Source organism: Paraburkholderia sp. BCC1886 (genome assembly GCF_900996245.1).
GTDB lineage: Bacteria > Pseudomonadota > Gammaproteobacteria > Burkholderiales > Burkholderiaceae > Paraburkholderia.
Map to the genome: position 1 here is coordinate 169671 of NZ_CAAJGK010000052.1, position 114655 is coordinate 284325.

100 protein-coding genes, 2 tRNA genes and 3 pseudogenes (1 of these 105 running past the window's edge) are annotated in these 114655 nt (G+C 63.2%); 53 read left to right on the top strand and 52 right to left on the bottom strand.

What is annotated here, in order from left to right; translation table 11 throughout:
* Positions 1 to 118: 118 nt before the first annotated feature.
* Positions 119 to 1405: a dienelactone hydrolase family protein gene (locus FQ746_RS18925; protein ID WP_144111174.1), complete on the top strand. Its 1287-nt coding sequence runs from the start codon at positions 119 to 121 to the stop codon at positions 1403 to 1405.
* A gap of 53 nt (positions 1406 to 1458) precedes the next feature.
* Here FQ746_RS18925 and FQ746_RS18930 read toward each other — a convergent pair whose 3' ends face one another.
* The 3 genes from FQ746_RS18930 to FQ746_RS18940 all read right to left on the bottom strand — a co-directional run bounded on the left by FQ746_RS18930 (position 1459) and on the right by FQ746_RS18940 (position 6417).
* Positions 1459 to 2769 carry a solute carrier family 23 protein gene (locus FQ746_RS18930; protein ID WP_144111175.1) on the bottom strand — a complete coding sequence of 437 codons (1311 nt, stop codon included), beginning with the start codon at positions 2767 to 2769 and terminating at the stop codon, positions 1459 to 1461.
* 146 nt (positions 2770 to 2915) lie between these two features.
* Positions 2916 to 4481: a methyl-accepting chemotaxis protein gene (locus tag FQ746_RS18935; RefSeq protein WP_144111176.1), complete on the bottom strand. Its 1566-nt coding sequence runs from the start codon at positions 4479 to 4481 to the stop codon at positions 2916 to 2918.
* Positions 4482 to 4905: 424 nt separating this feature from the next.
* Complete coding sequence (locus FQ746_RS18940) at positions 4906 to 6417, bottom strand: diguanylate cyclase (protein WP_144111177.1); 1512 nt, start codon at positions 6415 to 6417, stop codon at positions 4906 to 4908.
* A 489-nt stretch (positions 6418 to 6906) separates the two neighbouring features.
* On the opposite strand from FQ746_RS18940, the gene FQ746_RS18945 reads away from it, so the two are divergent.
* Together FQ746_RS18945 and FQ746_RS18950 are read left to right on the top strand one after the other, a co-directional pair.
* Complete coding sequence (locus tag FQ746_RS18945) at positions 6907 to 8667, top strand: methyl-accepting chemotaxis protein (protein WP_144111178.1); 1761 nt, start codon at positions 6907 to 6909, stop codon at positions 8665 to 8667.
* A gap of 243 nt (positions 8668 to 8910) precedes the next feature.
* A complete protein-coding gene (locus FQ746_RS18950) occupies positions 8911 to 10821 on the top strand; it encodes a collagen-like triple helix repeat-containing protein (RefSeq protein WP_144111179.1) in 1911 nt (636 codons plus the stop codon).
* Positions 10822 to 11000: 179 nt separating this feature from the next.
* On the opposite strand, the gene FQ746_RS18955 is transcribed toward FQ746_RS18950, so the two are convergent.
* The 5 genes from FQ746_RS18955 to FQ746_RS18975 all read right to left on the bottom strand — a co-directional run bounded on the left by FQ746_RS18955 (position 11001) and on the right by FQ746_RS18975 (position 13618).
* Positions 11001 to 11076: transfer RNA gene (locus FQ746_RS18955), tRNA-Ala, on the bottom strand.
* A 92-nt stretch (positions 11077 to 11168) separates the two neighbouring features.
* A complete protein-coding gene (locus tag FQ746_RS18960) occupies positions 11169 to 11516 on the bottom strand; it encodes a c-type cytochrome (protein WP_144111180.1) in 348 nt (115 codons plus the stop codon).
* Positions 11513 to 12304: a BON domain-containing protein gene (locus tag FQ746_RS18965; RefSeq protein WP_144111181.1), complete on the bottom strand. Its 792-nt coding sequence runs from the start codon at positions 12302 to 12304 to the stop codon at positions 11513 to 11515. Before FQ746_RS18965 ends, FQ746_RS18960 begins: the two co-directional genes overlap by 4 nt.
* A gap of 26 nt (positions 12305 to 12330) precedes the next feature.
* A complete protein-coding gene (locus tag FQ746_RS18970) occupies positions 12331 to 12918 on the bottom strand; it encodes a phosphoheptose isomerase (RefSeq protein ID WP_144111182.1) in 588 nt (195 codons plus the stop codon).
* A 157-nt stretch (positions 12919 to 13075) separates the two neighbouring features.
* Positions 13076 to 13618, bottom strand: a complete 543-nt coding sequence (locus FQ746_RS18975) for a YraN family protein (protein ID WP_409932411.1) — start codon at positions 13616 to 13618, stop codon at positions 13076 to 13078.
* A 55-nt stretch (positions 13619 to 13673) separates the two neighbouring features.
* Between FQ746_RS18975 and rsmI the strand changes: the two genes are divergently transcribed.
* Positions 13674 to 14552, top strand: coding sequence for a 16S rRNA (cytidine(1402)-2'-O)-methyltransferase (rsmI, locus tag FQ746_RS18980; protein ID WP_144111183.1), 879 nt, complete (start codon positions 13674 to 13676; stop codon positions 14550 to 14552).
* A gap of 85 nt (positions 14553 to 14637) precedes the next feature.
* Here the strand turns inward: rsmI and FQ746_RS18985 are convergent, their stop codons facing one another.
* Positions 14638 to 15273, bottom strand: a complete 636-nt coding sequence (locus FQ746_RS18985; protein ID WP_144111184.1) for a septal ring lytic transglycosylase RlpA family protein — start codon at positions 15271 to 15273, stop codon at positions 14638 to 14640.
* 649 nt (positions 15274 to 15922) lie between these two features.
* Between FQ746_RS18985 and FQ746_RS18990 the strand changes: the two genes are divergently transcribed.
* The 3 genes from FQ746_RS18990 to FQ746_RS19000 all read left to right on the top strand — a co-directional run bounded on the left by FQ746_RS18990 (position 15923) and on the right by FQ746_RS19000 (position 17754).
* Positions 15923 to 16567, top strand: coding sequence for an MBL fold metallo-hydrolase (locus FQ746_RS18990; protein ID WP_144111185.1), 645 nt, complete (start codon positions 15923 to 15925; stop codon positions 16565 to 16567).
* Complete coding sequence (locus FQ746_RS18995) at positions 16564 to 17205, top strand: exonuclease (RefSeq protein ID WP_144111186.1); 642 nt, start codon at positions 16564 to 16566, stop codon at positions 17203 to 17205. Before FQ746_RS18990 ends, FQ746_RS18995 begins: the two co-directional genes overlap by 4 nt.
* A 90-nt stretch (positions 17206 to 17295) precedes the next feature.
* The gene (locus tag FQ746_RS19000) at positions 17296 to 17754 is read left to right on the top strand and encodes an Lrp/AsnC family transcriptional regulator (protein WP_012431468.1); all 459 of its coding nucleotides are present in this window, start codon (positions 17296 to 17298) and stop codon (positions 17752 to 17754) included.
* Between the two features lie 33 nt (positions 17755 to 17787).
* Here the strand turns inward: FQ746_RS19000 and FQ746_RS19005 are convergent, their stop codons facing one another.
* The 3 genes from FQ746_RS19005 to FQ746_RS19015 form a co-directional block, all read right to left on the bottom strand.
* On the bottom strand, positions 17788 to 18999 hold the full coding sequence (locus FQ746_RS19005; protein WP_144111187.1) for a cation diffusion facilitator family transporter: 1212 nt from the start codon (positions 18997 to 18999) through the stop codon (positions 17788 to 17790).
* A 284-nt stretch (positions 19000 to 19283) separates the two neighbouring features.
* Complete coding sequence (locus tag FQ746_RS19010; protein ID WP_144111188.1) at positions 19284 to 19586, bottom strand: H-NS family nucleoid-associated regulatory protein; 303 nt, start codon at positions 19584 to 19586, stop codon at positions 19284 to 19286.
* 396 nt (positions 19587 to 19982) lie between these two features.
* Positions 19983 to 20645: a HugZ family protein gene (locus FQ746_RS19015; RefSeq protein WP_144111189.1), complete on the bottom strand. Its 663-nt coding sequence runs from the start codon at positions 20643 to 20645 to the stop codon at positions 19983 to 19985.
* A 274-nt stretch (positions 20646 to 20919) separates the two neighbouring features.
* Between FQ746_RS19015 and FQ746_RS19020 the strand changes: the two genes are divergently transcribed.
* The 3 genes and pseudogenes from FQ746_RS19020 to FQ746_RS35235 form a co-directional block, all read left to right on the top strand.
* Positions 20920 to 22041 carry an MFS transporter gene (locus FQ746_RS19020; RefSeq protein ID WP_144111499.1) on the top strand — a complete coding sequence of 374 codons (1122 nt, stop codon included), beginning with the start codon at positions 20920 to 20922 and terminating at the stop codon, positions 22039 to 22041.
* 258 nt (positions 22042 to 22299) lie between these two features.
* A pseudogene (locus FQ746_RS35600) lies at positions 22300 to 22569 on the top strand (hypothetical protein); the annotation flags it as partial.
* Between the two features lie 363 nt (positions 22570 to 22932).
* A pseudogene (locus FQ746_RS35235) lies at positions 22933 to 24489 on the top strand (collagen-like triple helix repeat-containing protein); the annotation flags it as partial.
* Positions 24490 to 24631: 142 nt separating this feature from the next.
* Here the strand turns inward: FQ746_RS35235 and FQ746_RS19040 are convergent.
* From FQ746_RS19040 to FQ746_RS19050, 3 genes are all read right to left on the bottom strand, one after another.
* Positions 24632 to 25648 carry a cupin-like domain-containing protein gene (locus tag FQ746_RS19040; protein ID WP_144111190.1) on the bottom strand — a complete coding sequence of 339 codons (1017 nt, stop codon included), beginning with the start codon at positions 25646 to 25648 and terminating at the stop codon, positions 24632 to 24634.
* 165 nt (positions 25649 to 25813) lie between these two features.
* Positions 25814 to 26959 carry a branched-chain amino acid ABC transporter substrate-binding protein gene (locus FQ746_RS19045; RefSeq protein WP_144111191.1) on the bottom strand — a complete coding sequence of 382 codons (1146 nt, stop codon included), beginning with the start codon at positions 26957 to 26959 and terminating at the stop codon, positions 25814 to 25816.
* Between the two features lie 479 nt (positions 26960 to 27438).
* On the bottom strand, positions 27439 to 28542 hold the full coding sequence (locus FQ746_RS19050; protein ID WP_144111192.1) for an NAD(P)H-dependent flavin oxidoreductase: 1104 nt from the start codon (positions 28540 to 28542) through the stop codon (positions 27439 to 27441).
* A gap of 260 nt (positions 28543 to 28802) precedes the next feature.
* On the opposite strand from FQ746_RS19050, the gene FQ746_RS19055 reads away from it, so the two are divergent.
* Together FQ746_RS19055 and FQ746_RS19060 are read left to right on the top strand one after the other, a co-directional pair.
* Entirely contained in the window at positions 28803 to 29501 is a 699-nt protein-coding gene (locus tag FQ746_RS19055) for a dienelactone hydrolase family protein (protein ID WP_144111193.1), read from the top strand.
* 148 nt (positions 29502 to 29649) lie between these two features.
* On the top strand, positions 29650 to 31170 hold the full coding sequence (locus FQ746_RS19060) for an amidase (protein ID WP_144111194.1): 1521 nt from the start codon (positions 29650 to 29652) through the stop codon (positions 31168 to 31170).
* A gap of 24 nt (positions 31171 to 31194) precedes the next feature.
* On the opposite strand, the gene FQ746_RS19065 is transcribed toward FQ746_RS19060, so the two are convergent.
* From FQ746_RS19065 to FQ746_RS19075, 3 genes are all read right to left on the bottom strand, one after another.
* Entirely contained in the window at positions 31195 to 31506 is a 312-nt protein-coding gene (locus tag FQ746_RS19065) for a high-potential iron-sulfur protein (protein ID WP_144111195.1), read from the bottom strand.
* A gap of 171 nt (positions 31507 to 31677) precedes the next feature.
* Positions 31678 to 32784 carry an NAD(P)/FAD-dependent oxidoreductase gene (locus tag FQ746_RS19070; RefSeq protein ID WP_144111196.1) on the bottom strand — a complete coding sequence of 369 codons (1107 nt, stop codon included), beginning with the start codon at positions 32782 to 32784 and terminating at the stop codon, positions 31678 to 31680.
* A 291-nt stretch (positions 32785 to 33075) separates the two neighbouring features.
* A complete protein-coding gene (locus tag FQ746_RS19075) occupies positions 33076 to 34053 on the bottom strand; it encodes an AAA family ATPase (RefSeq protein ID WP_144111197.1) in 978 nt (325 codons plus the stop codon).
* A gap of 266 nt (positions 34054 to 34319) precedes the next feature.
* On the opposite strand from FQ746_RS19075, the gene FQ746_RS19080 reads away from it, so the two are divergent.
* Together FQ746_RS19080 and FQ746_RS19085 are read left to right on the top strand one after the other, a co-directional pair.
* Positions 34320 to 34814: a hypothetical protein gene (locus tag FQ746_RS19080; protein WP_144111198.1), complete on the top strand. Its 495-nt coding sequence runs from the start codon at positions 34320 to 34322 to the stop codon at positions 34812 to 34814.
* 74 nt (positions 34815 to 34888) lie between these two features.
* The gene (locus FQ746_RS19085; protein ID WP_144111199.1) at positions 34889 to 35686 is read left to right on the top strand and encodes an endonuclease/exonuclease/phosphatase family protein; all 798 of its coding nucleotides are present in this window, start codon (positions 34889 to 34891) and stop codon (positions 35684 to 35686) included.
* Between the two features lie 53 nt (positions 35687 to 35739).
* Here the strand turns inward: FQ746_RS19085 and FQ746_RS19090 are convergent, their stop codons facing one another.
* Positions 35740 to 36780, bottom strand: coding sequence for an aldose 1-epimerase (locus tag FQ746_RS19090; protein WP_144111200.1), 1041 nt, complete (start codon positions 36778 to 36780; stop codon positions 35740 to 35742).
* Positions 36781 to 37113: 333 nt separating this feature from the next.
* Here FQ746_RS19090 and FQ746_RS19095 point away from each other — a divergent pair, with 333 nt between their 5' ends.
* The 10 genes from FQ746_RS19095 (at position 37114) to FQ746_RS19145 (ending at position 49362) form a co-directional block, all read left to right on the top strand.
* Entirely contained in the window at positions 37114 to 38169 is a 1056-nt protein-coding gene (locus FQ746_RS19095; RefSeq protein WP_144111501.1) for a LacI family DNA-binding transcriptional regulator, read from the top strand.
* A 134-nt stretch (positions 38170 to 38303) separates the two neighbouring features.
* Entirely contained in the window at positions 38304 to 39323 is a 1020-nt protein-coding gene (locus FQ746_RS19100) for an ABC transporter substrate-binding protein (protein WP_144111201.1), read from the top strand.
* A 397-nt stretch (positions 39324 to 39720) separates the two neighbouring features.
* The gene (locus FQ746_RS19105; RefSeq protein ID WP_260854114.1) at positions 39721 to 41286 is read left to right on the top strand and encodes a sugar ABC transporter ATP-binding protein; all 1566 of its coding nucleotides are present in this window, start codon (positions 39721 to 39723) and stop codon (positions 41284 to 41286) included.
* Positions 41276 to 42310, top strand: coding sequence for an ABC transporter permease (locus FQ746_RS19110; RefSeq protein WP_186310774.1), 1035 nt, complete (start codon positions 41276 to 41278; stop codon positions 42308 to 42310). Before FQ746_RS19105 ends, FQ746_RS19110 begins: the two co-directional genes overlap by 11 nt.
* A 37-nt stretch (positions 42311 to 42347) precedes the next feature.
* The gene (locus FQ746_RS19115) at positions 42348 to 43304 is read left to right on the top strand and encodes an ABC transporter permease (RefSeq protein ID WP_144111203.1); all 957 of its coding nucleotides are present in this window, start codon (positions 42348 to 42350) and stop codon (positions 43302 to 43304) included.
* Positions 43305 to 43916: 612 nt separating this feature from the next.
* Positions 43917 to 44687: a ferredoxin--NADP reductase gene (locus FQ746_RS19125; RefSeq protein ID WP_144111204.1), complete on the top strand. Its 771-nt coding sequence runs from the start codon at positions 43917 to 43919 to the stop codon at positions 44685 to 44687.
* 432 nt (positions 44688 to 45119) lie between these two features.
* Entirely contained in the window at positions 45120 to 45998 is an 879-nt protein-coding gene (locus FQ746_RS19130; protein WP_144111205.1) for a sensor histidine kinase, read from the top strand.
* A gap of 10 nt (positions 45999 to 46008) precedes the next feature.
* A complete protein-coding gene (gene rqpR, locus FQ746_RS19135) occupies positions 46009 to 46665 on the top strand; it encodes a response regulator transcription factor RqpR (RefSeq protein WP_144111206.1) in 657 nt (218 codons plus the stop codon).
* Positions 46666 to 46876: 211 nt separating this feature from the next.
* Positions 46877 to 48271, top strand: coding sequence for an amino acid permease (locus FQ746_RS19140; protein ID WP_144111207.1), 1395 nt, complete (start codon positions 46877 to 46879; stop codon positions 48269 to 48271).
* An 80-nt stretch (positions 48272 to 48351) separates the two neighbouring features.
* A complete protein-coding gene (locus FQ746_RS19145; RefSeq protein ID WP_144111208.1) occupies positions 48352 to 49362 on the top strand; it encodes an XdhC family protein in 1011 nt (336 codons plus the stop codon).
* A gap of 148 nt (positions 49363 to 49510) precedes the next feature.
* Here FQ746_RS19145 and FQ746_RS19150 read toward each other — a convergent pair whose 3' ends face one another.
* The 5 genes and pseudogenes from FQ746_RS19150 to FQ746_RS19165 form a co-directional block, all read right to left on the bottom strand.
* Complete coding sequence (locus FQ746_RS19150; protein ID WP_260854102.1) at positions 49511 to 50512, bottom strand: IS3 family transposase; 1002 nt, start codon at positions 50510 to 50512, stop codon at positions 49511 to 49513.
* A pseudogene (locus FQ746_RS35240) lies at positions 50467 to 50646 on the bottom strand (transposase); the annotation flags it as partial. The gene FQ746_RS19150 and the pseudogene FQ746_RS35240, both read right to left, overlap by 46 nt.
* A gap of 576 nt (positions 50647 to 51222) precedes the next feature.
* On the bottom strand, positions 51223 to 52251 hold the full coding sequence (locus FQ746_RS19155; RefSeq protein WP_144111209.1) for a serine/threonine protein kinase: 1029 nt from the start codon (positions 52249 to 52251) through the stop codon (positions 51223 to 51225).
* 114 nt (positions 52252 to 52365) lie between these two features.
* On the bottom strand, positions 52366 to 52578 hold the full coding sequence (locus FQ746_RS19160) for a hypothetical protein (protein WP_144111210.1): 213 nt from the start codon (positions 52576 to 52578) through the stop codon (positions 52366 to 52368).
* A 148-nt stretch (positions 52579 to 52726) separates the two neighbouring features.
* The gene (locus FQ746_RS19165; RefSeq protein ID WP_144111211.1) at positions 52727 to 52981 is read right to left on the bottom strand and encodes a hypothetical protein; all 255 of its coding nucleotides are present in this window, start codon (positions 52979 to 52981) and stop codon (positions 52727 to 52729) included.
* Between FQ746_RS19165 and FQ746_RS19170 the strand changes: the two genes are divergently transcribed.
* Positions 52980 to 54209: an MFS transporter gene (locus tag FQ746_RS19170; RefSeq protein WP_409932412.1), complete on the top strand. Its 1230-nt coding sequence runs from the start codon at positions 52980 to 52982 to the stop codon at positions 54207 to 54209. The genes FQ746_RS19165 and FQ746_RS19170 overlap by 2 nt on opposite strands.
* Before the next feature lie 280 nt (positions 54210 to 54489).
* A complete protein-coding gene (locus FQ746_RS19175) occupies positions 54490 to 54675 on the top strand; it encodes a hypothetical protein (protein WP_120297341.1) in 186 nt (61 codons plus the stop codon).
* Between the two features lie 73 nt (positions 54676 to 54748).
* On the opposite strand, the gene mgrA is transcribed toward FQ746_RS19175, so the two are convergent.
* A complete protein-coding gene (gene mgrA, locus FQ746_RS19180) occupies positions 54749 to 55792 on the bottom strand; it encodes an L-glyceraldehyde 3-phosphate reductase (protein WP_144111213.1) in 1044 nt (347 codons plus the stop codon).
* Between the two features lie 230 nt (positions 55793 to 56022).
* Here mgrA and FQ746_RS19185 point away from each other — a divergent pair, with 230 nt between their 5' ends.
* A complete protein-coding gene (locus tag FQ746_RS19185; protein WP_144111214.1) occupies positions 56023 to 56229 on the top strand; it encodes a DUF3185 family protein in 207 nt (68 codons plus the stop codon).
* A gap of 31 nt (positions 56230 to 56260) precedes the next feature.
* Here FQ746_RS19185 and FQ746_RS19190 read toward each other — a convergent pair whose 3' ends face one another.
* Positions 56261 to 57022: a phytanoyl-CoA dioxygenase family protein gene (locus tag FQ746_RS19190; protein WP_144111215.1), complete on the bottom strand. Its 762-nt coding sequence runs from the start codon at positions 57020 to 57022 to the stop codon at positions 56261 to 56263.
* A 476-nt stretch (positions 57023 to 57498) separates the two neighbouring features.
* Here FQ746_RS19190 and FQ746_RS19195 point away from each other — a divergent pair, with 476 nt between their 5' ends.
* Positions 57499 to 57867, top strand: coding sequence for a hypothetical protein (locus FQ746_RS19195; protein WP_144111216.1), 369 nt, complete (start codon positions 57499 to 57501; stop codon positions 57865 to 57867).
* Between the two features lie 106 nt (positions 57868 to 57973).
* Here the strand turns inward: FQ746_RS19195 and metK are convergent, their stop codons facing one another.
* Positions 57974 to 59164 carry a methionine adenosyltransferase gene (metK, locus tag FQ746_RS19200; protein ID WP_144111217.1) on the bottom strand — a complete coding sequence of 397 codons (1191 nt, stop codon included), beginning with the start codon at positions 59162 to 59164 and terminating at the stop codon, positions 57974 to 57976.
* A 288-nt stretch (positions 59165 to 59452) separates the two neighbouring features.
* Here metK and FQ746_RS19205 point away from each other — a divergent pair, with 288 nt between their 5' ends.
* The 9 genes from FQ746_RS19205 (at position 59453) to hslU (ending at position 69061) form a co-directional block, all read left to right on the top strand.
* Positions 59453 to 60337, top strand: coding sequence for a lipid A biosynthesis lauroyl acyltransferase (locus tag FQ746_RS19205; protein WP_144111218.1), 885 nt, complete (start codon positions 59453 to 59455; stop codon positions 60335 to 60337).
* A gap of 60 nt (positions 60338 to 60397) precedes the next feature.
* Positions 60398 to 61261: a diaminopimelate epimerase gene (dapF, locus tag FQ746_RS19210; protein ID WP_144111219.1), complete on the top strand. Its 864-nt coding sequence runs from the start codon at positions 60398 to 60400 to the stop codon at positions 61259 to 61261.
* A gap of 158 nt (positions 61262 to 61419) precedes the next feature.
* Complete coding sequence (locus FQ746_RS19215) at positions 61420 to 62115, top strand: DUF484 family protein (protein WP_144111220.1); 696 nt, start codon at positions 61420 to 61422, stop codon at positions 62113 to 62115.
* A gap of 94 nt (positions 62116 to 62209) precedes the next feature.
* Positions 62210 to 63148, top strand: a complete 939-nt coding sequence (gene xerC, locus FQ746_RS19220; RefSeq protein ID WP_144111503.1) for a tyrosine recombinase XerC — start codon at positions 62210 to 62212, stop codon at positions 63146 to 63148.
* Between the two features lie 113 nt (positions 63149 to 63261).
* Complete coding sequence (locus tag FQ746_RS19225) at positions 63262 to 64464, top strand: class I SAM-dependent rRNA methyltransferase (RefSeq protein ID WP_144111221.1); 1203 nt, start codon at positions 63262 to 63264, stop codon at positions 64462 to 64464.
* Between the two features lie 227 nt (positions 64465 to 64691).
* Positions 64692 to 65789, top strand: coding sequence for a CobW family GTP-binding protein (locus FQ746_RS19230; protein ID WP_144111222.1), 1098 nt, complete (start codon positions 64692 to 64694; stop codon positions 65787 to 65789).
* Positions 65790 to 66441: 652 nt separating this feature from the next.
* Positions 66442 to 66861 carry an RNA polymerase-binding protein DksA gene (gene dksA, locus FQ746_RS19235; RefSeq protein WP_144111223.1) on the top strand — a complete coding sequence of 140 codons (420 nt, stop codon included), beginning with the start codon at positions 66442 to 66444 and terminating at the stop codon, positions 66859 to 66861.
* A gap of 307 nt (positions 66862 to 67168) precedes the next feature.
* Positions 67169 to 67705, top strand: coding sequence for an ATP-dependent protease subunit HslV (gene hslV / locus FQ746_RS19240; RefSeq protein WP_144111224.1), 537 nt, complete (start codon positions 67169 to 67171; stop codon positions 67703 to 67705).
* 9 nt (positions 67706 to 67714) lie between these two features.
* Entirely contained in the window at positions 67715 to 69061 is a 1347-nt protein-coding gene (hslU, locus tag FQ746_RS19245; RefSeq protein ID WP_144111225.1) for an ATP-dependent protease ATPase subunit HslU, read from the top strand.
* 120 nt (positions 69062 to 69181) lie between these two features.
* Here hslU and FQ746_RS19250 read toward each other — a convergent pair whose 3' ends face one another.
* Together FQ746_RS19250 and FQ746_RS19255 are read right to left on the bottom strand one after the other, a co-directional pair.
* Positions 69182 to 69724 carry a response regulator transcription factor gene (locus FQ746_RS19250; RefSeq protein ID WP_144111226.1) on the bottom strand — a complete coding sequence of 181 codons (543 nt, stop codon included), beginning with the start codon at positions 69722 to 69724 and terminating at the stop codon, positions 69182 to 69184.
* Positions 69721 to 71031, bottom strand: coding sequence for an ATP-binding protein (locus tag FQ746_RS19255; protein ID WP_144111227.1), 1311 nt, complete (start codon positions 71029 to 71031; stop codon positions 69721 to 69723). Before FQ746_RS19255 ends, FQ746_RS19250 begins: the two co-directional genes overlap by 4 nt.
* Before the next feature lie 129 nt (positions 71032 to 71160).
* Between FQ746_RS19255 and FQ746_RS19260 the strand changes: the two genes are divergently transcribed.
* Positions 71161 to 72834 carry a tetratricopeptide repeat protein gene (locus tag FQ746_RS19260; protein ID WP_144111228.1) on the top strand — a complete coding sequence of 558 codons (1674 nt, stop codon included), beginning with the start codon at positions 71161 to 71163 and terminating at the stop codon, positions 72832 to 72834.
* Here the strand turns inward: FQ746_RS19260 and FQ746_RS19265 are convergent.
* Positions 72804 to 73022: a cysteine-rich CWC family protein gene (locus tag FQ746_RS19265; protein WP_144111229.1), complete on the bottom strand. Its 219-nt coding sequence runs from the start codon at positions 73020 to 73022 to the stop codon at positions 72804 to 72806. The genes FQ746_RS19260 and FQ746_RS19265 overlap by 31 nt on opposite strands.
* Positions 73023 to 73245: 223 nt before the next feature.
* Between FQ746_RS19265 and argB the strand changes: the two genes are divergently transcribed.
* The 6 genes from argB to FQ746_RS19305 all read left to right on the top strand — a co-directional run bounded on the left by argB (position 73246) and on the right by FQ746_RS19305 (position 79661).
* The gene (gene argB / locus FQ746_RS19275) at positions 73246 to 74145 is read left to right on the top strand and encodes an acetylglutamate kinase (RefSeq protein WP_144111231.1); all 900 of its coding nucleotides are present in this window, start codon (positions 73246 to 73248) and stop codon (positions 74143 to 74145) included.
* 156 nt (positions 74146 to 74301) lie between these two features.
* On the top strand, positions 74302 to 75090 hold the full coding sequence (locus FQ746_RS19280) for an HAD-IA family hydrolase (RefSeq protein ID WP_144111232.1): 789 nt from the start codon (positions 74302 to 74304) through the stop codon (positions 75088 to 75090).
* Positions 75091 to 75422: 332 nt separating this feature from the next.
* The gene (locus tag FQ746_RS19285) at positions 75423 to 76568 is read left to right on the top strand and encodes a homoserine O-acetyltransferase (protein WP_144111233.1); all 1146 of its coding nucleotides are present in this window, start codon (positions 75423 to 75425) and stop codon (positions 76566 to 76568) included.
* Positions 76565 to 77173, top strand: a complete 609-nt coding sequence (gene metW, locus FQ746_RS19290) for a methionine biosynthesis protein MetW (protein WP_144111234.1) — start codon at positions 76565 to 76567, stop codon at positions 77171 to 77173. Before FQ746_RS19285 ends, metW begins: the two co-directional genes overlap by 4 nt.
* A 14-nt stretch (positions 77174 to 77187) precedes the next feature.
* Positions 77188 to 78582 (top strand): AmpG family muropeptide MFS transporter, encoded by a 1395-nt coding sequence (locus FQ746_RS19295; RefSeq protein WP_144111235.1) that lies wholly within the window; start codon positions 77188 to 77190, stop codon positions 78580 to 78582.
* Positions 78492 to 79661, top strand: a complete 1170-nt coding sequence (locus FQ746_RS19305) for a M48 family metalloprotease (protein WP_409932413.1) — start codon at positions 78492 to 78494, stop codon at positions 79659 to 79661. Before FQ746_RS19295 ends, FQ746_RS19305 begins: the two co-directional genes overlap by 91 nt.
* 21 nt (positions 79662 to 79682) lie before the next feature.
* Here FQ746_RS19305 and FQ746_RS19310 read toward each other — a convergent pair whose 3' ends face one another.
* From FQ746_RS19310 to gatC, 5 genes are all read right to left on the bottom strand, one after another.
* Positions 79683 to 80462, bottom strand: coding sequence for an exodeoxyribonuclease III (locus FQ746_RS19310; protein ID WP_144111236.1), 780 nt, complete (start codon positions 80460 to 80462; stop codon positions 79683 to 79685).
* A 53-nt stretch (positions 80463 to 80515) separates the two neighbouring features.
* On the bottom strand, positions 80516 to 81355 hold the full coding sequence (locus tag FQ746_RS19315) for a PPK2 family polyphosphate kinase (protein ID WP_144111237.1): 840 nt from the start codon (positions 81353 to 81355) through the stop codon (positions 80516 to 80518).
* A gap of 117 nt (positions 81356 to 81472) precedes the next feature.
* On the bottom strand, positions 81473 to 82948 hold the full coding sequence (gene gatB, locus FQ746_RS19320; protein ID WP_144111238.1) for an Asp-tRNA(Asn)/Glu-tRNA(Gln) amidotransferase subunit GatB: 1476 nt from the start codon (positions 82946 to 82948) through the stop codon (positions 81473 to 81475).
* A gap of 5 nt (positions 82949 to 82953) precedes the next feature.
* Complete coding sequence (gene gatA / locus FQ746_RS19325; protein ID WP_144111239.1) at positions 82954 to 84441, bottom strand: Asp-tRNA(Asn)/Glu-tRNA(Gln) amidotransferase subunit GatA; 1488 nt, start codon at positions 84439 to 84441, stop codon at positions 82954 to 82956.
* Between the two features lie 44 nt (positions 84442 to 84485).
* A complete protein-coding gene (gene gatC / locus FQ746_RS19330; RefSeq protein WP_144111240.1) occupies positions 84486 to 84785 on the bottom strand; it encodes an Asp-tRNA(Asn)/Glu-tRNA(Gln) amidotransferase subunit GatC in 300 nt (99 codons plus the stop codon).
* Between the two features lie 452 nt (positions 84786 to 85237).
* Here gatC and FQ746_RS19335 point away from each other — a divergent pair, with 452 nt between their 5' ends.
* The 5 genes from FQ746_RS19335 (at position 85238) to rodA (ending at position 91694) form a co-directional block, all read left to right on the top strand.
* On the top strand, positions 85238 to 86281 hold the full coding sequence (locus FQ746_RS19335; protein WP_004189550.1) for a rod shape-determining protein: 1044 nt from the start codon (positions 85238 to 85240) through the stop codon (positions 86279 to 86281).
* A 153-nt stretch (positions 86282 to 86434) separates the two neighbouring features.
* Entirely contained in the window at positions 86435 to 87580 is a 1146-nt protein-coding gene (gene mreC, locus FQ746_RS19340) for a rod shape-determining protein MreC (RefSeq protein ID WP_260854104.1), read from the top strand.
* On the top strand, positions 87577 to 88089 hold the full coding sequence (gene mreD / locus FQ746_RS19345; RefSeq protein ID WP_144111241.1) for a rod shape-determining protein MreD: 513 nt from the start codon (positions 87577 to 87579) through the stop codon (positions 88087 to 88089). The genes mreC and mreD overlap by 4 nt, the downstream gene beginning before the upstream one ends.
* 70 nt (positions 88090 to 88159) lie before the next feature.
* Positions 88160 to 90535 carry a penicillin-binding protein 2 gene (mrdA, locus tag FQ746_RS19350; RefSeq protein ID WP_144111242.1) on the top strand — a complete coding sequence of 792 codons (2376 nt, stop codon included), beginning with the start codon at positions 88160 to 88162 and terminating at the stop codon, positions 90533 to 90535.
* Positions 90536 to 90545: 10 nt separating this feature from the next.
* Positions 90546 to 91694, top strand: a complete 1149-nt coding sequence (gene rodA, locus FQ746_RS19355) for a rod shape-determining protein RodA (protein WP_144111243.1) — start codon at positions 90546 to 90548, stop codon at positions 91692 to 91694.
* Positions 91695 to 91774: 80 nt separating this feature from the next.
* Here the strand turns inward: rodA and FQ746_RS19360 are convergent, their stop codons facing one another.
* The 14 genes from FQ746_RS19360 to def all read right to left on the bottom strand — a co-directional run bounded on the left by FQ746_RS19360 (position 91775) and on the right by def (position 104340).
* Positions 91775 to 92494, bottom strand: coding sequence for a tetratricopeptide repeat protein (locus FQ746_RS19360; protein WP_144111244.1), 720 nt, complete (start codon positions 92492 to 92494; stop codon positions 91775 to 91777).
* Positions 92491 to 93273: an HpcH/HpaI aldolase family protein gene (locus tag FQ746_RS19365; RefSeq protein ID WP_144111245.1), complete on the bottom strand. Its 783-nt coding sequence runs from the start codon at positions 93271 to 93273 to the stop codon at positions 92491 to 92493. The genes FQ746_RS19360 and FQ746_RS19365 overlap by 4 nt, the downstream gene beginning before the upstream one ends.
* Positions 93274 to 93443: 170 nt before the next feature.
* Positions 93444 to 93890 (bottom strand): 6-carboxytetrahydropterin synthase QueD, encoded by a 447-nt coding sequence (gene queD, locus FQ746_RS19370; protein WP_144111246.1) that lies wholly within the window; start codon positions 93888 to 93890, stop codon positions 93444 to 93446.
* A gap of 6 nt (positions 93891 to 93896) precedes the next feature.
* Positions 93897 to 94529 (bottom strand): 7-carboxy-7-deazaguanine synthase, encoded by a 633-nt coding sequence (gene queE, locus FQ746_RS19375; protein WP_144111247.1) that lies wholly within the window; start codon positions 94527 to 94529, stop codon positions 93897 to 93899.
* Between the two features lie 31 nt (positions 94530 to 94560).
* Positions 94561 to 95292, bottom strand: coding sequence for a 7-cyano-7-deazaguanine synthase QueC (queC, locus tag FQ746_RS19380; RefSeq protein WP_144111248.1), 732 nt, complete (start codon positions 95290 to 95292; stop codon positions 94561 to 94563).
* A 324-nt stretch (positions 95293 to 95616) separates the two neighbouring features.
* Positions 95617 to 95692, bottom strand: a tRNA-Phe gene (locus FQ746_RS19385).
* A 95-nt stretch (positions 95693 to 95787) separates the two neighbouring features.
* A complete protein-coding gene (gene esaR, locus FQ746_RS19390; protein WP_144111249.1) occupies positions 95788 to 96477 on the bottom strand; it encodes a response regulator transcription factor EsaR in 690 nt (229 codons plus the stop codon).
* Positions 96478 to 98892 carry a sensor histidine kinase gene (locus FQ746_RS19395; RefSeq protein ID WP_144111250.1) on the bottom strand — a complete coding sequence of 805 codons (2415 nt, stop codon included), beginning with the start codon at positions 98890 to 98892 and terminating at the stop codon, positions 96478 to 96480.
* Positions 98882 to 99481, bottom strand: a complete 600-nt coding sequence (locus FQ746_RS19400; protein ID WP_144111251.1) for a DUF4390 domain-containing protein — start codon at positions 99479 to 99481, stop codon at positions 98882 to 98884. The genes FQ746_RS19395 and FQ746_RS19400 overlap by 11 nt, the downstream gene beginning before the upstream one ends.
* Positions 99478 to 100917, bottom strand: coding sequence for a 16S rRNA (cytosine(967)-C(5))-methyltransferase RsmB (rsmB, locus tag FQ746_RS19405; RefSeq protein ID WP_144111252.1), 1440 nt, complete (start codon positions 100915 to 100917; stop codon positions 99478 to 99480). Before rsmB ends, FQ746_RS19400 begins: the two co-directional genes overlap by 4 nt.
* A 169-nt stretch (positions 100918 to 101086) precedes the next feature.
* The gene (htpX, locus tag FQ746_RS19410; RefSeq protein WP_144111253.1) at positions 101087 to 101944 is read right to left on the bottom strand and encodes a zinc metalloprotease HtpX; all 858 of its coding nucleotides are present in this window, start codon (positions 101942 to 101944) and stop codon (positions 101087 to 101089) included.
* Between the two features lie 105 nt (positions 101945 to 102049).
* Positions 102050 to 102691: a LysE family translocator gene (locus tag FQ746_RS19415; RefSeq protein ID WP_144111254.1), complete on the bottom strand. Its 642-nt coding sequence runs from the start codon at positions 102689 to 102691 to the stop codon at positions 102050 to 102052.
* A gap of 112 nt (positions 102692 to 102803) precedes the next feature.
* Complete coding sequence (fmt, locus tag FQ746_RS19420; RefSeq protein WP_144111255.1) at positions 102804 to 103793, bottom strand: methionyl-tRNA formyltransferase; 990 nt, start codon at positions 103791 to 103793, stop codon at positions 102804 to 102806.
* Between the two features lie 43 nt (positions 103794 to 103836).
* A complete protein-coding gene (gene def / locus FQ746_RS19425) occupies positions 103837 to 104340 on the bottom strand; it encodes a peptide deformylase (RefSeq protein ID WP_144111256.1) in 504 nt (167 codons plus the stop codon).
* Positions 104341 to 104583: 243 nt separating this feature from the next.
* On the opposite strand from def, the gene dprA reads away from it, so the two are divergent.
* The 3 genes from dprA to FQ746_RS19440 all read left to right on the top strand — a co-directional run bounded on the left by dprA (position 104584) and on the right by FQ746_RS19440 (position 109157).
* Positions 104584 to 105771: a DNA-processing protein DprA gene (dprA, locus tag FQ746_RS19430; RefSeq protein ID WP_144111257.1), complete on the top strand. Its 1188-nt coding sequence runs from the start codon at positions 104584 to 104586 to the stop codon at positions 105769 to 105771.
* A 128-nt stretch (positions 105772 to 105899) separates the two neighbouring features.
* The gene (locus FQ746_RS19435) at positions 105900 to 106277 is read left to right on the top strand and encodes a thioredoxin family protein (RefSeq protein WP_144111258.1); all 378 of its coding nucleotides are present in this window, start codon (positions 105900 to 105902) and stop codon (positions 106275 to 106277) included.
* 216 nt (positions 106278 to 106493) lie between these two features.
* Entirely contained in the window at positions 106494 to 109157 is a 2664-nt protein-coding gene (locus tag FQ746_RS19440) for a DNA topoisomerase III (protein ID WP_144111259.1), read from the top strand.
* Positions 109158 to 109283: 126 nt separating this feature from the next.
* On the opposite strand, the gene FQ746_RS19445 is transcribed toward FQ746_RS19440, so the two are convergent.
* Together FQ746_RS19445 and FQ746_RS19450 are read right to left on the bottom strand one after the other, a co-directional pair.
* Entirely contained in the window at positions 109284 to 110390 is a 1107-nt protein-coding gene (locus tag FQ746_RS19445; RefSeq protein ID WP_144111260.1) for a LysR family transcriptional regulator, read from the bottom strand.
* Positions 110391 to 110733: 343 nt separating this feature from the next.
* Positions 110734 to 112590: a phosphoenolpyruvate carboxykinase (GTP) gene (locus tag FQ746_RS19450; protein WP_144111261.1), complete on the bottom strand. Its 1857-nt coding sequence runs from the start codon at positions 112588 to 112590 to the stop codon at positions 110734 to 110736.
* Positions 112591 to 112962: 372 nt separating this feature from the next.
* Here FQ746_RS19450 and FQ746_RS19455 point away from each other — a divergent pair, with 372 nt between their 5' ends.
* The gene (locus FQ746_RS19455; protein ID WP_144111262.1) at positions 112963 to 113976 is read left to right on the top strand and encodes a D-2-hydroxyacid dehydrogenase family protein; all 1014 of its coding nucleotides are present in this window, start codon (positions 112963 to 112965) and stop codon (positions 113974 to 113976) included.
* A gap of 23 nt (positions 113977 to 113999) precedes the next feature.
* Here the strand turns inward: FQ746_RS19455 and FQ746_RS19460 are convergent, their stop codons facing one another.
* Positions 114000 to 114655 carry the 3' portion of a patatin-like phospholipase family protein gene (locus FQ746_RS19460; protein ID WP_144111263.1) on the bottom strand. 226 nt of this gene lie beyond the right edge of the window, so 656 of the gene's 882 nt are visible here — the last part of the coding sequence; its start codon lies beyond the right edge, outside the window — the gene reads right to left on this strand; the stop codon is at positions 114000 to 114002.

Below are 114655 nucleotides of genomic sequence, written 5' to 3' on the forward strand. Positions count from 1 at the left end.
GCGTACGTGAGTATGTTGTTGTGTGTCGAACCCGCCGACGAAAGCATTTCGTCAGCAGCGAAGTCCGGCAGGCAACACATCACGGTGTTCTGGGCAGGCTTTTTGGGCAGGTACGTCGATGGTGTTCAGCAAGGTTCTGACGAAGTGTGCGGTGATCTGTGCAGCGGCCACGTGCGCTGTCGCACTCGCGCATGCCGACCCGCTCACGCCGCTCGGCGACAACCAGGCCGGCCCGTTGAGCCGCGCGCAAGTGCCGCGCATCGCGCTCGACGACGATGTCTATCTCCCCACCGCCGGTCTGAACGAAAGCATCATTCGCGTGCCGGTCGACGCAGCTGGTTCCGTCACGCTCGAAACCACGGTGTATAAACCCGACGGTCCGGGTCCGTTCCCGATGATCGTCTTCAATCACGGCAAGATGCCTGGCGACCCGCGCCTGCAGGAACGCAGCGACCCGCTGCCGTTCGCGCGCGAATTCGTGCGCCGCGGTTACGTGGTGGTCGCGCCGAACCGTCAGGGCTTCGGCCACTCGGACGGCGCATACGAACAGGACGGCTGCGACGTCGAACGCAACGGCCTCGGCCAGGCCGGCGACGTGGCGGCGACCATCGGCTATATGTCGAAGCAACCGTTCGTGGATGCCTCCCACATCGTGGTGGCCGGTACCTCGCACGGCGGTCTCGCCACGATGGCCTACGGCACGGAAGCCGCGCCGGGCGTGCGCGCGCTGATCAATTTTTCGGGTGGCTTGCGTCAGGACGCGTGCACTGACTGGCAGGGTAATCTGACCCGCGCCTTCGGCACGTATGGCGAGAAAACCAGGGTTCCGTCGCTGTGGATGTACGGCGACAACGATTCGGTGTGGACCCGCCCGCTCGTGACGGGCATGTACACGGCGTATGGCGCGCACGGCGCCAGCGCGAAGATGGTGGACTACGGCGAGTACAAGAACGACGCGCACCGGCTGGTCGGCGATCGTGACGGCGTGCATGTGTGGTGGCCGGCGGTCGAAGCGTTCCTCGCACGGGTCGGCATGCCGACGCGCGTGCAATACCAGGTGGCCGATCCGTCGTTGCCGAAGGCGAGCGGCTTTGCCGCCGTGGATGCAGTGGACGCCGTGCCGTTCGTCGACGAAGCCGGCCGCGCGGGATATCGCAACTTCCTGCATCAGTATCCGAGCCGCGCGTTCGCGGTGTCGGACTCCGGCGCGTGGTCGTGGGCCGAAGGCGGCGACGATCCGATGTCGGTGGCCGTGGCTAACTGCCAGAAGCAAAGCTCGGCGCCTTGCCGGCTGTATGCGGTCGATAACTCGGTCGTATGGGGCGCCGGTTCCTCGACCACGGCTAGCGCCGGTGCGGCGGCGACCGGAACGGTCGGCCGCGGCGCGCTGGCAAGCCGGGAATAAGCGCCCTGAGCCCGGCCTACATGGGCCCAATCTGCCCCATGGGGTGTGGTTGACTACACCCCTTTCTCCTGACCCGACTCGCGCCCTCTCAACACCGCATAAAGCAGAATCGCGCCGAACGTAGCCGTTCCGATTCCGCCGAGTCCGAAGCTGCCCAGCTTCAACGAGAAGTCTCCCGCGCCAAGCACCAGCGTCACGGCCGCGACGATCAGATTGCGGTTGTCCGAGAAGTCCACCCGGTTGACTACCCAGATTCGCGCGCCCGTAACGGCGATCAGACCGAACACGACAATCGATACGCCGCCCAGCACCGGACCCGGAATCGTCTGGATCACCGCGCCGAACTTCGGCGAGAAACCCAGCACCAGTGCGATCACCGCAGCGATCACGAACACCAGCGTCGAGTAGATTTTCGTCACCGCCATTACGCCGATATTCTCGGCATACGTCGTCACGCCCGTGCCGCCCGCAAAACCGGACGCGATCGTCGCCAGTCCATCACCGAGAAACGCACGGCCGACGTAACGGTCGAGATTCTGTCCGGTCATTGCGCTGACCGCCTTGATATGCCCGAGGTTTTCCGCGACCAGAATCACGGCGATGGGCACCAGCAGGGTCATCGCCTGGGCGTTGAAGACCGGCGCCGTGAAGTGCGGCAAGCCGAACCACGCGGCGTTTGCGACGACTGCGAAGTCGATCGGCTTGCCCATGCCGAGACAGTTCGTGACGATCGCGTAGATCGCATACGCGAGCAGCAGGCCGACCAGGATCAGCAGGCGCTGCAGCATGCCGCGCGCGAAGACCGCGACCGCGCCGACGCAGAGCACCGTGACCAGCGCCATCCACGAATCGAAGTTGCTGCCGCTCACGCCGTGCACTGCGATCGGCGCGAGATTCAGACCGATCACGCAGACGATCGCGCCCGTGACGACCGGCGGCATCAGCGTCTCGATCCAGCGCGTGCCGATGGCGGAGACGATCAGTCCGATGATCGCGTACACCGCGCCGCACGCGATGATCCCGCCCAACGCGACGCCGATATTCGGGTTGGCGCCGTGTCCGGCATAGCCCGTCACCGCGATCACCAGACCGATGAACGAGAAGCTCGAGCCGAGATAGCTCGGCACGCGGCCGCCGACCAGCACGAAGAACAGCAGCGTGCCGATGCCCGACATGAAGATGCACAGGTTCGGATCGAAACCCATCAGCAACGGCGCAAGCACCGTCGAGCCGAACATCGCGACGACGTGCTGGATGCCCATCGCGAACATCTGCGGCCACGCGAGCCGCTCGTCGATGCCGACGATCTGGCCGTCGCGGGCGGCAGGCTGGCGGCGCCAGCGCGGGAAATAGGAATCGGCCATCGCGGGGTCTCCTTTATTCGATGTGTTGTCGGTGTTGTCGATGTGTCGTCGAGGTGTCCGGGGGCGGCGCCGCTCAGGGCCGCCGTCCGGATTCAGGCGCGAGTGTACGGAGTGGCTCGACGACCCGCAAGGGCGCGCGGTGGCGCTCAGCCGTGCTGCGCCTGCAGCGAAAACACCGTGACCGCCGCCTGCAGATGGCGCGCCTGATCCGCCATCGAAGCCGCCGCCGCAGCAGCCTGTTCGACCAGCGCGGCGTTCTGCTGGGTCACGTCGTCCATCTGCGCGACGGCGCGGTTCACCTCTTCGATGCCCGTGCTCTGTTCGCGCGACGCCGACGAAATCTCACCCATGATGTCGGTCACCCGCTGCACCGCGTGCGTGACCTCGGCCATTGTCTGGCCGGCGCGCTCGGCGAGTTGCGCGCCGTTGCCGACCCGCGCCGTCGAGTTCTCGATGAGCTCCTTGATCTCCTTCGCCGATACCGCGCTGCGCTGCGCGAGCGAACGCACTTCCCCTGCCACCACGGCGAAACCGCGTCCCTGTTCGCCGCCGCGCGCCGCTTCCACCGCGGCGTTCAGCGCGAGGATATTGGTCTGGAACGCGATGCCTTCGATCACCGCGATGATGTCCGTCATGCGCCGCGAACCGGCCGCGAGTTCGCGCATCGTCTCGACCACGTCGCCGACCAGATGGCTGCCGCGCGCCGCCACTTCCGAGGCGCCGTGTGCAACGCCGCCCGCCTGCTGAGCGTTCTGCGCATTCGCCTTCACCGTCGAGGTCAGTTCCTGCATGCTCGATGCGGTTTGCTGCAACGCGGCGGCCTGCTCTTCGGTGCGTTGCGATAGATCGGTGTTGCCCTGCGCGATCTCGCCCGACGCCAGCAGAATCGATTCGCTCGACTCGCTGATGCCCGCGACGATTCCCGCCAGACGTTCGCGCATGTTGCTCAATGCGAACAGCAGACTGCCGGTATCGTCCGCGCGCGTGTCGACGCGCACGCTCAGGTCGCCGCCAGCGATGCGGTTGGCAATCTGCACCGCGTAGTCCGGTTCGCCGCCCAACTGCCGCGACAGACGCCGCGCGATCAACGCGGCAAGCCAGGCGCCGACCACGAGCGCGCCCAGCACCAGCGCGAGCATCACGACGCGCATGCGGCGATAGCGCGCGGTCGCGTCGTCCTGCGAATGCGTCGCCTGCTGACGGCGATAGTCGATCAGCGCGGTGATGCGATCGCGCAGCGCCTCGCTCGACGCAATCGCGCGCCGCACGAGTTCGTGATCGTCGACACCGGCGGGTATCGGCGCGAGGCCGATCTGCTGATGCACGATGTCGTCCCACACCGCCGACCTGCTCAGCACCTCGTCGAACATCGCGCGATCTTCGGGCGTCGCGATCGTCGCGCGATACTGGTCGTACGCATCGTGCAGGCCTTTGAGCGATGCCACGATGGTGTCCTTCAACTGCCGGCGACCCGCGTCGTCGGCTGCGTAACCGAGATTGGCCGCGCCCAGATCCGCGTCGATCTTGTGGCGGTTCGCCTCTTCGAGCCAATACAGCCCATCCATACTTTTGTCGCAAATTGCGTCGGTGATGGCGTGCATCGACGCCAGCGTGCTCAGCGACGTGGCGCCGATCACGACAACGAAGCCGATCACCACGGCAAACGCCAGCAACAACTTCCTGAAAACCGGCATGCGGTCGAACCACTTCATTTCGCTTTCCTTCGTTAACCTGATCGATCGCCTGATCGCCGCGCCCTCGCGAGAAATTCGCGAGCGACAGGATGCGCAGCGGCGCCCACCCTTTTACGGCGCGAGCGGACGGACCTGAAGCGCCAAATAACAGGGATAACCGGGACAGGATGATGTAAGGCGTTGTTGGCTAACTGGCAGATCTGCGAGAAATGCACAAGACGTGACGCGCGACCGAAGGCCACGCCCCACGTTTGGGATTTGTCTGATTTATGAGTTGGAGGCGCGCCCGTAGACTTCGTTCGTTGCGTTCACTTCCATGGGTGAGCGCAGCAAGCTGTGCGATGTTGTTGTAACTCTCCGACTTGCCGCTCACGCTCCCCCGGCGTGAGCGGTTTTTTTTCGTCCCGGCAACCGCGCTGAGTCGTCGTGGAGCGCGCGGCGGTTATTTTCCCGAAACCGTCGCCCGGCGTTCGCGCCGCGCCTCGATCCGCTCGCCATACCGCACCACCCGATTGCGGCCCGCGTCCTTCGCCGCATAGAGCGCCTCGTCGGCCGCGTTCACGAGCGCACGGCTGGTGGCGAACGCCTGCCCTTCCGTACACGCTACGCCAAGGCACACCGTCAACGTGTGATGGGTGCTCGCCACGTGGCGCAGGCCGAGCGCCTGCACGGCGGCCCGAATTTTTTCGGCGATCCGCAGCGCGCCGAACAGGTCGGTGTCCGGCAAGAGCACCGCGAACTCTTCGCCGCCATAACGCGCCGCCGTATCGCCCGGACGCCTCACGCTCTGCGCGATGCTGCGCGCGACCGCGATCAGCGCGTCGTCGCCGGCCGAATGGCCGTACAGATCGTTGAAGCCTTTAAAGCTATCGACGTCGATCAGCAGCATCGACAACGCCCAGCCGTTACGCTGCGCGCGGCGCCATTCTTCGTCGGCGCGTTCCTCGAAACTGCGGCGGTTGTTCAAGCCGGTCAGGCCGTCGGTACGGGCGAGTTGGCGGAGTTCTTCTTCGGCTGCCAGACGCCGGCGCAACTGCTGGGTCAGCAGCACGGCAAACGCGATCAGCGTGGCGTCGAGCGCGGCGATCAGCGAGCCGATAATCCACGCGCGATGCCGCCAGCCCACGTAGATATCGCGCGTCGACAGCGCTACGTCGAGAATCAGCGGATACATGTCGATATGGCGGAACGCGTACCAGCGTTCGACGCTGTCGATAGCCGCCGTGCCGAAGAAATCGCCGCTCGGCTGTTCGGCGAACCGCGAGTAGTTCGCGGTGCCCGTCAGATTGATGCCGATAATTTTCGGATCGTACGGACGGCGCATCAGCATCGTGCCGTCGCTCAGCATCAGCGCCATCGAACCGCCGGCGCCGAGATTCATCCCGTCGAACAGACGCTGGAAATAGGTCAGCCGCATGGTGCCGAGCACTACACCGCCAAAACTGCCATCGGCCCGCGTGATACGCCGGCTCAACGCGATGCTGCGTTCGCCGCTCTTCGACTTCGGCACGAAAGGATGGCTGACGTACAGGCCGACATTCGGCGAATCGCGCTGTACCTTGAAGTAATCGCGATCCGCGAGATTGAGATGACGCGGCGGCGAACCGAGGGAATCGAAGACGACGTTGCCGAGTTCGTCGGTGACCAGAATGGAACCCAGGTCCTTGGCGCTGGCCGAGCCGTCGAACAGCACCATCTGGCGCAGCGCCGGCGACAGGCCCAGCACGCCCGGCTGCTTCAGACCGTCGATCACCGCGCGCAACGACAGGTCGTAGATTTCCAGATTGCGCGACACATCGCGCTCGATCAGCAGGGACACGTTGTAGACCGAGTCCTGCGCGCGCCGCAGCGCGTCGTCGCGCATCTGCGCCAGCACCCACACGGCAATCGCCAGCATCGCGCTGGCTAGCACGATGCTGATTGCAATCACGATGTTCGGACGGCGCGTCACCATGGTTTCTTGTTTGGGCGTGCGCTGGGCCAAGCGCATGTGAATGTGGGCGCGCCGCGACGGGCGCATCTCGATAGCAGGTAGCGTAACAGAGGGTGCGCTGCATCAAAGCATCGAAAAGCCGGTGTTTTTCCGGTTAATACACGGACTTTGTCGCTCAACCGGCTTTTTCGATGTTCACGCGTGGTGGATGGCGACTGCAAGCGCGGCGTGCCCCTTTCTGCGTGCCCGAGCGTGTTTCTAGCAAAACCTACCGCTTATGCGGTGAGGCTCGACCCGCCCAGTAGAGATTTACCCGATAACGCTTAAGTCCTCCTGTCCGCGGTCCGATAACAGGTAGTAGGGATACCCCATTTCCGCTACACGGAGGCGGAGGTAATCGCGCGGAGTCGCCGACAGGACAGACGTACGGCGGCCGGATAGACGCTCCCAAAGCCCGGACCTGAGAGTCCATTACGAACACCTACGTTTTCGTTATTGGAGAAGTACATCGTGACACTCAAGCAATTCACCATCAGAACCAAGCTGATTGCCGGCTTCGGCATGCTCACGCTCATCGTGGTCGCGGTCTCCGCGCTGTCCCTGAAATCGCTCAGCGATTCGACCGATGGGTTTTCCAACTTCGTACACGGCATCAACGCACGCGCGGATATGGCCGTGCAGGTGCGAACCGCTGTCGACCGTCGCGCGATTGCCGCGCGTAACCTGGTGCTGGTGACCAAACAACAGGATCTCGACCTCGAAAAAGCCGATGTGCTGCGCGCCCATGAAGACGTGCAGACTAATCTGAAGAAGCTCAACGACATGATCGCGAGCGCGTCGGACACCACCGAAAAGGCGCGCAGCCTGGTGGGCGAGATCGATCGCGTGGAAGCCTTGTATGGGCCGGTCGCTACCGACATCGTCAGCCTTGCGCTGAATAACCGGCGCGACGATGCGATCGTCAAGATGGACGAACAATGCCGGCCGTTGCTGGCCGCGCTGGTGCGTGCGACCAATGCTTATGCCGATTACACGCATAGCCGCCAGGAACAGTTGATCGGCGATTATCAGGCGCATTACGAGAGCCAGCGCAATCTGCTGGTGACCTTGTGTCTGATTGCGGTGGTGCTGGCGATCGGCGCTTGTACGCTGATTACGCGTGCCGTCACCGGGCCGTTGCGGCAGGCAATCGACGTGGCGCGGACTGTTTCGCAAGGCGATCTGCGTACGCGTATCGATGTCGAGGGCAGCGATGAAACCAGCCGGCTGCTGGCTGCGCTGCGGGAGATGAATGAGCGATTGACTGCCATCGTCGGACGGGTGCGCGATAGCAGCACGAGCATTGCCGGCGCGGCGCGTCAGATCGCGGCGGGGAATATGGATTTGAGTCAGCGGACCGAGCAGCAGGCCGCGTCGTTGCAGGAGACCGCGGCCAGCATGGAAGAGCTGACGTCTACTGTTAAGCAGAATGCCGATAACGCGCAGCAGGGTACCGTGCTGGCCGCGTCCGCTTCGTCGATCGCCCAGCGCGGCAGCAACGTGGTCGGTCAGGTGGTGAGCACGATGCACGACATCAGCGATAGCTCGACCAAGATCGCGGATATCACCGGGATGATCGAGGGGATTGCTTTTCAGACCAATATTCTCGCGTTGAATGCGGCGGTCGAAGCGGCGCGTGCTGGTGAGCAGGGGCGTGGGTTTGCGGTGGTGGCGAGCGAGGTGCGCAGTCTCGCGCAACGGTCGTCTAGCGCGGCGAAGGAGATCAAGGATCTGATCGCGAGTTCGGTGGACAAGATTCGCGATGGGTCGGCGCTGGCTAGTGAGGCTGGGAAGACGATGGCCGAGGTGACCCAGGCGGTTGCGCGGGTGACGGACATCATGTCGGAGATCGCGGCGGCTTCGAGCGAGCAAAGTCGTGGGATCGAACAGGTTAACGTGGCGATCACGCAGATGGATAACGTTACGCAGCAGAACGCGGCCTTGGTTGAGGAGGCGGCGGCGGCTTCGAGGTCGATGGAGGATCAGGGGCAGCATTTGAATGAGGCTGTGGCGTTCTTTCAGATTCTGGAGGGGCGTGGGGGGGTTGAGAGAGGGGCGGCTTTGGCGGTGGGTGGGGCTGGGGTTGGGGTTGCTCAGGTGGGGATGCGGCGCGCAGGGGCTGGGGTTTCGGGAGTGGCGCCGGTTCGGCGGCCGGTGCCGGTGCGGGCGATGCCGGTTGCTGCGCTCGCGGCGGGGGCTACGGGCGGTGATGATGGGTGGGATACGTTTTGATTTTTCGTGGTTTTGACGGGCGCCGCGGCTGGTTGGGCGCGGCGCTTACGTTACGTTACAAGTGCGGGGCGCGCGGGGGTGTTCCGAAACACGTCGGGATGGTTTCTGGGGTTTCTTGTTTTAGATTTTTCTCTAACTGTTTGATTTTTCGCTGTTATTTTCTTATGGAGGACGTAGGAATGAAAATGGCATGACACTTGCAGTTAGCTCCTCGGCCATTATCAATTTACGGGGGAGCAAATCATGAATCGCAATTTCAAACTTTCCGCGATCGCTATGTGCGTATCGTCGATGATTATTCTTACAGGCTGCGGTAGTACCCTGACGACGCCTAATGTTTCAAGTGGGGCCGGGGCTGGTGGGGGCAGCGGTGCGGGTGGGGGTGCAGGTGGTGGTAGTGGGGCTGGTGGGGGGAGTGGGGCTACGCCTACGCCGACTCCCACGCCGACTCCGACGCCGACGCCAACTCCGACGCCGACGCCCACTCCGACGCCAACTCCGACGCCTACGCCTACGCCGACTCCGACGCCCACTCCGACGCCTACGCCCACTCCGACGCCTACGCCCACTCCGACGCCTACGCCCACTCCGACGCCTACGCCTACGCCTACGCCTACGCCTACGCCGACGCCGACGCCGACTCCGACCCCGACCCCGACGCCCACGCCCACGCCGACGCCCACGCCCACTAGCGCCAACCCCATCGGCATAGTCGTGCAGAACGGTGGCAACGTCGTCACCGCGACCGGACAGACCGTCTCCGCGATCGGCAGCCAGATCGGCCTCACACCGATTCCGGGCGCGAACCCCGCGACCACGACCTCGCTGGGCGGTGTCGTCTCCAATCTCGGCAACGGCGTCACCGCTGTCGGTACCGGTCTCGCCAACGGCCTCGGCCAGCTTGGCAACTCCACCGATCCGCTCGGCACCACGCTCGCGAGCAGCGGCAACCTCGTCTATGACGCGGGTCAGGCCGTCAACAGCGCAGGTCAACTCGTGACGAGTCTGGGTAGCGGTCCGACCGCCCCGCTTGCGCCGCTCACGACGCCGCTCGGTGGTGTGGTTTCCACGCTCGGCAATACCGTCAGCGGAATCGGCACGCAACTCACGTCGCAACTGACCAACGGTCCGATCCAGCAGGTCACGCAAACCCTCAGCACCGCGATCACGCCAATCACGAGCACGGTGGCGCAGACGACGCAAACCATCGGCGACACCACGGGTCTCGGCGCACCGCTGAACGGTCTGCTCTCGCAACTCGGCGGCGGTCTCGGGACAGCAGGTTCAGCGATCAGCTCGGCCACGGGCAACCCGATCGGTCAGAACCTCGGCAACGTGGTGACGAAGCTTGGCGATACGGTCGCATCGGCAGGTGGGCTGCTCACGTCGGGAAGTGCTAGCAGCAGCAATCCGCTCGCTCCGTTGACGGGTCTGCTCTCATCGCTGCCTGCGACGCTGACGGGTGGGCTTGCCGGCGGTAGCAATCCGCTGGCTCCGCTGACCAGCATCCTGACGTCGTTGCCCGGTACCTTGAGTGGTGGTCTGAGCGGCGGCAGCAATCCGCTCGCTCCGGTCACGAGCCTGCTGACCTCGTTGCCTGCGACGTTGACGGGTGCCTTGAGCAGCGGCAGCAATCCACTTGCTCCGGTTACTGGACTGCTCACCTCGCTGCCTGCGACGTTAAGCGGTGGCCTGAGCGGCGGCAGCAATCCGCTGGCTCCGGTGACTGGTCTGCTCACCTCGCTGCCTGCGACGTTAAGCGGTGGCCTGAGCGGCGGCGGCAATCCGCTGGCTCCGGTCACGGGTCTGCTCACCACGGTGACAGGCAGCCTCGGTAGCGTCGGCGGTACCAGCAGCCCGCTGGCTCCGGTCACCGGTCTGCTGACCACCGTCACCGGCAGCCTCACTGGCGCAGCCAGCAGCGGCAACCCGCTCGCACCGGTCACATCGGCGGTCACCACGGTTACCGGCTCGCTGACGGGCACACTCAACACCGCAGCAACCAGCGCATCGGGCGGCACCAGCAACCCCATCGCACCGGTCACCGGTTTGCTGACCACCGTCACCGGCACGCTGACCACGACGTTGAACACGGTCGGCACGACCACAGGCGGTCTGCTCGGCGGCCTCAACGGCCTCGCATCGAAGAAGTAAAAGTAGAAGGAGAAGAACAGCAGGCAATAAAAACGGCGCGAGGAATAAGCGCCGAAAAGGGAGTAACGGCGAACCGGGTCAAACCGGTTCGCCGTTTTTTTCGGGTGTTGCTTTGGGGCGCAGAAATAAAAAACCCGGACTACGTCGAGAGACGTAGTCCGGGTTTTTTGCGTGGACTTTGGTGGAGAGGAGGAGGATCGAACTCCCGACCTTCGCATTGCGAACGCGACGCTCTCCCAGCTGAGCTACCCCCCCAACGTCCGAACGATTCTAGCACAGGCAATTCCCCCATTGCCAAGCCCCGCCGCCCAACCCCGCTCCCAAAATTCCCACTGAAATACACCAACCTACCTACCCGGCGCCCCAGCCAAAACCCACTCCACCACAGTCCGAACATCCGCATCGCTCATAGACTGATGGGCGGGCATAGGAATCATCCCCCACACCCCAGCCCCGCCCTCCTTAACCTTCCGGACCAACTTGGCCTCAGCCTGCGGATCCCCTTTGTACTTAGCAGCGATCTGTTGAAACGAAGGCCCAACCAGCTTCCGATCCACCGCATGACACCCCATACAGGCATTGCCATTAGCAATACTCTGCCCACGCGGCGCATCAGCAGCAAACGCATCGGTACCTGCGACCGCCCCGACCACCAGAACAACACCAAAGGCAAAACCCCAAACCCCCACCCTCATGGCGACGTCGCCTTCGGATTCCCCGGATGCACCGAGTTCGAATTACTCACCGGCGCCGGGCTCTGCTGATCCAACGGCCGCGAACTCACCGACGAATCTGGAATCGCCCCTACCGTCGGCTCAGCAGCATCCGGTTGCGCCGTCGTCACCGGCGTACTGGCCGCAGTCGCAGCGGCCGCCGCTTCCTGCGGCTGAATATATTGGAAGACCTTAACCACCTGCGCGACACCCGGCACCCGGCTCGCGACATCCGCGCCGCGATTGCCTTCATCCATCGTGACGAGCCCCATCAGATACACCGATCCGCGCTCGGCCACGACCTTGAAGTTGTTCGCCGAAATATTCTTCTCGGCGATCAGCGCCGTCTTCACGCGCGTCTCGAGATACGTATCGTTGGTCCGCGAAGAAAACGAACTGGCCGGCGCAATCGTCAATTCATTGACGATCGTGTTCACGTTATTCAACCCGCGCACGATCGTCTCCGCACGCTGCTTCGACACATCCCCCGGCACCTCGCCAGTCAGCAGCACGCGACGATTGAACACCGCCACGTTCACATGCGCCGCATCCGGCAAATTCTGGCTGATCTGCGAGAGCGCCTTCACCTGCAACTCGCGATCTTCGGTCTGCGCGCCGAGCGTGCGCCGGTCGGTCGCCACCAGAGCGCTGCCGCCCGCCGCGCCCGCAACGGCCAGAAAGCAACCTTGCAACGTAGCGGACAAACCCGCCGCAAAACTCACCACCAGCACGGTCCTGACCAGTGTCTTCTTGACGCGGAATACGCTCATCAACTAGCTCTCCTTCGGAATCGGTATCAGTCTTCGCCCAGCAACATGGCATCGATGCCGTCGCACAGACAATGGATGGTCAGCAAATGCACTTCCTGAATCCGCGCAGTGCGATCGGATGGGACGCACACGTGAATATCGGTGTCGCTCAACACGTCCTGCATGCGTCCGCCGCCCTTGCCGGTCAGCGCGATCACGATCATCTCGCGCTCGTGCGCGGCTTCGATCGCGGCCAGCACGTTCGCGGAATTGCCAGACGTGGTAATCGCCAGCAACACGTCACCAGGTTGGCCGAGCGCCCACACCTGACGCGAGAAAATCTGCTCGAACGCGTAGTCGTTGGCAATCGCGCTCAGCACGGATGTATCGGTAGTCAGCGCAATCGCGGGCAAACCGGGACGCTCGCGTTCGAACCGGCCGATCAGTTCCGCCGCGAAATGTTGCGCGTCGGCCGCCGAGCCGCCGTTACCGCAAGCCAGAATGCGATTGCCGTTGGCCAGCGCGCCGAACATCGTGTCGATCGCAGCGGCAATCGGCATCGACAGTGTTTCGAGGGCTTCGAGTTTGACTGCCGCGCTATCGCGGAAGTGTTGTTGAATGCGTTCGACTGACATCGAGTCTCTATCTTCTACCGCGAATGGACCGCTGCGCGCGGTCGTGTTGTGAAGTCGTATTGCAAGGCTGCGCGACACACCGTTCGATCGGCGTTACCCCGTGACGCAGACGCGAGCGCAAGTTTATCGCACTCGGCCGGCTTCTCCGCGCCGCGCCTCAGACTTCGTCGGAACGGAACGCATCGCGCAGCCAGACGAGCCGTCCGGCCTCGAACGCGATCACGTCGAAACGGCACGCGGGCTCGTCGCGCAAATGCTGGCAACGCGTCGCCAGATAGTGACGCGCGGCACGCACGATCCGCTGTCGCTTCTGCCAGCCGATGCTCGCCGCCGCGCCGCCGTAACGACGCTGCGCACGCGCGCGAACTTCGACGAAGACCAGCGCGCCATCACGGTCGCGCATCACGAGATCGATCTCGCCGCCCCGGCACACCACGTTGCGCGCGACGAAGCACAGCCGTTGCCGCTGCAAAAATTCCTGCGCGCGCTTCTCGAAAGCAGCGCCGACGAGCTTCGACCCAGTCGATCCTGAAAAGTTGTGCGACGCGAGCGGACTCGCATTGCTAGCAGTAGAAGCCGCTCGCCGATCGGCAGACGAACGGTTACTCGCCACCTCCGGAGAAATTCGCGGCGGCATTGCCAAACCACGCTTGCCCTGCCCTCGTCCGCCAGCCGAAGCGGCAACCGCTGCGTGGCACAATGGCGGGCTCGTTCCGCCGGTTTCGTCGGCTCCTTCCGTTAGCGTCTTCTGCCTCATGACTCCTCTCTCCGAACTCGCGCAAGGGCAGCAATATCCCGTTGCCGCGCTGTATGTGGTGGCCACGCCGATCGGCAACGTCGCCGACGTCACCCTGCGCGCGCTGCATGTGCTCGGACTCGTGGACCGCATCGCCGCCGAAGACACCCGCAACACCGGCCAGCTGCTCGCGCGCTACGGCATCTCGAAGCCGCTGATTGCCGTGCATCAACACAACGAGCGCGCCGCAGCGCTGCGTCTGATCGAGCATCTGCAAGCAGGCGAGCGCGTGGCCTATGTATCGGACGCCGGCACGCCCGGCATCTCGGACCCTGGCGCGAAACTCGTCGACGCAGTACGCGAAGCGGGCTTCCCGGTCATCCCGCTGCCGGGCGCAAGCGCACTCGCTACTGCGTTGAGCGCCGCGGGCGATTGGGTCGCGACCTTCTCGTTCCTCGGATTTCTGCCGCCAAAAGCCAAGGCACGCGCCAGCACGCTGCAGACGCTCGTGCGGCATCCGCATGCGATGGTGTTCTACGAAGCGCCGCACCGGATCGTCGACACCGTGCAGGCGCTCGCCGATACGTTCGGTGGCGAGCGCAAGCTGCTGATCGCGCGGGAGCTGACAAAGTTACATGAAGCGCTGCACGGTTGCACCCTGGCCGAAGGGCCAACGTGGCTCGCAGCAGATGCCAACCGGCAACGCGGCGAGTTCGTGCTGGTCGTGGAAGGCGCGCAGCCGGAAGCCGTCGGTGAAAACGATCACGACGCTCTGCTGGCGATTCTGCTGGAAGAGTTGACGGTGAGCAGCGCGGCCAAAGTCGCGGCGGCTATCACCGGTACGTCGCGCAATACGCTCTACACGCGCGCATTGGCGCTCAAGCAGGAAGAAGAGTAAGACCGCAGTGGCTTTGAAGGCACCGGGCCGATCTGCGGGAACGCGGAATAAAAAAGGCGGGCATCGAGCCCGCCCTACATCAGCCTTACTTCTCGGCGGTCGAACCCGAGTTCGACGCCAGCATCTCGTTACGCGCGGCGCGCGCTTCCTGCTGTGACAATCCTTCGATCTTGACCCGAGCCGTGCCGGAATGGCGCATGTCAAGCGCATTGGCAGCAGCCATCGACAGGTCGATCACCCGACCACGAGCATAAGGACCCCGATCGTTGATCCGCACCACCACCGAGCGCGACGTGGCTGGGTTCGTCACGCGCACGTACGAGCCGAGCGGCAGCGTGCGATGCGCGGCGGTCAGCGCGTGCATGTCGAAGCGCTCGCCGTTGGCGGTGCGCCGGCCGTGGAAGCCGCGGCCGTACCACGAGGCGCGACCGGTTTGCTCGAAGTCCGAAACCGTCGAAGGATCGTCGGTCAAAGGCTGAGCGTTGCCCAGCGGCGAAGCGTTGGCATCGACGGACGATGCCTGGCCGGTTGCCTTCGATGCCGCGCCGGAAGCTGGCGCGCTACCGAAAGCCTGTGGCCCGAAGGAGCCCGCTTGCGCGTTTTTTGTGCTGAGCGGCACGCCGCTTGCGGAGGTGTCGCTACCGCCCGGAGGCGTTGCGCAACCAGCCAGCGCAAAAAAGGCAAAAAGAGTCCCCAGACCACGGGATAACCGAGTTTTCATAGACGTGCAATCACATTGTCGAGCCGCATCACGCGTAAGTTGAGCGTGTTGCCTGCGACTCCGGCGGCAAGGGACGACAACGCGCCGCGCTAATAGGCGCAGTACGTCAAAGCCCGGACGCGACTTACATAGCCGCTACCGCACGGTTAATTTTCACGTCTGGCGCAACCTGTCCCCGGCAGCCTGACCAGACCCCACATGCCGCCATCGAACGTGGCAAACACGTTCTTGCGCGCGAAAAACTCAGCGAACAGGAACGGCGGCGTAGGCCCCACCCAGCGTCACGGCAGTTAAGTCCGTAGCAGGCGCGTGGCGCCTGGCTGGGCAAGACGTGTGCATCGAAAGCTTCGATACCTGATGGCTGCCGACAACTCCAGCAGCCCATACTTGAATGACGATCCGCGATCCCTTTTGGTGTTAGGGACGCACCGTCGTGTGGCAGCACGATACCTTGTGCGTGGTCGCATTATACCCAAAACTAATTTTCAGGATGACAAGGCCATGAAAACCTTGATGATTTTTCACTTTTCTCCAAATTTCGACCGGGGGTAATCCTCGTGTAGTCCCGTCAGGAAGCCCTTCCGAGGGGCTCCACGAAGCTTCGAAGGACGCCGGTACAATCAACGTTTTTCCTGCGGCGCCCCCATCCATGAAAGTCACTTTGATCCCCGTCACGCCGTTTCAGCAGAACAGTTCGCTGCTCGTTTGCGAGGCCACCGGACGCGCGGCGCTCGTCGATCCCGGCGGCGATCTCGACATCATTCAAGGTGAAGTGGCCCGTCAGAACGTCACGGTGGAAAAGATTTTCCTGACCCACGGTCACGTCGATCACTGCGCGGGCGCGAAAGCGCTCGCCACTCACTACGGCGTGCCGATCGAAGGCCCACATCCGGACGAACGTTTCTGGCTCGACAAACTGCCGGACCAGAGCACGCGTTTCGGCTTTCCCGCTGCTGAAGCTTTCGAGCCCGACCGCTGGCTGCACGACGGCGAGCACGTGCAGTTCGGCGACGAGACGCTCGAGGCTTACCATTGCCCGGGCCATACGCCGGGCCACGTGGTGTTCTTCAGCCGCGCGCACCGGCTTGCGCTGGTCGGCGACGTGCTGTTCGCCGGCTCCATCGGCCGCACGGATTTCCCGCGCGGCAATCACGCGGATCTGGTGCGCTCGATCCGCGAAAAACTCTGGCCGCTCGGCGACGACGTCACCTTCGTTCCGGGTCACGGGCCGACTTCCACGTTCGGCGCCGAGCGCCGCAGCAATCCCTACGTCGCAGATGGAGTCGAGGCATGAGCAGCGAAATTTTCGTCAGTACCGACGTCGAAGCCGATGGCCCGATTCCCGGCCCGCATTCGATGCTGAGTTTCGCCTCGGCCGCCTATACGGAAGACAAGCAGCTCATCGCGACGTTTTCGGCGAACCTCGAATTGCTCGACGGCGCCAGCGCGCATCCGGTGCAGGAAGCCTGGTGGAAAACGCAGCCCGAAGCATGGGAAGCGTGCCGCAAAGATCTGCAAGCGCCGCAGGCCGCGTTGACCGCTTACGTCGACTGGGTCGAAGCGCTGCCCGGCAAACCGGTGTTCGTCGCGATGCCGGCCGGCTTCGACTTCACCTACATGTTCTGGTACATGATGCGTTTCGTCGGGCGCTGTCCGTTCTCGTGGTCGGCGCTCGATATCAAGACGCTCGCCTTCGCGATGACCGGCTTGCCGTATCGCAAGAACATCAAGCCGCGCTTTCCGAAGCACTGGTTCGACGAGCACCCGCATACCCATGTCGCCCTGGACGACGCGATCGAACAGGGCGCGCTGTTCTGCAACATGCTGAAAGATCTGCGCGCAATGCAGGCCGTCAACGAAACCGCACGATCGGCTAGTGAGACGGAGCGCGACCTCACAGGACAAAACACTACTCAGAAACCAACAAAGTAGGCAATCTACCTCCGCGAAGCCGTTTTACATTGCGTTTCGTTTTCGGCCCCTCTACCATGCGTTGATACGGCGACGCAAACGGAGGCGCAGTTGACACTCGATACGTTCTCTCAAAAAATCCTGCGCCTGCTGCAGCTCGACGCACGCCGTTCCGTTCAGGAAATTTCCGACCAGGTCGGCTTGTCGAGTACGCCGTGCTGGCGACGCATCAAGGACATGGAACAGTCGGGCGTGATTCAGCGCTACACGGCGCTGCTCGATCGGGAAAAGCTGGGGCTGCATGTGTGCGCACTGGCGCATATCCATCTCACGCGCCACACCGAAGGCGGAGTCGAACAGTTCGAACGGGAAATCGCCACCTGCCCGGAGGTGACCGAGTGCTACAGCACGACCGGCGAATCGGATTACATCCTCAAGATCGTCGCGCCGGACATCAAGGCGTACGACAGTTTTCTCCACGAGCGCATCTTCAAGATTCCCGCCGTTGCACAAGTGCGTACGAGCGTCGTGCTGCGCGAAATCAAGTTCGATACACAATTGCCGTTGTGATGGTTCGCGTGATGCAAAAGCGGGGGCGTCGGTTCAGGCTGGGCCGGCTTTGCTAGTCGTCGTTGCGTGATCTTCCTGTGGCGCGGCCCGCGTAGTATCCACTGTCGGGACGAGCTCGACCGCCTGCCGCCAATCGATACGATGCGCGCCCAGACGACGCTTGAGCGCGGCTACATCCAGACTCCTCAGCGTGTGGCCATCCGTCGCGGGCAGCACCACCTCCACGTCGAGACCCGTGCTCAGATAATGAATGTCCACCGCCATCGCCTTCAGGCCGGTCGGAGCAAGCGCCGCATCGACCTCTTCCAGCACCCGTTCGCGGCCGGGTAGATCGACCGGCGGTTGCGCCACCAGGTCGTTCTCGGGATCGACATGAATGAGCGCGTCGATCACGCGGCTGTCGGTCATGACCCGCAAGCGCGCCGCCTCGGCGATGTAGTGTCCCTCCGAAACCGAGATACGCGGATCGACCAGGATGTGCGCGTCGACCAACGCGAAATCGCCGGTCTTGCGGGTGCGCATTTCGTGCACGTCGCGCACGCCCGGCGTCGCCAGTAGAAGCGTGCGTACGTCGGCCGCGGTTGCGTCGTCGAGCGCGCGATCCGACAGATCCTGCAACGCGTCCCAACCGAAGGTCCAACCCATGCGGGCGACCATGAAACCGACGATGGCTGCGGCGATCGGGTCGAGCAGCCGCACGCCCGCGAGACTCCCGACGATACCCAGCGCCACCACCAGCGACGACGCCGCATCGGAACGCGCATGCCATGCATTGGCGATCAACAGCGCGGAACGCACGCGTTGCGCGCCGCGCAGCATGTACCGGAACAGACTTTCTTTAGAAATCAGAACGAGCACGGCGACAAACAGCGCGCTCAAATGGACTGGCGGAATACTTTGAAGATCGGCAAGCCGGATTCCCGCCCGCCACAACATACCGACACCAACCGCAATCAGAAGCGCGCCTAAAAATAATGAAGCGACTGTTTCATAACGGCTATGGCCGTAATTGTGATCCGCGTCGGGCTTCGCGCCGCTGTGCCGATTGGCGACGAGTACCACAAAATCGGATACGAGATCGGCCAGCGAATGGACGCCGTCCGCAACAAGAGCCTGCGAATGCGCGAAAAGTCCTATCCCGATTTGCAGAAACATCAAAACAGTATTGAGCACGATACTGACGAACGTACTCTGGCGCGCAACGCGATGTTTCTCGGCGGACTGGAGTGCGGCGGCAGAAGACATAGGGAATTTCGCGGAAAAGTTCAATCCCGTATTCTACCGGGGCCACCGCACAAGGCTTTGGAATATTCCAAAAAAATCCTTTTAAATCATCCGCTTATCTAAACGAAATGTATTCGTATTCCAATTACACAATGAAGATGCGACAAAACTACGTCTTTTTCATGGGCAATAAAAAACCGCGACCTGACGGTACGCGGTTTTTCGACTGACGTTCGATGCGCGGCGAATGTTGTCGCGCGAGGTTGTCGCGCGAGCGCGTGACGCCTCGACCGGAAGCGGGCCGATTACTTGTCGATCAGGAAGCTGTCGCGGTCGAGGCCGGCGATCCAGCGCGGCGGCTTGCCACGGCCCGACCACGTGCTGCCGCTATCCGGATCGCGATACTTGGGTGCGACGCCTGCGCGCGGACGAGCGGCTTTAGCGCCCTTCGGTGCACGGCCACCGCCGAGTTCCGCCAGCGTAATGCCGTAGTCGGCCATTTTCTGCTTGATTTCGTTCAGCACTTCAGCGTATTCGCGGGACTTGGCTTCTTCGATCTGCTTTTCCAGCTTCTCGCGTTGCGCGAGTAGTTCCTTGTATGACGACATAGTTTCCCTTGTGGTTTGCATAATGGCTGCCAGTCTGAAGCTAGCTTGCCGTTTGAAAGTGCAGCTGCATCAGAAATTGAAGGCGAGATTAACACAAATTAGAAAGACTACAAAAGGAACGCCGTCAAATTAATCCCGTTTCATTTCAGGAAATTTCCGGAATGCCCGGCCAGACGCCTATTTCTTTCATCGGGATTAATTCCAAACGGCTGAAAAAGCGCAGGTCGATGCAGTAATGAAACGGTTTATTATCAAAAAATGAAAATTAAGATGAGAATATCGTTAAAACATTTCACGGCATGAGAACTTGATGGCTGAAACACAACTACCCATTGCGGATAAGGAGGCAACCGCTTTAATGCGATAGTGTGTTTCCGCCGATACAGCAATAAATACCTAATCGGCGTAGCGTTCGATGCAATCCTCGAGCGCCGCATGCAAGGTTTCGTTTTCCGGTTGCGCTTCATCGAATGCAAAACGGATTCTCAAGCCACCGCGTTTCAGATCGACGCCGTAGCGGTCGACGCCGAGGACTTCCAGTCCTTTGGGAAGCGCCGCCTTATCGACATGGCGTTCCAGCAGCGCGCGTTCTTCTTCGAAACCGAGCGGCGGCAATGCATCGAGTTCGGCGCCGTCGAGCCATCCCATTGCGCCGAACCCGCCGATGTAGCGCAGACGCTCCAGGCGCATCGTCCAGAACGTGAAGTCGCCGAGAACGAGATAGCGCTGCGCGTCGGGGTGATAGCGCAGATAGCGGTGGACCAACGCCGGGCTCGACTCGACCGGTTCGAAACTGCCTAGCAAGGTGACGCGCTGACCGTTCAACACGTCGCCGTCGGGCGCGTCGACGACGAGAAAGCCGGCGCGCGAATCGGCGTGCAGATTGTGGGTGTGCTCGGCCAGGCGGCTGACGAGAATCATCGGGCGATGCTGCGGATCCGGCGCGAACGGCAGCACGGTCGGATAGGGGAAACCGTGCGGCTGTCGCGCGTGCGTGGCCAGCGTGCCGAACGCTGCCGAGTGCAGCAGATGCAGCGGAGCATGAGCGGGGATGTTCAATTGAGGCTCCTGGATGGTTGAGCGACGCCGCCCGACAACCGGAGCCACCCGAACGAGCGGGCTGCTGCACGGCTGGCGGCAAGCTTGCAAGCATAAGGCAGCATGGTTCGATAGAATCGTCGACTCGCTTTCAATTGGCTTAAAACACGTCTGCGCCGCGATTCTCACGCGCGCGCTGCCTCTTCAAGAGACATTCTTGCCCGAAATCGCCACCCTCCCCGCCGCCCACCGCGACCTTTCGTCGACCAGCCGACGGCGCGCCCGCCTCGCCAGCATGGCGATCTTCTTTATAGCCGGGATGATGTACGCGTCATGGGGCGTTCATGTGCCGACCGTGCGCGACCGGTTCCATCTGAGCCCGGGCATGCTGTCGTTCGCGCTGTTCGCCGTGGCCGGCGGTTCGATCGCCGCGATGGTCACCAATGCCACGTGGATCGCGCGAGCCGGCTCGCGTCGCGCCTGTCTGGCCGGCGGCCTGGCCATGGCCGTATGCGCGACGTTGATCCTGATCGTGCCGGCGTTCTGGATGCTGCTGATCGTGCTGTTCTTTTTCGGCGCCGGCATGGCGACGCTCGATGTCGCGATGAATGCCGAAGCCAGTGCGGTCGAACAGTTGCTCGGCAGGCCGATCATGTCGTCGCTGCATGGCATGTTCAGTCTGGGCGGGATGGCCGGGGCGGCGGTCGGCGGCGCGTTGTTGTCGGGTGGTATGGCGCCGGCCGTTCACCTCGCACTCGCTGCCGCGCTGAGTGCGCTGGTGTTGATCGCCGCCAGCCGCTCGGTCCTGCCGCACGTCGCCCACGCCGATCACCCCGACGCCGCCACGCCGCGCGCTAACCGGTGGCGCTCGCCGGCGCTGTGGGCGCTCGGTGCCATGGCGCTGGTCGCGCTGATCGCCGAGGGCGCCATGTACGACTGGGCGACGGTCTATATGCGCGACGTCGTGCTGGCGACACCGGCACTGGCGAGTGCTGCGTACGCTGCGTTCTCTGGCGGTATGGCGGCAGCGCGGTTCGCCGGCGATGCAGTGCGCGCCCGCTTCGGCGCACCGCAACTGGTGATGGCGAGCGCGACACTCGCTTGCGGCGGGATGGTCTGTGCGCTACTGCTGCCGTATCCCGTGGTCGCGTTGATCGGCTTCACGCTGATGGGTCTCGGCCTCGCCAACATGATGCCGGTGCTGTTCGCGGCGGCGGCGAACGTCAAGGGGATCCACGCGGCGCAGGGGTTGGCTCATGTCGCGGGTCTCGCGTACTTCGGATTGCTGCTCGGGCCGGTGCTGATCGGCTCGGTGGCGCAGGTGACGACGTTGCCAATCGGGCTGTCGGTGGTCGCCTTGTGTGCGGCGTTGCTGGCTGTGGCCGGGCCGAAGGTTCTGCGGCGTTTGAAGATCTGATGCGAAAGCGCATACGCGCTACGTTTGCGGATAATGGGGCCGGCCGAAATACGGTCGTCTTACGTTACGTTACGCACGCTTCGCGCACTGTGGTGTTCCGAGCCACATGGGGCTTGAACATGCGTGGACGGCGATTTTTGGTTAATCGTAACCACATGATTTATAAGATATTTTATGCGCTGATTCGACGCCAGATCAAAATGGCATAGGCCTTGCAGTTAGCTCCCCGGCCATTATCAATTTACGGGGGAGCACATCATGAATCAGAATTTCAAACTCTCGGCGATCGCCTTATGCGTGTCGTCGATGATCGCATTGACCGGGTGCGGAAGCACACTGAATTCGCCAGGCCTGCCGAGCGGCTCGGGCAGCGGCGCAGGTAGCGGTGCGGGTGGTGGTACGGGTACGGGCGGTGGGGGAGGTGGTGCTACGCCGACGCCGACGCCGACGCCGACGCCCACTCCGACTCCGACTCCGACTCCGACTCCGACTCCGACTCCGACTCCGACTCCGACTCCGACGCCGACGCCGACGCCGACGCCGACGCCGACGCCGACGCCCACACCGACGCCGACTCCGACTCCGACTCCGACGCCGACGCCGACGCCCACACCGACGCCGACTCCGACGCCGACGCCCACACCGACGCCGACTCCGACTCCGACTCCGACTCCGACTCCGACGCCGACGCCGACGCCCACACCGACGCCGACTCCGACGCCGACGCCCACACCGACGCCGACTCCGACTCCGACGCCGACGCCGACGCCCACACCGACGCCGACTCCGACGCCGACGCCCACACCGACTCCGACTCCGACTCCGACGCCCACTCCGACTCCGACTCCTACGCCGACGCCGACGCCGACGCCGACTCCTACACCGACTCCTACGCCCACGCCTACGCCTACGCCTACGCCTACGCCGACGCCCACGCCGACTCCTACGCCGACGCCGACTCCGACTCCAACGCCCACGCCCACTAGCGCCAACCCCATCGGCATAGTCGTGCAGAACGGTGGCAACGTCGTCACCGCGACCGGACAGACCGTCTCCGCGATTGGCAGCCAGATTGGCCTCACACCGATTCCGGGCGCGAACCCCGCGACCACGACCTCGCTGGGCGGTGTCGTCTCCAATCTCGGCAACGGCGTCACCGCTGTCGGTACCGGTCTCGCCAACGGCCTCGGCCAGCTTGGCAACTCCACCGATCCGCTCGGCACCACGCTCGCGAGCAGCGGCAACCTCGTCTATGACGCGGGTCAGGCCGTCAACAGCGCAGGTCAACTCGTGACGAGTCTGGGTAGCGGTCCGACTGCCCCGCTTGCGCCGCTCACGACGCCGCTCGGTGGTGTGGTTTCCACGCTCGGCAATACCGTCAGCGGAATCGGCACGCAACTCACGTCGCAACTGACCAACGGTCCGATCCAGCAGGTCACGCAAACCCTCAGCACCGCGATCACGCCAATCACGAGCACGGTGGCGCAGACGACGCAAACCATCGGCGACACCACGGGTCTCGGCGCACCGCTGAACGGTCTGCTCTCGCAACTCGGCGGCGGTCTCGGGACAGCAGGTTCAGCGATCAGCTCGGCCACGGGCAACCCGATCGGTCAGAACCTCGGCAACGTGGTGACGAAGCTTGGCGATACGGTCGCATCGGCAGGTGGGCTGCTCACGTCGGGAAGTGCTAGCAGCAGCAATCCGCTCGCTCCGTTGACGGGTCTGCTCTCATCGCTGCCTGCGACGCTGACGGGTGGGCTTGCCGGCGGTAGCAATCCGCTGGCTCCGCTGACCAGCATCCTGACGTCGTTGCCCGGTACCTTGAGTGGTGGTCTGAGCGGCGGCAGCAATCCGCTCGCTCCGGTCACGAGCCTGCTGACCTCGTTGCCTGCGACGTTGACGGGTGCCTTGAGCGGCGGCAGCAATCCGCTGGCTCCGGTCACGGGTCTGCTCACCTCGCTGCCTGCGACGTTAAGCGGTGGCCTGAGCGGCGGCAGCAATCCGCTGGCTCCGGTGACTGGTCTGCTCACCTCGCTGCCTGCGACGTTAAGCGGTGGCCTGAGCGGCGGCAGCAATCCGCTGGCTCCGGTTACTGGACTGCTCACCACGGTGACAGGCAGCCTCGGTAGCGTCGGCGGTACCAGCAGCCCGCTGGCTCCGGTCACCGGTCTGCTCACCACTGTCACCGGCAGTCTGACCGGCGCAGCCAGCAGCGGCAATCCGCTCGCACCGGTCACATCGGCGGTCACCACGGTTACCGGCTCGCTGACGGGCACGCTCAACACCGCAGCAACCAGCGCATCGGGTGGCACCAGCAACCCCATCGCACCGGTCACCGGTCTGTTGACCACCGTCACCGGCACGCTGACCACGACGTTGAACACGGTCGGCACGACCACAGGCGGTCTGCTCGGCGGCCTCAACGGCCTCGCATCGAAGAAGTAGAAGGAGAAGTAGGAGAACAGCAGGCAATAAAAACGGCGCGAGGAATAAGCGCCGAAAAGGGAGCAACGGCGAACCGGGTCAAACCGGTTCGCCGTTTTTTTATCCGAAGAAGTAAGCGCCCTCAACCACTACCCCACCCCCATCACAACTCATGATACGTAGCGTAATTCGATGAAAAGTCATTACGCTCGAGGAAGTTAGTGAACGTCATCGTCACCGACGCATCCAGTCCTTCGACGTAATGCCACCAACCTATCGGCAGAAACAGCAACTCGCCCGGCGCAAGCGTGCATTCCACCAGTTGCGCATTCTCCATCGAAGGAAAGCGCGCGTAATCGATCGCGCTGCCATCCACCTCCGAATAACAATGCAGGTTGTTCGCCATATGCGGCGTGTCGGAGAGCGGCACGAGCTTGATCCGCTTGCGACCGATCACCTGCGCCATGAAGTTATTGGTCAGATCGTGATGAAACGGTGTCTTCGTTCCTGCCGGTCCCATCCAGAAGAACCCGGTATCGGGCGAACTGCCGTCGAGATACTCGCCGATCGTCGGCGCATCGGCCCATAACTCGGCCAGCGCCGAGCGATTATGCGAAGTGTTGTTGGCCGTCATGTAGAAGTCGTTCGTCGACCCGCTTTGCGCGACGAGATCGACGTAATCGGCGAAGCGCATCATGCGCTTGTGCTTCGGCTGATTGATCTCATAGTTCGCGTCCGAATCGCGGCCGAACTGCACTTCCACCTGGCAGTCGCCGCAACGCTCGCGAAAGTACTCGAAACTCCATTGCGTGCGCGCCGGCCAGAAATCGAACGCGCCGGTAATGATCACCGGCCGGTTCTGGAAGTAATACTGCTCGAAGAATTCGTCGCGCGATAACCGTTCGCGCCGCTCGATCTCACCACCCGTCGCGCGCATACGGTTCAGCGTGCCATACACGGACAGGATCCACTCGCGCTTGCGCAAACGATTGCGCAAGCGCGTGGCGCCATGAAAATACGGACTCGCGAGCACGGCTTCGATTTCACGCGTGGCTTCGACGGTATCGAAACCATGTCCGACGAGCGCGCCATGCAAAGCCGGCGGCGGCGCGTCGAGCAGCAGATTTTCGGCAATCCAGCGGCGCCAGCCGTCATCGATTGAACGGATTGTCGTGGTCATGATGTTCTCCCCCATAGGTGTTCTTCGACACATCGGCTCGCGCGTGCAACCCGGCCTCGCTGCACGCGCGGAGTTCAGAAAGAAAAAAGGCACGCGAGCCCGAAAGCGCGCGTGCCTTTATCGTCGCATGAAGACGGTCATTCGCCATCTTCATACACGAGGTTTTTACATCTTCACTACGTCGAGCAGCGTCTTCTTGCCCGACTTGTAGTTGTACAGCGAGATCACGCCGTGTTGAAGGTCGCCCTTCGAGTCGAACGTGGTTTCGCCGATCACACCCTTGTAGTCCGTTGCCGGCATTGCTGCCAGGATCTTTGCCGGATCTGCCGAGTTAGCACGCTTCATGGCGTCGACGATGATGTACACAGCGTCATACGTGAACGGAGCGTAAATCTGGATCGGCTGACCGAAACGCTTCTGATACTTGGCGAGGAACGCTGCACCGCCAGCCATCTTCTCGAGCGCCATACCGGCTTCCGAGCAGACGATGTTGTCGGTTGCGTCGCCAGCCAGGTCCGACAGCTTGTCGGTACACACGCCGTCGCCGGCCAGCACCTTCGCGCGCAGGCCGAGTTGCTTGGCTTGCTTGGCGAACGGGCCACCGGTTGCATCCATACCGCCGTACATGATCGCGTCCGGGTTTTCGCCCTTGATCTTCGTCAGAATCGCGCGGAAGTCGACAGCCTTGTCGTTGGTCGCGTCATGCGACACCACGTTCAGGCCCAGCGACTTGGCGGTCTTTTCGAATTCGTTGGCGAGACCTTGACCGTAAGCGGTCGAGTCGTCGACGATCGCGACGCTCTTCACTTTCAGACCCTTGGCTGCGTAGTTAGCCAGCGCCGGACCTTGTTGCGCATCGGTCGCAACGACGCGGTACGTCGTCTTGAAACCTTGTTGCGTGTAAGCCGGGTTCGTTGCCGACGGCGAGATCTGAACGATGCCAGCATCGCTATAGATCTTCGAAGCCGGGATCGACGTACCCGAGTTCAAGTGACCGACCACTGCCACCACCTTGTCGTCGACCAGTTTCTGCGCGACTTGCGTAGCGGTACGCGGGTCGGCTGCATCGTCTTGTGCGTCGAGTTGCAGCGTGATTTTCTGGCCGCCGATCGTCAGGCCCTTGGCGTTGATTTCTTCAACTGCCAGGCGCGCGCCGTTTTCGTTGTCTTTACCCAGGTGAGCGATACCGCCAGTCAACGGTGCAACGTGGCCGATCTTGACGACCTCGTCAGCTACCGCGGATGTTGCCAGCGAGGCGAACAGCATGGCCGCAGCGCTGATCGGCAACAGCTTTTGAATCTTGATGTTCATGTAAGTCTCCAGTTTCGGTCCCAAAAACAACGTAATCGCCCCGTGCCCCCCGCTTCCCCTACACGTGTCGCTCAGTCCGGTGGACGATCACGCCGGTTGCATCGTTCATGCACTTGGCCAGCACGTTAGCCGGACTGTTTGTGGCAGGCGGCAACCCGTACTTGCGCGCAAGTGTAGGGCATCAAATTAATTTGTGGGATTTTTTTGAGGAAGTGGGATGAACACTAATAGCGTTTATCCAACAGCACCGGATGCGACTGGACAGACAGGCCGGAAAGCACCAACCCATGCGGGTTTCCGCCAGGTGAGGCATTCATCTAACTGCGCGGTCTAAAGCTTCAGGAGGTTTAAACCGTTAATGTTTCGAATGCGCTGGCGAAAGCGCTTTACGTTAAAAAACAGGCCTCTGTTAATGAAAAAAAAGCGTAAAAAAAACGCGCTTCGCAACCGGTTGCGAGGCGCGCCCGTGGCATGGCGAATCAGCGTTTGAAAGCAGCAATTCGCGCGGTTTCGTCGCGCCATTCCTGTTCGAGCCGCTTCATCAATTCAGTTGCGCTCAACCCTGCCTCGCGCCGTTGTCCCAACGCCGCCCCTTGTCCGGCCCACAGCGACAGATAGTCACTGTTCTGTGCCCGGGCCGCGCTTTGACGCAACTCCTGGGTCAAGGCGTTCTGCACGGGATACGGCGCAATCTTGTCCGTGGCTTCGCTCAAACGCTGCATCAACGGATTGCGGATGCCGCGCGCGTGACGTCCTGTGATGGCGCGCGTCACCGCCGTCGAGGTATCGGATGCGCTGCGCAAGCGGTCCTTCCAGACTTGCGGAATCGCGCTTTCGGCGCAACCGAGAAACGCGGTGCCCATGGCCGCAGCCTGCGCGCCCAGTGCGAGCGCGGCCACGATGCCGCGGCCGTCCATGATGCCGCCCGCGGCGAGCACCGGCAGACCGGTCGCGTCGACCAGTTGCGGGACCAGCGCAAGCGTGCCGACCAGCGCATCTTCGAACGCGCCGATGAAGGTGCCGCGATGCGCGCCCGCCTCCGCGCCCTGCGCGACGATCGCATCGGCACCCGCCTCGCGCCAGGCGAGACCTTCCGCGACATGCGTGGCGGTGCCTATTACATATAGACCGTTCGCATGAAGACGGGTCACGTCGTCCGCACTGAGCAAGCCGAACGTGAAGCTCGCGAGCGGCACCCGCAAGTCGATCAACGTTTGCAGTTGCGCGCGAAAGTCCGGCGCGTAGCGTTCGAGCGGCCGCCCCGGCGGCAAATCGAACTCCGCGCGCAACGGGTCGATGGCTTCGAGCGCGCGGCGCACGCTCGCGTCGTCGGGCGTGAGGTCGTCGAGCACGAACAGGTTCACGCCGAATGGACGATCCGTCAGCACGCGGATCGCCGCCACTTCGCCCGCAATCTTTTCGGGCGATAGCGCCGCGGCGGCAAGAAACCCCAGACCGCCTGCATTCGATACCGCGGCAACCATCGCCGGGGTGGTCGGACCGCCCGCCATCGGCGCCTGCACGACGGGTACACGCATACCGAAACGTTCGGTCCACGGTGTCACAAAACTTTCTTCGCTCATGATCGATCCTTTGCTGGCTGCATGACTTGTCTGCATGACACGTCGACGTGTGTCGACTGTACCGACGCGGCCGCCCGCAGAACAATGAATTATCGAGAACGCTTCCATCGTCCGACGAGATTCTTGCCGTCCATGCCTGGCTGCGCGGCGTTTCTTTTGGTGGCAAACTGTCCGCCGCTTCGGGCATTCAAGCCTCTGGCCTTTTCCCGCATTCACTCAGACCGATTCCCGCAGCAATGCGCGGATCAATGGAGAGCACGATGAGCACGACTTCCCGATGGATCGACATACCCGCCGGCGACGATAGTTTCGGCGGCTACCTCGCTTTGCCCAAAGGCGGCAAAGGTCCGGCCGTCATCATCATTCAGGAAATCTTCGGCGTGAATGGTCATATCCGTTCGGTCGCCGACCAGTATGCGCAGGACGGTTACGTCGCGCTGGCGCCGGACGTTTTCTGGCGCGTGCAGCCGCGCGTCGAACTGACCTATGACGGCGCGGATCGCGAGAAGGGCGTCGAACTGATGCAGAAACTCAATCTCGACGACGCCGTCGCCGATATCGGTTCGGCCGCCGCCGCATTGCGTGCGATGCCGGAAGTGACCGGCAAGGTTGCCGCGATCGGCTACTGCTTCGGCGGACGCCTCGCGTATCTGGCCGCCGCACAAGGTTCCATCGACATCGCCGTGGCCTACTATGGCGGCGGCATCCAGAACCAGCTCGACGAAGCCGCGAAGATCAAGGTACCCATTCAGTTTCACTACGGCGAACTCGACGCGCACATTCCGCTGTCGGCGGTCGGTCAGATTCAGGAACGCTTCGCCGGCCGCACGGATGTCCAGTTCAACATCTATCCGAACGCCGACCACGGCTTCAACTGCTCGGAGCGCGCTTCGTACAACCAGCCCGCGGCGGCGCTCGCGCATGGCCGTACGCTGACGTTCCTCGGCGAACGCTCTTAACGAGATCGGCGGCGGCCGCTGTTATTGCGCCGGCGGCTAACTCGTTTACTCTGCTGAAGACGGCACGCATTGCGCGTGCCGTCTTTTTGCATGGACCGTTTCATTCCGGCGACCTCATCCACCTTCCCTCAAGCGAGGAACCTCCGTCGTGCAATCAGACTATCTCGCCTACGATGCCATCGGCCTCGCCGAACTCGTGCGCAGCCGCGAGGCCAGCGCACGCGAATTGCTGGACATCGCGATTGCCCGCACCGAGGCCGTCAATCCCGCGATCAACGCCATCGTGCTGAAGGACTACGACGCCGCACGTCAGCGCGCGTCGCGCGACGATGCGAGCCGGTCACCACGCACGAGCGAAGAACCGGCGGCGGGCGCTCGCGGCGCACTGGCCGGCGTGCCGTATCTGATCAAGGACCTGGGCGCACCGATCGCCGGTCTGCGCATGGCAATGGGCAGCCGCCACTATCGTCATTTCATTCCAGACCAGGACGCGCCCGTCGTCGCGCTCGCGAAAGCGGCCGGCCTGAACATCTTCGCCAAGACCAGCACGTCCGAACTGGGACAGATGCCCTACACGGAGCCCGAACTGTTCGGCGCATGTCGTAACCCGTGGAACCTCGACCATACGCCGGGCGGTTCGAGCGGCGGCGCGGCGGCCTCCGTTGCAGCCGGCATCGTGCCGCTCGCGCATGCATCGGATGGCGGCGGATCGATCCGCATTCCCGCATCGTGTTGCGGGCTCTTTGGACTCAAACCGTCACGCGGACGCGTACCGCGCGCGACGCTCAAACCCGCCGTCGGCGAACTCGGTATCGATCACGCCATTTCACGCAGCGTGCGCGACAGCGCGTTGCTACTCGATCTGCTGTCGGGCAACGCGGATCGGCCAGCCGGCGCGCCGGGCACTTTTCTCGGCGCGAGTCGCGAGCCGTGCAAGCCGCTGAAAATCGCCTACGTCACCGAGCCGATGCTGGCGCCAACACTTTCCGCCGAGTCGCGCGCCGCACTCGACGACGCGGCGCAACTGGCAACCTCGCTCGGCCATCACATCGAGCCGGTCACGCTCGGCATCGACTACGCGTCGGTAAGGCATGCGTTCCTGACGCTCTGGTCGGTCACCGCGGAAGAACTCGTGCTGAACGCCGACCGCATTACCGGTCGCAAACCGCTGCGCGAAGAGTTCGAAATGTCGACTTGGGCGATGGCGCACGTGGGCCGCAAACTCGGCGAGCGCGGCTTGCCCGCTGCGCTCGAAGAACAGCGGCGCATTAGCGAACGCCTCACGCTTCTGCTGAACCGTTACGACGTGATTCTGTGCGCGACGCTTGCCGCGCCGCCGATCAAGATCGGCGAGATGCGGCCCACGTCGATGGAGCGCATGCAGATGCGCGCCGTCACCGCGATGCCGCTCGAAGCGTTGATGAAGAAGCTGCTGACCGAAGCCTCGAACAAGGCATTCGCGTGGGCGGGATGCACGGAACTGTTCAATCTGAGCGGGCAACCGGCGATGTCGGTGCCGCTCTACTGGACTGCGCGTGGCCTGCCGGTCGGTGTGCAATTCGCCGCGCGTGAAGGCGGCGAAGCGACGCTGCTGCGTCTGGCCGCTCAACTCGAAGCGGCACGTCCATGGTTCGACAAACGGCCGCCGTTGATGCAGGCGCGCAGCTAGGCGGTGTTGTACGAAGTGGAGGAATCAGGCCTTCTTGTTATAAGCGCTGCACCAGCCTTTGCCGGCGACCTGTTTGCCCGCGAACATCGGGCAGTTTGCGTAGGCGTCGGTGGCTTTGCCCTGATAGAAGCTGCAGTTGCTGCAGTCCTGACCGGCGGCGTATTTTGCGTAGCGGGCTTTGTCGACTTTGCTGGCGTCGGCCTTGTAGCCGAGTGCCTGTGCGGTCGGATCGGTGTCGGCGACTTTCGGTGCATCGGCAAAAGCCTGACGCGAAAGCGCGAGGGTGGAAGCCACACCGAGACTGGTGATCAAAAACGTACGACGGGACGATTTCATGGGGGACGCACTCCGTTATGGGGAACTGATCGCCGTTCTTTGACGGCGGTGCCAAAGGATAGCAATGAAGCCCACACGCGTGACAGTCCAAATGGTAGAGATAACCGAATCGGTAACGGCCAGGTAAGCACGCGTCCGGCCGCTTCTGCTTACCGTCCGGTTACCTCGCGCTTACGCTCTTCCGCTCAATTCACAGACACGCTGCGCGATGGCGAGCGAGGCCGTGAGTCCCGGCGATTCGATCCCGAACAGATTGACGAGCCCGCGCACGCCATGCGCGGCCGCGCCCTGAATCACGAAGTCGGCGGCGGGTTCGCCCGGTCCCGACAGCTTCGGACGAATGCCCGCATAGGCCGGCTGCAACGCGCCGTCCGGCAGCGCGGGCCAGTACGCGCGAATCGCTGCATAGAAGGATTCCGCCCGCTGCGGATCGACGTCGTAATTGATCGCATCGACCCATTCGACGTCGGGACCGAAACGCGCCTGGCCGCCGAGATCGATCGTCAGATGCACGCCGAGCCCGGCTTCGTTCGGCATCGGGTAGATGAGCCGGCTGAAAGGCGCGCGTCCCGAGATGCCGAAATAGTTGCCGCGCGCGAGATACAGAGGCGGCACGTGGCGCGCGTCGAGTCCGCGAATTTGCCGCGCCAGCGCATTCGCATACAGGCCTGCACTGTTGATGACGCAAGCCGCGTTGATGGTAGTCGGCGCCGCGCCGCCCACCTTGACGATGAAGCGGCCATTGCTCGCTTCGATCGCTTCGACCGGGGCGTGAAACGCACACACCGCGCCGTCGCGCTCGGCGTCGCCCTGAATCGCCAGCATCAACTGGTGACTGTCGACAATGCCCGTTTGCGGCGAGAACACCGCTTCGACGCATTCGAGCGCCGGTTCGAGTTCCTGCGCCTGTTCGCCCGTGATTCGCATCAGGTCGAGCACGCCGTTTTCGCGGCCCTTCGCCATGATGCTTTCGAGTTGAGGAATCTGATTGCGCGACGTGGCGACCAGCAGTTTGCCGCAGCGTGAGTGCGGGACGTGGTGTTCGGCGCAAAAGTCGTAAAGCATTTCGCGGCCGCGTACGCAAAGCGCCGCCTTGAGCGAGCCGCGAGGATAGTACAGGCCGGCGTGAATCACTTCGCTATTGCGCGAGCTGGTGCCCACGCCGATCGCTTCGGCCGCTTCCAGCACGATCACTTCGCGCCCGCGCGCGGCCAGCGCACGCGCGACGGCGAGACCGACGACGCCCGCGCCGATGACTACACATTCGATCTGATCCATGTCTCCTGGGCGCGACCCGCTTCGTCGCGCACTGCCTCGTTGATTCGATAACAAGAAGACAGGATACGGCTTGCGCAGGCTTTACACCGCTTGCTGCCGAACTTACCTGTCCTTGATTCGCGCAACCCGTATCTGCCAGATGCCGGTCTTGTCGGGTTAGCATCTCAGAAATAGCAATAATTGCCGCAGCAATCAAGCTATTTCCGGTATTAAAACCCGATTTTGAGTGCAAAAAAGGCCGCCCGAGAGCGGCCTTTCTGCGAAAAACTGGCGAAAAACCGTGTCTAAACGTTAAAAACCAATGGTTTTTCGCCGATTTCCATAGTCGAGGCGGATATCGCCTGCTTCGATGCTGTCCCGACCGTCGATGCGCGCCGCGCCGAAGCCGTTCAGCATCGCGCGCCGCATCTCGCGCGGCGACGCGAGCTTCAGCGCATCGAGTGCGGCCTCGCCCAGCAGTTCGGGAAAGCGCAGTCCCCAGTTGTGCGCCGCGCGGATCTCGCCGTAGATGGCCTGCGCGATCCGGCGCGCGCCCGCGTGGTCGGGCGGCGGAATCTCGTAGACGTTCATCCGGTTCAGGATCGGCTCCGGAATCGAGCGCTCGTCATTGGCCGTGGCAATCCAGATCACATGGCCCGCGTTGATCGGAATCTCCGCAAACTCGTCGATAAAGCTCTGCGCCGTGTCGTGTTCGAGCAGCGCGTACAACGCGCCGAGCGGATCGTATTGAGAATCGCCGCCGGCCTTGTCGATTTCATCGACGGCGATCACCGGGTTCGCGTAGCTGCCGTTCACCAGCGCGTCGAACACTTTGCCCGGCTTCGCGTTCTTCCATTGCGACGACGCGCCCGACAGAATCCAGCCGGCCGTCAGCGAACTCATGGCCACATAGTGATAGGCGGTGCCGAGCAGGCGCGCCAACTGCTTGGCGAAGTGAGTCTTGCCGATGCCCGGATCGCCCAGCAGCAGGATAGGCATCAGTTCGAGCCGGTCTTCGGTCTCCAGACAGAGCGCCACCTGTTTGCGGATGTCGTCGAGCGGCTCGGCGAAGTTGGGAAGCGCGTCGATCAGATCGTCGATCGACGGCATGCGGTTCGGCTTGACGCAAAAGCGCAGGTTGCCGGTTTTCAGCATTTTTTCGTAAGTGGCGCGCAAAGCTTCGTTGGCGCCATCGCCGAGATCGTTCAGCGCGGTCTCGACCCGATCGAGGTCGTAGACCTGACTGAACGATGCCACCGCGATTTCCTGTTTGACCATTGCTGTCGTCATCGCTCACCCCGTCTGGCTGATGCTGCTGTGGCGGCGCTCCATGACTTCATGGGCACCGTTTCGAGACCAGTGTAGCGACGACATATTCGTGTGCAAGCCAGCAGTCGTGGGGCTCTGCTGCTAATCGGGGCAGATGCCTGCAGCGCTGGCGCTGAACCCGGCCCCGTTTCACGTGTCAGAAAAAGCGTTGCGTCCATCAGGCGTAAGATGGCCCTCTGACAAAAATGGCGGATGCCGCCCGACGCCGTAACTGGAGAAAAGTCTTTATGTTGAAAACCAGTCTCGTGGCTGTGCTGCTCGGCACTTCGTTGCTTGCGAATGCCCAACAACCGTCGACGCAGCAGGTCGTGCAGTGGCAATTACAGGTGATGCGCGACGGTCAGCAGATCGACTCGTTCGACGGCACCACCACCGTCGGCCAGGCGCGCACGGATACGCATCACAAGGTGGTTCAGCACAACGTCGGCTGCAAGGATCGACCGGCCGGCAGTATCGACCTGACCCGCACGTTGACGGTTTCACCGCTGCAGGCGGATGCGAATGCCGTCACGCTGTCCATCGACGCGCAGGAAACGTTCGACGACGACACCGCGCAGCAAACCGACACCGGCTGCAAGCTGCCGCCGCAACCGCGCCAGGTGAGCGCGAGTCATCCGGGCCTGCGCGTGCCGGCGGGTCAATGGGCGAGTTGGACGATCGTCGACAAGAATCCGAACCTGGTCTACCGCGTGCATGCGAGTCTCTCGAACAGCCCGAGCTAAACCGGGCTACCCGATCGACACCGTGCACCTGACACTCTCGATATCCCCTGAAACAGAACACGTGGACACGCGGCATGCGAAACCCCGAAGAATTGATCCGCGAGAGCGCAGCGCCCAAGGATTTCGTGGCGGTGAGCTGGAATCTGCATAAAGGCCGGACTCCGCTCGGCTTCCAGGCGTGGGAAGCCATGCAACGCTGGGTTCAATCGACTCACGCGGATGCGTATTTTCTGCAGGAAGCGATGGCGCGGCGCATGCCGGCGCCGGTGCTGGCGAGCAGCTTTGGCGCGCCGCTCGCCGATCCGATGAACGACGTCTGGCATTGCCAGGCCACTGAGATAGCCCGCGCGCTGGAACTCGACATCGCCCTCGGACCGAACGTGTTCAAGCCGTCGTGGCGACATGGCAATGCGATTCTGTCGCCGCATCCGCTCGATCTGGGCGGACGCTGGGACATCTCCGCGCATCGCTTCGAAAAGCGCGGCTTGCTGGTCGCGCGCGCGACCTTCGGCGGTCATTCGGTGACGTTGTTGTGCGCGCACCTGGCGCTCACGCGCTCGGCGCGCTTGCGGCAGATGAACTGGATCGCACACTGGATCGCCAAGGAAGCGCCGGAAGGTCCGCTGGTTCTCGCGGGCGACTTCAACGACTGGCGCAACGACTCGGTGCCGCTGTTCCGTGAACACGGCTTGCAGGAAGTCGCGACCTTGCTCGGCGAGTCGGGCCGCACGTTTCCGGCTTTTTCACCGGCCCTGGCGCTCGACAAGATGTTCGTGCGCGGCATGGAACCGATCGAATGGATTCAGCCGACTCAGGAAACCGCGTGGCTGTCCGACCATTTGCCGTATATGGCGCGCTTGCGGGTGAGTTGAGCTTCCGAGCAATGCGCCGCTTTCCATGCGGCGCTCGCTTCAAGGCTTGCGATTCAGCCCCTCTGCGGCGTCCATTTCAGCGACGCCGACATTTCCTCCGCCGGCTGCAGCACGCAGCCGCCGACATGCTCGCGCGATCCCACCGTGTTGAAGCAATCGGTCGTGTTCGTCACCGGTTCCACGCAAAGCTGCGTGTCGTTGGCCGGCGCAAAAATCACCATGTGATCGAACGGCGCGTCGGCCGTCAGCGTCAGTTGCCGAAGCTCGTCGGGCCATGCGATCGTCGCCTCGCGCGACCAGTTCGCGAAGTTGTTGTCCAGATCGAACGCGTCCGGCGACATGCCTTCGCGCAATGCATCGACTGCCGGATGCGCGCCGAGTCGCGTGGGCAGCACGTCGGCATCCGCATGCCACATTGCCTGCACATCGGCATGAACGCGCGTCGCTGCAGTGCGCGGATAGTACGGGTGATGTCCCATGCCGAACGGCATCGCCCTGTCGGCGAGATTGCACGCCGATAACGTGATGCCGAGCGCACCGTCGATCAACTCGATACGCTGGCTTGCCCGATAACCGAACGGCCAGTCGCCCGGCACGCGCGCGTCGGGCACGTGCTCGAAATGCAACTCCACCGAACTCGCCGTGCGCGCGCCCACTGTCCACGGACGACGCCATGCATTGCCATGCAAGGCATGCGCGAAGCGCGGGTCGTTGCCGCTCAGATCGACGGTGACGCCGTCGAATTCGAAGCGCGCATCGCGAATGCGATTGCAATACGGAAACAGCGGAAAGCTCGCCATTCTCAGCGGATCGCGCAGTTCGAAGGCGGCGGTCGTCGCCGGTCTCAGCCAGTGTTGCAGACCAGCCGGCGTGACTTCATAGAAGGCGGCCAGCGCGCCGCCCAACTCGGGCGCGACCACGACACGCAACGCGCCGGCGGACAATGTGACGAGTGTCGGCGCGATCGCGGGGTCGTCGAGCCAGGCGAGCTCGGTCCCGGCGGTAATCGCCGCGGCGGTCGGGGACTCGGCGGTCGGGGACTCGGCGGTCGGTGACTCAATGGTGCGGGTCGGATTCAGGGAAACGTCGCGCATGATCAGAAAAGGCGGGGCCTCAGGCGGGTGGCGGGTACGCGCATCGATGTCTCCTCATATCGTGCCGCGCCCAGTGCGCGGCCGGCGAACCTCGAGGTTCGCGCGACCGAGAATCGCATGCCGAAACGCTTCGGTCAATATTATTAGTAATAAATTTGTCGGGCAGTGCTTTCCGATCCTGACCAAACCTCCCAAATGGCGGGTTAGCGCGCGTTGCCGCACGCATATTATTAATGGTAACGTCGGCCTCACGATGCCACTGGGCATGCTCCCGCCTTAGCGCCGCTCCGCGCGGCCCGCACAATGAAAAAATCGACTCAACGCCGCCCGACCATGACCGACATCGCCAAGCTCACCGGCGTGTCGCAATCGACTGTCTCGTTGGTGCTGAACAACGCGACCGGCGCGAAATTCTCCGAGACCACTCGCAACAAGGTATTGAAGGCTGCGCAGGACCTCGGCTATCGCCTGTCGCTGCGCGAATCCCTGCCGCAGACGGGCGCCGACGAACGCAATCTGATCGTCTATCTCGCCGATGAAATCTCGACCAGCCCGCATCCGGTCGTCAACATCGACGGCGCGCGCGACGCGGCCTACGCGAGCGGCAAGATGCTCGCGGTCTATTCGACGCACGGCAATGCCGACATCGAAAAGCAGGTGCTCGACACCGCGCTATCGAACCCGCACGTATTCGGCGTGATCTACGCGACCGTCTATACGCGCAAGGTCGGTTTGCCGGCGGCGCTCTCCAAAGTGCCCACCGTACTGCTGAACTGCTACACGAGCGATGGCGGCGTGTCCTCGGTGGTCCCCGCCGAAGTGGCCGGCGGCCATCTGGCCACCGATTATCTGCTGCAAGGCGGCCATCGGCGCATCGCGTATATCAATGGCGAGCCGTGGCAGGACGCCGCGCGCGACCGCCTGCGAGGCTATCGCACCGCGCTCGCCACCGCCGATCTGCCCTACGCGCCGGAGCTGGTGCGCGACGGCGACTGGAGTTCGGGGCTCGGCTTCGAACTGACGCTCTCGCTGATGCGCGAGCCCAATCCGCCGACGGCGATTTTCTGCGCCAACGACCTCACCGCGATCGGCGCGATCGAAGCGCTCAAGCAACTCGGCATGCGGGTGCCCGACGACGTCTCGGTGCTCGGTTACGACGATCAGGAAATTGCCCGCCACACGCATCCGCCACTTTCCACCGTCGTGCTGCCGAACTACGAACTGGGACGCTGGGCCGTCGAGACGCTTTTGCAGGAGGAACAGAACCGCGCCGCCGGCGCACCGGTGCGGCATCGCATGGTCAAGCTCGACGGACCGCTGGTCGAACGCGCGTCGGTCAGGGTAATTACCGAGGCGAAAAAACCCGCAATTAATAATATTAGTGATTGACCGATAATAATTCCGGGTGGAATAATCGGCACGACCGGTTGGGGCGAACCTGCTTCATCGCGACGACCGGACCAGCAGGCCCAGAAGTACTAAAAGCAAATACACCTACCTCACCAAGGTACTGGAGGAAGACAATGGCGTCGCTCAACACGCAGTCGCGCAAGCACGCGCGCAAGCAACAGATTCGTCCGCTGGCGGGTTCCCTGCTGGCACTGGCCATCGGCCTCGGCGTCGCCACGGCACACGCCGACGACGCGCTGCCGAAGCTGCCCACTAAAACTCCGCTGAAGGTCGGTTTCGCGCAAACGGAGAGCAACAATCCGTGGCGTCTGGCCGAAACCAAAAGCTTCAAGGACATCGCCGCCAAATGCGGCTGGCAGGTCGTGATGACCGACGCCAACGGCTCCAACTCCAAACAGGTCTCGGACATTCAAAGCATGATCGCGCAGCACGTCGATCTGCTGGTGTTCCCGCCGCGCGAAGAAAAGCCGCTTGCACCCATCGTGCTGCAAGCCAAAAAGGCCGGCATTCCGGTGATCCTGGTCGACCGCGACGTCGACCAGTCGGTCGCCAAGGCGGGCCGCGACTACATCACGTTCATCGGTTCGGACTTCATCGATCAGGGCCATCGCGCGGGCGACTGGCTGGTCAAGGCGACCGGCGGCAAGGCGAAGATCATCGAACTCGAAGGGACGACCGGCGCCTCCGCGGCGAACGATCGCAAGAAGGGTTTCGACGAAGTGATCGCGAAAAACCCGGGCATGTCGATCATCGCTTCGCAAAGCGGCGACTTCGCGCGCGACAAGGGTCGTCAGGTGATGGAAACGCTGCTGCAGGCGCATCCGGACGTGACCGCGGTCTACGCGCATAACGACGAAATGGCGCTCGGCGCGATCGCGGCGATCAAGGCCGCCGGCAAGCAGCCGGGCAAGGATATCCAGGTCGTGACGATCGACGGCACCAAGGGCGGCATGGATGCGATCGCCGCCGGCGAACTCGGCGCGAGCGTGCAGTCGAGCCCGTTCTTCGGCCCGCTCGCTTGCGACGTGGCGCAGCGGTACGCGAAGGGCGAGAAGATCCCGACGTGGGTCAAGGTCTCCGATCGTTTCTACGACAAGAGCAACGTGCAGCAGAACATGCAGTACGGCTACTGATCGCGTCGATCAGGCAGGGCGCCGCATACGAGCGGCGCGCTGGTTTTAGCGGCGATACCGCTGCAGGTACCGACTCTCTCACCGGATCGCGGTATCGCCGTGCAGGACGTTTCCGCTCCGAATCGAACTCCTCGGGGAGCGGTGACGGGAGGGGTTCGAAGCGACGCGCCCGTGGCTGCACGAGCCGTCGCTTCGCTTTTATGCCGCGATAGCGGTCATCCGGCGCCTGGGCTTCCAGCACCTCGGTTTGCCGCCACCGCTCGCGCATCGCCATTCACGCGTGCCGCTCGCGCGGATCAACCGCAGCACAGGCAGTACACGCATCAGGAGAACACCCGTGACGGAATCCGGCACGCAGACAACGCACTCTCCCCTTCCCCGCACGCCCCTGCTGGAGATGCAGGACATCGGCATCAGCTTCGGCGGCGTCGCCGCGTTGCGCAGCGCGAATCTCAGCGTCGCCGCGGGCGAAGTGCACGCGCTGATCGGCCAGAACGGCGCCGGAAAATCGACCATGATCAAGATCCTGACCGGCGCGTATCGGCGCGGCTCGGGCAGCGTGCGTTTCGAGGGTCGCGAGGTGGATTTCCGCACCCCGAAACAGGCGCGTGAAGCCGGCATCAGCACCATCTATCAGGAGATCAACCTGGTGCCGTTCCGCTCGGTCGCGGAAAACATTTTTCTTGGCCGCGAGCCGCGCCGCTTCGGTCTGATCGACTGGCGCGCGGTGCAGCAGCGCGCTAGCGCGTTGCTCGACTCGTTCGGCTTGCAGATCGACGTAAAGAAACCGGTGAGCCGCTATTCGACCGCGATCCAGCAGATGGTGGCGCTGGCACGCGCGGTCTCGTCGGACGCGAAGATGGTCATCATGGACGAGTCCACTTCGTCGCTCGACGAACGCGAAGTGGAACTGCTGTTCAACGTGGTGCGCAAGCTGCGCGACGACGGCCGCGCGGTGATCTTCGTGTCGCATCGGCTCGACGAGCTTTACGCGCTGTGCGACCGCGTCACCGTGATGCGCGACGGCCAGACGGTCGCGCAAAGCAGCATGCAGGAGATGGACAAGCTGCAACTCGTCACGACCATGCTCGGCCGCACGCTCGCCGCCGTCGTGCAGGAAGATGCCGCCGCGCGCGAAGCGAATCTGGCGCGGCGCGGCAAGCAGGTGATCGCCGCCACGAACCTCAGCGCGCATCCGAAGGTGAACGACGTCTCGCTCGACGTCCACGCGGGTGAAGCCGTCGGTCTCGCCGGTCTGCTCGGCTCGGGCCGCACCGAAACCATGCGTCTGATGTTCGGCGCCGATCCGATGACGCACGGCAGCCTCTCGGTCGACGGCGCGGCCGTCGCGCTGAAGTCGCCGAAGGACGCGATCGCGCGCGGCATGGCCTATCTCACCGAAGACCGCAAAGCCGAAGGCATCGTCCCGGAACTGTCGGTGCGCGACAACCTCACGCTGGTCTGCCTGCGCACGCTGACGAAAAACGGCGTGGTGGACGTGAAAAAGCAGCAGGCGATCGTCGATCGCTTCATCGCGTCGCTCGGTATCAAGCTGCGCTCGGCCGATCAGCCGATTCGCGAACTGTCCGGCGGCAATCAGCAGAAGGTGTTGCTCGCGCGCTGGCTCGCCGCCGAACCGTCGCTGCTGCTGCTCGACGAACCGACGCGCGGCATCGACGTCGGCGCCAAAGCGGACGTCGCGAAGATCGTCCGCGAATTGCGCGATGCGGGCCTGGCCGTGTTGTTGTCCGCGTCCGAACTCGAAGAACTCACGGCAGTGGCCGATCGCGCGGTCGTGATCCGCGATGGCCGCACCGTCGCCGAACTGAACGGCGCCGACATGAGCGAGACCGCGATCATGGACGCCATCGCCTACGGCAGCGAGGGGCATTCCGCTCTCGTCGACGCCGCGCAGGCCTCACACATCGAAGACGCGCTGGAGGGCGACCGTCATGGCGCTTAAGTTACATACCGATTCCCTGTCCGCCGAACCGTCGCGCGGCGACACCGCGGCGCTCGCCGCTGCGCCGCGTGTCAAGCCCGCCACCACCGTGCAGAAATGGCGCCGCCTCGCGATGCAACGCGAAGTGATCGTGCTGCTGGCCATGGTGCTGTTCAACCTGATCTTCACGCCGCATTTCTGGTCGCTGCAAACCTTTAACGTGAACATGACCCAGGTGGTGACGATCGTGATCGTCGGCATCGGCATGACGCTGGTGGTGGCGACGGGCGGGATCGATCTGTCGGTGGGCGCGTCGATGGCGATTTCCGGTGCGCTCGCGCCGATGCTGTTCCTCAATATCGCGGGGCCCGGCGGCATCGCGCTCGCCTTCGTGCTGCCGGTGCTGGCCGCCGCGCTGTGCGGCGTGTTCAACGGCTGGCTGGTCACGAGGCTCGCGGTCCAGCCGATTGTCGCGACGCTGGTGCTGTTCATCGCCGGGCGCGGTATCGCGCAGGTCGTCACCGACGGCAGTCTGCAGGCGTTCAACACGCCGGCTTTCCAGTGGATCGCGCTCGGCAAGGTCGCGGGCGTGCCCTTCCAGGTGCTGCTGATGCTGGCGCTGGTCGGCGTGTTCGTCTGGGTGGTGCGCAAGACGCTGTTCGGCCAGTACCTGCTGATTACCGGCGGCAACGAGAAGGCCGCGTATCTGTGCGGCGTGCCGACCGCGACCGTCAAGCTGATCGCCTACACACTGTGCGCGGCGCTGGCGGGCCTCGCCGGACTCATCTCGATCTCGGTGAATTCGTCGTCGGATGCGAACGTGGTCGGGCTCGGCGTCGAACTCGACGCGATCGCCGCGGTGGCCGTCGGCGGCACCGCGCTGACGGGCGGCAAGGCGTATATCGGCGGCACGCTCATCGGCGCGCTGATCATCCAGTTGCTGCGCTACACGCTGCTCGCGCACGGCATTCCCGATGCGGCGGCGCTGGTGGTCAAAGCCGGCATCATCGTCGCCGCGGTTTACGTGCAACGGCGCTCGCGCTGATGTCTGCGCTCATCCCGGATACTTCGGACTCTATGCGATGAAAAAGAATCTCCCTCTCCTGCTGGCACTGGTCGCGCTGATCGTGCTCGGCCTCGTGCGCTACGAGCACTTCGCTTCGGCCTACAACATCAACTCGTTCTGGCGCTACAACTCGATGTTTGCGCTGATCTCGGTCGGCATGGCGTTCGTGATCATCACGGGCGGCATCGATCTGTCGGTGGGAACGGTGGCGGCCATGTCGAGCGTGGTCGCCGCGCTGGCCAGCAGCCACGGCACGTGGGCCGCGGTGCTGGCGGGATGCGTCGCGGGACTCGCAGTCGGCGTGCTGAACGGGATCATCATCACGCGGATGAAGATTCTGCCGTTCATCGTGACACTGGCGACGAGTCTGGGCGCGCATGGCGTTGCGCTGCTGCTGGGCAAGAACGATGCGGTGTCGATCGCGTCGGACTCGGGCTTCGGCAATTTTGGTCAAGGCGATCTGTTCGGGCTGCCGATTCCGGGCATCGTGGCAGTCGTCGCGGCTTTGGCTGGATGGGTCGCGCTGCGGAGTTCGCGGTTCGGGCGGCATTCGCTGGCTATCGGCGGCAGCGAGGAAGCCTCGCGCCTGATGGGCTTGAACGTCGATCGCACGCTCGTGACGGCTTATGCGGTCAGTGGTCTGCTGGCCGGCATGGCGGGCGTGATTCTCGCTGCGCAGTTCGGCGCCGGTCAGCCGAACGAAGGCGTGGGCTGGGAGTTGTTCGCGATCTCGGCCGTGGTGCTGGGCGGCACGTTGCTGACGGGCGGCGAAGGCTCGATTGCGATGACGATTGCCGGCGTATTGCTGCTCGGACTCGTGTTCAATCTGCTGAATTTCGAGAACGGGCTGGGTTTTATCAGCTTGTCGGCTTACTGGCAGTCGGTGATTCGCGGGGTGTTCCTGCTGCTCGTCATCGTGTTGCAGGCGAGAGTGCTGAAACAGCGGGGCGCGAAGCGCGCAGCGGCCGCGTGAAGCTCGAAGTAACCTTTATGCGAACCATCTCCCGGCTTTACCGTCAGGCTAGTTGCTCTTAGTCGACACTGTATGACCCATCCCTGTGTACTCAAAAATGACCTGAAGTGCCGCGCGGTCAGTCGCGCGGCTTAAGGTCTTCATCACGCGACAGGTCGTTCGTTGCCGCGCACTTGCCGGGCTTTTGCCAGTTTTATCAGCAGGGTCAATGCTGCAGCGCACGGCGGGTTTCGGTATCATCCTGCCCATGCTGCCCGCGCGGCGCGCCTGAACGGCGCATCCCGGACAGCCGATGGCAGCCGCCCAGCGCGGCTTGCGCCGATCGCCGAAGCTGGCCCGAGCGCGACCGCAGCCACGCGCACACCGCATGTCGAGCCGCAGGTTTCCTGGCGCCGACCGTCTTGAAGCGGCGCCGGCGCATCCAGATTCAGTAACCCGCTTCACCACGCACAACCACCGCGCCGCCGGCCACAAGCAGCGGGCGCGGTAAAATAGCCGATTGCGCGTTCCGCCCGGTGACGGGTTACAGCAGCGTCGCGCAGCATCGCCCTTGCCGTGCCGGCCGGCTGAAAAACGACTGGCCGCCTTTGTTTTCGCACTATCCAAGAAGCCATGAGCAACCTGAATCCACAAACCGTCCTGAGCGTCCATCATTGGACCGATACGCTTTTCAGCTTCACCTGCACGCGTGACCCGGCATTCCGTTTCGAGAACGGCCAGTTCACGATGGTGGGCCTCGAAGTCGACGGCAAACCGCTGAGCCGCGCATACAGCCTCGCGAGCGCCAACTACGAAGAACACCTCGAATTCCTGAGCATCAAGGTGCAGGACGGCCCGCTGACATCGCGTCTGCAGCATCTGAAAGTCGGCGACCAGGTTCTGATCGGCAAGAAGCCGGTCGGCACGCTGATGGCCGACAACCTGCTGCCGGGCAAGACGCTATGGCTCCTGTCCACCGGCACCGGCCTCGCGCCGTTCATGTCGATCATCAAAGACCCGGACATTTACGACCGCTACGAGCGCGTGGTGCTGACCCATACCTGCCGTTTCGTCGATGAACTGGCCTACAAGGAATACATCACCGACCACCTGCCGGCGCACGAACACCTCGGCGAACTGGTGCAGGAAAAGCTGTTGTACTACCCGACGGTCACGCGCGAAGCGTTCCAGAACCGCGGCCGCATCACCGAACTGATCGAAACCGAAAAGCTGTTTGCCGATCTTGGCGTGCCGGGCTTCTCGCTCGAAAACGATCGCATCATGCTGTGTGGCAGCCCGCATATGTTGCGCGATACGCGCAAACTGCTCGACGACCTCGGCTTCGAGGAAGGCAGCAACAATTCGCCGGGTCACTACGTGGTCGAAAAGGCATTCGTCGGTTGAACGCGAATGCAGATTGCCGCGGCCCTTGCCGCGCCGATTTAAAAAAGGAGCCTTCGGGCTCCTTTTTTGTTGCCCGTTACAAATTGACGTCGTATATCTGACATTTCACGTCGGTATTCTTCCTACAAATAACCCTGCGCCGAACATCAACCATTGCATGAAATGTGGCGTCTAAGCCTTGCTGTACCTGCATTTTTTCTTTTTTTGATATATGATCGCGGCGCACGGTCAGACGAATTGTTTCAAAACCATCGGTCCAGCATAAGTGTTACTGAGTGTAACTTTCGTTACGTCTGATGTAGTCAAACGGCCATCACGCTTGCAGCGTTCTGGCTGCATCGGGAGGCTAGAGACCCACATGTGTTCTTCCTTCTTCGCGCTGCCCATGCCCTATCGCTTCACCGTTCACCTGGCTTCCTGAGCAGACAACTCATGGATACGTCGACTGTCGTCCCGTTTAGCGCTCCGCTCGCCTCGTCATCGACCCGCGACGGACTCGACACGTTTGCTCAGGCGCCTGTCGCCACTGCCTCCTCCTCGTCTTCCTCGACGGAATCTGAACTTCAGCGCCTGCGCGCGCGCGTTCGCCAATTGTCGGCCGAACTCGTGCAGGCGCAGGAAGCCGCCTGCCGTCACGTCGCGCGCGAATTGCACGATGGCGTCGGCGCCGAGCTGACCGCGACACGCTTCGCGCTGGCCGGCGTGGAAACCTGGCTGCCGGCCGATGCGCCGCCGCAATGCGCGGCCGCGCTGGCCGTCGCCAACCGTTCGCTCGATGCCGTGTGCGCCGCCAGCCGTCAGGCCGTCGCCGAACTGCATGCGCCGTCGCTCGACGCTGGCATCGTCGGCGCACTGTCGCAGTGGACCAACGACTTCGCCGCACGCACGCAGCTGCGCACGAGCTTCGTCTGCGCCGCCGATGTGCGGCTCACGCGTTTGCCCGCGGAAGCCGCGCTGGCGATCTTCCGCGTCGCGCAGGAAGCGCTGAACAACATCGCCAAACACGCTCGCGCCGAATCCGCCGATGTGCGGATCGAAACCAGCCGCCGCCATCTGACGCTGATCGTCGGCGACGACGGCGTCGGCGTCACGCGCAACGCCCGCACCCGCCGCGGCCACTTTGGCCTGAGCGGCATGCAGGCGCGCTGCGCCGCATTCGACGGCACGCTGCGTCTGCGCAGCCCGCGTTCGAGCCCGGCACGCGGCGAGAACGGCGCGTCGCCGCGCGGCACGCAGGTGCATGCCCGTTTTGCGTGGGACGCGATGCTCGCGAACGCCGCGGACAGCGTGCGCCGCGCGCTGCAATCGTGAGCACGCCATCATGAGCCTGCGCATTCTCCTCGCCGACGACCACGCCGTAGTTCGCCAAGGGGTGCGTCAACTGCTGCTCGACCGCGGCGTGGCGCGCGAAGTCACGGAAGCGGAAAGCGGCGCCGACGCGCTCGATGCCGTCGTACGCCATAGCTACGACGTCGTGCTGCTCGACATTTCGCTGCCCGACATGAACGGCGTCGAAGTGCTCAAACGTCTGAAGCGCAAGGCCCCGCGTGTTGCCGTGCTGATGTTTTCGATGTATCGCGAGGACCAGTACGCGGTGCGCGCGCTGAAGGCGGGCGCGGCGGGCTATCTGTCGAAAACCGTCGACGCCGCGCAGATGATCGGCGCGATCCAGCAGGTCGCGGCGGGCCGCAAATATGTGAGCCCGGCGATGGCCGAAGCGTTGGCCGATTACGTGTCGTTCGACGGGGAGCAGTTGCCGCACGAAAAGCTCTCCGACCGCGAGTATCAGACGCTCTGCATGCTCGCCTCGGGCAAACGGCTGACGGATATTGCCGCGACGCTGTCGTTGTCGGTGAAGACCGTGAGCGTCTACCGCACGCGTCTGCTCGAGAAGATGAAGCTGCGCAATAACGCCGAGCTGACCTTCTACGTGATGAGCAACCGCCTCGTCGACCTCAACCCGGCAATGGCCGGTTAAAACGAACCCACGCCCGGCGGGCCGCTTGTATGCGGCCAATTGCCTCACACGCTGCATGCGGTCGTGCACACTTCGTTTTTGCGGCGTTTCTCTTCCCAGTGTCCCGTTCGGGACCGTGTCCCAAAATAGTGCACCCCGGCGTATCCATTAAAATCGAAGGTTTCCCGACATTCGGCGCGCAGCATGCGTGCACTACTGGAGACCTCCGCCAATGTCCCTGTTTCGCAAGAAAAACGTCGAGCACATGATTGCCGACAGCGCCCGGAACGCCGGCCTGAAAAAGGCGCTCGGCGCGCTCGACCTGACTTTGCTCGGCGTCGGCGCCATTATCGGCACCGGCATTTTCGTTCTGACGGGCACCGGCGCCGTGCAAGCCGGCCCGGCGCTGATGGTCTCTTTTCTGATCGCCGCCATCGCTTGCGGCTTTGCCGCGCTGGCTTACGCCGAATTCGCGTCGACCATTCCGGTGGCCGGTTCGATTTACACGTACTCGTACGCGACGCTCGGCGAGATGGCCGCGTGGATCATTGGCTGGGACCTGATGCTCGAATACGGGCTGGCCACCTCCGCTGTCTCGGTCGGCTGGTCGGGCTATCTGCAATCGCTGCTGGCGGGCTTCGGCGTGTCCTTGCCGGTTGCGCTGAGCGCCGCGCCCGGCGCGTTGCCCGGTCACGAAACGCTCTTCAACCTGCCCGCTTTCCTCGTGATGATGGCGATCACCGCACTGCTGTCCGTCGGCGTGCGGGAGTCTGCGCGCATCAACAACGTGATGGTGGCGATCAAGGTCGTCGTCGTGCTGCTGGTGATCGGCGTGGGCGCATTTCACGTCACGCCGGCCAACTGGCATCCCTTCATGCCGAACGGCTGGCACGGCGTGTTCGGCGCGGCGGCGGTGATGTTTTTCGCGTTCATCGGCTTCGACTCCGTGTCCTCCGCGGCCGAGGAAGTGAAGAATCCGAAGCGCGATCTCCCGATCGGGATCATCGCGTCGCTGGGCGTGTGCGCGGTGCTGTACGTGGCCGTCGCGGCCGTGGTGACGGGCATCGTGCCGTCGCCGCAATTCGCGAACGTGTCGCACCCGGTGTCGTATGCGTTACAGGTGGTCGGTCAGAACTGGGTGGCGGGTTTCATCGATCTGGGCGCGGTGCTCGGCATGCTGACTGTCATTCTGGTCATGGCTTACGGCCAGACTCGCGTAATCTTCGCCATGTCGCGCGACGGCCTGTTGCCGGCGCGGCTGTCGAAGCTGCACCCCAAGTTCGCGACGCCGTTTTTTACCACGTGGCTGGTTGGCCTCTTCTTCGGTCTGATCGGCGCGCTGGTGCCGCTGAACGTCCTCGCCGAGCTGATCAACATCGGCACGCTGGCGGCGTTTTCGATGGTGTCGATCGCGGTGCTGGTGTTGCGGCGGACCCATCCCGACCTGCCGCGGGCGTTTCGCTGCCCGGGCGTGCCCGTGGTGCCGGTGCTGGCGGTCGCGGCCTGTCTGTTCCTGATGGTGAATCTCCAGCTGATCACGTGGATTGCCTTCGTGGTCTGGCTGGTCGTGGGCATGGCGATTTATTTCTCTTATTCGCGCAGGCATTCCGCCCTGGCACGCGAATAGCATGAAGCCTGCCGCGGCGGCCCTTGTAACGTGGGCGCCGGGTGGGCAACGCAACCGAACCGAATCATAAGGAATCGATCATGGACAGCGTGGATCTCGAAGTCCTCAAGTCCAGTGCGCGCTGGCTGGCGGAGGGACATCGCGCACTCCTGGTGACGGTGGTGAAGACCTGGGGTTCGTCGCCGCGTCCCGAGGGCGCGATGCTGGCCGTGCGCGACGACGGCCTGGTGGTGGGGTCGGTGTCGGGCGGCTGCATCGAGGACGATCTGATCGAGCGGGTACGCCAGCGGGGCATCGAGCAGACGCGTCCGGAGGCGGTGAAGTACGGCATTACGGCGGAGGAAGCGCATCGTTTCGGCTTGCCTTGCGGCGGGACGATTCAACTGGTGCTCGAACCGTTGACGGCGCGAAGCGGCATTGCCGAGCTGTGCGATGCCGTGGAGGGTGGCCGTCTGATGGCGCGCGAGGTCGACATGGAGACGGGGGCTGTCCGGCTCGGTCCGGCGGAGGCGACTGACGGCGTGCACTTCGACGACCGGCGCTTGCTGACGATACACGGCCCGCGTTACCGGATGCTGGTGATTGGCGCGGGGCAGTTGTCGCGCTATTTGTGCAACATTGCGGTGGGGCTGGATTATCAGGTGACCGTGTGCGATCCGCGTGAGGAGTACACGGAGGAGTGGAGCATTCCGGGCACGCGGATCGTGCGGACGATGCCGGACGATATCGTGATCGAGATGAAGCTCGACGAGCGGTGTGCGGTGATTGCGCTGACGCACGATCCGAAGCTGGACGATCTTGCGTTGATGGAGGCGTTGAAGACGCCGGCTTTTTACGTGGGGGCGTTGGGATCGCGGCGGAATAATCAGGCGCGGCGCGAGCGGTTGAAGGAATTCGATCTGAACGAGGCGGAGGTGGCGCGGTTACACGGGCCGGTGGGGATTTATATCGGGAGCAGGACACCGCCGGAGATTGCGGTGTCGATTCTGGCCGAGGTTACGGCGGCGAAGAATGGGGTTTCGTTGCCGACTTTATTACAGGTGGAGGGCGCCAAGGCGGCGCGGGAGGTGGGGGCCTGGCGGCCTGAGTGAATGGGGTTTTTTCCGTTGCACTGGCTTTTTTTTGTTGCTCTGGATTTTTTGGCCTCTCCTTGCTTTGTTAGTGGTCTATTAGCGTTCCCCCTGTGCGGGGGGGCACTGTAGTGGTCAAGTAAATCTGGACATCCCGAAAGGGGAATTTTTAAAAAAGTGAAGCTTCGCATCGTGCTGGCGGCTGGCCACCTGCTGCCGAATGGATGCGACGGTAGTTATAAAAGTCGTCGATGTAGGCCCCGATGTCGCGTTCGGCATGCGCGTGATCGGGGTACCCTTTTTCGTCGATCCATTCGCTTTTCAGGCTTCTAAAGAAACGTTCCACAGGCGCGTTATCCCAGCAATTCCCCTTTCGGCTCATGCTCTGAACGATGCCGTTTGCCTTCAGTTCGTTCACGAAGTGCGCGCTGGTGTACTGGCATCCCTGATCCGAGTGGAACATCACCCTTGACGGCGGTCGTCGCTGCTCGCGTGCCTGCTGCAAAGCCCTGATGACCAGTTCCGTATCCGGCAGCAGCGCAAATGCCCAGCCGACGATACGGCGCGAATACAGGTCCATCACGATGGCGAGATACGACCAGCCCTGATGCGTTCTCACATAAGTAATATCGCCTGCCCACACCTGGTTGATGGACGGTGGCTCGAACTTGCGCGCGAGCAGATTCGGCGCCACCAGCGCCTCGCCGCTGCTCTTCTGGTAGCGATGCGTGCGCTTTCTGGTCACCACCAGCTGCGCGCGCTGCATCAGCGTGCGGGCCCGATAACGCCCCACCTGGTGACCACGCTTTTTGAGCTCGTCCGACATCCTGCGGCTGCCATAGCTACAGCGGGTTTCACGATGGATCTCGCGGGCAGCCGCCATCTGCGCGCAGGCGCCAGGGCTGGCCGACGGGCGCCCCGCAAACGCGTAAAAGCTGCTGCGCGCCATGTTCATCACCTCACACATCACACTCACCGGCCAGGCCTTCTTCAGTGACTGGATCACTTCGGGAAGCGATCCATTTCCTTGACGAAGAAGGCCGTAGACTTTTTTAGAATGTCCCGTTCCCTCTCGAGATCGGCGACCTTCGCCTCGAGCTCGCGAATACGCCGCGCGTCGGTCTCGATCTCTATCGCGGTGCGCGGCGGTTTGGCCTGCTCCTCGCGCCACAGTGCGACCCAGCGACGCAACGCCGTGTCGCCTACGCCCAGCGCTTCGCAGGCCTGCGAGTACGAATAGCCCTTGCTAACCACCAGCTGGACTGCTTCTGCCTTGAATTCTTCAGGAATGTTCCGTCTGCTCATTTCTCACCTCAGTTGGAGAATTATCCCCTTTTGAGGTGTCCAGGATCATTGGACCACTACACACCTACTTTTCTTTGCCGCCGCAAAGAAAAGTAGGCAAAAGAAAGCGGCTCACACCGCTAATTCTTAAGCGGGAACCGCAGCATTTCTTTGGTAGTGGTGCATCTGGAATCCGTGCCCTCGCGCATTCTGCGTTAGTGACAAAGCACTCATCAGCTCCCACTCCGCACTGCGTGCGTCGCGGATGGGTAAACGGCGGAAGGCAAAAAAACCGAGGGTTCCAAGAACGACCCGGGGGCGCGCGAAGCGCCGCCGGAAGAATGACTGCTGTGTCACGAACGTGGAATGTGCGGGAGCACGGATTCCAGATGCACCACTACCAGAAACCCCGCGCGGGGCCCGCTTAATGGTTAGCGGTTTGAGCCCGCTTTCTTTTGCCTACTTTTCTTTGCGGCGGCAAAGAAAAGTAGGTGCCCCCCCGCACAGGGGGAACGCTAATAGACCACTGACAAAGCAAGGAGAGGCCAAAGAAGCCAGTGCAACGAAAAAAACCAGCCAGTGCAACGAAAAAGCCCCTCAAACGGGCCAAAGTGGCCCTTCCCCCATAACCCCCACTTGCTCCCGCATCTCCAAAACCCTCTCCTCCCAATACCGCTGCGTATTAAACCAGGGAAACGCCGCCGGAAAAGCCGGATCATCCCACCGCCGCGCCAGCCAGGCCTGGTAATGAATCAACCGTAACGTCCGCAAAGCCTCCACCAGATGCAACTCGCGAGGCTCGAAATCGCAAAAATCCTCATACCCCGCCAGCAGATCGGCCAGCGCCTGCGACGCCTCCACCCGATCGCCCGGCAACAACAACCACAAATCCTGCACCGCCGGCCCCATCCGGCTGTCGTCGAAATCGACGAAATGCGGCCCGGCATCCGTCCACAACACATTGCTCGGATGACAGTCGCCATGCATGCGCAACATCCGGATCTCACCCGCCCGCTCGAATGCACGCTCCACCCCCTCGAGCGCAAGATTCACCACCGTCTCCCATGCCGTGCGCACGTCGTTCGGCACGAACTGCTGCGACAAAAGAAAGTCGCGTGGCTCATATCCAAACGTGTGAATGTCGAGCGTGGGCCGCTCCGCGTAATCCTGCGTCTGCCCAACCGCATGAATCCGTCCGATAAATCGACCCAGCCATTCAAGCGTGTCCCGCCGATCGAGATCAGGCGCGCGCCCACCCCGTCGCTCGAATATCGAAAAGCGAAAACCGTCGAATTGATGCAGCGAACGCCCCTCGATCACGCGGGCAGGCACCGCCGGAATCTCGCGCGCGGCGAGATCGGCGACAAAGGCATGTTCTTCGAGAATGGCCGCGTCGCTCCAACGCTCGGGGCGATAAAACTTCGCCACCACCGGCGGGCCGTCTTCCACGCCCACCTGATACACACGGTTCTCGTAACTGTTGAGCGGCAGCATACGGCCATCAGTGCGCATGCCCGCGCTGGTGAGCACGCTGTCGAGCGCGTCGAGCACGATTTCCGGCTGAAGCCGGGCGAACGGCACGGCGCTACTGGCGTCGGGCCGGGATTCGTAGTTGTCGTCGTTCATGGCCGCATTGTGCGCCGCGCCGCCGTCAAACACGAGGGCAACGGCTCACATGCGGGAAACGTTCAACCAAAGGCCTGGCAAACAGTCATCAAACAAAAGTGAATCGGACGGACTTCAATGCATCTGCGCACTCGACGGACGCACCTGCTCGCCCGTGTCGATCAGGTCTTCGAGAAAAAAGGGTTCGGTGTTCAGATGCTGCGAAGCGCCGGGCTCGCCGGCATACCACGCCACCATGGCCATGTCGCCGAGAATGCGCATGACGATTCCGCGCGCGCCTTGCGGCACTGCGATATGCACCGACCGGACAATGGAACCGATTTGCATGATATTTCCCCGTTCTCCCATAGCCGGCTTTCTGGCTTCCGCGCCGGTCAAGGTCATGATAAAAAGCGCCGCGCCAGACCATCCCGTTGCGGTCGCCCCCAGCTTCCACGCGCGAAACACGTGAGAAGTTCGAGTCATTGTTCCCGTTTTACCGGGCTTTGCAAAGCTCGAACAAAAGGCGTTTCATTCGTCGATTCGCCATTGATTCGCGATCGTCCAGCGCCACGCCCGGCCCATCATAAACCCTGTCGGCGACGAACTTCAAAAACGCGGCGCCACGCTGGACCGCCCGTTTGGCCAACCTCGCCAATTTTTTCAGCGTATCCTTACATCCTTTGCGCGGTTTTGCGCCGGTCGGTCTGCCCGCGCCGACATTCATCGCACCTTCCTCACCTCGTTTCATTCATTGCGTCTGTCCCGTGCCTGAACTCACCGATATTCCTTACCTCGAGCGCGGCACACGCGCCTACTGGCGCGCCAGCATCGCACTGCTGTTCGCCGGCTATTCGACCTTTTCCCTGCTGTACTGCGTGCAACCGCTACTGCCCTCGTTCTCTACGGCATTCGGCGTAACGCCCGCGCAAAGCAGCCTCTCGCTCTCGCTCACGACGGGCGCGCTCGCGCTCGCCATCTTCGTGGCCGGCTTCGTGTCCGAAGGCTGGAGCCGCCACAAGCTGATGACGCTCTCGCTCACGGCCTCGGCGCTGCTGACGATAGGCGTTTCGCTGGCGCCGCACTGGCATCAACTGCTCGTGTTGCGGGCGCTCGAAGGCCTCGCGCTCGGCGGCGTGCCCGCGGTCGCGATGGCGTATCTCGCGGAAGAGGTTCATCCCGATGGTCTGGGTCTCGCCATGGGGCTGTACGTTGGCGGAACGGCCATCGGCGGGATGGCCGGGCGGGTGATTACCGGCATCGTCGCGGATCTGGCGTCGTGGCGTGTCGCCATCGGCACGATCGGCGTGCTCGGCATCCTGTCGATGCTGGCGTTTCGCGCGTTGCTGCCGCCGTCGCGCCATTTCATACCGCGTAGCGGGCTGGGCTTTACGCATCACCGCTCGGCGCTGCTCAAACAGTTCACGCGGCCGGGTTTGCCGCTGCTGTTCCTGCTCGGCTTCGTGCTGATGGGCAGTTTCGTCACGTTGTACAACTACCTCGGCTACCGGTTGCTCGCGCCACCGTATCAGTTGAACCAGACGGAGATCGGCGCAATTTTCGTGGTGTATCTGACGGGCGTGGTGGCGTCGCCGTGGTCGGGGCGCATGGCCGACACGTTCGGCCGCGCGCGCGTGCTGATCGCGAGCCTTCTGCTGATGGCGTTCGGCCTGCTGCTCACCACGTTGCACCCGCTGGCGGCGATCGCAGCCGGGATCGCCTGTACCACCTTCGGCTTCTTCGCCGGACACTCAGTGGCAAGCGGCTGGGTCGGCCGTCTCGCGAAAGAAGCCAAAGGCCAGGCGGCCGCGTTGTATCTGCTCGCGTACTACATCGGATCGAGCGTGGTCGGCTCGTACGGCGGGCATATGTGGGCGAACTACGGATGGAATGGCGTGACCGCGCTGGTGGGGACGCTGCTGATTCTCGGGCTGCTGGCCGCGATCAGGCTGCGTCGCTACGAGACGACGGCGCGGTAAACCCCGATGTGCACCGCAATGTACAGCGCATGAAAAAGGCCCAAAGAGTAAGGCCTATGTAAGCAAACGCTTCACAGCGAAAAGATAGTTTTGCTGCGGCGCGGTATAGCGATGGGCCCCACTGAGCCGGATCAAGGCAGGTGGTGAAATCGCACTGCAGCAAGCCCAATCGCCGACATCGTCCTTACGGCGCCTCCTATACTCGACTGGAGCGTTGCTCGTGCATGACTTCCGCAAAACGGAGCCACGGCCAGCGCCAGTCATTCATCAGGAGACGAGCATGACGACCTACTTCACGATCGGCGATTTCATTCTGGTCATTCCCATGGCGCTGGCCGGCGCGCTGTTCGTCGGCGCCCTTCCCTGCAAGACCGAACTGCGACACAACGCATTGCGCGTGTTGGGCGCGCTGATCGGCGTGGTATTCGCAGTCGTGCTGGTCGAAGGATTGCCGGCGCTGGTCTAGCGCAGTCGATCTTCGCGAGTCGGGCCGCCCGCGCGAATTTTTTGCGAGGCGGTCCGAGCGACAGTCCAGTGGATCAGATTGCCTGATCGGTGGACGGTTTTTCCCACAGGTTGATGCCGCCTTCGGTCGCGTAGCGATCGATTTCCGCGAGTTCGTCGCTCGAAAACGCGAGGTTCTTCAACGCGCCAACGTTTTCTTTCACCTGCTCCGCGCGACTCGCGCCGATCAGCACGGAAGTCACCCGCGGATCGCGCAGTGCCCACGCCAACGCCATCTGCGCGAGGCTCTGCCCGCGCCGTTCCGCAATGGCGGCGAGCTTGCGAACGTGCTCGATATTCTGCTCGTTCAGATGCTCCTGCTTCAGCGAGCCGCCGCCCGGTTTGTTGACACGTGCGTCGTCCGGCACGCCATTCAGGTACTTGCCGGTGAGCAGACCCTGCGCGAGCGGCGTGAATGCGATCGTGCCCGCGCCGACCTGTTCCAGCGTATCGAGCAGATCCTCCTCGATCCAGCGGTTCAGCATGTTGTACGCGGGCTGATGAATCAGCATCGGCACCTTGTAGTCGGCGAGCAGCTTCGCCATCTCGAGCGTCTTGCTCGCCGAATACGACGAGATACCGACATAGAGCGCCTTGCCTTGCTGCACGGCTGTGGCCAGCGCGCCGGCGGTTTCTTCGAGCGGCGTGTCGGCATCGAAACGATGCGAGTAGAAAATGTCGACGTAGTCGAGCCCCATGCGTTGCAGGCTCTGGTCGAGACTCGCGAGCACGTACTTGCGCGAGCCGCCGCCCTGTCCGTACGGACCCGGCCACATGTCCCAACCCGCCTTCGACGAGATCAGCAACTCGTCGCGATACGGCCTGAAATCGTCCTTGAACAGACGGCCGAAGTTGGTTTCGGCGCTGCCGTAGGGCGGCCCGTAGTTGTTGGCCAGATCGAAGTGAGTGATGCCGAGATCGAACGCCGTGCGCAGGATGTCGCGCTGCGTGGAAATCGGCGTGGTGTCGCCGAAGTTATGCCACAAGCCCAGCGACAGCGCCGGCAGTTTGAGACCCGACTTGCCGCAGACGCGGTATTGCATATCCGAATAGCGTTCTGAAGCTGCTTCGTAAGCCATTGCTAGTGTCCTTGATGGTGAAGTCGAACTCGCCCGACATGGCGGGCGTGAGGAGATCGCGTGCTGCGGGAGGCGCTGCTTTTACGGGCTTTTCTGTTTTTCTGGGCGGAGCTAGCCCGCTATGTTAGCCAATCGACGTGATGCGTGCAGACACCCAGTATGCGGGATGGACGGGCGTGTGCCACTCCCCTACACTCTGGCCGGTTCAGGCTTGGCGAAAGGTGGAAGACATGGGCAAGGCGATCTCGATCGCGCTGATCGTAGGCGGTATCGTGCTGCTGTATTTCGGCGGCCAGGCGTTCAACTCGGTGAGCAGCGAAGTCTCGCGCTTCTTTACCGGGTCGCCGACCAACAAGGCCGTCGTGCTGATCGTGGCCGGCGTCATTGCCACCCTGGCCGGCTTGACCGGGATGGCGCTCTCGGGGCGCAAACGTTGAGGCGTCTCACCCCGACCCGGGTAGCCCGCGCCTAAAAGGCGATCTCGGGCTTGGCGGCCGAACGGGTACCCGGCAACGGCACGTTGCTCACGCCGTGATAGGTGTACACCAGCGAAAACTTCACCTGATCGCTGATATTTTTGCCCGCCGAGTGCAGCGTGTTGCAGTGGAAAAACACCACGTCGCCCGCCTTCAACTCGGGCGACACCGCGGTGCGGATCCACGCCTGATTCTCTTCCAGGTCGGAGCGGAAGAATTTGGATTCGTCGAAACGTTCGGTCGTAAAAGCGGCGCTGTGCGATTTCGGCACGAGCCAGAGCGCGCCGTTGTCCACCTTCTCTTCACCGACCGCGAGCCAGACCGACACCAGGTCGTCCCGCTCGAACGACCAGTAGCGCACGTCGCGATGCCAGCCCGTCAGGCTGCCGTACGCGGGATGCTTGGTCATCATGCAGTTGTGATGCGCGCGCGACAGACGGGGAGCCTCGCCGAAATACAGCTCCATCCAGCCGCGAATCTCGGGCGCGGTCGCCCATTGCGCAAAACCTGGGTGGCGCCCGTAGGCATCGAGTAAGCGACGTACCGTGTGGCCGCCTGGGGCGTGCTTCGACACCGGTGCGCCGGGATACTGCAAATCCGCTTCGAACTCGATCGGTGTCGCCGCTTCCTGCAGTTGCTGTTCGGCGATCCGTTTGAGTTCGGCACATCGTTCGGGTGACACGAGGCCCGGTACCACGACGAAGCCCTGCTCCCGCAACGTCTGAATCTGCTCTTTCTTCGAATGAAGTGACATGGTGTTCCGTTACTGTCGACTAGCCGATGCTGGATTGTAAAACGGGCGCGATCGCGCTGGCGGCAGTTTCGCCTTTCGCGGATACACGGCGCGGCCCGCAACCTTACGCACGACTTTCAGGCGCAGCGCCCGCCCGCACGCACATCCGGCGTGCGGGCATGCACGGTAAACGATCCTCGCCGGCCAGCAGTCCGTTGTGATCTGGCACCGTACACCCCCGTAAAAACCCGTATTCGCAGGGTAAAAACCGACTTTCTGCGGTCACGATTCGCGTGTAGCCTGCACGCAGTTGCAGCCCTGCTACGTCGTTTAAAGCGGCATGCACTGGCCCACCTGGCCGCTTGCGCCGAATTGTTGTGCGCAATTTTTCATCGAATACCAGGCTTTCGCGCTGTCGCTCGCGACCCGCCATTGGCACATTTGGTGCTCTTACTGGCGCACCTCCGTCGCGCGACACGTTGCCTACTTGTGAAGCCATGCACACTCTTTTCAGCACCCGTCTCACCCGCGCCGCACTGAAGGCCGCGCGTCCGGCGCGCCGCCAGGTAGTTCGCGCGCTCCGTCACCACGCCACGCGCACCCGCGCTCTCGGCGAGCAATGGCGCGACGTCAAAGCCGTCGACAGCATCCGCACCTGGTTCAACACGTTTTTCTCCGCGCTGCGTCTGCAAGGCAGTACGCGCCGTTTCTCGCTGCGCACGCTGTTGCGCAAGCCGACGCCGCTGCGTCTCGCCGCGCCAAAGCGTGCGCCGGTCGCGGCGCTGCAGAACAGTAGCCGCCGGCCGCGCCGGATGTCGACGAACGGCAGCACCGGGTGGTTTGCGTTTGCCTTTGCTAGTCGCTGAATCGCTGAGTCTCTGACCATGCGGCATCGCGAAACATAAAAAAACCCCGCTCGGGCACCAAGCCCAGCGGGGTTTTTAACTTCTGACGGCTCTCAGACGAACGCGTTTATTCAGCCAGCGCGACGACGGGTTCCGTACCGGCTGCTTCAGCCAGCGCCAAAGCCTTGTCCGTGGCTTCCCACGTGAATTCCGGCTCTTCGCGGCCGAAGTGCCCGTAAGCGGCGCTCTTCTCGTACACCGGACGCAGCAGGTCCAGCATCTGGATGATGCCCTTCGGACGCAGGTCGAAATGTTCCTGCACCAGACGCGTAATGGTCGAATCCGACACGCGGCCCGTGCCGAACGTGTTGACCATCACCGAGGTCGGCTGAGCCACGCCAATTGCGTACGACACCTGGATCAGGCAGCGCGACGCCAGACCGGCAGCGACGATGTTCTTCGCCACATAACGGCCGGCATACGCGGCCGAACGGTCGACCTTCGACGGGTCCTTGCCCGAAAACGCGCCGCCGCCGTGCGGTGCCGCGCCGCCGTACGTATCGACGATGATCTTGCGGCCCGTCAGACCGCAGTCGCCTTGCGGGCCGCCGATCACGAACCGGCCGGTCGGGTTCACCAGAAACTTGATATCGCCCTTGATGAGGTCGGCCGGCAGCGTCGGCTTGATGACCTCTTCGATGACGGCTTCACGCAGCGTGGCCAGATCGATGTCCGGCGAGTGCTGGGTGGACAGCACGACGGTGTCGATGGCGTGCGGCTTGCCGTCGACGTAACGCACGGTGACCTGCGATTTCGCATCCGGGCGCAGCCAGGGCAAGCGGCCGTCGCGGCGCAGATTGGCCTGACGTTCGACCAGACGGTGCGACAGGTGAATCGGCAGCGGCATCAGTTCCGGGGTTTCTTCGCACGCATAACCGAACATCAGGCCCTGGTCGCCGGCGCCCTGATCGAGGTTGTTGTCGTGCGCGCGGTCCACGCCTTGCGCGATGTCCGGCGATTGCTTGTCGTACGCGACGAGCACCGCGCAGCCGCGGTAGTCGATGCCGTAGTCGGTATTGTCATAGCCGATGCGCTTGATCGTGTTGCGCGCGACCTGGATGTAATCGACGTTGGCGGTAGTGGTGATCTCTCCTGCCAGCACGACGAGGCCCGTGTTGCACAGCGTTTCCGCGGCGACACGCGAGTACTTGTCTTGCGTCAGGATGGCGTCGAGGATCGCGTCCGAAATCTGGTCCGCGACTTTGTCGGGATGGCCTTCGGAAACGGATTCGGAAGTGAAGAGATAGTCGTTTGCCACGTTGCAGAACTCCGGTTGTGTGGTTACGGGTGAGTTTCACGTAGCCAGCTTCGGGAGCCTGAAGCGGCGACGCTTTAGCGGATTACTTTACCGATGGCGCTTTGCATGTCGTAAAAGACGTGCAATGCTCCGTTCGGCTTCGCCCCGCAAGTTGTCTATTAACTCGGCGAAGCATTTATTATAGCGACTTCTTCTGATTGTCACAGAGTACCCACACGTGCTGTATTTCTTCCCGTTTGCAGGTTTTCCGAGCATTGCGTCGCGAGGCCAATTATTCCCGGAGACACCATGCTGAGCCGTCTCGGCGCCCACGCGGCCATTGCGTTTCTCAAGTTTCTGGCGCTCCTGCCTTACGGATTGGTTGCGCGAATGGGCGACGGTCTCGGCTGGCTGCTTTATCAATTGCCGAGTAACCGCAAACGCATCGTTCATATCAATCTGAGTTTGTGTTTCCCCGAATGGAGCGCCGAACACCGCGAAGACATCGCGCAGAAACATTTTCGCCATGCTATCCGCAGTTATGTCGAGCGCAGCGTGCAATGGTTCGGCTCCGCCCGCAAGCTGGAGAAGCTCGTGCAGGTCGACAGCGAAGTCGATCTGCTCGACCCGGACATGCCGCCCACGCTGTTGCTGGGCGCGCATTTCGTGGGTATCGAAGCCGGCTCGGTGTTTATCAACCATGCGTTGCAGCGGCAATGCGGCGCGCTGTATCAGCCGATGTCGAACAAGGTGCTCGACGACGTGGCCAAAGCAGCGCGCGGCCGTTTCGGCGCGGACATGGCGAGTCGCGCCGACAGCGCGCGCATCGTCCTGCGCTGGTTGCGCGACCGCAAGCCGGTAATGCTCGGCGCCGACATGGATTACGGCGCGCGCAACTCGACCTTCGTGCCGTTTTTCGGCATTCCCACCTGCACGCTGACCGCCGTCGGCCGGCTCGCCCAGGTCGGTCATGCGCAGGTCGTGCCGTTCATCGGCGAGGTGCTGCCGCACTACAAGGGTTATCGGCTGAAAGTGTTCAAGCCGTGGGCCAACTACCCGAGCGGCGACGACGATGCCGACGCGCGCCGCATGAACGCGTTCCTCGAAGAACAGATTCCGTTGATCCCCGAGCAGTACTACTGGGTGCACAAGCGTTTCAAGACGCGGCCGCCGGGTGTCCCCAGCGTGTATTGACACGTACCCGGAATAATCGAAGCCGTCCGCGCCCTCGGGCGCGTCACTTACAATAGCGCGATGAAACTGACTTTCACCAAAATGCACGGCGCAGGTAACGACTTCGTCGTGCTAGACGGCTACACGCAGCCGCTCGCGCTCACGCCGGCACAGGTACGGGCGTTGGCCGACCGTCACTTCGGCGTCGGCGCCGACCAGTTGTTGCTGGTGGAAAAGCCGACCGTGGACGGTGTCGATTTCCGATACCGCATCTTCAATTGCGACGGCGGTGAAGTCGAACATTGCGGCAACGGCGCGCGCTGTTTCGTCAAGTTCGTGCGCGACCGCGGTCTGACCGGGAAGCGCAGCGTGCGCGTGCAAGTGCAGCAAGGCGTGATCACGCTGACCATGCAGGACAATGGCGAAGTGCTGGTCGACATGGGCACGCCGGTATTCGAACCGGAACAGGTGCCGTTCGCGACCAAGGGTCTGGAAGGTCGCCGCGAAGGCGCCGACACGCTCTGGCCGCTCGACGTGAACGGCGTCACCCGCTGGATTTCGGTGGTATCGATGGGCAATCCGCATGCGGTCCAGGTGGTCGACGACGTGGAAGCGTTTCCAGTGCTCGTCGAAGGTCCGGTGATCGAGCGGCATGCGCGTTTTCCGCGCCGTGTGAACGCGGGCTTCATGCAGATCGTCGGCCGCAGCGAAGTCAAACTGCGCGTCTACGAGCGCGGCGCCGGCGAAACGCTCGCCTGCGGAACCGGCGCCTGTGCGGCGGTCGCAGCCGGCATCCGGCGCGGTTTGCTCGACGCGCCGGTGCTGGTGCATACGCATGGCGGCACACTCACCATTACGTGGGACCCGGCGAAGCCCGCCGAACCGCTGTTGATGGCCGGTCCCGCGGCCACGGTATTCGAAGGCGAGATAGAACTGGCCGACTGAATCCGGCCAGGCAGTTCCAGACACGCGGCTGAAAACGCGCCGTTGCAGCGCACCGTTGAAGCACCTCTCACAGTCGGGCGGCGCATTCACCGGACGGCCGACCTCCTTGACCGACGCGTCGCCCCCGGGCGTCGCTCCGTATTGCTTTAGCCGAAACCATGAACGATCGCGAAGTCGTCGAATACCTGCTGGCCAACCCCGAATTCTTCGCCGACCACGCGGAGATGCTCGCGACGGTACGGCTGGCGAACCCACACGGCAAAGCCGCGGTGTCGCTGCAGGAACGGCAGATGGAAATGCTGCGCGACAAGAACAAACTACTCGAACGACGCCTCGCCGAACTGCTGCGCTACGGTCACGAGAACGACAGCATTGCCTCCAGGTTCAATCGCTGGACCTTGCGCGTGATGGCCGAGCGCGACCCCTACGCGTTGCCGCGCACGATCACCGCCGGTCTGCGTGAAGTCTTCGACGTGCCGCAAGCGGCCTTGCGCGTCTGGGATGTCTCCGAGCCGTATGCGCAGGCCGACTTCGCGCGCCATGTCGGCGAGGAAGTCCGCCTCTTCGCGACCAGCCTCACCACGCCGTATTGCGGCGCGAACACCGGTTTCGAGGCCGCGCAGTGGCTGCCGGCGAGTGAAGAGACGCCATCGTCCGATACCCCGCCCAGCACCGAATCGATCGCGCTGCTCGCCTTGCGCGACCCCGAAGGCAAAGAGGAAGCGCCGACGTTCGGTCTGCTCGTGATGGGTTCGGCCGACCCGCGCCGCTTTCACGAAGGAATGGCGACCGACTTCCTGACGCAGATCGGCGGTCTGGCGAGCGCGGCGCTCAGCCGTCTGCTGCCGCGCTGAGCCGGTAGCCCACCCGTAACCGCACTCGCATCCGCCCCGCATCGTGACCGAACCCTCGACAGAAGCCGCTGACGCAAGCGCAGACGCAGGCGCAATCGCTAAAGCAAGCTCGAGCGACGCCGACCCGATCGCCGCCTATCTGTCGAATCTCGAACACGTGCGGCGGCTGTCCGCGCATACGCTGCGCGGCTACACGCACGAACTGGAACAACTCCGGCTGCTCGCAAAAGGCCGGCCGCTCGAAAGCCTGAGCGCCGTCGATATTCGCGGCGCCGTTTCGCGCGCCCATGCGGGCGGCCTGACGGCGCGTTCGATCGGCCACCGGCTGTCCGCGTGGCGCGCGTTCTACCGCTGGCTGGCAGGCCGGGTCGATCTGCCGTCCAATCCGGTCGCGACGGTGCGCGCACCGAAGCAACCCCGCACGCTGCCCAAAGCCTTATCCGTCGACGACGCCACGCGCCTGATGGAGAGCCCGCCCGCCGACACGCCCGAAGGTCTGCGCGACCATGCCATGCTCGAACTGTTCTATTCGTCGGGTCTGCGGCTGGCGGAGCTGGTCGGTCTCGACGCCCGTTTCGCCGATGCCAACGGCTACCGCTCCGCCGGCTGGCTCAAGCTCGATTCCGCCGAAGTCGAAGTGCTCGGCAAGGGCAACCGGCGCCGCGTCGTGCCCGTCGGCAGCAAGGCGCTCATCGCGTTGCACGCGTGGCTCGCCGTGCGCGACCAGATGGTGAAACACGACCCACATCCGCTCTTCCTGTCGACCCGCGGCAACCGGCTTTCGCCGAACGTGGTGCGCGAGCGCGTGAAGCGCGCTGCCATGGTCGCCGGCATTCCCGCCAACGTGCACCCGCACGTGTTGCGGCATTCGTTCGCCACTCACGTGTTGCAGTCGAGCGGCGACCTGCGCGCGGTGCAGGAACTGCTCGGCCACGCCAGCATCACCGCGACGCAGGTTTATACCGCGCTCGATTTCCAGCATCTCGCGCAGGTCTACGACAAAGCGCATCCGCGCGCTAAAAAACGCGACTGAGTCCGCTGACGCGGCGTGCAGTCTCCGCCTTCGCTTTACCCGCCGTGTGCGCGTGGCTCTCCGTACGCCACGTTTGCCTCGTTCACGCGGCCCATTGCCTTGCTGACACCCTGATGAATATCGTTACGCTCAAACCGTCGAAAGAAAAATCGCTGCTGCGCCGGCACCCTTGGGTCTATGCGAACGCGATCGATCGCGTCGACGGCCATCCCGCGCCCGGCGCCACCGTGCTGGTGCGCGCCCACGACGGCCGGTTTCTCGCGCGCGCCGCCTACAGCCCGCATTCCCAGATCCGCGCGCGCGTCTGGAGCTTCGACGAGGCCGAGCCGATCGACCACGCGTTTTTCAAGCGCCGCGTGCAGCGCGCGCTCGCGCATCGGCGGACGATGGTGCGCGACACCGGCGCCGTGCGACTGATTTTCGGTGAAGCGGACGGCCTGCCCGGCCTGATCGTCGATTGCTACACGGCCGAAGACGCCGGCCAGCGCAGCCAGCTCGTTTGCCAGTTCATGGCGACGGGCGTCGAGGCGTGGAAGGACGCGATCGTCGCCGCACTGGTGGACGCGACGGGCTGCCCGAACGTGTACGAGCGCTCGGACGTGTCGATTCGCCAGAAGGAAGGACTGGAGCAGATCACCGGTGTGCTGGCGGGCGAGCCGCCGTCCGACGCGCTGATCGCGAGCGAAAACGGCGTGCGCTATCACGTCGACGTGCGCAACGGCCACAAAACCGGCTTTTACGTGGATCAGCGGGACAACCGCTTGCTGGTTCAGCAATACGCGCAGGATCGCGACGTGTTGAACTGCTTCTGCTACACCGGCGGGTTTTCGCTGGCGGCGCTGAAGGGCGGCGCGAAGCGCGTGGTGTCGGTCGATTCGTCGGGCGAAGCGCTGGCGCTCGCGCAGCAGAACGTCGTGGCCAACGGCTTCGACGCCGGGCGCGCCACGTGGCTCGACGCCGATGCGTTCAAGACGCTGCGGCGCCTGTACGACGAGGGCGAGCGTTTCGACCTGATCGTGCTCGATCCGCCGAAATTCGCACCCTCGCGCGAGCACGTGGATCGGGCGTCGCGGGCGTACAAGGACATCAACCTGACCGGTCTCAAGCTGCTGCGCCCGGGCGGCCTGCTGTTCACCTACTCGTGCTCCGGCGCGATCGACGCCGAGTTGTTCCAGAAAATCGTCTCCAGCGCGGCGGCCGATGCGCGGGTGGACGCGCGCATTCTCAAGCGGCTGGGCGCAGGCGTCGACCATCCGTTGCTGACGGCCTTCCCCGAAGGGGAGTACCTGAAAGGCCTATTGTTGCAAATCGCCTGATCGCCCATAGTTTCGGGGTTGGTTTTGCGATTCCGCCGGGCTCGCCAGCGTGGGCCCGGCAGATATGTTTCAATACCCGGCCAGGCCAGACGGGGCTTTCGCGCCATGAGGCTGCCGCGCCCCGGCCTATCGCAGTGCGGAAACACCCCATTTCGCGTCCTGTTTTGCGCCCCGTCGCGAGCAGGTGACGCACCGTTCAACATACAGATACAGGCACAGGTACCCACATGATTCCCGTCACTATCCTGACCGGCTTTCTCGGCAGCGGCAAAACCACCCTGCTCAAGCGCATCCTGAACGAACAGCACGGCATGAAGATCGCCGTGATCGAAAACGAGTTCGGCGAAGAGAACATCGACAACGAAATCCTCGTGCAGGACACCGGCGAGCAGATCATCCAGATGAGCAACGGCTGTATTTGCTGCACGATTCGCGGCGACCTGTCGCGCGTGCTCGGCGATCTGGCCGCGCAGAAACAGGCGGGCACGCTCGACTTCGACCGCGTGGTGATCGAGACCACGGGCCTCGCCAATCCGGGGCCGGTCGCGCAGACCTTCTTTATGGACGATCAGATCGCGAACGAATTCCTGCTCGACGCGATCATCACGCTGGTCGACGCGAAGCACGCGAATCATCAACTGGACGAGCATGAAGTGGTGCAGCGCCAAGTCGGTTTCGCCGACCGCCTGTTCATCACCAAGGCCGATCTGGTCGATGAAAAGCACGTGACCGACCTGCGCCACCGCCTGCTGCACATGAACCCGCGCGCGGCCATCAAGGAAGTGAATTTCGGCGAGGCGCCCATCAAGGAGATTTTCGACCTGCGCGGCTTCAATCTGAATTCGAAGCTCGAGATCGACCCGGACTTCCTCGTCGAAGACGACCATTCGCACAATCACGCGCATGCGCACGACGAGCACGGCCACACGCACGCGGATCACGATCATGAGAACTGCGACCACGATCACGGCAAGTGCGATCACGAAGGCCACGATCATGGACACAACCATCACCACGCGCACCACGACGACAAGATCAAGTCGTTCGTCTACCGCAACGACCGCCCGTTCGACCCGAACAAGCTCGAAGACTTCCTCGGCGGCATTCTGCAGATCTACGGCGAACGGCTGCTGCGCTACAAGGGCGTGCTCTATATGAAGGGCGTGGACCGCAAGGTCGTGTTCCAGGGCGTGCATCAGATGATGGGCAGCGACCTCGCCGCGAAATGGCAACCCATCGAAAAGAAGACCAACAAGATGGTGTTCATCGGCATCGAACTGCCGCAAGACCTGATCACCGACGGTCTGGACGCCTGCCTCGCATAAGCGTCAGGCCGTTCCGGGTGGCCGCGCGATTGCGCTCGCACTGTACGCGAGCGCACCGTGCGCACCTCGATTCGGCAGTTTAATTCGCCCGATGTCGACGTCAGGCGTTTGAAATGTCGGGCGTATGAAAAGCGCGTGAAAACCCTGCTGTATTAATGCGTGCACGACCATCGCTTTTTGGTCGGGCGCGCGTTATATTTTCGGGATTACGATGCGCCGTAGGGCGTTTTTCACCAGTTCCGGTGCGAGTTTGTGATTCAGTTACAATACGTGCCCACTGAGAATGACCCCGATTACCGGACCGCGCGTATCCCGCGCCGGGCTTGAAGCGGCGCCGGAAAATCTGCTCCGGAATCGCGCCGTTACGCCGGCCGGCAAAACCTGCAAAGGTACGCGGCCAGCAAATCAGTACCTCAGGAGCATTTGAGAATCGGTTTCCAGAGGAGTTCGGCCCCGCATCGGCGTTTCGACGCCCGGCGTTACGACGCCCGACGTTGCGACGCCCGACGTGTGGGCGCCAGGCGCTTCGGCGTCACGACAGTTGATCGTCCGTGCCCGCCTCGCGCTCAGCGTCCTCGCGGCGCCTTTGCGGGCAATACGAAAGTGCGGGCACTATGTAAGAGTTTTGCCTCACATTGAAGAAGCAAGCCAGATGACGACGAAACGACTCTTGACCGAAGCCGAAATCCTGAAGATGAGCGACAAGGATTACATGAACGAGGATCAGCTCGCCTTCTTCAAGAACAAGCTCGAACAGCTGCAGGCGGACATTCTCCGCAATGCCGGCCAAACTACCGAGAACCTGCGCGAAACCGTAATCGTGCCGGACCCGGCCGACCGCGCCACGATCGAGGAAGAGCATGCGCTCGAACTGCGCACGCGCGACCGCGAACGCAAGCTGCTGAAGAAGGTGCAGCAATCGATCGCGCGCATCGACTCCGGCGACTACGGCTGGTGCGAAGAAACCGGCGAGCCGATCGGCATCCCGCGTATGCTCGCCCGGCCCACGGCCACCCTGTCGCTCGAAGCGCAGGAACGCCGCGAACTGCGTCAGAAGCTGTTCGGCGACTGAATACCTTGCGGCGCGGCTTCGGCTCCGCGCCCTCCAAGCCGCTTCTTCGAGAGGCGCACGGTAATCCGTGCGCCTTTTTTCTTTTGCAATCTCCTGCGCACGCTCATCTGCAGCCAATTCCGGGTTTTTTCTCCGATGCCTTTTGCGGGCTCTTGATATGACCGCGCACGCCCTAAAATAAACCGGACATGCGTTGCACGTGCGCGCGCCGGCAAGATGAGTGTCGCGTCGCGCGTCGTCCGCTTTCAGGATTCACGCGGGGGTGCTGCGCCACCGCGTCCTACCCGTTTTGTAGAGAGGAACGCATATGGAGCAATTTCACGGCACGACGATCGTCTCCGTGCGCCGCGGCGACAAGGTCGCGTTAGGCGGCGACGGCCAGGTGACATTGGGCAACATCGTCATGAAGGGCGGCGCGAAGAAAGTCCGGCGCATTTACAACGGTAAGGTGCTGGTAGGTTTCGCGGGCGGCACGGCCGACGCCTTCTCGCTGCTCGACCGTTTCGAAGCGAAGCTGGAAAAACATCAGGGCAATCTCACGCGGGCCGCCGTGGAACTCGCGAAAGACTGGCGCACCGACCGCATGCTGCGCCGTCTGGAAGCCATGCTCATCACTGCGGACGCCACCACCACGCTCGTCATCACCGGTAACGGCGACGTGCTCGATCCGGAAGGCGGTATCTGCGCAATCGGTTCGGGCGGTTCCTATGCGCAGGCAGCCGCGATCGCGCTTGCGGAAAACACCGAAATGTCACCCCGCGAAATCGTGGAGAAGTCGCTGCAAATTGCCGGCGACATGTGCATCTATACGAACCATAACCGCGTCATCGAGACGATCGAGTAAGGACCCACGATGAGCACCATGACCCCTGCCGAGATCGTCTCGGAACTCGACAAACACATCATCGGCCAAGGCCGCGCGAAGAAAGCCGTAGCCGTGGCGCTGCGTAATCGCTGGCGGCGTCAGCAGGTCGACGAACCGCTGCGCCAGGAAATCACGCCGAAGAACATTCTGATGATCGGACCGACCGGCGTCGGCAAAACCGAAATCGCGCGGCGGCTCGCCAAGCTGGCCGACGCACCGTTCATCAAGATCGAAGCCACCAAGTTCACCGAAGTCGGCTACGTGGGCCGCGACGTCGACAGCATCGTGCGCGACCTGATCGAAATCTCCGTCAAGCAGACGCGTGAAACCGAAATGCGCAAAGTGCGCACGAAGGCTGGAGATCAGGCTGAAGACCGCATTCTCGACATTCTGTTGCCGAGCGCGCGGCCGGTCGGTTTCGGCGCCAGCTCGAATGCGGCGGACACCGTCGACGAAAGCGGCAGCACGCGGCAAACCTTCCGCAAGCGCCTGCGCGAAGGTCTGCTCGACGACAAGGAAATCGAACTCGACGTCGAGCAGCCGCAAGCCGGCATGGACATCATGGGGCCGCCGGGCATGGAAGACATGACCGAGCAGATTCGTTCGATGTTCGCGAACATCGGCGGCGGCAAGAAAATGCGCCGAAAGCTCAAGGTGAAGGAAGCGCTCAAAGTCCTCACCGACGAAGAAGCCGGCAAGATGCTCAACGACGAAGAGGTGAAAACCAAGGCCGTGCAGAACGTCGAGCAGAACGGCATCGTGTTCCTCGACGAAATCGACAAGATTGCGTCGCGCAACGAAGCCGGCGGCGGTGAGGTATCGCGTCAGGGCGTGCAGCGCGATCTGCTGCCGCTGGTCGAAGGCACCACCATTAACACCAAGTACGGCATGGTGAAGACGGACCACATCCTGTTCATCGCGAGCGGCGCGTTTCATCTGGCCAAGCCGAGCGATCTGATTCCCGAACTGCAAGGCCGTTTCCCGATTCGCGTCGAACTGGACTCGCTGTCGGTCAACGACTTCGAATCGATCCTGGTGTCGACCGATGCGAGCCTCGTCAAGCAATACCAGGCGCTGCTGGCGACCGAAGACGTGCACCTCGAATTCGCCGACGACGGTATTCGACGGCTCGCCGAGATCGCTTATGCGGTGAACGAGAAAACCGAGAACATCGGCGCACGCCGTCTGTACACGGTCATCGAAAAGCTGCTGGAAGAAGTCTCGTTCTCGGCGGGCAATCACTCGGGCCGCACGGTGCAGATCGACGCGGCTTATGTCGATCGCGCGCTGAACGAAGTGGCGGAAGACGAAGATCTGTCGCGCTACGTGTTGTGATTTTTCGTGATTTTTTAGTGATGCCGCTCACGCCTGATTAGCATCACGCGTGGTCGTAAAAAACGGGCTGCCTTTAATCGGGCAGCCCGTATTTTTTGGCGCGTGCAGCAGGCCTTCGCCTTATTGCTTGACCGGCCGCTTCGCCAGCTTGCGCTGCAAGGTCCGCCGATGCATGTTCAACGCACGCGCAGTGGCCGAGATATTGCCGCCATGTTCGGCCAGCACGCGCTGAATATGCTCCCACTCCAGACGCGCGACGGATAACGGCGTGGGATGCTCGATCGCTTCGTCCGCCTGCAGCGAACTCGCTTCGCTTTGCAGCGCCGACAGAATCGTCTCGACGTTCGCCGGTTTCGCGAGGTAATTGTCGGCGCCGTCCTTGACCGCCTGCACCGCGGTCGCGATGCTCGCATAACCGGTGAGCACCAGCATGCGCGCGTCCGGTTGCAGATCTCGCAACGGAGCGACGAGCGTGAGTCCCGAGTCGTTGCCGAGATGCAGGTCCACCGTGATCTGGCTGAACTTTTGCTGATTGGCGAGCTTGATTGCCTCGTCCGCGTTGTGCGCCTCGCTCACCGTATAGCCACGGCGAGTCAGACCGCGGGCGAGGATGCCGGAGAACACCTCGTCGTCGTCGATCACCAGAAAATTCATTTCACTCATGCCTGTTTCTCCGTGTTGTAGGGCGCGGCGTCCTGATGGGCCGCACCTGATAATTTTCGCCCCGAGAGCGGTAGTCGAAGAATCGCGCGCGTGCCGGGCGGCCTGATCGCGCTCACATCGGTGAGTTCGATGGTGCCGCGCAAACGCGCCGCCGCCGAAAACGCCAGGTACAGACCCACGCCATGGCCGCCCTGCGTGCTCTCGACCGGCATGGCGCCGAGCGAGCCACGCAACGCGGCCGGAATGCCGGGGCCGGCATCGCACACTTCGAAAACAATCTGGTCGCCACGCGCCGCGAGCGCACAGGACAGGGTCACGTAATCGCGACTGGCCCGCGCGGCATTGTCGAGCAGAATCGTGAGAATCTGGCTCACGGCAACCGTGTCGTCAAGACTGACGTCTTCCGGCGGCACGCCGATCCGTTCGAACTTCACATGCGGATGGCGCAGGCGCCACTGCTCGCCGAACGACTCGAGCCACTCGCCGACCGGTTGCCGGTTGGTGGTGGTGGACGCACGACTGCGCAACCGCGCGAGCGCCGACGTGCAGAGTGTCATTTGCTGCTCGAGCAGTTCGAAGTCGGCGCTGTAGGGTGCGAGGCCTTGATCGGAACGGGCGGCATCGCGCAACTCTTCGGACAACATCGCAATTGTAGACAGAGGCGTGCCGATTTCGTGAGCGACAGTCGCCGCCTGAACCCCGAGCGCGACCGCGCGTTCGTCGTGAAGCAAGCGCTGCTGCGCGTCTCCGAGCGCTGCGTCACGTAGCCGCAGAGCGCGCGACATACGCGCGACGAACCATGCGATGAGCCCCACGCTCACCATGAAGTTCACCCACATGCCGGCGCGATAGTAGTCGAACAGGTTGGCGGGATTGTCGAGATTGAGCGGCACCGAATCGAAGCCGAGTACCGCGTAGCAGGCTACGGCGAACGCGGCGAGCCACACCATCAGACGCCAGGGGAGCACCGCGGCCGCGATTGCCAGCGACGGCAGATACAGCGAGACGAATGGATTGGTAGTGCCGCCGGAAAGAAACAGCAGCGCGGACAGTGCGCCGAGATCCACCCAGATCTGCCCGAACAATTCCATGTTCGACTCGGGCCGTTGACGCGACACGCGCCACCACGTCAAAGCGTTAAAAAGTATTTCGAGCGTGATGACCAGCAACATGGCGGGCAGCGGCAAATGCACGCCGATGAAGTTTTGCACGATGGCAATCGTCGCCAACTGACCTAAGATGGCTAGACAGCGCAGCCAGAACAGATGCCCCAGATTGACCCGGCCCGTATTGGTGATTCGATGCATGACTTTATTTACCTGTTCGGACTAGTCCGACTGACCTCGCTGATCCGCGCCGTTAACATGGCACCTTTGCGATAGCGCCGCACGGGCCCATTGCTTGTTCATCGGTGCTCGCTACGCGCGAACTTCTCCATGCCGTCTACTTCTTCTGCTTCTGCTCCAGTGCCTGAGTCTCACGTCTCGTCAGCTTTCCTGAGCTTTCTGCGACGTGCCGCCACAGCGCGACAAAACGGCACCGCGGAAGACGAAGCCGACTGCCTCGATTCAGCGGCACGACTTCATCCGCTCGACGACGCAGCGCTCGAATCGCTGGTGCTCGGCCTGCTCGCACGGCATGAATACGACGAGGCCGTCGAACTCGCCGCCATTATTGCGCAACTCGATTCCCACCGCGCACCGGCGCACTTCCGTCACGGCTATGCACTGCAAATGGCGAACCGGCATCACGAGGCCATCGCTCCGTATCGCCTCGCACTCGCCATCGACCCGCAACTGCCACGGCTGCGCAGCAATCTCGCCGGCGCGCTAATGCTTACAGGCGGCGCAAGAAGCGAGCAGATCGCGCTGCTGGAAAGCGCGGTGCGCCACGACCCAAACGAAGGCGATAGCTGGACCAATCTCACGCAGGCCTACCGCGCGAACATGGATCTGGCGAACGCGCTCACGGCCGGCCAACGCGCCGTGCACTGTGCGCCGCATAGCCCGCTTGCGCTGAACAACTACGCGCTGACCTTGCGCGAAGCCCAGCGCTGGGACGAAGCGGAACAAGCGGCACTCGCCGCTTGTGATCTGGCGCCGCAGGACGCCACCTTGCGCTCTAACCTGGGTATGTTGCAACTCATGCGCGGCGATTACCCACAGGGCTGGTTGTCGCACGAGGCGCGCTGGGACGGCTCGTTCGAACTGGGCGGCAACCGCCCCGCGCTGCCCGGCCCGACGTGGCGAGGCGAATCGCTGGCCGGCAAAACGCTGCTGGTGTGGGGCGAGCAGGGCATGGGCGACGTGTTGCAGTTCAGCCGGTATATCCCGCTGCTCGCCGGGCGCGTGCATCGCGAAGGTGGCCGTCTCATCTGGAATTCGTTTCCGCAGATGGGTGCGCTGCTGGCGCGAAGTCTGGGCAGTCACGTGGACAGGTACTGCGCCGGCGGCGGCGCCGATTCGTTGCCGCCGTTCGATTACGAGATTCCGCTGCTCAGCCTGCCGCTGATCTTCGGCACCTGCGAAGCGACCATTCCGGCGGCGCAAGCGTATCTACGCCCGGACCCGACCGCGCTCGCGTCGTGGCAACGCCGGCTCGCCGGCGAGACGCGACTCAAGGTCGGCCTGACGTGGACGGGCAGTCCAGGCCACCAGCGCAATCCCTTCCGGCGCGTGGGATGCGAGCGCTACGCCGCGCACTTCGGCGGCCTGCGCGATGTGGCGTTTTATTCACTACAACCCGGCGCCGGTGCCGACGTAGCCGCCGCCCGTGCAGCCGGTCTGCCGATGACCGACCACACCGCCGAACTGACAAGCTTCGACGACACCGCCGCGCTGGTCGGCGCGCTCGATCTCGTCATCACCGTGTGCACGTCGGTGGCGCATCTGAGCGGTGCGCTCGGCCAGCGCACCTGGGTGCTGCTCGACGTCAATCCTCACTGGGTGTGGCTGCTCGGTCGGAGCGACAGCCCGTGGTATCCGCGCGCCACGCTTTACCGGCAGCCGGGCTTCGGGCTATGGGAGCCCGTGCTCGACACCGTTGCTCGCGACCTGCGCGCATTGGCAGCGTCCTGCGCTCACGCAGGCCCGGCTCGCCCCGCTTCCTGAGCCGCCTGCGCGATTTCCGCCACGAGGCATTCCGGGCATAAGCAGCCGCGCGCGGCATCGAGCTTTCCGGACGGCAGCACCGGCATGGCCTGGCACCAGCATTCGAACGGCTGCGCATGCCGTCCGCAATCGAATGCGCTGCCGCAGCGCGGGCAAAGGGGAGTGTCTTGGGAGCGGACGGAATTCATGATGGACTGGTCGATCTCGCTTCAGTCACGGTCGGGAGATGATGCCACGAGCGCCGTCCGACCGTGAGTCGTCCGTTCGGCCAATTACCAGCGTGCCCGCGACGCGCTACGCTACCTTCTTCACCGATGCCTGCAAGTCCCGACGCCATGGAAAACCCTGTCGCGCCGCGTCAGTCCTGTACAATTCGGCCTGTTTTAACTGTCCGTACCTGAGCCTGCCGCCATGTCCGAGCTTCCCGACCTTTCGCAGATCGCGCCCACCCTGAAGGCTGAAATCCTGGCCGAGGCGCTGCCTTACATTCGCCAGTATCACGGTAAGACCGTGGTCATCAAATACGGCGGCAACGCCATGACGGAAGAGCGCCTGAAACAGGGTTTCGCGCGCGATGTGATTCTGCTCAAGCTGGTCGGCATCAACCCGGTCATCGTGCACGGCGGCGGCCCGCAGATCGACCACGCGCTGAAGAAAATCGGCAAGCAGGGCACCTTCATTCAAGGTATGCGCGTCACCGACGAAGAGACGATGGAAGTCGTCGAATGGGTGCTCGGCGGCGAAGTGCAGCAGGACATCGTCACGCTCATCAATCATTTCGGCGGTCATGCGGTCGGCCTGACCGGCAAGGACGGCGGCCTGATTCACGCGCGCAAGATGCTCATGCCCGACCGCGACAATCCGGGCCAGTATCTCGACATCGGCCAGGTAGGCGAAGTCGAAGCCATCAACCCGGCGGTCGTCAAGGCGCTGCAGGACGACGCCTTTATTCCGGTCATCTCGCCCATCGGTTTCGGTGAAGACGGCCTGTCGTACAACATCAACGCCGACCTGGTCGCCGGCAAACTGGCGGTCGTGCTGAACGCCGAAAAACTGGTGATGATGACCAACATTCCAGGCGTGATGGACAAGGAAGGCACGTTGCTCACCGACCTGTCGGCTCGCGAAATCGACGGCCTGTTCGCCGACGGCACGATCTCCGGCGGCATGCTGCCGAAAATCTCGTCGGCGCTGGATGCGGCCAAGAGCGGCGTGCGTTCGGTGCACATCATCGACGGCCGGATCGAGCACTCGGTGCTGCTGGAAATTCTCACCGAACAGCCGTTCGGCACGATGATCCGTTCGCACTGAGTTATACCGGCTCGATACCGGCTCGATACCGGCTCGATACCGGCTTGATCCCCGCGTGATCCCCGCCTCTTCTCCGGCAGACTCCATGCGTCGACCCGACGCGCGGAGTCTGCCAGGCAGTCCCGCTGCCGCCAGCGCCTGAACGGCGAAACCACCATGCGCACTCCCACCTCCCGACGTCGTCGTCCGCACATCGCCGGCGGCAGTCCGGTCTGGCTGTTCGATCTCGACAACACGCTGCATCGCGCGTCGCACGCCATTTTCCCGGCGATCAATCACGGCATGACGCAGTACATCGTCGACACGCTGCAGGTCGATCTCGCCGAAGCCAACCGCCTTCGCAGCGGCTACACGGAGCGCTACGGCGCGGCGCTGCTCGGCCTCACGCGCCATCATCCGCTCGACGGCAACGACTTCCTGAAAGTGGTTCACACGTTCCCCGATCTGGGCTCGATGATCCGCTCCGAACGCGGTGTCGCGCGCCTCGTCGCGGCGCTGCCGGGCCGCAAGATCGTGTTGACCAACGCGCCCGAAGAATACGCGCGCGCGGTGCTCGCCGAGTTGCGCATCGAGCGGCTATTCGAACAGGTGATCGCCATCGAACACATGCGCGATCGCCGCCAATGGCGCGCGAAGCCCGATCACGCGATGCTGCGCAAAGCCATGCGCGACGCGCACGTGGCGCTCAAGGACGTGATCCTGGTCGAAGACACGCGCTCGCATCTGAAAAACTATCGGCGCCTCGGCATCCGCACCGTGTGGATCACCGGGCACCTGCCGCGCAAGCCGCACGCGGACGGCGTGCCGACGCGTCTGCCGGGAACCGGCCGGCCGCATTACGTCGACCGCACTATTCGTTCGTTGAGATCGCTACGACTGGGCACCCGCTCGGTTCGCCTGAAGGGACAGCAGACGAAACGACAGTCGCCCGCCGCCAGCCGATAGACAGGCGTGACGCAGTCGAAAACAGCGTAGCCAGACACGAACCGACGCCGGGCGCCTCGCCCAAGTCCTCGCGCCGGAAGCCAGGCGAGCGCCGCGTCCACATCCCGCAGACCCCAGCCGGCGCGACGCTTACGCGCGAGATTTTCCGCTATACTTTGCGCCACTCATCACGCGCCGATTTGCTGACTCGATTGCGGGCGCGCGAACTGCAGGGAGTTTCCCGCGGTTCACTACAAATGCGGCTAAAGAGGTTGTCAGCCGCGCACATCGCTTCTCCTCCGTGCCTCGCCGACGCCATCTAGCCGCCCTGTTTTTGTCAAATGGCGGAATGAATGGAATCGATCGGTATCGTCGCTCCCCAGCAAATGCACTTCAGCGAACCGCTGCCCTTGCAGAACGGCAGCTCGCTATCCGGTTACGACCTGACGGTCGAAACCTACGGCACGCTCAACGCGGCGTGCAGTAACGCCGTGCTCGTCTGTCATGCGCTCAACGCGTCGCATCACGTGGCGGGCGTCTACGCGGACGACCCCAAAGACATCGGCTGGTGGGACAACATGGTCGGCCCGGGCAAGCCGCTCGACACCAACCGCTTCTTCGTGATCGGCGTGAACAATCTCGGCTCGTGCTTCGGTTCCACCGGACCGATGAGTATCGACCCGGCCACCGGCGAGCCGTACGGCGCGCGCTTTCCCGTCGTCACCGTCGAAGACTGGGTCAACGCCCAGGCGCGCGTCGCGGACCAATTCGGCATCGAGCGTTTCGCGGCGGTGATGGGCGGCAGCCTCGGCGGCATGCAGGCGCTCGCGTGGAGCATGATGTACCCGGAGCGCGTCGCGCATTGCATCGTGGTCGCGTCCACACCGAAGCTCTCGGCGCAGAACATCGCGTTCAACGAAGTAGCGCGCTCGGCGATTCTCTCGGACCCCGACTTCCACGGCGGCAACTACTACGCGCATGGCGTGAAGCCGAAGCGCGGCCTGCGGGTCGCGCGCATGATCGGCCACATCACCTATCTGTCGGACGACGACATGGCCGAGAAATTCGGCCGTTCGCTGCGTCGCGCGGAAGGCGCACTGGACGCCTACAACTTCAACTTCGACGTGGAATTCGAAGTGGAGTCGTATCTGCGCTACCAGGGCGACAAGTTCGCCGATTACTTCGATGCGAACACCTATCTGCTCATCACACGCGCGCTCGACTATTTCGATCCGGCTAAAGCCTTTGCCGGCGATCTGACCGCCGCCGTCGCGCACACCACGGCGAAGTATCTGATTGCCAGCTTCACGACCGACTGGCGTTTCGCGCCGGCCCGCTCGCGCGAACTGGTGAAGGCGCTGCTCGATCACAAACGCACGGTCACGTACGCGGAGATCGACGCGCCGCACGGCCACGACGCCTTCCTGCTCGACGACGCGCGCTATCACAACCTGATGCGCGCCTATTACGAACGTATTGCCACCGAGGTGAACGCATGAACCAGCGAGCTCTCGATTATCTGGCGTTGCGCCCGGACTTCCGCGCGATCGCCCGCTGGGTCGAACCGCGCTCGACCGTGCTCGATCTCGGTTGCGGCGACGGCTCGCTGCTGTCGCTGCTCACCGAAGAGCTGGACGTGCAGGGCTACGGGATCGAAATCAACGACGCCGGCGTGCTGGCGTCCACGCGCAACGGCGTCAACGTGATCCAGCAGAATCTGGAAGACGGCCTACGCTTGTTCGAAGACGAAAGCTTCGATTTCGCGATCCTCTCGCAGACGCTGCAGACCATTCACCAGACCGCGGCGATCCTGCGCGAGACAGTGCGCGTCGGCAAGGAGTGCATCGTCTCGTTTCCGAATTTCGGTTACTGGTCGCATCGGCTTTCGGTTTTGCTGGGCCATATGCCGGTGTCGAAATCGCTGCCTTATCAGTGGCACAACACGCCGAACGTGCGCGTGCTGACCATCGAGGACTTCGAGGCGCTGGCGCCGGAAGTCGGCATCGAAATTCTCGACCGTGTGGTGCTGCACGAGGGCCAGGTGGTGCGATGGGGCGTGAACTGGCGTGGTAGTCTTGCGGTCTATCGCGTCAAGAAAAGCTAACGCAAGTCACACACATGTCGAACCCGCCGCAAGAGGCGCCCGCACTTACCGCTCACGAAGATCATCCCGGCTGGCGCGCATTTTTCAATACGCGCATGCTGATCTGCGTCTTTCTCGGCTTTACGTCGGGACTGCCGCTGTTCACGCTCGTCTATCTGGTGCAGGCGTGGCTGCGCTCCGAAGGTGTCAATCTGAAGGAAATCGGCCTGTTCGCGCTGATCCAGTTTCCGTACACGTGGAAATTCGTCTGGGCGCCGCTGATGGACCGCTACGTGCCGCGCTTCCCGGGCTGGCGGCCGGGCAGACGGCGCGGCTGGATGCTGGTCACGCAGATTCTCGTCGCCGGTGCGATCGGCACGCTCGGTTTCGTATCGCCCAAGGAGTCGATCTGGACCGTCGCGGCATTGACCGCGCTGGTCGCGTTCTTCGGCGCGAGTCAGGACATCGTGGTCGACGCGTACCGGCGCGAATTGCTGAGCGACACGCAGCAGGGTCTCGGAAATGCGGTGCACGTGAACGCGTACAAGATCGCCGCGCTGGTGCCGGGTTCGCTCGCGCTGATTCTGTCGGACCATTTACCGTGGTCCACCGTGTTCATCGTGACGGCGGCGTTCATGCTGCCGGGCATGGTCATGACGCTGGTGGTGCGCGAGCCCGAAGTGCATGGCACGCCGCCCAAAAATCTGCGCGAAGCCATCGTGCGACCATTCAGCGAATTCGTTCAGCGCGACGGCTGGCGCGGCGCGCTGTTCGTGCTCGGCTTCATCTTCCTGTACAAGCTCGGCGACACGATGGCAACCACGCTGTCCACGTCGTTCTTTCTCGACATCGGTTTTTCGCGCACGCAGATCGGCGTGATCGCCAAGACCACCGCGTTCGGCGCGAGTCTCGCAGGCGGCGTGGTCGGCGGCCTGTGGCTGATGAAAATCGGCATCGGCCGCGGCCTGTGGATTTTCGGCATCCTGCAGATGGTGTCCACGCTAGGCTTCGCGTGGCTCGCGCATCTCGGACCGGCGTCGCCCGGCCTCGCAGCAATTTACGACATGGCCGTCTGGATGAGCGAAGGCACCACGAAACTGCTCGCGCTGGTCGGCGTCGACTGGGCCGTGCAGCTCGAGCCGCGCTCGGTCGCATTGGCGCTCGTCTACGGCTTCGAGACGTTTGCGACCGGTCTGACGATGGCGGCATTCACCGCCTATATCGCCAGCACCACGGACCCGCGCTATACGGCGACGCAGTTCGCGCTGTTCACGAGCCTCGCCTCGGTGCCGCGCACGCTGGCCTCGGCGGCCAGCGGCTACGTCGTCGCGCGAATCGGCTGGTTCGACTATTTCGTCGTGTGTACCGCTTTGGCTTTGCCCGGCATGCTGCTTCTGCTGCGCATCGCGCCGTGGAGAACGCGGTCGTGAGGGCGCTGCAATCGAAGTGCGGAGCGAACCCCGCGAGCAAACTGAGTGCGGCGCTTTTAATCGTCGCAGCAAGTCTGCTCCCGATCGTGCCAATCAGCGCGTTCGCGAGCACAACGGCCGGCGCAAGTAGTCCGGAGGCCGCCACCGCGCCCGAAGCCAACAGCAGCGCGGCCAGCACCGGCAACCCGGCGGCCATCGCCCCCGTCGTACAAACGCCCACCCCTACTTCCCCGTCGTACACCCCCGCCCCGGCGCCAAACCCGCAACTGCGCTTCGGCAGCTACCTGGTGTTCCGCAACCTGATCCCGTCGCCGGTTCTCGAAGCGCAAGCCGCCGAAGAGTTCAGCCAGATCACCTACGGCGCCGCACATGCGGACCGCCTGTACGGCGACAAGGACCCGCACGTCGTCCGCGTGCGCTCGATCGTCGACAAGCTGATCCCCTACTCGTTGAAATGGAACGAGCGCGCCAAGCTCTGGAAGTGGGACGTGGCGGTGGTCCGCTCGGACGATATCCGCATGTACTGCCTGCCCGGCGGCAAGATCGTCGTATATGGCGGGCTACTCGACCGCGTGCACCTGAACGACAACGAACTCGGCATGCTGATAGGCCACGAGATCGCGCACGCGCTGCGCGAGCATGCGCGAGAGCGGCTCGGCGAACTGCAATCGAGCCAACTCGATTCCTCCGGCACGATTCCGCAACTCTTCGGACTCGCCGATCTGGGCGCGGCGCCGCTCGGCATCGGCTCGCGTCTGCTCGAAATGAAATACGAGCCGACCGATGAAACCGAAGCCGATGTGATAGGCAGCGATATCGCGTCACGCGCGGGCTACGATCCGCGTGCCGCCGTTACGCTATGGGACAAGCTCGCGGTCGCCACGCACAGCAGCCGCGCGCAAGGTTATGTGTGGGTGCATCCGTATTCGGCCGAGCGCCGCAAGGACATCGTCAAGCGGCTGCCCGATATGCTGCCGCTCTACGCGAAAGCGATCGGCAAGAACGTGGACGCACTGCCGGATTACGGCGGCATGGGCCGCCCGCGGCGACCCTCGATTCGCGAGTCGCTGCGGGAATAGCGGCAGGTTATTTAAGGCCCGTTACTTCGCGATCTTATGATCGTAATCGACGGTCAGCGGCGCATGGTCGCTGAACTTGATATCGCGGAACACCTCGGTGCGTTTCGCTTTGCCCGCAATGCCCGCGGTCGCGATCTGGTAATCGATGCGCCACCCCACGTTCTTCGCGTACGCCTGACCGCGATTGCTCCACCACGTGTATTGCTCCGGCCGCTGGTCGAGCGTGCGATACACATCGACGTAACCCACTTCGTCGAAGAGTTTCGTGAGCCACGCGCGCTCTTCCGGCAGACAGCCCGAGTTCTTCTGGTTGCTCTTCCAGTTCTTGATGTCGATTTCCTTATGGACGATGTTCACGTCGCCGCACACGATCACTTCGCGTTCCTGCGCGAGCGCGGCCAGATGCGGCATGAACTCGTCCATGAAGCGGTATTTGGCCTGCTGGCGTTCCTCGCCGCTCGAGCCGGACGGCACGTACACGGAGATGACCGAGAGCTTGCCGAAACGCAGTTCGACATAGCGCCCTTCGGGATCGAACTCCTCGCTGCCGAAGCCGATGACGACTTCGTCCGGTTCGTGACGCGTATAAACGCCCGCGCCGCTATAGCCCTTTTTCACCGCGTGCTGGAAATAGCCGGTGAAATCGTGCGGCGCCAGGAATTCGGGCGTCATGTCGTCCTGCGAGCATTTGATTTCCTGCACGCACAGCACGTCGGCCTTCTGTTCGCCGAACCACTCGAAGAACCCTTTCTTCGCTGCGGAGCGGATGCCGTTCAGGTTGGCGGTAATCACACGCAACATGTCGTTCCTTGTCAGTTCAATGTGTTTTTAAAGATGTGGCGAGGCCGAGGGCCTCATTCGACCTTGAGGCCTTTCAGCGAATCGTCGGATGGCGGATATTCGAGCTTCAGCGCCTCGAACGTGCGCAACAGCAATTCGGCGACCATCACGTTGCGATGCGTCTTCGAGTCCGCCGGAATCACGTACCACGGCGCGTCGCTGGTCGACGTCGCTGCGAGCGCGTTGCAATAGGCCGTTTGATAGTCGTCCCACTGCTTGCGGGCGTCGAGGTCGGCGACATCGAATTTCCAGTGCTTGTTCGGGTCGTCGATCCGCGCCTGCAGACGCTCGCGCTGCTCGTCTTTCGAAATGTGCAGCATGCATTTGACGATGGTCGTGCTGCTGTCGGCAAGCATCTGCTCGAACTCACGGATGTGCTGGCAGCGTAGCTCGAAAGCGTCCGCGCTCAACGTGCCGAGCACGGTCGGCACCAGCAGGTCTTCGTAGTGACTGCGGTTGAAGATGGTCAGCTCGCCGGCCATCGGCGCCTGCGCGTGGACGCGCCACAGGAAATCGTGCGCCAGTTCGATCGGCGTGGGCGCCTTGAACGGCACGACGCGCAAGCCGAGCGGATCCACTTCGTGAAACACCGCGCGAATCGTGCCGTCCTTGCCGCTCGTGTCCATGCCTTGCAGCACCAGCAACACGCGACGCTGCTGCTGCGCGTGCAGACACTCCTGCAACGTGTCGAGCTTCGCGCCGATCTCGGCGAGCCGCTTGCGATCGCCGTCTTTCGAACCGGTGGAAAACGGCTTGCTGGAAGGATCGAAATCGGCGAGCGAGAACTTATCGGCCTTCTTGCTGCTATCGAAATACGGCACGCGGAAATCGTCGAGTTGCGCCTGCTTCGCCATGTCAATCACTCCGTGACTTAACGTATCGCACCAAATGAAAAGGGCCGTTGCCTCACTTTCGTATCCGGCAACAGCCCACGATGGTCAAGCGTCGTTCAACACGACCGCTTGCTCCGCTCAACCGAGTTTTTTCTTCAGCAGTTCGTTCACCTGCGCCGGGTTGGCCTTACCTTTGGTCGCTTTCATTGCCTGGCCGATCAGCGCGTTGAAGGCTTTTTCCTTGCCCGCGCGGAATTCCTCGACCGACTTCTGATTGGCCGCAAGCACTTCGTCGATGATCGCTTCCAGCGCGCCGGTATCCGAAATCTGCTTCAAACCCTTCGCTTCGATGATGCGATCGGCGGCGGCTTCGTCGGTGGCTTTCTCTTCCCAGATGGCGAGGAAAATTTCCTTCGCGATCTTGTTGGAGATGGTGCCGTCGGCGATACGTTGCAATAGCAGCGCGAGTTGCGCGGACGACACCGGGCTCGCAGCGATATCCAGGCCTTCGCGGTTCAGTTGCGACGACACTTCGCCCATCAGCCAGTTGGCCGCGACCTTCGCATGCGCCGGGCCGACCTTCACGACCACGGCTTCGTAGAACGCCGCCATTGCCTTGCTCGAGGTCAGCACGTTCGCGTCGTAAGGCGTCAGACCGTACTGCGTGACGAAGCGCGCGGCGATTGCCACCGGCAGTTCCGTCATCTCGCTCTTCACGCGCTCGATCCACGCGGCGTCGATCACGAGCGGCATCAGGTCGGGATCGGGGAAATAGCGGTAGTCGTGCGCGTCTTCCTTGCTGCGCATCGAGCGTGTTTCGCGCTTGTCCGGATCGTACAGACGGGTTTCCTGCACCACGGTGCCGCCGTCTTCGATCAGCTCGATCTGACGACGCACTTCGTACTGAATGGCTTCTTCGAGAAAGCGGAACGAGTTCAGGTTCTTGATTTCGGCACGCGTGCCGAAGGCTTCCTGACCGAGCGGGCGAACCGACACGTTCGCGTCGCAGCGGAACGAGCCTTCCTGCATGTTGCCGTCGCAGATGCCGAGCCACGTGACGAGCGTATGCAGCGTCTTCGCATAGGCGACTGCTTCGGCCGCGCTGCGCATTTCCGGTTCGGTGACGATTTCGAGCAGCGGCGTGCCGGCGCGATTCAGGTCGATGCCGGTCATGCCGGCAAAGTCTTCGTGCAGCGATTTGCCGGCGTCTTCTTCCAGATGCGCGCGCGTGAGATTGACGACCTTCTCGTAAGCTTCCTTACCGGCCTTCTCATTGGCCGGGACCTGAATCGTCACCTGACCGCCTTGCACGACCGGAATCTCGAACTGGCTGATCTGATAGCCCTTCGGCAGATCGGGGTAAAAATAGTTTTTACGCGCAAAGATGCTGCGCGGCGCGACCGTCGCGCCGATGGCGAGGCCGAATTGAATCGCCCGCTCCACGGCGCCGCGGTTCATGACCGGCAGCGAGCCCGGCAACGCGAGATCGACCGGGCAGGCTTGCGTGTTCGGCGCAGCGCCGAACTGCGTTGCGGCGCCCGAGAAAATTTTGGATTGTGTCGACAGTTGCGCGTGGGTCTCCAGACCGATCACGACTTCCCATTGCTTGGTCATGGTGTTCACACTCCTGCCGGGGCCTGACGATGCCAGTCGGTCGCGCGCTGGAACGCGTCGGCGACCTGCAGCATGCGGGCTTCGTTGAAATAGTTGCCGATGATCTGCAAGCCCACCGGACGCTGCGCATTCGCGCCGGCGCCGAAGCCGCACGGCACGCTCATGCCGGGCAAGCCGGCGAGGCTCACCGACAGCGTGTAGATATCGGCGAGATACATCTGCACCGGATCGTCGCCCTTGGCGCCGAGGTCCCACGCCACCGACGGCGCGACCGGACCCATGATGACGTCGCACTGCTTGAACGCCTCTTCGAAATCCTGCGCGATGATGCGGCGGATTTTCTGCGCCTGCAGGTAGTACGCGTCGTAGTAGCCGTGCGACAGCACGTAGGCGCCCACCAGAATGCGGCGCTTCACTTCGGGACCGAAGCCCTCGGCGCGCGACTTCTTGTACATGTCGAGCAGATCGCGATATTCCGCGGCACGATGCCCGAAACGCACGCCGTCGAAACGCGACAGGTTGGACGACGCTTCGGCCGGCGCGATGACGTAGTACACCGGAATGGACAGTTCGGTTTTCGGCAGCGAGACGTCCACCAGCGTGGCGCCCAGCGCTTCGTATTGCCTGAGTGCGGCGTCGATGGCCGCGCGCACGTCGGCGGCCAGACCTTCGCCGAAATACTCTTTCGGCAGGCCGATGCGCAGGCCGGCGAGCGGCTTGTCCGCGCCGTCTTCTTTCCAGTTCTTGCCGATATAGCGCGTGAAGTCTTCGTCGTCGCGCACGAGGCTGGTGGAGTCGCGCTCGTCGAAACCGGCCATCGCGTTGAGCAGCGTCGCGCAATCCGCGGCGCTCTGCGCCATCGGGCCGCCCTGATCCAGCGACGACGCGAACGCGATCATGCCGTAGCGCGACACGCGGCCATACGTCGGTTTGATGCCGGTGATGCCGGAGAACGACGCCGGCTGGCGAATCGAGCCGCCCGTGTCGGTGCCGGTCGCGGCAGGCGCGAGACGCGCGGCCACGGCCGCGGCCGAGCCGCCTGACGAGCCGCCCGGCACCGCCTTGATATCCCACGGATTCTGCACCGGACCGAAGTACGAGTTCTCGTTCGACGAGCCCATCGCGAACTCGTCCATATTCGTCTTGCCGACGCACACCATGCCGGCCTGCTGCAGACGCGCGACCACGGTGGCGTCGAACGGGCTTTCGTAATTCGAGAGCATTTTCGAGCCGGCCGTGGAGCGCCAGCCCTTGGTCACGAACACGTCTTTATGGGCGATGGGCAGGCCGACCAGCGGACCGGCGTGACCGGTGTGCAGCAGCGCGTCGGCGGCTTTGGCCTGCGCGAGCGTGAGGTCGGCGTCGACCTGGATGAAGGTGTTCAGGCTGCTGGCGGCCTCGATACGCTTCAGATACAGCTGCGCCAGTTCGACTGCGGACAGTTCCTTGGCCGCCAGTGCGGCGCGCAGTTCGGTCAAGCTTTTTTCATGCATTGCGTTTTATCCTGGGGCTTGATTCGCGGGTCATCTCGCGGGTCTTACTCGATCACCTTGGGCACCAGGTACAGGCCGTCCTGCACGGCCGGCGCGGGGCGCTGGAAAGCTTCGCGTTCGACCGTTTCGGTCACCGCGTCGTCGCGCAGGCGCAGCGCGACGTCTTCGATCTGTTCGATCGGATGGGCAAGCGGGGCGATGCCGGTGGTATCGACCGCCTGCATCTGCTCGACGAGGCCGAAGAAAGCATTGAGCTGCGCCAGCGTGTGCTCGGCGTCGGCATCGGGCAGTTCGAGTCGCGCCAGATGCGCGATACGTTTAACGTCGGTCAGGGTCAGGGACATGCGCTCACCGGAAAATGTGGTGGACTGCCGCAGCGAGGAAAAACGATGCTGCGACAGCAGGTTACGACACGGAAGGAAGGCCTCCGAAAAGGGGCCAGCGGCGGCGAAATGTGCCGTCCGTTTCCTTCAAAACAACCAAAATTATAAGGTATCATTACGCGTTCGACCCAAACCCGGACCGACTTACCAAGGCCTTTCTGAACAAATTTCAAATCTGTTCAGATTTTCCTGACATGGCCTTGAGTTGGGTTAAGAGTTGACCAGGAGTTCACTCAGGCCCGGCCGCTTATACCCGCTGGCGGACCCCGAGTACGCTGGTGAGCCTCCGGTAGATTCCCTCGCAGCTTCCAATTCCTGTGGCGCCGCTTCCGCCCGGTTGAAGCTGTTATTTTTTCCGCTGCCGCCCTGCGCATACGTTGCGAGGCACGGCCCCAAGCGAGACAGGATTTTGAATGTTCGGTTTTTTGCGCAGCTACTTCTCCAACGATCTTGCGATTGACCTCGGCACCGCCAACACGCTCATCTACATGCGTGGCAAGGGCATCGTTCTCGACGAGCCGTCAGTGGTTTCGATTCGCCAGGAAGGCGGTCCCAACGGCAAGAAAACTATCCAGGCAGTCGGTAAGGAAGCCAAGCAGATGCTCGGCAAGGTGCCCGGTAACATCGAGGCCATCCGCCCGATGAAAGACGGCGTGATCGCCGACTTCACCGTCACCGAACAGATGATCAAGCAGTTCATCAAGACGGCCCACGAATCGCGTATGTTCTCGCCGTCGCCGCGCATCATCATCTGCGTGCCGTGCGGTTCGACCCAGGTCGAACGCCGCGCCATTAAGGAAGCCGCGCACGGCGCCGGTGCCTCGCAGGTGTATCTCATCGAAGAACCCATGGCCGCGGCCATCGGTGCCGGCCTGCCGGTGTCGGAAGCAACCGGCTCGATGGTGGTCGACATCGGCGGCGGCACGACCGAAGTCGGCGTCATCTCGCTCGGCGGCATCGTCTACAAAGGCTCGGTGCGCGTGGGCGGCGACAAGTTCGACGAAGCCATCGTCAACTACATCCGCCGCAACTACGGCATGCTGATCGGCGAGCAAACCGCCGAAGCCATCAAGAAGGAAATCGGCTCCGCCTTCCCGGGTTCCGAAGTCAAGGAAATGGAAGTGAAGGGCCGCAATCTGTCGGAAGGCATTCCGCGCAGCTTCACCATCTCCAGCAACGAAATTCTCGAAGCCCTCACCGACCCGCTGAACCAGATCGTCTCGTCGGTGAAGATCGCGCTCGAGCAAACGCCGCCGGAACTGGGCGCCGACATCGCCGAACGCGGCATGATGCTCACGGGCGGCGGCGCGCTGCTGCGCGACCTGGACCGCCTGCTCGCCGAAGAAACCGGCCTGCCGGTGCTCGTCGCCGAAGACCCGCTGACGTGCGTGGTGCGCGGCTCGGGCATGGCGCTCGAGCGGATGGACAAGCTCGGCAGCATCTTCTCGTACGAGTAAGCGAGCCCGTCTCCATGTCAGTCGCACGAATCTGGCAAACGGCCCCACGTGGGCCGGTTTGCCATCGGCTGGAACACCCAGCCGCCGTGCACTGAACGCGCGTCTCCGGCGCGCCGCCGTCTCTCCCAACCGCACACGCCCCCGGCGCCGACCATGGAATACAGTCCGCCGCCCCTGTTCAAGCAAGGCCCTTCGGCCCTCGCACGGCTCGTGTTTTTCGTCGTGCTCGCGCTGGCTTTGCTGATCTCCGACGCACGCTTCAAGACGCTCGAAATCGTCCGCGGCGTGCTCGGCGCGGGTCTTTATCCGTTGCAACGCGCGGCGTTGGTGCCGCGCGACGTCTTCATGGGCGCCGCCGATCTGGCCGTGACCAGCGCCACCCTGCGCAGCGAAAACGAGAAGCTGCGCACGAAAGACCTGCAGTTGTCGCAAGAGGCCAATACGGCCGCCGAACTCGCCGCCGAGAACAACCATCTGCGGGCACTGCTGCAACTGTCGCAGCGCTCGGTCACGCAATCGCTGCCGGCGGAAATCCAGTACGACACGCGCGACCCGTTCACGCAGAAAGTGGTGATCGGCCGTGGCGCGCAGCAGGGCATCCAGAACGGTTCGCCGGTCGTCAACGAAGACGGCGTGATCGGCCAGATCACCCGCGTGTTCCCGCTGCAGGCCGAAGTCACGCTGCTCACCGACAAGGATCAGGCCGTGCCCGTGCAGATCGTGCGCACCGGTTTGCGCAGCGTGATCTACGGCACGCCGAAGGGCGACACGCTCGACCTGCGCTTCGTGCCGATCAGCGCCGACGTGCAGACCGGCGACGAACTCGTCACCAGCGGTCTGGACGGCGTGTATCCGCCGGGGCTGCCGGTGGCCAGGGTCGTGCGCGTGGACCGGCAGGCCGATACCGCGTTCGCCCGCGTGGTCTGTCTACCCATCGCACCGGTGCGCGGCGCGCGCGAGTTGCTGGTGCTGCATTACGTGAACAACCTGCCGCCGCGTCCCGCCGAAGAGCCCGATGCCGCCACCACCGCGAAAGACGCGAAGGCGAAGAAAGGGGCGAAGCCCGCAGACGGCAAGGCAGCCGCGGAAAAAGCGCCGGCCAAAGCCGCGGAAAAACCCGCCGCAGCCGCGCCGGCCACCCGCCCGGCGAATGAAAAAGCACCGGCCCGGTCCGCGACGGAAAGAGCGCCTGCGAGATCGGGAGCCGCCGAGAGAAAGCCCGCCGCCGCAGGCAATGGAAACGCGAACGCAAACGCCAACGCCAACGTGAAGCCCATCACGCCGGGGGCACAGCAATGAACCGTCCGCAATACATCCTGCAGCCGGTCAATCCGTACTTCATCGCGTTCAGTCTCGCTGCCGCGTTCCTGCTGAACCTGATGCCGTGGGGACGCATGGCCGGTGTGCCCGACTTCGTCGCGCTGGTGCTGCTGTTCTGGAACGTGCACCAGCCGCGCAAGGTCGGCATGGGCATCGCGTTCATGCTCGGCATGCTGATGGACGTGCACAACGCCAGTCTGCTCGGCGAGCACGCGCTGGCCTACACGCTGCTGTCGTACGGCGCAATCACGATCCATCGCCGTGTGCTGTGGATGTCGCTCGGCGTGCAGACGTTCGCGGTCATGCCGCTGCTGGTGATCGCGCAACTGGTGCCGTTCATCATCCGTCTGCTGACGGGCGCGGCGTTCCCCGGCTGGGGTTATCTGATCGACGGCTTCGTCGAAGCCGCGCTGTGGCCGGTGGCCAGCGTGCTCCTGCTCATGCCGCAGCGCCGCCCGGCCGATCCGGACGATACGCGGCCGATTTGATTCCCGCCTCGAGCCCGCCTGCGCGGGCGCACACTCACGATGGCCGCCCGCCGGCCTTTTGCGAAATCGCATGACCGAATTCAAGGACACCCAGCAACAGCTCTCGAAGTTCCGCGTGCGCGTCGCGGCGGCGGGGCTGTTCGTGTTCGTCTGCTTCGGGCTGATCGGCTTCCGGTTCCTGTTCCTGCAGGTGTGGCACTACAGCAAATACTCGCTGCAGGCCGACGAAAACCGGATTTCGGTCGCGCCGATCGTACCGAACCGCGGCATCATCACCGACCGCAACGGCGTGGTGCTGGCCAAGAACTATTCCGCGTACACGCTGGAAATCACGCCGTCGAAGCTGAACGATTCGCTCGAAAACGTGATCGACAGTCTCGCCACCGTCATTTCGATCGACGCCCGCGACCGGCGCCGCTTCAAGAAGCTGCAGGAGGACTCGAAGAACTTCGAGAGCCTGCCGATCCGCACCCGTCTCACCGACGACGAAGTCGCGCGCTTCACCGCGCAGCGCTTCCGCTTCCCCGGCGTGGAAGTGCGTGCGCGGCTGTTCCGTCAATACCCGCTCGGGCCGACGGCGGCGCACGTGATCGGCTATATCGGGCGGATTTCGCAGCGCGACCAGGACCGCATCGACGACGCCAGCGACCAGAACGACAGCGACCCGGACCATTACGATCCGCGTCTGGACGCCAACAACTACAAGGGCACGGACTACATCGGCAAGATCGGTGTGGAGCAGAGTTACGAGACCGAACTGCACGGCCAGACCGGTTTCGAGGAAGTGGAAGTCACGGCAGGCGGCCGGCCGGTGCGCACGCTGTCGCGCACGCAGGCGACGCCTGGCAACAACCTCAAACTGTCGATCGACATCGGTTTGCAGCAGGTCGCCGAGCAGGCGTTCGCCGGCCGCCGCGGCGCGCTGGTCGCGATCGAACCGGCGACGGGCGACGTGCTCGCGTTCGTGTCCGCGCCGAGCTTCGATCCGAACTCGTTCGTCGACGGCATCGACCAGCAGACCTGGGACGACCTCAACAACTCGCCCGATCACCCGCTGCTGAATCGCCCGCTGCACGGCACCTATCCCCCGGGTTCGACGTACAAGCCGTTCATGGCGCTCGCCGCGCTGACGCTGCACAAACGCACGCCGGGCTGGGGCTTCCAGGATCCGGGCTCGTACACGTTCGGCGGCCATACGTTCCGCAACGACGTGCGCTCGGGCCAGGGCTGGGTCGACATGAACCGCGCGATCGTCGTGTCGAACGACACGTATTTCTACATGCTCGCGCACGACCTGGGCGTGAATGCCATCGCCAACTTCATGAAGCCGTGGGGTTTCGGGCAGATTACCGGCATCGATATTTCGGGTGAGGCGCGCGGCATCCTCCCATCGACGGACTGGAAAAAGAAAGCCTACCGTCGTCCCGAACAGCAACGCTGGTACGAAGGCGAGACGATCAGCCTCGGCATCGGCCAGGGCTATAACTCGTACACGATCCTGCAACTCGCGCATGCGACGGCGACGCTCGCGAACAACGGCGTCGTGATGAAGCCGCACCTCGTGCGCGACATCGAAAATCCGATCACCAAGGACAGCCGCCCGGTCGTGCGCGATCCGAGCGACAGGATTGCCGTGAAGCAGTCGGATATCGACATCATCAAACGTGCGATGGAAGGTGTCGTGACCAACGGGACCGCCGCGAAGCTGTTCATCGGCGCGCCGTACCAGGCGGCCGGCAAGACCGGTACCGCGCAGGTGTACTCGCTGCAAGGCGCGAACTACAAGGGCCACGCGATCCCCGAACGGTTGCGCGATCACGCGCTCTTCATCGCGTTCGCCCCCGCCGAGCAACCGAAGATCGCGCTCGCGCTGATCGTCGAAAACGGCGGCTGGGGCGCGGAGTCGGCGGGACCGATCGCGCGGCGCGTGCTCGATTACTACCTGGTCGGCAAGAACAAGCCCGGCGCGGAAGCTGCGGCGGTCGCCGCGGCGGCCTCCGCAACCGAGGACGCGTCAGCGCCGGAAGTGGGCGATGCGCCCGCGCCGCAAGATGCGTCGCAGCCGGTTGCGGTCGCGGCGGGCTTTACGGCGTTGCCGATTCCCGGTGCGGCATCGGCGGCGGCTGCGGCTTCTGCGGCGGCGGCTGCTTCCGCTGCGAAGGCGGCCTCCGCGCCGGAGGCTTCCGCAGGGACGGCGACAACCGCTGGCGCTTCGGCTTCGGCTTCGGCTTCGGCTTCGGCTTCGGCTTCGGCTTCGGCTTCGGCTGCACGCGCCGCCTCGTCTATCGCCGGCACGTCGAAGAAAGCCACGCGATCTTCCGGCCCGTCGCGCAAGCCGCGTCCCGCGAGCGAGCCCGCGCCGACCGCCGCCGCGCCGTCGCGGCAAGACGCTATTCCATCCACGTCGTCGCCACGCCAGCCGGTTTCCGGCGGCATCGACGAGTAAGGAGCAAGGCATGCAATTCGACAAGCGCGCCTGGATCGACCGCATCAAGCGGATGTTCGTGGGCTTCGACCGCCCGCTCGCCCTGATCGTGTTTCTGCTGCTGTGCGTCGGCATCGTCACGCTGTACAGCGCGACACTCGATATGCCCGGCAAGGTGGAAGACCAGTTGCGCAACATCATGCTGACGTTCGTGCTGATGTGGGCGCTCGCCAATGTTCCACCCACCACGCTGATGCGTTTCGCGGTGCCGCTCTACACTTTCGGCATCGCGTTACTGGTGGCCGTGGCGCTGTTCGGTCTCACGCGCAAAGGCGCGAAACGCTGGATCAACGTCGGCGTGGTGATCCAGCCGTCGGAAATTCTCAAGATCGCCACGCCGTTGATGCTCGCGTGGTACTACCAGCGGCGCGAAGGCGTGATGCGCTGGTACGACTATCTGGTGGGCTTCATCATTCTGATCGTGCCGGTCGGTCTGATCGCCAAGCAGCCCGACCTGGGCACCGCCGTGCTCGTGTTCGCGGCCGGCCTGTTCGTGATCTACTTCGCGGGGCTCAGCTTCAGGCTGATCGTGCCGGTCCTGGTCGCGGGCGTGATTGCCGTGGGCTCGATTGCGGTGTTTCAGGACAAGATCTGTCAGCCCGAAGTGCAGTGGCCATTGATGCACGATTACCAGAAGCATCGCATCTGCACGCTGCTGGACCCCACGTCCGATCCGCTCGGCAAGGGCTTCCACACCATTCAGGCGGTGATTGCGATCGGCTCCGGCGGCCCGCTCGGCAAAGGCTGGCTGAAGGGCACGCAGGCGCATCTGGAGTTCATTCCCGAGAAGCACACCGACTTCATCTTCGCGGTGTTTTCGGAGGAATTCGGGCTGGCTGGCGGGGTCGTCCTGCTCACGCTTTATATGCTGCTGATCGCGCGCGGACTGTATATCGCGGCGAACGGCGCGACGCTGTTCGGGCGGCTGCTGGCCGGGTCGCTGACGATGGCGTTCTTCACCTACGCATTCGTCAACATCGGGATGGTGAGCGGTATTTTGCCGGTGGTGGGCGTGCCCTTGCCGTTCATGAGTTACGGCGGCACGGCATTGACGACGCTGGGCGTCGCGATCGGACTCATCATGAGTGTCGCGCGACAGAAGCGGTTGATGCAGAGCTAGTGCGTCCCGCGTCCTGCGTAGTCGGGAGCGGTCGGATCGAAAAGCGGGGTGCGTCCAACGACATGGCCGCACCCCGTTTTTTATTGCGGCTTCACTTCCTTCTGATCACGCAGCAACGCGCTCAACTGCTGATACTTGAGCCGCGCGGCCGGATCGCCCTGCGCCGCCGCGGCCGCGTAATATGCGCGCGCCACGTTGAGGTTCTTGTCGACGCCGTCGCCGCCACGCTCGTAAAACGAGCCGGCCACGTATTGCGCGGTCATGTCGCCACCCTGCGCCGCCTTCTTGTACCAGACGAAGGCCTGCCGGTTATCGCGCGGCGTGCCGCGGCCGTCGAGAAACTGGTTGGCCAGCGCGAGTTCCGCCTGCACGTGGCCCTGTTTCGCCGCCTTCAGAAACCAGCGATGCGCTTCCACCGGATCGCGCCCGACGAACTCGCCATCGTCGTACATCTTGCCGTACACGTACTGCGCGTGCGACATGTTGGCGTCGGCCGCCTTGCGCAGCCACTTCTTGCCTTCGTCGACGTTGGCGGTCGTGCCCTCGCCGTTGAGCAGCATCATCGCGTAGTTGAATTCGGCGAGCCGGCTGCCGCGGCCGGCCGCTTTGCGAAACTCGGCCAGCGCCGCGCCGAGATTGCCGGCGTTGTAGTCGGCGACTGCGGTTTGCGTTTCCGGATCGTCCGATTTCGCGACCATGTCCTGCGCATTGGCAAGGCCTGCCGTGCCGCCTGTTACCGCGCCCGCCACCAGCGTCGCCATCAATGCCAGCCGCACGACGCCTCTTCCCATCCCCTTCATGACCTCACCTCCTGCAACGCCTGGCGAGTCGCGCGCAACATCCAGACGACGTCGGCGGCCAGCGCGATAAAACGAAAACCGGCGTCGCGATACTGCTTCGCACTCGCGACGTCCATGGCGAAAATACCGGCGGCAATGCCGGCCTTATCGGCGGCGCTGACAATGCGCGCCATCGCTGCCTGCACGTCGGCGTGCTTCGCGTCGCCGAGATGACCGAGGCTCGCCGCGAGATCGGCGGGACCGACGAACAGGCAGTCGACACCGGGCGTCGCCGCGATGTTGTCGACTTCCTGCAAGCCGCGCGCGGACTCGATCTGCACGATGGTCGCGATCTGCGCGTTGGCCGTCTGCACGTAGTCGCGCCGCGCGCCGTAACCGGCCGCCCGCACCATGCCAGCGACGCCGCGCTGGCCGTCGAGCGCTTCCGCGACCGGATACTGCGTCATGCGCACGGCCTGCGCCGCTTCCTCCGCCGATTCGATATTCGGGAACATCAGCGTGCGCGCGCCGGCATCCAGCAGGCGCTTGACGAGCCAGCCGTCGCCCGTGGGCACGCGCACCACCGGCTCGCTCGTCAGATGCGCGGCGGCGATCGCGCGCAACTGCGAGGTGACTTCGCCGCTATCGTTCGGCGCGTGTTCCATGTCGATCAGCAGCCAGTCGAAACCGGCGTGCGCGAGCGCTTCGGCCGCGCTGTCGCTACCGAGCGAAAGCCACAGGCCGAACAGCGGATCGGTCTCTTTGAAACGTTGCTTGAGGGGATTCGTGAACGTGCTCATGGATGCGCTCCACGACGTTCGTGACTGATGTTGCTGATTCTGCTGATACTGCCGATGCAGCCGATGCTGCAACGCAATGCGATGACCGGCATGTCTCGCTCCGAGTGGTTATCGCAGCGATCATACCGTGACAATAACGCGGAGGTCGGGCCGGGCAGCCGGCCGCAGGGTCAATCGCGGACGACGTCGGCCCAGCAGTTCGGGGTCTCGAACAGACGCAGCTTGTGTAGCCGCAGATTCACGCCGTAATGCGCGTCGTAGACGCTGGCGAGCAGATCGAACGCGACGGCCGCGAGATTCTCCACGGTGGGAATGCGGTCGAGCACGACCGTCTTGTGACCGGCCATCGTCTCCAGAAAACCGCGCACCTGCGCGTCGCCTTCGTAGACCAGAAACGCGTGGTCCCACTTGTCGACCAGATGCTCGACGGCGAGCGATTTCACATCGGCGAAATCCATCACCATGCCGCGATCGGGCGCGCCTTCGGTGTCGACCAGATCGCCCTGCAACGTGATTTCGAGCACGTAGCGATGACCATGCAGATTACGGCACTGGCTACGGTGATCGGGAATGCGGTGACCCGCGTCGAATTCGAGTTTTCGTGTAATCGTCAGCACGGCGGATCAGGGAATGTTCAGATACTTGTGGGTCTGCATCGACAGGCGCCATTGCGGATGGCGTTTGCACCAGTCGATCGCGAGTCTGGTGTTGAGCTCGCGCGACGGGCCGTCCATGGGCTGGACGAGGAAATACTGGAAATCGAGCTTCGCATACTCGGACAGACGCTGATTGTCCTGCGGCATCACGACCTTCAACTCGTTGCCGCGTGTGACGACCAGCGGCGCATCGGCCTTCGGACTCACGCAAATCCAGTCGATCGTCTCGAGCACCGGCAGCGAGCCGTTCGTTTCGATAGCGATTTCGAAGCCAGCGGCATGCAACGCGTCGACCAGCGGTTGATCGATCTGCAACATCGGTTCGCCGCCCGTGCACACCACGAAACGCTGGCCTTCGCCTTGCGGCCATTGCGACGCGATCATGCTCACGAGGTCTTCTGCAGTGCGGTACTTGCCGCCGTTTTCGCCGTCGGTGCCGACGAAATCGGTATCGCAGAAACGGCACACGGCGTCGGCACGATCTTCCTCGCGACCCGACCACAGATTGCAACCGGCAAAGCGGCAGAACACCGCCGGACGTCCGGCGTTCGCGCCCTCGCCCTGCAATGTGTAGAAGATTTCCTTGACCGCGTAAGTCATGCTGCTATCTGCCTCGTGTACCTGAAAGTTCTTAAACCGGTTCGGTGACCTGCTCGCCCGCGAGATACGCTTCGTAGCCGCGCTTGCGCAGGCGGCACGCCGGGCATTCGCCACAACCGAAACCCCAGCCGTGCAGTTCGGCGCGCTCGCCGACGTAGCAGGTGTGCGTTTCGACGCGCACCAGTTCCACCAGTTCGTCGCCGCCCAACTCGTGCGCGAGCCGCCACGTGTCGGCCTTGTCGAGCCACATCAACGGTGTTTCGAGCAGGAAGCGCGAGTCCATGCCGAGATTCAACGCCACCTGCAACGCCTTCATGGTGTCGTCGCGGCAATCGGGATAGCCCGAGAAGTCCGTCTCGCACATGCCGCCCACCAGCACCTGCAAACCGCGCCGGTAAGCGATGGCAGCCGCAATGGTCATGAACATCAGATTGCGGCCGGGCACGAAGGTATTCGGCAAACCGTTCGCGGTGGCGTGTATTTCGATTTCTCGCGTCATCGCGGTATCGCTGATCGCGCCGAGCACGGACAGGTCGATCATATGATCTTCGCCCAGTCGTTCGCCCCACGCGGGGAACGCCTTCACGACCGCCTGGCGGAATCCGTCGCGGCATTCGAGTTCGACGCGGTGACGTTGACCGTAATCGAAGCCGAGTGTCTCGACCGTGTCATACCGTTCGAGTGCCCAGGCGAGGCAGGTGGCGGAATCCTGGCCGCCGGAAAACAGCACCAGAGCGCTACGTTTAGCGTCTTTGCGGATCACCGTGAAACTCCGTGAATGATGAGGGCCGGGTTGCCCGTCTCGCGCCCTGCGCGAGTTACGTGCGATGCGCGCGGAGAGCCATGAGGGCACCGCGGCGCGACGGTAGCCGGCACTGCGCCGGCCCCAAGCAGTATAGGTGGCGCCTGGCTTGCGCGAAGGCGCACCCGGTTATACCGCCGATCGCCGCACGAAGACTTCGACGCTGCGCGAAACCATGCGCAAGTGCTTGAAGCGGCGCGATTTTATCACGCGACCCGGAACACGTCCGGCCTGCCCGGAAAAGGAAAAGCCCCAGGAATCTTGCGATTTCCTGGGGCTGAATCCTGGTGGCCTGGGACGGAATCGAACCATCGACACGCGGATTTTCAATCCGCTGCTCTACCAACTGAGCTACCGGGCCAACGAAGAACGAAATAATATCAAAGGGTCTGCATCCCGACAAGCCCCCTCTCGAAAAAATCTGCCGGGAGGCGCTTGCCGTCGATGTGTCCGCGCTTACTCGCCTTTGTTCTTGCCGAGATCGACGCCGAGCTGCTTGAGCTTGCGATACAGGTGCGTGCGCTCCAGCCCGGTTTTCTCGGCGACGCGCGTCATGCTGCCGTTCTCGCGCGCGAGGTGATACTCGAAGTACGCGCGCTCGAACGCATCGCGCGCATCGCGCAACGGAATATCGAACGAGATGGATGCGGTTTGCGCGGCCAGTGCGCCGCTGCCCATGCCGTCGGTCGACAGCATCGGCAGCGCGGCCGCCGAGGCCACCACCGACGCGCTGACCGCCGGCGCCGGCTTGGCCGCCGCGCCGCCCGGCGCCGCCACGGCATTGCCGCGTGCCAGTCCCTGCTCGACCGCTTTCAGCAGCTTCTGCAAGGCGATCGGCTTCTCGAGAAAATTGAGCGCGCCGATCTTGGTCGCTTCGACCGCCGTATCGATTGTCGCGTGACCCGACATCATGATGACCGGCATGGTCAGTTGACCTTGTGCGGCCCATTCCTTGAGCAAGGTCACGCCGTCGGTATCGGGCATCCAGATGTCGAGCAGCACCAGGTCCGGCGCCTGACGCAATCGGAACTCGCGCGCCTCCTGCGCATTTTCCGCGGCCTCGACGACATGCCCTTCGTCGCTCAGGATCTCCGAGAGCAATTCCCGGATGCCCATTTCATCATCTACCACCAGGATGGTTGCCATTTACGCTGCCCTTGTCTTCACTGTTGCTTTTGTCGTTCCTTGCTGCGCGTTGCCATGCGCCGGCCGCGGCCCTGTGGGAAGCGCCGCGGCATCGTCTGCCAGCTGAAGGAAGAGAATCGAGATCTGCGCGCCCTCGATGACGTCGCCCGCTTTCATGCGATTGCGAATGTCGATGCGCGCACCGTGTTCGTCGACAATCTTCTTGACCATCGCAAGACCCAGACCCGTACCTTTGGCCTTGGTCGTCACATAAGGTTCGAATGCGCGGGTGAGGATGCGCGCGGAGAAGCCCGGGCCATTGTCCGAGACAGTCAGACGCACCGCGACGCGCACCTTGCCTTCGGCATCGGGGTCTCCGTATTCTACTGTCCTCGTCTCGAGCACCACGCGCGGGCGCTCGAGATCGGCTACCGCATCCTGCGCATTCTGCAGCAGGTTGTGGATGACCTGACGCAATTGCGTCGCATCGCCGCGGATCGCGGGCAACGCGGCAAGCTCCACCTGAATCGCGCCCTTGCCTTCCTCGATGCCGTAAAGCGTCAACACTTCGCTGACCAGTTCGTTCAGTTGCAGATGCGCGAGCACCGCCGGCGGCGTGCGCGCATAGTCGCGGAAATTATCGACCATCTGTTTCATCGCCGCGACCTGGTTGACGATCGTGGTCGCGCCGCGCTTGAGCACGTCGGCATCCGACGCGCTGAGTTTGTCGGCGAGCTTCATCTGCAAACGTTCCGCGGACAGCTGGATGGGCGTCAGCGGATTCTTGATTTCGTGTGCGAGCCGTCGCGCGACTTCGCCCCAGGCAATCGAGCGCTGTGCGGAGATCACGTCCGAGATATCGTCGAACACGACCACGTAGCCCGAGGTCTGCATGTCTTCGGCGTCGCGGTCGGTCGCGGAGACGAGCCGTGCGCCGCGCACCAGCAGCGTCAGCGGATCGGTTTCGCCCGCCACCTGAATCGAGAACTGCTGCTGCCAGTGGCCACGGTCATCGTGACCGTCGCCGCTCGCCGCTTCACGATCGGCAAATGCCTTGCGCACCATCCCGCCGAACTCGCTCAACACGCCGATCTGCTCGAGCGACGCACCCAGCACCGCCTGAAACGGCTGGCGGAAAATCCGCTCGGCGCCGCGGTTGGCGGTGGTGAGACGGAACTGCCGGTCGAACACGAAGACACCGGCGGTCAGATTCGCGAGAATGCTCTCGAGATACGCCTTCGAATGTTCGAGCGCGATGCGATTGTTCTCGACCGCCGCGCGCGCTTCGGACAACTGCCGCGTCATTGCGTTGAACGACTGCGTGAGAAAACCCAGTTCGTCGCGCGATTTGATTTCGCGTTTCGGCGTGTAGTCGCCCTCGGTAATCTCCTTGGTGCCCTGCGCGAGCAGAAACAGCGGCCGCGCAAGCTGATTGCCGAGCGCGAGCGCCAGCATCATTGCGATGAAGGTGGCGAGAAACAGCGCGAGCGTCAGCGTGCCGATATACATCTTGCGCAGACCCGTGCGGCCGAGCGCCTTCTCCTGATACTCGCGATACGCACGCTGCACCGCGTCGGCATTGCGCGCGAGCGATGGCGAAACGGGCTGCGTGAGTTGCAGGAAGCGTTCGGTGGGCTGCAGCAGCGAAGCGTTCGAATCGGGAATGCGCTGCACGATGCGCAAGCGCAGCGCGCCCTTGCTGCCGAGCGCGCGAGGATCGCCGTCCACTTCGCCTTCGATCGCCGCATAGCCGCGGCCGCGCGCCTGGTCGATCATCAGCGGCGTGGGCAGGTCGTTCGGTACGAGCGACGCGTAATTGCCGGAGGCCTGCGCGACCACGTGCATATCCGGCGTCGCGCCCGACATGCTGCGCGTCGGCTCGACGATGGTCGCTTCCTGCACGCCGAACTGATCGCGCAAACGCAGCAGCGTCAGCGTCGTGCCGGCGGCGTCGGCGCTGCCCAACTGCTCGGACATCAGACGGCCCTTGGTCTGCAGATCGGACAGCGACGCGTCGAGCATGCCGCGACCGAGATTCAGACCCGATGTCAGCGCGGTTTCCACGTTGACGTCGAACCACGATTCGATACTGCGCGACACGAACTGGTACGACACGACGTAGATGATGCCGCCCGGCACCACGCCGACCAGCGCCATGAAGAACGCGAGCTTGGCGAGCAGCCGCGTGCCGAATTTGCCCTTGCGCAAGCGCGCGATGATGATGACCACCAGTGCGGCCACCACCAGCAGAAAGATCAACGCGACCGCGACGTTAGCAGCATAGAGCCACTGGTAATAGCGGTCGAAGAACTCGGTGTTCGCGCTGGCCGCGGCCAGCAGCACGAGCAGCAACACGGCCGTTACGGCGACCGTGGACACCAGCACGCGCACGACGATGCTGGTCACGCTGGTAGTCTGGCGGACTTTATTTAGCATTGCCGCCCGCCGTGAAGGTGAAACGCTTCCACTCTGAAGCGAGGCTCCAGTCGCGGTTGTTCACCGCGTCGATCTGGAACGGCTTGGGCATCAGCGCAATGTCGAGTTGCATGCGCACGGACGCGTTGTAGGTTTCGCCCGCATGCACCTGATTGTTGTCGATCACGTGCCACGACGTGATGTGCTTGATGACCGCGAGCGCGTCCTTCAGCGTAGTGAAGCCGAGTTGCAGACCGCCGGACGACACGCTCGACACGCGATATTCACGCGTGAGCGGCTGGAACGACAGACGTATGCTTTGCGACACGCTCACCGGCTGTTCGTCGAACCAGTACCAGCGCGGCCGGCTGAGTTCGAAGTCGGAGGTGAAGTAAAGCGGAATGCCCTTGTTCACCGCGTCTTCGAGATTGCTGTTGAGGTCGAAGTCGAAACGCGCGTCGAGGGTCCAGCCGCTGCTGTCGGCCTGCAACGACGCGCGCTGTACCGCAATCGAGTCGGCGTAGGCCGCGCATGGCGCCGCGAGCCACACGGCCAGCGCGATCCAAAGCACGGCAGCGAGCCGAAGCGGGAGAAAACGTTTGATGGTCACCGTTTCTGAAAGCGCGCGTAGAAAAATCCGTCGTGGTCTGGGTTCGAGCCGGCAGTGTCTTCAGCGGGTTGTCCGGCGTCGGACCCGGCCGATATGTCGGCGCTCGCGCGAGCGACCGAGGGCAAAAGTTGCCCCGGCGCGTCCAATCGTACCGCATCCTGATACTTGTCTCCAAACCACTGCGCCTGCAACTCGCCCTCTTCGGGAAAGATCGAGCACGTAACGTAGAGCAACTCACCGCCTGATTTCAGCAGCGGCCAGAGCGCGTCGAGAATGCGGCGTTGCTCGGCAACCAGTGCCGCAATATCGGACGCTCGACGCAGCCAGCGAATGTCCGGATGCCGCCGCACGATACCCGATGCCGAGCAGGGCACGTCGGCAAGAATGCGGTCGAATGGCTGGTCGATATCGTCGTGCCACTTGGCCGGCGCGCCGGCGTCGCCGATCCGCACTTCGGCTTCCAGTTGCAGGCGCTGCAGATTTTCGCCGATACGGCGTGCGCGCGACGCGTCGCTTTCGAGCGCCACCAGTTGCAGTCGGGCGAGTTCCAGCAGATGGCCGGTCTTGCCGCCGGGCGCCGCGCAGGCATCGAGCACGCGCATGCCGTCGCGCGCGCCGAGCAGTGGCGCGGCGAGTTGCGCGCCGGCGTCCTGCACCGAGACCACGCCGTCGTTGAAACCGGGAATGCGATCGACCGGCATCGGCGTCGCCAGTCTGACGGCGTGCTCGCCGGCTTGCGTGGCGTCGATGTGATGGTCCTTCAGCACTTGCAGGTAGGCGGCGACGGTGGAGCGGCGGGCGTTCACGCGTAGCGTCAAAGGACCTTGTACGTTGCCGGCTGCCAGCACGGCTTGCCATGCATCCGGCGAGGCGCGCCGGACTGCGTCGATCCACCATGCGGGGTAGTTCCAGCGCGCGACTTCGTCGGCTTGCGCGGCGGTCAGAAGCGTCTCGCGCTCGCGTAGGAAGTTGCGCAGCACGGCGTTGACGAGCCCCTTGGCAAACGCGAATTCACGACGGGCGGCGATGGCGCTCACCGCCTGATCGACCACCGTGAACGGGGTGTAGGCGGCGCTTGCTTCGTCGTCGACGAGCAGCGCGAAGGCACAGGCGAGCACGTGACCGACGTGCGGCGGCGGCGCTTTTTTAACGAGACGGGCAATCAGCCATTCGACGGTTCCGAGACGCCGCAGCGTGCGGTACGCGATGTCTTGCACCGCGCCGCGCGCGGCAGCCGCACTGCCTTCAGGCACCGACGCGAACACGGATTGCAGCGCCGCCGGCAATGCTGCGCCGAGACGCACGGCGCCGACGGCCTGACCCGCCGAGTCGAGCGCGAAGCCGAGCGACTCGGGCGCCAGATGCAGTATCGACAGACGGGAATCGCGCGGGCGCGCCGAGGGAGTAGCAGAACGCGAAGAAGGCTTTTGGATCATGAAGGAAGCGAGGGCAGGCCGCACGGTGCGCGGCACTCGGAGCGCACATTGTAGCTTGGTGCGGGTGAGGGTCGACGCGGGGTGGCCGAAACCGCCGCGCCGCTCGTGCAGGAAAAAGGCGAGCCCTCGAGCTCGCCTTGCTTGCAACCGCCTGCGTCGCGCCGTGCGCTTATTCGAAGCGCCCGGTGCGCGCCATTTCCATCAGACGCGCGACGCGCTCCTCGGTCGCCGGATGCGTTGAAAACAGATTGGCGATGCCGCCGGCGGCAAGCGGATTCATGATCATCATCTGTGCAGTGGCCGGATGCTGCTCGGCCGTGGGAAACGGAATGCCGCTCGCGTAGCGATGGATTTTGTCGAGCGCCGACGCGAGCGCCTGCGGGTCGCCGGAAATCTGCGCGCCGCCGCGATCGGCTTCGAACTCACGCGCACGCGAGATAGCCATCTGAATCAAGGCACCGGCAATAGGAGCCAGCAACGCGACCGCGATACCGGCGATCGGATTGGTGGTCCGGCCGTTTTCGTCGCGGCCGCCGAAGAACATCGCGAAGTTTGCCAATGCGGAAATCGCACCGGCCATGGTGGCCGAGATGGTCGAGATGAGAATGTCGCGGTGCTTGACGTGCGCCAGCTCGTGCGCCATCACGCCGCGCATTTCGCGCTCGGACAGCGCTCGCAGAATGCCGGTGGTCGCGGCCACCGCTGCGTGCTCCGGGTTGCGGCCGGTCGCGAAAGCGTTCGGCGCGTCTTCGTTGATCAGATAGACCCGCGGCATGGGCAGGCTCGCGCGCGTGGACAGCTCACGCACCATGCGATAGAACTGCGGCGCAGCGGTTTCGTCGACTTCCTGCGCGTTGTACATGCGCAGCACCATCTTGTCCGAGAACCAGTACGAGAAGAAATTCATTCCCAGCGCGATCACGAGCGCGATCGTCATGCCGCGCGACCCACCGATGACTCCGCCGATCACGATGAAAAGGGCCGTGATCGCGGCCATCAACATCGCGGTTTTGACCCAATTGAACATGTTCGCTGCTCCTTGCCTCAGTACGCTATTCACTCGACGCCGCGAATTGCGGCGCGTGATTGTAAGCCGACTGTTAGATATGGGCGCTATCAGAAAATTCAATCTTCATCGAGATGCCGCCGCCAGCCTCAAGCCGAGTCCGACGAAAGCGCTGCCTACCGTGCGGTCCAGCCATTTTTTCACCGACGGTTTGCCGGAGAAGCGACGCGTAACGCTGCCCGCGATCCACGCGACGAAACTGTTCCACGCCATGCTCATCACCACGAACACGCCGCCGAGTGTGAGAAAAGCGAGCGTCTTGTGGCCGCTGCCGAGGGTCACGAACTGCGGAAAGAACGATACGAAGAACAGCACGACTTTGGGGTTCAGCACGTTCGTCCAGAAGCCTTGCAGAAAAAGCTGACGCAGCGATTTCGGCGCGCCGGCCGCGCGTGCGGCGCCCGTGGTTTCGTCGGCGGCAGGTTTGGCGAACAGCAGACGCACGCCGAGATAAATCAGATACATCGCGCCGACGAATTTGATGACGGTAAACGCGGTAGCCGAGGCCGCCAGCAGCGCGGTGAGCCCGAACGCGCACGCCAGCGTATGCACGCAGCACCCCGCCGAGATACCGAGCGCGGACATGAGCCCCGCGCCGCGGCCCTGGGCGACGCTGCGTCCGACGATATAAGCGGTGTCGGGTCCGGGCGTCACGTTCAACAGAAAAACGGCGACGACGAAAAACTCGAAATGGGTGATGCCGAACATGGAGATCCTCGAAGACAGGTCGACTGCACGCGGATTCTAACGCGCGGCAAGACCGTCCGCGGCACGTTCAGGCATCGGCCGAATGGACGATGCCCAGGCGTTGCACGAACTGCTATTTTGTTTCCGGGATCTGGAAGCGCTGTCCCGAAGCGAGCGTAAAGCCCGCCAGGAATTCGCGCACCGGCAGGCGTTTGCCGCCGGGTTTCTGCAACTGCGTGAGACGTAGCGCGCCTTCGCCACAACTCACGACGACACCTTCAGCGCTCACGTCGGTGATCGTGCCGGGCGCAGTGGCCGAGCGTTGCGCGTCGACGGGTGTAGCGGACCAGATCTTGATGGAGGTGCCGTCTTCCAGCGTGCCCACGCCGCCGGGGAACGGATCGAACGCACGCACCTGACGCGCCAGCACCGCTGCCGGCCGGCGCCAGTCGAGCGCTGCTTCGTGCTTGCCGATTTTCTCCGCGTACGTCACGCCGTCCGCCGGCTGCGGCGTCGCGACCAGCTTGCCGCTGCGCTCGAGTTCGACGAGCGCCTCGACGATCAACGCCGCGCCGCTTTCCGCGAGGCGGTCGTGCAGCGTTGCCGTGGTGTCCTGCTCGCCGATCGGCGTGCGCGCTTCGGAGATCATCGCGCCGGTGTCGAGGCCGACGTCCATCTGCATCAACGTGATGCCGGTTTGCGTGTCGCCCGCTTCGATCGCGCGATGGATCGGCGCGGCGCCGCGCCAGCGCGGCAGCAGCGAAGCGTGAATGTTGATACAGCCGAGTCGCGGAATATCGAGAACTTCCTGCGGCAGGATCAGCCCGTAAGCCGCGACCACCATCACGTCGTGCGGCGTGCTGCGCAGTTGCCCGATTGCCGCGGCAGCCTCTTGCGGATACTTGCCGGCGCGGCGCAGCGAAGGCGGCTGTGCGACGTCGAGCCCATGTTCCTGCGCGTATCGCTTGACCGGGCTCGCCTGTAACTTCATGCCGCGTCCGGCGGGCCGGTCGGGCTGGGTCAATACGAGCGGCACGGCAAACCCGGCACGGTGGATCGCAGCCAGCGCGGCCGCGGCAAACTCCGGCGTGCCGGCAAAAATAACGCGCAATGAATGACTCATGAACGGGGACGATAAACAGGCTGAATGCGGATGAGGCCGCGCATTACATTGCGTGGGCGAGCTTTTTCATCTTGCTCTTGATGCGGGTCTGCTTGAGCGACGACAGATATTCGACGAACACCCGGCCCATCAGATGATCCATTTCATGCTGGATGCAGACCGCGAGCAGCCCTTCGCAATCCAGTTCGAAGGTCTCGCCTTTTTCGTTGAGGGCACGCACCCGAACCTTTTCGGCCCGCTCGACGTTGTCGTAAATACCCGGCACCGAGAGGCAACCTTCTTCCGACAGCTTCTTTTCGTTGCTCGACCAGATGATTTCCGGATTGATGAAAGCGAGCAGTTCGTTGTGATCGTCCGACACGTCGATGGTGATGACGCGCTCGTGCACGTCCACCTGAGTGGCGGCAAGGCCGACGCCGGGCGCGGCGTACATCGTTTCGGCCATGTCGGCGACGAGTCGGCGAATGCGGTCGTTGACCGCCTCGACCGGCTTCGCGACCTTGTGCAAACGCTTGTCCGGGTAATTGAGAATGTTCAGTAAAGCCATGATCTTGAGTGTGTTTTTGGGCGCTGCCGACCGTTGAGGATGCCGCGTTGGCCATTCGGCCGAATTGTGGGCGCATCGCGTTGCAGAGAGCATAGAGGGTGTCGAACCGGTTCGATTCGACGCGCTAACTGCGCTAGACGAGGAGCCCGCGCGGGTAGGCGCAGCGCTACCGTTTTTCGGATGATGAAAATTTTAGCATGGGTGCCAGCCTGCCCGCTGGCCCTGTCGGAGGATGGACCGTCGATGCACACCTTGCCCACCACTCATATCGAACTTGCCGCCTGGCTGCGGCTGTCTCTCGCCCCCGGCCTCAAACCCGCCGCGCTGCGGCTCTTGCTGAGCGCGCTCGGCTTGCCCGCAGCGATTTTCGAGCAGCCGCCGCAAGTGCTCGCTGAAATTGCCGGCGAGGCTGCGGCGCGCGCCGCGCTGGCGCCCACGTCCGCGGACTTCGGCGCGCAACTGGACGCGGTCGTCGCATGGTGCGAACTGCCGGGCAATCAGGTGGTCACGCTCGACGACCCGGCCTACCCGCCCGCCTTGCTCACCATGCCCGATCCACCGCCGCTGCTATATATAAAGGGCCGGCTCGACCTGCTGCATACGCGCGCGATCGCCATCGTCGGGAGTCGCAGCGCCACGCCTCAGGGTGTGGAAGATGCGGAGCGGTTCGCCCGCGAGTTCGCGGCGGCTGGCGTGACCGTCGTGTCTGGCTTGGCGCTGGGTATCGACGGCGCCGCGCATCGCGGCGCGCTGCAGCGGGTCGGCAGCACGGTCGCGGTGATCGGGACCGGCGCGGACGTGGTCTACCCTTCCGCGCATCACACGTTGACCCGCCAGATCGCGCAGGATGGCGCAATTCTGTCCGAATGGCCGCTCGGCACGCCCGCCCGCGCCGCCAACTTTCCGCAGCGCAACCGGCTCATCGCGGGGCTGGTGAGCGGCGTGGTGATCGTCGAGGCGGCCATGCGCTCGGGCTCGCTCATCACCGCGCGCCTCGCCAACGAGATGGGGCGCGACATCTTCGCATTGCCCGGCTCGGTTCACGCGCCGCTCTCGCGCGGCTGCCACCGCATGATCAAGCAAGGGGCGAAGCTGGTCGAAACGCCGGACGAGGTGCTGGAAGAACTGGGCTTTCGCAAGCCGGCAGTGTCGCGGGCGAAGGTGACGCATGCGGTGGCCGAACGCCCGGCGCGCTCCTCCGGGGACGAACGTCAGCCCGCTTTGTTCGCCGCGTCCCCGCCTGCCTCGCTCACGCCGCAAGCCCGGCAACTCCTCGACGCGCTCGGCCACTCGCCTGCGACGCTTGAAATTCTGGCAACCCGTACCGAGATGGGGGACGCGGCTTTACAAGCCACGTTGCTGCAACTTGAACTGGCCGGCCAGCTGACCGTGCTGCCGGGCGGCCGCTTCATGCGGGCGAGTCATGGTTAAGCGCGCCGCCGTGAGTCGCGCCGTGAGCCCCGCAGTGAACCCCGCCATGAGCCCAATTGACCACGGCCTGAGATTGGCCATGCTACATTCGCGCCAAAGCACCTGACAAAAGTACGCAAGGAACCGCCATGCCCGCGCTGAATCTCGACACCGACCAGGACCGGATCGCCGAGCGCGTCAACGAGCCCGATACCCTGTTCGTGGCGTGTCTGTGCGCGGAGTGGTGCGGAACCTGCCGCGACTATCGGGAGACGTTCGACAAGCTGGCGGAGCGGCACCCGGAAATCTGTTTCGCATGGATCGACATCGAAACCCATGCGGACCGTTTCGACGATCTGGACGTCGAGAATTTCCCGACCATCCTGATCGAAGACTCGAACACGACGCGCTTTTTCGGCACCGTCCTGCCACAGGCGGCGATCGTGGAGCGGATGCTGACCGATCTGAGCGCCGTGCCCGGCGTGATCGGTGCGCCTAAATTGCGGCCGGCCTTGACGCTGGCCTGACATCACGCGGGGCGCCTTCGGCCTTTGCCGAAGCTCACGCCTGCGGCGAATCGCGCCACGACGCGAGCGCGCTTTTTCTTGCTCTTGACCCGCCGGCTTCGCGGCGTGTGCTATAAAGCGGTCGTTATTGGGTCGCAAAGGTCGCAAACGAGGGTGGCGCTCAATTGCAGCGCACTCAAGGCCATCAACCCGCATCTACCAACCTCACATCGAGTCATGTCCAAAGCACTGATCATCGCCGAAAAGCCTTCCGTCGCGAACGACATCGCGCGCGCTTTGGGCGGTTTTACCAAGCATGACGAATACTACGAAAGCGACGACTACGTCCTTTCCTCGGCAGTCGGCCACTTGCTGGAAATCGCCGCGCCCGAAGACTACGAAGTCAAGCGCGGCAAGTGGAGTTTCGCCAATCTGCCCGTCATCCCCCCTCATTTCGACCTCAACCCGATCGCGAAGAGCGAGTCGCGCCTGAAGGTGCTGACCAAGCTGCTCAAGCGCAAGGATGTCGACCGTCTGATCAACGCCTGCGACGCGGGGCGAGAGGGCGAGCTGATTTTCCGCCTGATCGCGCAACACGCCAAAGCAAAGCAACCGGTGCAGCGTCTGTGGCTGCAGTCGATGACCGCCGGCTCGATTCGCGACGGCTTCGCCCGTCTGCGCAGCGACGAAGAAATGCAGCCGCTCGCCGATGCGGCGCGCTGCCGCTCGGAGGCGGACTGGCTAGTCGGCATCAACGGCACGCGCGCAATGACGGCGTTCAACAGCAAGGGCGGCGGCTTCTTCCTGACCACGGTCGGCCGGGTGCAAACGCCGACGCTGTCCATCGTGGTCGAGCGCGAAGAAAAAATTCGCCGCTTCGTGCCGCGCGACTATTGGGAAGTGAAGGCGGACTTCGTCTGTGCAGCGGGCTTCTACGAAGGCCGCTGGTTCGATCCGAAATTCAAGCGCGACGAGTTCGATCCGGAAAAACGCGACTCGCGCCTGTGGGCGCTGCCCGCTGCCGAGACGATCGTCGCCGCCTGTCGCGGCCAGATCGGCACGGTGACGGAAGAGTCGAAACCGTCCACGCAACTGTCGCCGGCGCTGTTCGATCTGACGAGCCTGCAGCGCGAGGCCAACGGGCGCTTCGGTTTTTCCGCGAAGAACACGCTTGGTCTCGCCCAGGCGCTGTATGAAAAGCACAAGGTCCTGACCTATCCCCGTACCGACGCGCGCGCGCTGCCGGAAGACTATATGGATACGGTCAAGGAAACGCTCGGCATGCTCAAGGAGAGCAACAACTATCTCCCGTATGCTAAGCAGGTACTCGACAAGGGCTGGGTCAAGCCGAACAAGCGCATCTTCGACAACTCCAAGATCAGCGATCACTTCGCCATCATCCCGACGTCGCAGCCGCCGAAGAACTTGTCCGAACCGGAACAGAAGCTGTACGACCTGGTCGTCAAGCGCTTCCTGTCGGTATTTTTCCCGGCGGCCGAGTACAAGGTCACCACGCGTATCACCGAAGTGGTCGGCCATCACTTCAAGACCGAAGGCAAGGTGCTGGTCGAGCCGGGCTGGCTGCAGGTCTACGGTCGCGAAATCAGCGGCGAAGACGCCAACCTCGTGCCGGTACAGAAGGACGAGAAGGTCAAGACGGACAAGATCGCCGCGCATCAACTGGTAACCAAGCCGCCTGCACGCTACAACGAAGCCACGCTGCTCTCGGCCATGGAAGGCGCGGGCAAACTGGTCGAAGACGACGAGTTGCGCGAAGCGATGGCCGCCAAAGGTCTCGGTACGCCAGCTACGCGGGCCGCCATCATCGAAGGTCTGCTGGGCGAGAAGTATCTGATCCGCGAAGGCCGCGATCTGATTCCGACCGCCAAGGCATTCCAGTTGATGACGCTGCTGCGCGGCCTCGGCGTGAAGGAACTGACCGCGCCGGAATTGACCGGCGAGTGGGAATACAAGTTGTCGCAAATGGAGCGCGGCAACCTGCCGCGCGATGCGTTCATGCAGGAAATCGCCCGCATGACGCAGACCATCGTCAAGCGCGCGAAGGAATACGATTCCGACACGATCCCCGGCGATTACGCGACGTTACAGACGCCGTGTCCGAATTGCGGCGGTCAGGTGAAGGAAAACTACCGGCGCTTCGCCTGTTCGAAATGCGAGTTTTCGATTTCGAAGATTCCCGGCGGCCGTCAGTTCGAAATTCCGGAGGTCGAAGAGCTGTTGCAGAACAAGACGATCGGGCCGCTGTCGGGTTTCCGCAGCAAGATGGGCCGGCCGTTCTCCGCGATTCTCAAGCTGTCGCTCGACGACGAGATCAAGAACTACAAGCTCGAGTTCGACTTCGGTCAGGACACGGGCGGCGAGGACGGCGAACCGCCGGACTTCTCCGACCAGCAGTCGGTGGGCGCGTGTCCGAAGTGCAAGGGCCGCGTGTTCGAGCACGGCATGAGCTATGTCTGCGAGAACTCGGTCGCCAATCCGAAGACGTGCGATTTCCGCTCGGGCAAGGTGATCCTGCAACAGGAAATTGCCCGCGAGCAGATGTCCAAGCTGCTGGAAGAAGGCCGCACCGACCTGCTGACGAACTTCAAGTCGTCGCGCACGGGCCGCAACTTCAAGGCGTTCCTCGTCAAGCAGAGCGACGGCAAGATCGGCTTCGAGTTCGAGAAGAAGGAGCCGTCCGCGAAAACCGCGGCGAAGACCGCTGCTGCGAAGTCGGCGGCCAAGGCGGCACCGGACGCCGGAACGGAGTCGGAAGACGGTGACGTTGCGGTGAAGGCGGCGCCAGCCGCAAAGAAGGTGGCGGCGAAGAAAGCACCGGCCAGGACGGCAGCGGCGAAGAAAGCGCCGGCTAAAAAGGTCGCACGTAAGACGGGCACGTAGCCTGTCGGGTGGCTCGCGGCGGGCCACCTCCAAAGTTAAAGGGATCAAAAAAAGGCGCAGTCACTTGAAAGTGACTGCGCCTTTTTTCTTATCCGCCGCCGTGACGACAACCCGGCGACCCCAGCCTTACAACGCCGATGGCGCCGACGAGCGCGGCACCGGCAGCGTCACCGTCTTCGCGAGCGTCTTGGGCAGTGGCGATAACTCGCTGTCCAGAAGCCGCGAGAGCGGCTCAGCGCCGTCGAATGCTTCCGGCGGCATGTGGCTGGTGGAATCGAACGCGGGGGACGTGGCGGCCCGACCCAGACCGTCGGCGATCCATTGTTCGCCGAGCAGGCTGTTCGGCGTCTGGCTGAAATGCTCGACCAGATGATCGATGAACGTGCGCACCTTGGCCGGCAAGTGACGCCGGCTCGGATACGCAATGTTGATCTCGACCTGCGGCAAACGGTAGTCGCCCAACAGACGCACGAGTCGGCCGCGCGTCATGTCGCGACCAATCAGATAACTCGGCAGGATCGCGATGCCCATTCCGAGCAGCGCGAATTGCCGCAGCATTTCCGTGTTGTTCGCCACGATCACGTTCGACGGCCGCACGCGCACCTCGCCTTCCGGGCCGGTGAACACGCGCTCGTCGCCCCAATATTCGGACGGCAGACTCAAACAGGGATGTTCCAGCAGATGTTCGGGACGCGTCGGAATGCCGTGTTTGTCCAGATATGCAGGTGTCGCGCACACCGTCATGCAGCCGGTGGTGAGCCGCCGGGTGACGATGCTCGCGCTGCGCATCTGCCGCGCGATCACCACGCCGACGTCGAAACCTTCTTCGACCAGATCGACCTGACGGTCGACCAGCGTCACATCGGGGATAACTTTGGGATAGCGCTCCGCGTAGGTCTGCAGCACGGGCGCGAGATTATGCAAACCGAACACGACCGGCGCGACGATGCGCAACGTGCCGACCGGCTCATGATTGCGCGCCACGACCATCTGTTCGACGTCTTCGAGCTCGTCGAGAATCTGGCGCGCCCTTTCGAGATACACCTGACCGGATTCGGTCAGGGACAAACTGCGGGTAGTGCGGTTGAGCAGTCGCGTACCGAGCCGGCCTTCGAGGTCGGCGACATGACGGGTAGCCACTGCGTTGGAAATGTCCATCGCGCTAGCAGCGCGGGCGAAACTGCCGAGATCCGCCACTTTGACGAAAACTCGCATCGACTGCAAATGATCCATAAGACGACTCCTGCCGTGTCACAACTTCCTGACAATTGGTGAAAACCCAAGGAAGCGAACTTGGAATTCTCCTACGACTCGCGCAATCGTGCAGAAGTTGCCCGCAAAAGCGGAAATATTGTCGATTTTTGTACCATTGTGCGTCTCAGCAAGGGGCTCGACCACTCATTATTCCGATTCTCGAAACAATATGCTGCAGTGCAGCTTAGATTGCGGCGTTTGTTCCAACAGATGAAAATATGCTTGTGTTGGCACTTTGCATGCCGCCGAGCGGCAATCCAAAGCGCCGACGAACAAAAAAGCCGCCCGAAGGCGGCTCGTCCGGCAGTGACCGGTCACACGATCAGGCGGCAAGCTTCTCGTGAAGCGCACGCTTCGCCTGGGTCAGGGCCAGCGGCAGACCTTGCTGCAGTGTGTCGAACAGCTCTGCATGCAATGCCAGTTCGTCGCGCCAGGCCTGATCGTCCACCGAGATGACCTGCTCGAACTGCTCACGGCTAAAGTCGAGACCGCTCCAGTCGATGTCCTCGTAGTGCGGCGACAACCCGAACGCGTGTTCCTCGCCCTCCGTCGTGCCTTCGATGCGGCCGACCATCCAGCTCAGCACCCGCATGTTTTCGCCGAAACCCGGCCAGACGAACTTGCCGTCCGCGCCCTTGCGGAACCAGTTCACGCAGAAAATTTTCGGCAACGTCGCGCCGATCTGCTCCAGACGTTCACCGGTTTTCAACCAATGCGCGAAATAGTCGCTCATGTTGTAGCCGCAGAACGGCAGCATCGCGAACGGATCGCGGCGCACCACGCCTTGCTGGCCGGCCGCAGCCGCGGTCGTTTCGGAGCCCATGGTCGCCGCCATGTAGACGCCTTCGACCCAGTTACGCGCTTCGGTGACGAGTGGCACGGTCGTGGAACGACGTCCGCCGAAAATGAACGCGTCGATCGCCACGCCCGCCGGGTTTTCCCACTCGGCGTCGATCGACGGACACTGCGACGCGGGCGCGGTGAAGCGCGCGTTCGGATGCGCGGCCTTGCGGCCGCTTTCCTTCGCGCTGGCGGGCGTCCAGTCCTTGCCCTGCCAGTCGATCAGATGCGCTGGCGGCTCGTCGGTCATGCCTTCCCACCAGACGTCGCCATCGTCCGTCAGCGCGACGTTCGTGAAGATCACGTTTTCCTTCAGCGTCGCCATTGCGTTGAAGTTGGTTTTCTCGCTGGTGCCCGGCGCGACACCGAAATAGCCGGCTTCCGGGTTGATCGCGTAGAGACGTCCGTCCTGGCCTGGCTTGATCCACGCGATATCGTCTCCGATCGTGGAAATTTTCCAGCCGTTCAGACCTTGCGGCGGAATCAGCATCGCGAAGTTAGTCTTGCCGCACGCCGACGGAAACGCCGCCGCGACGTGATGCTTGCGCCCCTGCGGCGAGGTCACACCGAGAATCAGCATGTGCTCGGCGAGCCAGCCTTCGTCGCGCCCCATCGTCGATGCGATGCGCAAAGCAAAACACTTTTTGCCGAGCAGCGCATTGCCGCCGTAACCCGAGCCGTAGCTCCAGATTTCGCGCGTTTCCGGAAAATGAACGATATATTTGGTGTCGTTGCAGGGCCACGGCACGTCGGCCGCGCCCGCTGCGAGCGGCGCGCCCACCGAATGCACGCACGGCACGAACTCGCCGTCTTCGCCCAGCACGTCGTACACCTTGCGGCCCATGCGCGTCATGATGCGCATGTTCGTCACCACGTAGGGACTGTCGCTCAACTCCACGCCGATATGCGCGATCGGCGAACCCAGCGGGCCCATCGAAAACGGCACCACGTACATCGTGCGGCCGCGCATCGCGCCTTCGAAAAGCCCGTCGAGCGTCGCGCGCATGTCATCCGGCGCGGTCCAGTTATTCGTCGGACCGGCGTCTTCACGACGCTGCGAACAGATGAACGTGCGGTCTTCGACGCGCGCCACATCAGACGGATCGGACCAGGCGAGATAGGAGTTGGGCCGTTTGGCGGGATTGAGTTTTTTGAGGGTGCCGGCTTCGACCATCTGCGCGCAGAGGCGGTCGTATTCTTCCTGCGAGCCGTCGCACCAGACAATCTGCTCGGGCTGGGTTTTAGCGGCAACGCGCTGCACCCAGTCGATCAGCTTGCGGTGTTTGACCCATGCCGGCGCCTCGATAGCGACCGTTCCTTCAAACGAGGGATGATTCATCGACTTGTCTCCGTTCTGATAGCAATAGAAAAACGGTACAAGCCCAGCGACGCTGCGTGCGAGAGGCGTCGGTTCAACCGGTCGGCGTTTTCGAAGTCCGACGGCTGATCGTGCAGGTCATCGTGGGCTACACAGCGTGTTCGTGCGGGGCGCCGGCCGCGGCTTCTGCAACCGTCTGTAAAGCGGCTTGCCTCGACACGCAACAAACTGTTAAAAACGTTCTCAATCGGCTTGCCGTAGCGCTTCCGTTCTTCGCGGCAGCTTCCACGGTAAAGCATCCACCCAGTTCTACATGTGACCTGGGTCACATGGTGGGACAGTCAGCATAACATTCCGTTGCGCACCGTCATGGTGCCGCCCAAGACACATACCATGAAGATTGCCATCCTCGACGACTATCAGGACGCCGTTCGCAAGCTCGATTGCTTCCAGTTGCTGGCCGACCATGAGGTCAAGGTTTTCAACAACACGGTTCGCGGTCTCGGACAACTCGCCAGCCGTCTTTCGGAAGTCGACGCGCTCGTGCTGATTCGCGAACGCACCCGCATCACACCTCAATTGCTCGACAAACTCCCACGTTTGCGCATGATCAGCCAGACGGGCAAGGTGTCGAGCCATATCGATCTGCCCGCCTGTACCGAGCGCGGCATCGCCGTGCTGGAGGGCACCGGCTCGCCGGTGGCGCCCGCCGAACTGACGTGGGCCCTCATCATGGCGGCGCAGCGGCGCATTCCGCAATACGTAGCAAACCTTAAGCAAGGGGCCTGGCAGCAGTCCGGTCTGAAGACGTCGGCGCTACCGCCGAACTTCGGTCTCGGTCAGGTGCTGCGCGGACAGACGCTGGGTATCTGGGGCTACGGCAAGATCGGCCGGCTGGTTGCCGGTTACGGCAAGGCGTTCGGCATGAACGTCCTGATCTGGGGCCGCGAGCATTCGCGCGAAGCCGCGCGCGCCGACGGCTATGGCGTCGCCGAAAGCCGCGAGGCGCTGTTCGAACAGAGCGATGTGCTGTCGCTGCATCTGCGGATGCATGACGACACGCGCGGCATCGTCAAACAGGAAGATCTGCTGCGGATGAAGCCGACGGCCTTGCTGGTGAACACCAGCCGCGCCGAACTGCTCGAAGAAAACGCGTTGTTGAACGCGCTGTCGCACAACCGTCCGGGCCTCGTCGCCATCGACGTGTACGAGAGCGAGCCGATTCTGCAAGGCTACAGTTTGCTGCGCATGGAGAACGTGATCTGCACGCCGCACATCGGCTACGTGGAGCGCGAGAGCTACGAGCAGTATTTCACCGCCGCATTCAACAACATCCTCGCATTCGATGCCGGCGATACCGCCAGCGTGGCCAATCCCGAGGCGTTGCAAGGCGGTCGCAGACGGTAAGCGGCCGAAGTTCGCGTTTTGTTTTAGCGAGCCTCGTGCGCGCCGGTTTCGAGTAGAGCCGGCATGCGCTCGAGGAAAGTCTCCCCGTCGACGCGCCCCAGGTTGTACGCATGCGCCATCTGCGACGGGCTCGTGTAGTCCCAGCTCGAGATCGGCACCTTACGCGACGGTTGCACATACAGCCGTTGCTGCGCGCCGTGCGGCACGACGAACATCTGCGGCCGCGGGTAAATGCGGGTGACCATCACCAGTACGTTGCCGGGCGCTTCGGCGTCGAGCGCGCCGACCGGCACGTTGTCCACCATCCCGCCGTCCAGCACGGGCCGGCCGTTGCGCCGCAGAACCGGGGTGAACGGCGGCGTGCTCGACGATTGCAGGATCAGGTCGGCGAGATCCTCGACGCTCGTACAGTCTTGCGCGCGCACGAATTCCGGATGAAACCCGAGCGTCTGTCCCAGGGTGGGATGCAAGGTCTTGCGCACGTATTTTTCGATGTTGTACGCAATCAGGCCGGCGGCCACCGCGCTGCGCGCGCCGAGCCAGCGCGGCAGATGCGATACGCCGATGCGGATCTCCGGCGCGTCGGCCGCCGCCAGCGTGGCGAACTTCTCGCCGTAGATGTCCAGTAGCGCCTGCCGGTAGATGCGGTAGTGCGGAAACACCGATTCGCCGCGCAGCA

What these genes read in the sequence shown, in the direction of transcription:
- FQ746_RS19215 (WP_144111220.1), top strand. Translation starts at nt 61,420, where the DNA reads ATGAACGATCGCGAAGTCGTCGAATACCTGCTGGCCAACCCCGAATTC.
- FQ746_RS19020 (WP_144111499.1), top strand. Translation starts at nt 20,920, where the DNA reads ATGGCGATCTTCTTTATAGCCGGGATGATGTACGCGTCATGGGGCGTT.
- FQ746_RS19265 (WP_144111229.1), bottom strand. Translation starts at nt 73,022, where the DNA reads ATGAATTCCGTCCGCTCCCAAGACACTCCCCTTTGCCCGCGCTGCGGC.
- FQ746_RS19395 (WP_144111250.1), bottom strand. Translation starts at nt 98,892, where the DNA reads ATGCTAAATAAAGTCCGCCAGACTACCAGCGTGACCAGCATCGTCGTG.
- FQ746_RS19090 (WP_144111200.1), bottom strand. Translation starts at nt 36,780, where the DNA reads ATGCGCGACGTTTCCCTGAATCCGACCCGCACCATTGAGTCACCGACC.
- dapF (WP_144111219.1), top strand. Translation starts at nt 60,398, where the DNA reads ATGAAACTGACTTTCACCAAAATGCACGGCGCAGGTAACGACTTCGTC.
- FQ746_RS19065 (WP_144111195.1), bottom strand. Translation starts at nt 31,506, where the DNA reads ATGAAATCGTCCCGTCGTACGTTTTTGATCACCAGTCTCGGTGTGGCT.
- FQ746_RS18940 (WP_144111177.1), bottom strand. Translation starts at nt 6,417, where the DNA reads ATGGTGACGCGCCGTCCGAACATCGTGATTGCAATCAGCATCGTGCTA.
- FQ746_RS19285 (WP_144111233.1), top strand. Translation starts at nt 75,423, where the DNA reads ATGGAATCGATCGGTATCGTCGCTCCCCAGCAAATGCACTTCAGCGAA.
- FQ746_RS19190 (WP_144111215.1), bottom strand. Translation starts at nt 57,022, where the DNA reads ATGTCACTTCATTCGAAGAAAGAGCAGATTCAGACGTTGCGGGAGCAG.
- FQ746_RS19145 (WP_144111208.1), top strand. Translation starts at nt 48,352, where the DNA reads ATGGACAGCGTGGATCTCGAAGTCCTCAAGTCCAGTGCGCGCTGGCTG.
- FQ746_RS19165 (WP_144111211.1), bottom strand. Translation starts at nt 52,981, where the DNA reads ATGAAACGAGGTGAGGAAGGTGCGATGAATGTCGGCGCGGGCAGACCG.
- FQ746_RS19440 (WP_144111259.1), top strand. Translation starts at nt 106,494, where the DNA reads ATGTCCAAAGCACTGATCATCGCCGAAAAGCCTTCCGTCGCGAACGAC.
- FQ746_RS19155 (WP_144111209.1), bottom strand. Translation starts at nt 52,251, where the DNA reads ATGAACGACGACAACTACGAATCCCGGCCCGACGCCAGTAGCGCCGTG.
- FQ746_RS19205 (WP_144111218.1), top strand. Translation starts at nt 59,453, where the DNA reads ATGCTGAGCCGTCTCGGCGCCCACGCGGCCATTGCGTTTCTCAAGTTT.
- FQ746_RS19115 (WP_144111203.1), top strand. Translation starts at nt 42,348, where the DNA reads ATGAAAAAGAATCTCCCTCTCCTGCTGGCACTGGTCGCGCTGATCGTG.
- FQ746_RS19160 (WP_144111210.1), bottom strand. Translation starts at nt 52,578, where the DNA reads ATGCAAATCGGTTCCATTGTCCGGTCGGTGCATATCGCAGTGCCGCAA.
- FQ746_RS19110 (WP_186310774.1), top strand. Translation starts at nt 41,276, where the DNA reads ATGGCGCTTAAGTTACATACCGATTCCCTGTCCGCCGAACCGTCGCGC.
- FQ746_RS18950 (WP_144111179.1), top strand. Translation starts at nt 8,911, where the DNA reads ATGAATCGCAATTTCAAACTTTCCGCGATCGCTATGTGCGTATCGTCG.
- hslV (WP_144111224.1), top strand. Translation starts at nt 67,169, where the DNA reads ATGGAGCAATTTCACGGCACGACGATCGTCTCCGTGCGCCGCGGCGAC.
- FQ746_RS18970 (WP_144111182.1), bottom strand. Translation starts at nt 12,918, where the DNA reads ATGTCAGTCGAACGCATTCAACAACACTTCCGCGATAGCGCGGCAGTC.
- rsmB (WP_144111252.1), bottom strand. Translation starts at nt 100,917, where the DNA reads ATGATCCAAAAGCCTTCTTCGCGTTCTGCTACTCCCTCGGCGCGCCCG.
- htpX (WP_144111253.1), bottom strand. Translation starts at nt 101,944, where the DNA reads ATGTTCAATTGGGTCAAAACCGCGATGTTGATGGCCGCGATCACGGCC.
- FQ746_RS19085 (WP_144111199.1), top strand. Translation starts at nt 34,889, where the DNA reads ATGCGAAACCCCGAAGAATTGATCCGCGAGAGCGCAGCGCCCAAGGAT.
- FQ746_RS19450 (WP_144111261.1), bottom strand. Translation starts at nt 112,590, where the DNA reads ATGAATCATCCCTCGTTTGAAGGAACGGTCGCTATCGAGGCGCCGGCA.
- FQ746_RS19095 (WP_144111501.1), top strand. Translation starts at nt 37,114, where the DNA reads ATGACCGACATCGCCAAGCTCACCGGCGTGTCGCAATCGACTGTCTCG.
- FQ746_RS19005 (WP_144111187.1), bottom strand. Translation starts at nt 18,999, where the DNA reads ATGTCTTCTGCCGCCGCACTCCAGTCCGCCGAGAAACATCGCGTTGCG.
- FQ746_RS19105 (WP_260854114.1), top strand. Translation starts at nt 39,721, where the DNA reads ATGCAGGACATCGGCATCAGCTTCGGCGGCGTCGCCGCGTTGCGCAGC.
- FQ746_RS19365 (WP_144111245.1), bottom strand. Translation starts at nt 93,273, where the DNA reads ATGAGCACGTTCACGAATCCCCTCAAGCAACGTTTCAAAGAGACCGAT.
- FQ746_RS18925 (WP_144111174.1), top strand. Translation starts at nt 119, where the DNA reads ATGGTGTTCAGCAAGGTTCTGACGAAGTGTGCGGTGATCTGTGCAGCG.
- argB (WP_144111231.1), top strand. Translation starts at nt 73,246, where the DNA reads ATGTCCGAGCTTCCCGACCTTTCGCAGATCGCGCCCACCCTGAAGGCT.
- FQ746_RS19445 (WP_144111260.1), bottom strand. Translation starts at nt 110,390, where the DNA reads ATGGATCATTTGCAGTCGATGCGAGTTTTCGTCAAAGTGGCGGATCTC.
- gatC (WP_144111240.1), bottom strand. Translation starts at nt 84,785, where the DNA reads ATGTCCCTGACCCTGACCGACGTTAAACGTATCGCGCATCTGGCGCGA.
- FQ746_RS19050 (WP_144111192.1), bottom strand. Translation starts at nt 28,542, where the DNA reads ATGAGCGAAGAAAGTTTTGTGACACCGTGGACCGAACGTTTCGGTATG.
- mgrA (WP_144111213.1), bottom strand. Translation starts at nt 55,792, where the DNA reads ATGGCTTACGAAGCAGCTTCAGAACGCTATTCGGATATGCAATACCGC.
- mreD (WP_144111241.1), top strand. Translation starts at nt 87,577, where the DNA reads ATGAACCGTCCGCAATACATCCTGCAGCCGGTCAATCCGTACTTCATC.
- rodA (WP_144111243.1), top strand. Translation starts at nt 90,546, where the DNA reads ATGCAATTCGACAAGCGCGCCTGGATCGACCGCATCAAGCGGATGTTC.
- FQ746_RS19225 (WP_144111221.1), top strand. Translation starts at nt 63,262, where the DNA reads ATGAATATCGTTACGCTCAAACCGTCGAAAGAAAAATCGCTGCTGCGC.
- gatB (WP_144111238.1), bottom strand. Translation starts at nt 82,948, where the DNA reads ATGACCAAGCAATGGGAAGTCGTGATCGGTCTGGAGACCCACGCGCAA.
- hslU (WP_144111225.1), top strand. Translation starts at nt 67,715, where the DNA reads ATGAGCACCATGACCCCTGCCGAGATCGTCTCGGAACTCGACAAACAC.
- FQ746_RS19230 (WP_144111222.1), top strand. Translation starts at nt 64,692, where the DNA reads ATGATTCCCGTCACTATCCTGACCGGCTTTCTCGGCAGCGGCAAAACC.
- queE (WP_144111247.1), bottom strand. Translation starts at nt 94,529, where the DNA reads ATGACTTACGCGGTCAAGGAAATCTTCTACACATTGCAGGGCGAGGGC.
- FQ746_RS19280 (WP_144111232.1), top strand. Translation starts at nt 74,302, where the DNA reads ATGCGCACTCCCACCTCCCGACGTCGTCGTCCGCACATCGCCGGCGGC.
- FQ746_RS19335 (WP_004189550.1), top strand. Translation starts at nt 85,238, where the DNA reads ATGTTCGGTTTTTTGCGCAGCTACTTCTCCAACGATCTTGCGATTGAC.
- FQ746_RS19075 (WP_144111197.1), bottom strand. Translation starts at nt 34,053, where the DNA reads ATGACGACAGCAATGGTCAAACAGGAAATCGCGGTGGCATCGTTCAGT.
- FQ746_RS19295 (WP_144111235.1), top strand. Translation starts at nt 77,188, where the DNA reads ATGTCGAACCCGCCGCAAGAGGCGCCCGCACTTACCGCTCACGAAGAT.
- FQ746_RS18930 (WP_144111175.1), bottom strand. Translation starts at nt 2,769, where the DNA reads ATGGCCGATTCCTATTTCCCGCGCTGGCGCCGCCAGCCTGCCGCCCGC.
- def (WP_144111256.1), bottom strand. Translation starts at nt 104,340, where the DNA reads ATGGCTTTACTGAACATTCTCAATTACCCGGACAAGCGTTTGCACAAG.
- FQ746_RS19455 (WP_144111262.1), top strand. Translation starts at nt 112,963, where the DNA reads ATGAAGATTGCCATCCTCGACGACTATCAGGACGCCGTTCGCAAGCTC.
- FQ746_RS19040 (WP_144111190.1), bottom strand. Translation starts at nt 25,648, where the DNA reads ATGACCACGACAATCCGTTCAATCGATGACGGCTGGCGCCGCTGGATT.
- rqpR (WP_144111206.1), top strand. Translation starts at nt 46,009, where the DNA reads ATGAGCCTGCGCATTCTCCTCGCCGACGACCACGCCGTAGTTCGCCAA.
- FQ746_RS19125 (WP_144111204.1), top strand. Translation starts at nt 43,917, where the DNA reads ATGAGCAACCTGAATCCACAAACCGTCCTGAGCGTCCATCATTGGACC.
- metW (WP_144111234.1), top strand. Translation starts at nt 76,565, where the DNA reads ATGAACCAGCGAGCTCTCGATTATCTGGCGTTGCGCCCGGACTTCCGC.
- FQ746_RS19260 (WP_144111228.1), top strand. Translation starts at nt 71,161, where the DNA reads ATGCCGTCTACTTCTTCTGCTTCTGCTCCAGTGCCTGAGTCTCACGTC.
- FQ746_RS19310 (WP_144111236.1), bottom strand. Translation starts at nt 80,462, where the DNA reads ATGTTGCGTGTGATTACCGCCAACCTGAACGGCATCCGCTCCGCAGCG.
- FQ746_RS19185 (WP_144111214.1), top strand. Translation starts at nt 56,023, where the DNA reads ATGGGCAAGGCGATCTCGATCGCGCTGATCGTAGGCGGTATCGTGCTG.
- mreC (WP_260854104.1), top strand. Translation starts at nt 86,435, where the DNA reads ATGGAATACAGTCCGCCGCCCCTGTTCAAGCAAGGCCCTTCGGCCCTC.
- FQ746_RS19070 (WP_144111196.1), bottom strand. Translation starts at nt 32,784, where the DNA reads ATGGATCAGATCGAATGTGTAGTCATCGGCGCGGGCGTCGTCGGTCTC.
- FQ746_RS19435 (WP_144111258.1), top strand. Translation starts at nt 105,900, where the DNA reads ATGCCCGCGCTGAATCTCGACACCGACCAGGACCGGATCGCCGAGCGC.
- FQ746_RS18995 (WP_144111186.1), top strand. Translation starts at nt 16,564, where the DNA reads ATGAGCAGCGAAATTTTCGTCAGTACCGACGTCGAAGCCGATGGCCCG.
- FQ746_RS19360 (WP_144111244.1), bottom strand. Translation starts at nt 92,494, where the DNA reads ATGAAGGGGATGGGAAGAGGCGTCGTGCGGCTGGCATTGATGGCGACG.
- dksA (WP_144111223.1), top strand. Translation starts at nt 66,442, where the DNA reads ATGACGACGAAACGACTCTTGACCGAAGCCGAAATCCTGAAGATGAGC.
- FQ746_RS19140 (WP_144111207.1), top strand. Translation starts at nt 46,877, where the DNA reads ATGTCCCTGTTTCGCAAGAAAAACGTCGAGCACATGATTGCCGACAGC.
- FQ746_RS19415 (WP_144111254.1), bottom strand. Translation starts at nt 102,691, where the DNA reads ATGTTCGGCATCACCCATTTCGAGTTTTTCGTCGTCGCCGTTTTTCTG.
- fmt (WP_144111255.1), bottom strand. Translation starts at nt 103,793, where the DNA reads ATGAGTCATTCATTGCGCGTTATTTTTGCCGGCACGCCGGAGTTTGCC.
- dprA (WP_144111257.1), top strand. Translation starts at nt 104,584, where the DNA reads ATGCACACCTTGCCCACCACTCATATCGAACTTGCCGCCTGGCTGCGG.
- mrdA (WP_144111242.1), top strand. Translation starts at nt 88,160, where the DNA reads ATGACCGAATTCAAGGACACCCAGCAACAGCTCTCGAAGTTCCGCGTG.
- FQ746_RS18965 (WP_144111181.1), bottom strand. Translation starts at nt 12,304, where the DNA reads ATGAGCGTATTCCGCGTCAAGAAGACACTGGTCAGGACCGTGCTGGTG.
- FQ746_RS19250 (WP_144111226.1), bottom strand. Translation starts at nt 69,724, where the DNA reads ATGAGTGAAATGAATTTTCTGGTGATCGACGACGACGAGGTGTTCTCC.
- FQ746_RS19045 (WP_144111191.1), bottom strand. Translation starts at nt 26,959, where the DNA reads ATGAACATCAAGATTCAAAAGCTGTTGCCGATCAGCGCTGCGGCCATG.
- FQ746_RS19255 (WP_144111227.1), bottom strand. Translation starts at nt 71,031, where the DNA reads ATGCATCGAATCACCAATACGGGCCGGGTCAATCTGGGGCATCTGTTC.
- FQ746_RS18985 (WP_144111184.1), bottom strand. Translation starts at nt 15,273, where the DNA reads ATGAAAACTCGGTTATCCCGTGGTCTGGGGACTCTTTTTGCCTTTTTT.
- FQ746_RS18960 (WP_144111180.1), bottom strand. Translation starts at nt 11,516, where the DNA reads ATGAGGGTGGGGGTTTGGGGTTTTGCCTTTGGTGTTGTTCTGGTGGTC.
- rsmI (WP_144111183.1), top strand. Translation starts at nt 13,674, where the DNA reads ATGACTCCTCTCTCCGAACTCGCGCAAGGGCAGCAATATCCCGTTGCC.
- FQ746_RS19315 (WP_144111237.1), bottom strand. Translation starts at nt 81,355, where the DNA reads ATGGCGAAGCAGGCGCAACTCGACGATTTCCGCGTGCCGTATTTCGAT.
- FQ746_RS18935 (WP_144111176.1), bottom strand. Translation starts at nt 4,481, where the DNA reads ATGAAGTGGTTCGACCGCATGCCGGTTTTCAGGAAGTTGTTGCTGGCG.
- FQ746_RS19055 (WP_144111193.1), top strand. Translation starts at nt 28,803, where the DNA reads ATGAGCACGACTTCCCGATGGATCGACATACCCGCCGGCGACGATAGT.
- FQ746_RS19175 (WP_120297341.1), top strand. Translation starts at nt 54,490, where the DNA reads ATGACGACCTACTTCACGATCGGCGATTTCATTCTGGTCATTCCCATG.
- esaR (WP_144111249.1), bottom strand. Translation starts at nt 96,477, where the DNA reads ATGGCAACCATCCTGGTGGTAGATGATGAAATGGGCATCCGGGAATTG.
- FQ746_RS19130 (WP_144111205.1), top strand. Translation starts at nt 45,120, where the DNA reads ATGGATACGTCGACTGTCGTCCCGTTTAGCGCTCCGCTCGCCTCGTCA.
- gatA (WP_144111239.1), bottom strand. Translation starts at nt 84,441, where the DNA reads ATGCATGAAAAAAGCTTGACCGAACTGCGCGCCGCACTGGCGGCCAAG.
- FQ746_RS19195 (WP_144111216.1), top strand. Translation starts at nt 57,499, where the DNA reads ATGCACACTCTTTTCAGCACCCGTCTCACCCGCGCCGCACTGAAGGCC.
- FQ746_RS18990 (WP_144111185.1), top strand. Translation starts at nt 15,923, where the DNA reads ATGAAAGTCACTTTGATCCCCGTCACGCCGTTTCAGCAGAACAGTTCG.
- FQ746_RS19080 (WP_144111198.1), top strand. Translation starts at nt 34,320, where the DNA reads ATGTTGAAAACCAGTCTCGTGGCTGTGCTGCTCGGCACTTCGTTGCTT.
- FQ746_RS19010 (WP_144111188.1), bottom strand. Translation starts at nt 19,586, where the DNA reads ATGTCGTCATACAAGGAACTACTCGCGCAACGCGAGAAGCTGGAAAAG.
- FQ746_RS19100 (WP_144111201.1), top strand. Translation starts at nt 38,304, where the DNA reads ATGGCGTCGCTCAACACGCAGTCGCGCAAGCACGCGCGCAAGCAACAG.